102 protein-coding genes, 4 tRNA genes and 1 riboswitch (2 of these 107 cut by a window edge) are annotated in these 111,406 nt (G+C 61.5%); of the genes, 65 read left to right on the top strand and 41 right to left on the bottom strand.

Annotated elements, in window-relative coordinates:
• From ACNAZA_RS07910 to egtB, 4 genes are all read left to right on the top strand, one after another.
• Positions 1-296, top strand: the 3' end of a protein-coding gene (locus ACNAZA_RS07910) for a DUF808 domain-containing protein (protein WP_415795958.1). The gene continues 718 nt to the left of window position 1, outside the view; only the last 296 of its 1,014 coding nucleotides appear in the window; its start codon lies beyond the left edge, outside the window; it ends in the stop codon at positions 294-296.
• Positions 297-506: 210 nt separating this feature from the next.
• Positions 507-1,106: an OmpW/AlkL family protein gene (locus ACNAZA_RS07915; RefSeq protein WP_415795959.1), complete on the top strand. Its 600-nt coding sequence runs from the start codon at positions 507-509 to the stop codon at positions 1,104-1,106.
• 401 nt (positions 1,107-1,507) lie between these two features.
• Positions 1,508-2,566, top strand: a complete 1,059-nt coding sequence (gene egtD / locus ACNAZA_RS07920; protein ID WP_415795961.1) for an L-histidine N(alpha)-methyltransferase — start codon at positions 1,508-1,510, stop codon at positions 2,564-2,566.
• Positions 2,553-3,908, top strand: a complete 1,356-nt coding sequence (gene egtB, locus ACNAZA_RS07925; protein ID WP_415795963.1) for an ergothioneine biosynthesis protein EgtB — start codon at positions 2,553-2,555, stop codon at positions 3,906-3,908. Before egtD ends, egtB begins: the two co-directional genes overlap by 14 nt.
• Positions 3,909-3,953: 45 nt before the next feature.
• Here egtB and ACNAZA_RS07930 read toward each other — a convergent pair whose 3' ends face one another.
• Positions 3,954-5,237, bottom strand: a complete 1,284-nt coding sequence (locus ACNAZA_RS07930; RefSeq protein ID WP_415795965.1) for an O-acetylhomoserine aminocarboxypropyltransferase/cysteine synthase family protein — start codon at positions 5,235-5,237, stop codon at positions 3,954-3,956.
• A gap of 280 nt (positions 5,238-5,517) precedes the next feature.
• Between ACNAZA_RS07930 and ACNAZA_RS07935 the strand changes: the two genes are divergently transcribed.
• Positions 5,518-6,717, top strand: a complete 1,200-nt coding sequence (locus ACNAZA_RS07935) for a GGDEF domain-containing protein (RefSeq protein WP_415795967.1) — start codon at positions 5,518-5,520, stop codon at positions 6,715-6,717.
• A 57-nt stretch (positions 6,718-6,774) separates the two neighbouring features.
• Here the strand turns inward: ACNAZA_RS07935 and ACNAZA_RS07940 are convergent, their stop codons facing one another.
• Positions 6,775-7,452 carry a 3'-5' exonuclease gene (locus ACNAZA_RS07940; protein ID WP_415795969.1) on the bottom strand — a complete coding sequence of 226 codons (678 nt, stop codon included), beginning with the start codon at positions 7,450-7,452 and terminating at the stop codon, positions 6,775-6,777.
• A 246-nt stretch (positions 7,453-7,698) separates the two neighbouring features.
• Positions 7,699-8,508, bottom strand: a complete 810-nt coding sequence (locus ACNAZA_RS07945; RefSeq protein WP_415795970.1) for an SDR family NAD(P)-dependent oxidoreductase — start codon at positions 8,506-8,508, stop codon at positions 7,699-7,701.
• 309 nt (positions 8,509-8,817) lie between these two features.
• Here ACNAZA_RS07945 and ACNAZA_RS07950 point away from each other — a divergent pair, with 309 nt between their 5' ends.
• From ACNAZA_RS07950 to ACNAZA_RS07960, 3 genes are all read left to right on the top strand, one after another.
• A complete protein-coding gene (locus ACNAZA_RS07950) occupies positions 8,818-9,570 on the top strand; it encodes an SDR family NAD(P)-dependent oxidoreductase (protein ID WP_415795971.1) in 753 nt (250 codons plus the stop codon).
• A 9-nt stretch (positions 9,571-9,579) separates the two neighbouring features.
• Positions 9,580-11,043 carry a flavin-containing monooxygenase gene (locus ACNAZA_RS07955; RefSeq protein WP_415795972.1) on the top strand — a complete coding sequence of 488 codons (1,464 nt, stop codon included), beginning with the start codon at positions 9,580-9,582 and terminating at the stop codon, positions 11,041-11,043.
• Positions 11,044-11,110: 67 nt separating this feature from the next.
• Positions 11,111-12,043: an alpha/beta hydrolase gene (locus tag ACNAZA_RS07960; RefSeq protein ID WP_415795973.1), complete on the top strand. Its 933-nt coding sequence runs from the start codon at positions 11,111-11,113 to the stop codon at positions 12,041-12,043.
• A gap of 275 nt (positions 12,044-12,318) precedes the next feature.
• Here the strand turns inward: ACNAZA_RS07960 and ACNAZA_RS07965 are convergent, their stop codons facing one another.
• Positions 12,319-14,337, bottom strand: coding sequence for a peptidase U32 family protein (locus ACNAZA_RS07965; RefSeq protein ID WP_415795974.1), 2,019 nt, complete (start codon positions 14,335-14,337; stop codon positions 12,319-12,321).
• A 302-nt stretch (positions 14,338-14,639) separates the two neighbouring features.
• Here ACNAZA_RS07965 and ACNAZA_RS07970 point away from each other — a divergent pair, with 302 nt between their 5' ends.
• Positions 14,640-15,821 (top strand): branched-chain amino acid ABC transporter substrate-binding protein, encoded by a 1,182-nt coding sequence (locus ACNAZA_RS07970; RefSeq protein ID WP_415795975.1) that lies wholly within the window; start codon positions 14,640-14,642, stop codon positions 15,819-15,821.
• 81 nt (positions 15,822-15,902) lie between these two features.
• Entirely contained in the window at positions 15,903-17,258 is a 1,356-nt protein-coding gene (gene tadA, locus ACNAZA_RS07975) for a tRNA adenosine(34) deaminase TadA (RefSeq protein WP_415795976.1), read from the top strand.
• Here the strand turns inward: tadA and ACNAZA_RS07980 are convergent.
• Entirely contained in the window at positions 17,255-17,548 is a 294-nt protein-coding gene (locus ACNAZA_RS07980) for a hypothetical protein (RefSeq protein WP_415795977.1), read from the bottom strand. The genes tadA and ACNAZA_RS07980 overlap by 4 nt on opposite strands.
• A gap of 9 nt (positions 17,549-17,557) precedes the next feature.
• Here ACNAZA_RS07980 and ACNAZA_RS07985 point away from each other — a divergent pair, with 9 nt between their 5' ends.
• The 6 genes from ACNAZA_RS07985 to ACNAZA_RS08010 all read left to right on the top strand — a co-directional run bounded on the left by ACNAZA_RS07985 (position 17,558) and on the right by ACNAZA_RS08010 (position 22,848).
• A complete protein-coding gene (locus ACNAZA_RS07985; RefSeq protein ID WP_415795978.1) occupies positions 17,558-18,553 on the top strand; it encodes an LD-carboxypeptidase in 996 nt (331 codons plus the stop codon).
• Between the two features lie 63 nt (positions 18,554-18,616).
• On the top strand, positions 18,617-19,096 hold the full coding sequence (locus ACNAZA_RS07990; protein WP_415795979.1) for a hypothetical protein: 480 nt from the start codon (positions 18,617-18,619) through the stop codon (positions 19,094-19,096).
• A complete protein-coding gene (locus ACNAZA_RS07995; RefSeq protein WP_415795980.1) occupies positions 19,093-20,865 on the top strand; it encodes a hypothetical protein in 1,773 nt (590 codons plus the stop codon). Before ACNAZA_RS07990 ends, ACNAZA_RS07995 begins: the two co-directional genes overlap by 4 nt.
• 129 nt (positions 20,866-20,994) lie before the next feature.
• Complete coding sequence (locus ACNAZA_RS08000) at positions 20,995-21,984, top strand: NADPH:quinone reductase (protein ID WP_415795981.1); 990 nt, start codon at positions 20,995-20,997, stop codon at positions 21,982-21,984.
• A gap of 132 nt (positions 21,985-22,116) precedes the next feature.
• Entirely contained in the window at positions 22,117-22,482 is a 366-nt protein-coding gene (locus tag ACNAZA_RS08005; RefSeq protein WP_415795983.1) for a SpoIIAA family protein, read from the top strand.
• 117 nt (positions 22,483-22,599) lie between these two features.
• On the top strand, positions 22,600-22,848 hold the full coding sequence (locus ACNAZA_RS08010; protein ID WP_415795985.1) for a hypothetical protein: 249 nt from the start codon (positions 22,600-22,602) through the stop codon (positions 22,846-22,848).
• A 37-nt stretch (positions 22,849-22,885) separates the two neighbouring features.
• Here ACNAZA_RS08010 and ACNAZA_RS08015 read toward each other — a convergent pair whose 3' ends face one another.
• Positions 22,886-23,269 carry a hypothetical protein gene (locus ACNAZA_RS08015; protein ID WP_415795986.1) on the bottom strand — a complete coding sequence of 128 codons (384 nt, stop codon included), beginning with the start codon at positions 23,267-23,269 and terminating at the stop codon, positions 22,886-22,888.
• Between the two features lie 202 nt (positions 23,270-23,471).
• On the opposite strand from ACNAZA_RS08015, the gene ACNAZA_RS08020 reads away from it, so the two are divergent.
• Positions 23,472-26,039 (top strand): penicillin acylase family protein, encoded by a 2,568-nt coding sequence (locus ACNAZA_RS08020; protein WP_415795987.1) that lies wholly within the window; start codon positions 23,472-23,474, stop codon positions 26,037-26,039.
• A gap of 111 nt (positions 26,040-26,150) precedes the next feature.
• Here ACNAZA_RS08020 and ACNAZA_RS08025 read toward each other — a convergent pair whose 3' ends face one another.
• The gene (locus tag ACNAZA_RS08025) at positions 26,151-27,098 is read right to left on the bottom strand and encodes an alpha/beta fold hydrolase (protein ID WP_415795988.1); all 948 of its coding nucleotides are present in this window, start codon (positions 27,096-27,098) and stop codon (positions 26,151-26,153) included.
• A gap of 175 nt (positions 27,099-27,273) precedes the next feature.
• Here ACNAZA_RS08025 and ACNAZA_RS08030 point away from each other — a divergent pair, with 175 nt between their 5' ends.
• A complete protein-coding gene (locus ACNAZA_RS08030) occupies positions 27,274-28,335 on the top strand; it encodes an aldo/keto reductase (protein WP_415796098.1) in 1,062 nt (353 codons plus the stop codon).
• Positions 28,336-28,427: 92 nt separating this feature from the next.
• Here the strand turns inward: ACNAZA_RS08030 and ACNAZA_RS08035 are convergent, their stop codons facing one another.
• Positions 28,428-29,345, bottom strand: coding sequence for a LysR family transcriptional regulator (locus ACNAZA_RS08035; RefSeq protein WP_415795989.1), 918 nt, complete (start codon positions 29,343-29,345; stop codon positions 28,428-28,430).
• A gap of 94 nt (positions 29,346-29,439) precedes the next feature.
• Here ACNAZA_RS08035 and glaH point away from each other — a divergent pair, with 94 nt between their 5' ends.
• Together glaH and ACNAZA_RS08045 are read left to right on the top strand one after the other, a co-directional pair.
• Positions 29,440-30,372, top strand: coding sequence for a glutarate dioxygenase GlaH (gene glaH, locus ACNAZA_RS08040; protein WP_415795991.1), 933 nt, complete (start codon positions 29,440-29,442; stop codon positions 30,370-30,372).
• A gap of 87 nt (positions 30,373-30,459) precedes the next feature.
• Positions 30,460-31,704 (top strand): alpha-hydroxy acid oxidase, encoded by a 1,245-nt coding sequence (locus ACNAZA_RS08045; RefSeq protein ID WP_120969007.1) that lies wholly within the window; start codon positions 30,460-30,462, stop codon positions 31,702-31,704.
• A gap of 143 nt (positions 31,705-31,847) precedes the next feature.
• On the opposite strand, the gene ybaK is transcribed toward ACNAZA_RS08045, so the two are convergent.
• A complete protein-coding gene (gene ybaK / locus ACNAZA_RS08050; RefSeq protein WP_415796099.1) occupies positions 31,848-32,336 on the bottom strand; it encodes a Cys-tRNA(Pro) deacylase in 489 nt (162 codons plus the stop codon).
• A 365-nt stretch (positions 32,337-32,701) separates the two neighbouring features.
• Between ybaK and plsY the strand changes: the two genes are divergently transcribed.
• The 5 genes from plsY (at position 32,702) to ACNAZA_RS08075 (ending at position 38,822) form a co-directional block, all read left to right on the top strand.
• On the top strand, positions 32,702-33,385 hold the full coding sequence (plsY, locus tag ACNAZA_RS08055) for a glycerol-3-phosphate 1-O-acyltransferase PlsY (RefSeq protein WP_415795993.1): 684 nt from the start codon (positions 32,702-32,704) through the stop codon (positions 33,383-33,385).
• Between the two features lie 218 nt (positions 33,386-33,603).
• Entirely contained in the window at positions 33,604-35,136 is a 1,533-nt protein-coding gene (locus tag ACNAZA_RS08060; RefSeq protein ID WP_415795994.1) for a DUF4178 domain-containing protein, read from the top strand.
• Between the two features lie 60 nt (positions 35,137-35,196).
• Complete coding sequence (locus ACNAZA_RS08065) at positions 35,197-35,415, top strand: DUF350 domain-containing protein (protein ID WP_415795995.1); 219 nt, start codon at positions 35,197-35,199, stop codon at positions 35,413-35,415.
• Between the two features lie 106 nt (positions 35,416-35,521).
• The gene (locus ACNAZA_RS08070; protein WP_415795996.1) at positions 35,522-37,081 is read left to right on the top strand and encodes a polyamine aminopropyltransferase; all 1,560 of its coding nucleotides are present in this window, start codon (positions 35,522-35,524) and stop codon (positions 37,079-37,081) included.
• Complete coding sequence (locus ACNAZA_RS08075) at positions 37,077-38,822, top strand: NAD(P)-binding protein (protein WP_415796100.1); 1,746 nt, start codon at positions 37,077-37,079, stop codon at positions 38,820-38,822. Before ACNAZA_RS08070 ends, ACNAZA_RS08075 begins: the two co-directional genes overlap by 5 nt.
• A gap of 12 nt (positions 38,823-38,834) precedes the next feature.
• Here the strand turns inward: ACNAZA_RS08075 and ACNAZA_RS08080 are convergent, their stop codons facing one another.
• The 3 genes from ACNAZA_RS08080 to ACNAZA_RS08090 are packed head-to-tail and all read right to left on the bottom strand — an operon-like array spanning position 38,835 to position 41,012.
• On the bottom strand, positions 38,835-39,848 hold the full coding sequence (locus ACNAZA_RS08080; protein WP_415795997.1) for an HD-GYP domain-containing protein: 1,014 nt from the start codon (positions 39,846-39,848) through the stop codon (positions 38,835-38,837).
• A 3-nt stretch (positions 39,849-39,851) separates the two neighbouring features.
• Complete coding sequence (locus ACNAZA_RS08085) at positions 39,852-40,508, bottom strand: retropepsin-like aspartic protease family protein (protein ID WP_415795998.1); 657 nt, start codon at positions 40,506-40,508, stop codon at positions 39,852-39,854.
• Between the two features lie 18 nt (positions 40,509-40,526).
• On the bottom strand, positions 40,527-41,012 hold the full coding sequence (locus tag ACNAZA_RS08090; RefSeq protein ID WP_120968983.1) for a YajQ family cyclic di-GMP-binding protein: 486 nt from the start codon (positions 41,010-41,012) through the stop codon (positions 40,527-40,529).
• A gap of 104 nt (positions 41,013-41,116) precedes the next feature.
• Between ACNAZA_RS08090 and murB the strand changes: the two genes are divergently transcribed.
• Positions 41,117-42,214 carry a UDP-N-acetylmuramate dehydrogenase gene (gene murB, locus ACNAZA_RS08095; protein WP_415795999.1) on the top strand — a complete coding sequence of 366 codons (1,098 nt, stop codon included), beginning with the start codon at positions 41,117-41,119 and terminating at the stop codon, positions 42,212-42,214.
• Between the two features lie 60 nt (positions 42,215-42,274).
• On the opposite strand, the gene ACNAZA_RS08100 is transcribed toward murB, so the two are convergent.
• Positions 42,275-42,751, bottom strand: a complete 477-nt coding sequence (locus ACNAZA_RS08100) for a hypothetical protein (RefSeq protein WP_415796000.1) — start codon at positions 42,749-42,751, stop codon at positions 42,275-42,277.
• A 235-nt stretch (positions 42,752-42,986) separates the two neighbouring features.
• Here ACNAZA_RS08100 and phaR point away from each other — a divergent pair, with 235 nt between their 5' ends.
• The 3 genes from phaR to rimO all read left to right on the top strand — a co-directional run bounded on the left by phaR (position 42,987) and on the right by rimO (position 46,177).
• Entirely contained in the window at positions 42,987-43,523 is a 537-nt protein-coding gene (gene phaR / locus ACNAZA_RS08105) for a polyhydroxyalkanoate synthesis repressor PhaR (RefSeq protein WP_120968974.1), read from the top strand.
• 234 nt (positions 43,524-43,757) lie between these two features.
• On the top strand, positions 43,758-44,522 hold the full coding sequence (locus ACNAZA_RS08110; RefSeq protein ID WP_415796002.1) for an SDR family oxidoreductase: 765 nt from the start codon (positions 43,758-43,760) through the stop codon (positions 44,520-44,522).
• A 257-nt stretch (positions 44,523-44,779) separates the two neighbouring features.
• Positions 44,780-46,177 carry a 30S ribosomal protein S12 methylthiotransferase RimO gene (rimO, locus tag ACNAZA_RS08115; protein WP_415796003.1) on the top strand — a complete coding sequence of 466 codons (1,398 nt, stop codon included), beginning with the start codon at positions 44,780-44,782 and terminating at the stop codon, positions 46,175-46,177.
• Positions 46,178-46,430: 253 nt separating this feature from the next.
• Here rimO and efp read toward each other — a convergent pair whose 3' ends face one another.
• The 3 genes from efp to ACNAZA_RS08130 all read right to left on the bottom strand — a co-directional run bounded on the left by efp (position 46,431) and on the right by ACNAZA_RS08130 (position 49,198).
• Positions 46,431-46,985 (bottom strand): elongation factor P, encoded by a 555-nt coding sequence (gene efp / locus ACNAZA_RS08120; RefSeq protein ID WP_415796005.1) that lies wholly within the window; start codon positions 46,983-46,985, stop codon positions 46,431-46,433.
• A gap of 178 nt (positions 46,986-47,163) precedes the next feature.
• The gene (earP, locus tag ACNAZA_RS08125; protein WP_415796101.1) at positions 47,164-48,279 is read right to left on the bottom strand and encodes an elongation factor P maturation arginine rhamnosyltransferase EarP; all 1,116 of its coding nucleotides are present in this window, start codon (positions 48,277-48,279) and stop codon (positions 47,164-47,166) included.
• A gap of 4 nt (positions 48,280-48,283) precedes the next feature.
• Positions 48,284-49,198 (bottom strand): LysR family transcriptional regulator, encoded by a 915-nt coding sequence (locus ACNAZA_RS08130; RefSeq protein WP_415796007.1) that lies wholly within the window; start codon positions 49,196-49,198, stop codon positions 48,284-48,286.
• 150 nt (positions 49,199-49,348) lie between these two features.
• Between ACNAZA_RS08130 and ACNAZA_RS08135 the strand changes: the two genes are divergently transcribed.
• The 10 genes from ACNAZA_RS08135 to ACNAZA_RS08180 all read left to right on the top strand — a co-directional run bounded on the left by ACNAZA_RS08135 (position 49,349) and on the right by ACNAZA_RS08180 (position 58,846).
• Complete coding sequence (locus ACNAZA_RS08135) at positions 49,349-50,581, top strand: CaiB/BaiF CoA transferase family protein (protein WP_415796008.1); 1,233 nt, start codon at positions 49,349-49,351, stop codon at positions 50,579-50,581.
• Entirely contained in the window at positions 50,578-51,558 is a 981-nt protein-coding gene (locus ACNAZA_RS08140) for a hydroxymethylglutaryl-CoA lyase (RefSeq protein WP_415796009.1), read from the top strand. Before ACNAZA_RS08135 ends, ACNAZA_RS08140 begins: the two co-directional genes overlap by 4 nt.
• 81 nt (positions 51,559-51,639) lie before the next feature.
• A complete protein-coding gene (locus tag ACNAZA_RS08145; protein WP_415796010.1) occupies positions 51,640-52,626 on the top strand; it encodes a Bug family tripartite tricarboxylate transporter substrate binding protein in 987 nt (328 codons plus the stop codon).
• A gap of 195 nt (positions 52,627-52,821) precedes the next feature.
• Positions 52,822-54,774 (top strand): excinuclease ABC subunit UvrC, encoded by a 1,953-nt coding sequence (gene uvrC, locus ACNAZA_RS08150; RefSeq protein WP_415796011.1) that lies wholly within the window; start codon positions 52,822-52,824, stop codon positions 54,772-54,774.
• A gap of 76 nt (positions 54,775-54,850) precedes the next feature.
• Positions 54,851-55,420, top strand: a complete 570-nt coding sequence (pgsA, locus tag ACNAZA_RS08155) for a CDP-diacylglycerol--glycerol-3-phosphate 3-phosphatidyltransferase (protein ID WP_120971174.1) — start codon at positions 54,851-54,853, stop codon at positions 55,418-55,420.
• Between the two features lie 394 nt (positions 55,421-55,814).
• Positions 55,815-56,114, top strand: coding sequence for an HU family DNA-binding protein (locus ACNAZA_RS08160; protein ID WP_162989649.1), 300 nt, complete (start codon positions 55,815-55,817; stop codon positions 56,112-56,114).
• Positions 56,115-56,130: 16 nt separating this feature from the next.
• Positions 56,131-56,206 (top strand) — tRNA-Val (locus ACNAZA_RS08165).
• Positions 56,207-56,580: 374 nt separating this feature from the next.
• The gene (locus tag ACNAZA_RS08170; RefSeq protein WP_415796012.1) at positions 56,581-58,476 is read left to right on the top strand and encodes a SurA N-terminal domain-containing protein; all 1,896 of its coding nucleotides are present in this window, start codon (positions 56,581-56,583) and stop codon (positions 58,474-58,476) included.
• A gap of 72 nt (positions 58,477-58,548) precedes the next feature.
• Positions 58,549-58,624, top strand: a tRNA-His gene (locus ACNAZA_RS08175).
• Positions 58,625-58,770: 146 nt separating this feature from the next.
• Positions 58,771-58,846 (top strand) — tRNA-His (locus ACNAZA_RS08180).
• A 602-nt stretch (positions 58,847-59,448) separates the two neighbouring features.
• On the opposite strand, the gene ACNAZA_RS08185 is transcribed toward ACNAZA_RS08180, so the two are convergent.
• The 4 genes from ACNAZA_RS08185 to ACNAZA_RS08200 all read right to left on the bottom strand — a co-directional run bounded on the left by ACNAZA_RS08185 (position 59,449) and on the right by ACNAZA_RS08200 (position 62,869).
• Positions 59,449-60,609 carry an IS30 family transposase gene (locus tag ACNAZA_RS08185; RefSeq protein ID WP_415796014.1) on the bottom strand — a complete coding sequence of 387 codons (1,161 nt, stop codon included), beginning with the start codon at positions 60,607-60,609 and terminating at the stop codon, positions 59,449-59,451.
• Between the two features lie 372 nt (positions 60,610-60,981).
• Positions 60,982-61,058: transfer RNA gene (locus tag ACNAZA_RS08190), tRNA-Pro, on the bottom strand.
• 74 nt (positions 61,059-61,132) lie between these two features.
• Positions 61,133-61,387 (bottom strand): translation initiation factor IF-1, encoded by a 255-nt coding sequence (gene infA / locus ACNAZA_RS08195; protein WP_120968924.1) that lies wholly within the window; start codon positions 61,385-61,387, stop codon positions 61,133-61,135.
• Positions 61,388-61,585: 198 nt separating this feature from the next.
• Positions 61,586-62,869, bottom strand: a complete 1,284-nt coding sequence (locus ACNAZA_RS08200) for an HPP family protein (RefSeq protein ID WP_415796015.1) — start codon at positions 62,867-62,869, stop codon at positions 61,586-61,588.
• A 190-nt stretch (positions 62,870-63,059) separates the two neighbouring features.
• On the opposite strand from ACNAZA_RS08200, the gene asd reads away from it, so the two are divergent.
• Positions 63,060-63,935 carry an archaetidylserine decarboxylase gene (asd, locus tag ACNAZA_RS08205; RefSeq protein ID WP_415796016.1) on the top strand — a complete coding sequence of 292 codons (876 nt, stop codon included), beginning with the start codon at positions 63,060-63,062 and terminating at the stop codon, positions 63,933-63,935.
• A 376-nt stretch (positions 63,936-64,311) separates the two neighbouring features.
• On the opposite strand, the gene ACNAZA_RS08210 is transcribed toward asd, so the two are convergent.
• A complete protein-coding gene (locus ACNAZA_RS08210; protein ID WP_415796017.1) occupies positions 64,312-64,692 on the bottom strand; it encodes a cell division protein ZapA in 381 nt (126 codons plus the stop codon).
• A gap of 31 nt (positions 64,693-64,723) precedes the next feature.
• The gene (locus ACNAZA_RS08215; protein ID WP_415796102.1) at positions 64,724-64,933 is read right to left on the bottom strand and encodes a DUF904 domain-containing protein; all 210 of its coding nucleotides are present in this window, start codon (positions 64,931-64,933) and stop codon (positions 64,724-64,726) included.
• A gap of 244 nt (positions 64,934-65,177) precedes the next feature.
• Positions 65,178-65,414, top strand: a riboswitch (cobalamin riboswitch).
• Positions 65,415-65,494: 80 nt separating this feature from the next.
• Between ACNAZA_RS08215 and ACNAZA_RS08220 the strand changes: the two genes are divergently transcribed.
• From ACNAZA_RS08220 to cobT, 13 genes are all read left to right on the top strand, one after another.
• Entirely contained in the window at positions 65,495-67,414 is a 1,920-nt protein-coding gene (locus ACNAZA_RS08220) for a TonB-dependent receptor domain-containing protein (RefSeq protein ID WP_415796018.1), read from the top strand.
• A gap of 28 nt (positions 67,415-67,442) precedes the next feature.
• Positions 67,443-68,873, top strand: a complete 1,431-nt coding sequence (locus ACNAZA_RS08225) for a cobyrinate a,c-diamide synthase (RefSeq protein ID WP_415796020.1) — start codon at positions 67,443-67,445, stop codon at positions 68,871-68,873.
• Positions 68,874-68,908: 35 nt separating this feature from the next.
• Entirely contained in the window at positions 68,909-69,490 is a 582-nt protein-coding gene (locus ACNAZA_RS08230) for a bifunctional adenosylcobinamide kinase/adenosylcobinamide-phosphate guanylyltransferase (protein WP_415796103.1), read from the top strand.
• Positions 69,487-70,455, top strand: a complete 969-nt coding sequence (locus ACNAZA_RS08235; RefSeq protein WP_415796021.1) for an ABC transporter substrate-binding protein — start codon at positions 69,487-69,489, stop codon at positions 70,453-70,455. The genes ACNAZA_RS08230 and ACNAZA_RS08235 overlap by 4 nt, the downstream gene beginning before the upstream one ends.
• Positions 70,456-70,508: 53 nt before the next feature.
• Positions 70,509-71,492: a FecCD family ABC transporter permease gene (locus tag ACNAZA_RS08240; protein WP_415796104.1), complete on the top strand. Its 984-nt coding sequence runs from the start codon at positions 70,509-70,511 to the stop codon at positions 71,490-71,492.
• Between the two features lie 20 nt (positions 71,493-71,512).
• Positions 71,513-72,346: an ABC transporter ATP-binding protein gene (locus ACNAZA_RS08245; RefSeq protein WP_415796105.1), complete on the top strand. Its 834-nt coding sequence runs from the start codon at positions 71,513-71,515 to the stop codon at positions 72,344-72,346.
• A 34-nt stretch (positions 72,347-72,380) separates the two neighbouring features.
• Positions 72,381-72,950, top strand: a complete 570-nt coding sequence (cobO, locus tag ACNAZA_RS08250) for a cob(I)yrinic acid a,c-diamide adenosyltransferase (protein WP_415796022.1) — start codon at positions 72,381-72,383, stop codon at positions 72,948-72,950.
• A gap of 36 nt (positions 72,951-72,986) precedes the next feature.
• Positions 72,987-73,685 (top strand): 5,6-dimethylbenzimidazole synthase, encoded by a 699-nt coding sequence (gene bluB / locus ACNAZA_RS08255; RefSeq protein ID WP_415796023.1) that lies wholly within the window; start codon positions 72,987-72,989, stop codon positions 73,683-73,685.
• The gene (cbiB, locus tag ACNAZA_RS08260; protein ID WP_415796024.1) at positions 73,682-74,764 is read left to right on the top strand and encodes an adenosylcobinamide-phosphate synthase CbiB; all 1,083 of its coding nucleotides are present in this window, start codon (positions 73,682-73,684) and stop codon (positions 74,762-74,764) included. Before bluB ends, cbiB begins: the two co-directional genes overlap by 4 nt.
• Positions 74,757-75,800, top strand: coding sequence for an aminotransferase class I/II-fold pyridoxal phosphate-dependent enzyme (locus tag ACNAZA_RS08265; RefSeq protein ID WP_415796025.1), 1,044 nt, complete (start codon positions 74,757-74,759; stop codon positions 75,798-75,800). The genes cbiB and ACNAZA_RS08265 overlap by 8 nt, the downstream gene beginning before the upstream one ends.
• 10 nt (positions 75,801-75,810) lie before the next feature.
• Positions 75,811-77,307 (top strand): cobyric acid synthase, encoded by a 1,497-nt coding sequence (locus ACNAZA_RS08270; RefSeq protein ID WP_415796026.1) that lies wholly within the window; start codon positions 75,811-75,813, stop codon positions 77,305-77,307.
• Positions 77,308-77,476: 169 nt separating this feature from the next.
• Positions 77,477-77,896 (top strand): hypothetical protein, encoded by a 420-nt coding sequence (locus ACNAZA_RS08275; protein ID WP_415796027.1) that lies wholly within the window; start codon positions 77,477-77,479, stop codon positions 77,894-77,896.
• A 197-nt stretch (positions 77,897-78,093) separates the two neighbouring features.
• On the top strand, positions 78,094-79,206 hold the full coding sequence (gene cobT, locus ACNAZA_RS08280; RefSeq protein WP_415796106.1) for a nicotinate-nucleotide--dimethylbenzimidazole phosphoribosyltransferase: 1,113 nt from the start codon (positions 78,094-78,096) through the stop codon (positions 79,204-79,206).
• Positions 79,207-79,263: 57 nt separating this feature from the next.
• Here cobT and nth read toward each other — a convergent pair whose 3' ends face one another.
• The 3 genes from nth to ACNAZA_RS08295 form a co-directional block, all read right to left on the bottom strand.
• Complete coding sequence (gene nth / locus ACNAZA_RS08285) at positions 79,264-79,920, bottom strand: endonuclease III (RefSeq protein WP_415796028.1); 657 nt, start codon at positions 79,918-79,920, stop codon at positions 79,264-79,266.
• A gap of 82 nt (positions 79,921-80,002) precedes the next feature.
• Positions 80,003-81,694 (bottom strand): ShlB/FhaC/HecB family hemolysin secretion/activation protein, encoded by a 1,692-nt coding sequence (locus ACNAZA_RS08290; RefSeq protein ID WP_415796029.1) that lies wholly within the window; start codon positions 81,692-81,694, stop codon positions 80,003-80,005.
• Between the two features lie 141 nt (positions 81,695-81,835).
• Positions 81,836-83,110, bottom strand: coding sequence for a collagen-like triple helix repeat-containing protein (locus ACNAZA_RS08295; protein WP_415796108.1), 1,275 nt, complete (start codon positions 83,108-83,110; stop codon positions 81,836-81,838).
• Between the two features lie 654 nt (positions 83,111-83,764).
• Between ACNAZA_RS08295 and ACNAZA_RS08300 the strand changes: the two genes are divergently transcribed.
• A complete protein-coding gene (locus tag ACNAZA_RS08300; protein ID WP_415796030.1) occupies positions 83,765-84,961 on the top strand; it encodes an aminotransferase-like domain-containing protein in 1,197 nt (398 codons plus the stop codon).
• 2 nt (positions 84,962-84,963) lie between these two features.
• Complete coding sequence (locus tag ACNAZA_RS08305; protein ID WP_120968873.1) at positions 84,964-85,185, top strand: SlyX family protein; 222 nt, start codon at positions 84,964-84,966, stop codon at positions 85,183-85,185.
• A gap of 115 nt (positions 85,186-85,300) precedes the next feature.
• Here ACNAZA_RS08305 and ACNAZA_RS08310 read toward each other — a convergent pair whose 3' ends face one another.
• The 3 genes from ACNAZA_RS08310 to ACNAZA_RS08320 all read right to left on the bottom strand — a co-directional run bounded on the left by ACNAZA_RS08310 (position 85,301) and on the right by ACNAZA_RS08320 (position 88,164).
• A complete protein-coding gene (locus ACNAZA_RS08310; RefSeq protein ID WP_205589396.1) occupies positions 85,301-85,447 on the bottom strand; it encodes a DUF3149 domain-containing protein in 147 nt (48 codons plus the stop codon).
• A gap of 209 nt (positions 85,448-85,656) precedes the next feature.
• Complete coding sequence (locus ACNAZA_RS08315; protein ID WP_415796032.1) at positions 85,657-87,084, bottom strand: M20 family metallopeptidase; 1,428 nt, start codon at positions 87,082-87,084, stop codon at positions 85,657-85,659.
• 66 nt (positions 87,085-87,150) lie between these two features.
• Positions 87,151-88,164 (bottom strand): tripartite tricarboxylate transporter substrate binding protein BugE, encoded by a 1,014-nt coding sequence (locus ACNAZA_RS08320; protein WP_415796033.1) that lies wholly within the window; start codon positions 88,162-88,164, stop codon positions 87,151-87,153.
• Between the two features lie 205 nt (positions 88,165-88,369).
• Here ACNAZA_RS08320 and ACNAZA_RS08325 point away from each other — a divergent pair, with 205 nt between their 5' ends.
• Complete coding sequence (locus tag ACNAZA_RS08325; RefSeq protein WP_415796034.1) at positions 88,370-89,377, top strand: LysR family transcriptional regulator; 1,008 nt, start codon at positions 88,370-88,372, stop codon at positions 89,375-89,377.
• A 124-nt stretch (positions 89,378-89,501) separates the two neighbouring features.
• Complete coding sequence (locus ACNAZA_RS08330) at positions 89,502-89,996, top strand: DUF2721 domain-containing protein (protein WP_415796035.1); 495 nt, start codon at positions 89,502-89,504, stop codon at positions 89,994-89,996.
• A 72-nt stretch (positions 89,997-90,068) separates the two neighbouring features.
• On the opposite strand, the gene ACNAZA_RS08335 is transcribed toward ACNAZA_RS08330, so the two are convergent.
• Positions 90,069-90,989: an HTH-type transcriptional regulator ArgP gene (locus ACNAZA_RS08335; RefSeq protein WP_415796037.1), complete on the bottom strand. Its 921-nt coding sequence runs from the start codon at positions 90,987-90,989 to the stop codon at positions 90,069-90,071.
• A 105-nt stretch (positions 90,990-91,094) separates the two neighbouring features.
• Between ACNAZA_RS08335 and ACNAZA_RS08340 the strand changes: the two genes are divergently transcribed.
• Positions 91,095-91,739 (top strand): LysE/ArgO family amino acid transporter, encoded by a 645-nt coding sequence (locus ACNAZA_RS08340; protein WP_415796038.1) that lies wholly within the window; start codon positions 91,095-91,097, stop codon positions 91,737-91,739.
• 11 nt (positions 91,740-91,750) lie between these two features.
• On the opposite strand, the gene ACNAZA_RS08345 is transcribed toward ACNAZA_RS08340, so the two are convergent.
• Positions 91,751-92,068 carry a hypothetical protein gene (locus ACNAZA_RS08345; protein ID WP_415796040.1) on the bottom strand — a complete coding sequence of 106 codons (318 nt, stop codon included), beginning with the start codon at positions 92,066-92,068 and terminating at the stop codon, positions 91,751-91,753.
• Positions 92,069-92,254: 186 nt separating this feature from the next.
• Positions 92,255-92,722 (bottom strand): Lrp/AsnC family transcriptional regulator, encoded by a 468-nt coding sequence (locus tag ACNAZA_RS08350; RefSeq protein WP_415796042.1) that lies wholly within the window; start codon positions 92,720-92,722, stop codon positions 92,255-92,257.
• Between the two features lie 91 nt (positions 92,723-92,813).
• Here ACNAZA_RS08350 and ACNAZA_RS08355 point away from each other — a divergent pair, with 91 nt between their 5' ends.
• Positions 92,814-93,716: an EamA family transporter gene (locus tag ACNAZA_RS08355; protein WP_415796043.1), complete on the top strand. Its 903-nt coding sequence runs from the start codon at positions 92,814-92,816 to the stop codon at positions 93,714-93,716.
• A gap of 116 nt (positions 93,717-93,832) precedes the next feature.
• Here the strand turns inward: ACNAZA_RS08355 and ACNAZA_RS08360 are convergent, their stop codons facing one another.
• Complete coding sequence (locus ACNAZA_RS08360; RefSeq protein ID WP_415796044.1) at positions 93,833-94,618, bottom strand: MetQ/NlpA family ABC transporter substrate-binding protein; 786 nt, start codon at positions 94,616-94,618, stop codon at positions 93,833-93,835.
• A 155-nt stretch (positions 94,619-94,773) separates the two neighbouring features.
• Here ACNAZA_RS08360 and ACNAZA_RS08365 point away from each other — a divergent pair, with 155 nt between their 5' ends.
• Positions 94,774-95,013 (top strand): DUF3820 family protein, encoded by a 240-nt coding sequence (locus tag ACNAZA_RS08365; RefSeq protein WP_120968770.1) that lies wholly within the window; start codon positions 94,774-94,776, stop codon positions 95,011-95,013.
• A 59-nt stretch (positions 95,014-95,072) separates the two neighbouring features.
• Here ACNAZA_RS08365 and ACNAZA_RS08370 read toward each other — a convergent pair whose 3' ends face one another.
• The 6 genes from ACNAZA_RS08370 to mfd form a co-directional block, all read right to left on the bottom strand.
• The gene (locus tag ACNAZA_RS08370) at positions 95,073-95,576 is read right to left on the bottom strand and encodes an ABC transporter substrate-binding protein (RefSeq protein ID WP_415796045.1); all 504 of its coding nucleotides are present in this window, start codon (positions 95,574-95,576) and stop codon (positions 95,073-95,075) included.
• Between the two features lie 325 nt (positions 95,577-95,901).
• On the bottom strand, positions 95,902-96,459 hold the full coding sequence (locus ACNAZA_RS08375) for an NADPH-dependent FMN reductase (protein WP_415796046.1): 558 nt from the start codon (positions 96,457-96,459) through the stop codon (positions 95,902-95,904).
• A gap of 154 nt (positions 96,460-96,613) precedes the next feature.
• Complete coding sequence (serB, locus tag ACNAZA_RS08380; protein ID WP_415796047.1) at positions 96,614-97,327, bottom strand: phosphoserine phosphatase SerB; 714 nt, start codon at positions 97,325-97,327, stop codon at positions 96,614-96,616.
• A gap of 121 nt (positions 97,328-97,448) precedes the next feature.
• The gene (locus ACNAZA_RS08385; protein ID WP_415796049.1) at positions 97,449-98,435 is read right to left on the bottom strand and encodes a Bug family tripartite tricarboxylate transporter substrate binding protein; all 987 of its coding nucleotides are present in this window, start codon (positions 98,433-98,435) and stop codon (positions 97,449-97,451) included.
• A 174-nt stretch (positions 98,436-98,609) separates the two neighbouring features.
• Positions 98,610-99,281, bottom strand: coding sequence for a hypothetical protein (locus ACNAZA_RS08390; protein WP_415796050.1), 672 nt, complete (start codon positions 99,279-99,281; stop codon positions 98,610-98,612).
• Positions 99,282-99,350: 69 nt separating this feature from the next.
• Positions 99,351-102,842: a transcription-repair coupling factor gene (gene mfd, locus ACNAZA_RS08395; RefSeq protein WP_415796051.1), complete on the bottom strand. Its 3,492-nt coding sequence runs from the start codon at positions 102,840-102,842 to the stop codon at positions 99,351-99,353.
• A gap of 107 nt (positions 102,843-102,949) precedes the next feature.
• Between mfd and ispD the strand changes: the two genes are divergently transcribed.
• Positions 102,950-103,741 carry a 2-C-methyl-D-erythritol 4-phosphate cytidylyltransferase gene (ispD, locus tag ACNAZA_RS08400; protein WP_415796052.1) on the top strand — a complete coding sequence of 264 codons (792 nt, stop codon included), beginning with the start codon at positions 102,950-102,952 and terminating at the stop codon, positions 103,739-103,741.
• Positions 103,742-103,803: 62 nt separating this feature from the next.
• Positions 103,804-104,283 (top strand): 2-C-methyl-D-erythritol 2,4-cyclodiphosphate synthase, encoded by a 480-nt coding sequence (ispF, locus tag ACNAZA_RS08405; RefSeq protein WP_415796053.1) that lies wholly within the window; start codon positions 103,804-103,806, stop codon positions 104,281-104,283.
• 50 nt (positions 104,284-104,333) lie between these two features.
• Here ispF and ACNAZA_RS08410 read toward each other — a convergent pair whose 3' ends face one another.
• Both ACNAZA_RS08410 and ompR read right to left on the bottom strand, forming a co-directional pair.
• Positions 104,334-105,830, bottom strand: coding sequence for an ATP-binding protein (locus ACNAZA_RS08410; protein ID WP_415796054.1), 1,497 nt, complete (start codon positions 105,828-105,830; stop codon positions 104,334-104,336).
• Positions 105,831-106,075: 245 nt separating this feature from the next.
• On the bottom strand, positions 106,076-106,807 hold the full coding sequence (gene ompR / locus ACNAZA_RS08415; RefSeq protein ID WP_120968743.1) for an osmolarity response regulator transcription factor OmpR: 732 nt from the start codon (positions 106,805-106,807) through the stop codon (positions 106,076-106,078).
• A gap of 313 nt (positions 106,808-107,120) precedes the next feature.
• On the opposite strand from ompR, the gene ACNAZA_RS08420 reads away from it, so the two are divergent.
• Positions 107,121-107,873, top strand: coding sequence for an SIMPL domain-containing protein (locus ACNAZA_RS08420; protein ID WP_415796056.1), 753 nt, complete (start codon positions 107,121-107,123; stop codon positions 107,871-107,873).
• 152 nt (positions 107,874-108,025) lie between these two features.
• Here ACNAZA_RS08420 and ACNAZA_RS08425 read toward each other — a convergent pair whose 3' ends face one another.
• On the bottom strand, positions 108,026-108,808 hold the full coding sequence (locus tag ACNAZA_RS08425; RefSeq protein ID WP_415796109.1) for a 3-hydroxybutyrate dehydrogenase: 783 nt from the start codon (positions 108,806-108,808) through the stop codon (positions 108,026-108,028).
• Positions 108,809-108,883: 75 nt separating this feature from the next.
• Between ACNAZA_RS08425 and ACNAZA_RS08430 the strand changes: the two genes are divergently transcribed.
• Positions 108,884-109,909 (top strand): alpha/beta fold hydrolase, encoded by a 1,026-nt coding sequence (locus ACNAZA_RS08430; RefSeq protein WP_415796057.1) that lies wholly within the window; start codon positions 108,884-108,886, stop codon positions 109,907-109,909.
• Positions 109,906-111,406 carry the 5' portion of a RelA/SpoT family protein gene (locus ACNAZA_RS08435; RefSeq protein WP_415796058.1) on the top strand. It continues 746 nt past the right edge of the window, so only the first 1,501 of its 2,247 coding nucleotides appear in the window; it begins with the start codon at positions 109,906-109,908; its stop codon lies beyond the right edge, outside the window. The genes ACNAZA_RS08430 and ACNAZA_RS08435 overlap by 4 nt, the downstream gene beginning before the upstream one ends.

The raw sequence follows: 111,406 nt of genomic DNA on the forward strand, positions 1-111,406 counted from the left end.
AAAGTGCGGCCCTGCAAGCGATTGGCCGCGGCACGATTGCGTTCACTCCCTGGTTGATGCGCGGGCTGTCCATTGTGGGCACGGCGGCCATGTTCATGGTGGGCGGCAGCTTGCTGGTGCATGGCATGGCACCGATAGAGCAATGGGTGCAGGCCGTGATCGCTCCCGTGGGCGGAATTGCCGCCGCACTGGGCGCGGTGCTGGTACATGTGCTGGTGGGTGCCGTCATAGGCGCGGCCGTGGTGGTGTGCGTGGAGCTGTGGCACAAGCTGCGCCCGGCCAAGACCGAGCATTAACAATGCATCGCTAACATCGAAGTATCGGCAGCGCTTTGCGCTGTATCAGCAGCTAAAGCGGGCGTAGCCAAAGGGCAACGCCCGCTTTTTTCTTTGCTGCGAGCCCGGCTGGATTGACCTGGGACAAACCCGAGGGTGTAGGGCTTTGTTTCAATCAATGCCATGGAGGGAGCACAGCGCTCCCCGGATTTTCTTCAAGGAAAAAAGCCAATGAAAAAGACTCTGATCGCGATTGCTGCCGCTGCCAGCGCCCTGACTGCCGGTACTGCTTTTGCCCAATCCTTTGACGGCAGCAGCCACTGGATGGTGCGCATGCGTGCCGTGAATCTGGACAGCGACAACGGCGGCGCAGCCGGCGCTGCGGGCGTGAGCATCAACAACAAGTGGATGCCCGAACTGGATGTGTCCTACTTCTTCACGCCCAATATCGCTGCCGAGCTGGTTCTGACCTATCCGCAAAAGCATGATGTGCGCCTCAACGGCGGCAAGATCGGTTCGCTCAAGCATCTGCCGCCCACTTTGCTGGCCCAATACCACTTCACCAACTTCGGCGCTTTCAAGCCTTATGTCGGCGCCGGTATTAACTACACGCGCTTCTCGAATGTGGACATTCTGGACGGTGCCCTGAGCGTGAAGAAAAACAGCTTTGGCGGCGCGTTGCAACTGGGCTTTGACTATGCTCTGGACAAGAACTGGTCGCTGAACTTCGACGTCAAGAAGGTGTATATCGACACCCAGGTTAGCGGCGGAATCGGCAAGTTCAAGGTCGATCCATGGCTGGTGGGCGTGGGCGTGGGTTATCGCTTCTGATAGCGGCAAATCGTGTTTTTCAGGGCAGATGATGTGAAGCGTTTTCTGCCTTGAAACACGCACCGCAAGTGGTTGCGGTGCAAAGAGGGTGGCTGCTGTTTGCGCGGCAGCCATTTCTCTGGCTTGGGTGTATGTATTTGATCGGTATCCGCTTTGCGGCTGCCGATTTTTTTTGCTCTTGAAATGGCTAGCCGCAAATGCCGGCTTCATTCAATTGTTCGATATCTCATGATATGAAAAATATCGCTGGGCTCAGTCCTACTTCTGTCCAGCGCTGGCGGCGATAGGCTGGTGCTTTGCTGGCTCGGGCTTGGCACCGGGGTCGCAATCATGGCTTGGCAGTGATGGCCCTGGTTTGGCAGACAGCGGCCTTGTGCGATCAACTCATCAGGAGGGGAAGCATGCGTTTGGCATCACGTTTGGTATCGGATAGGCAGGCAACATCCATAGAGTTTTTTTCCCGTGCCGGGCGTATTCCCCTGCCTCTGGCGTCTTCCTCGCCGCCAGTTGTCGCCGACAACGGCGCCGGATATCAGGACGATGCATCATGCCTGCTGCGCCGTGAGCTGGCGCAAGGCCTGATGCAGCAGCAGGCGCAGATCTCGCCCAAATTTCTGTACGACGCACGTGGCTGCGCCTTGTTTGAACAGATCACGCAACTGCCCGAGTATTACCCCACGCGTACCGAGGCTGCGATCATGGCCCGATATGAGAGTGCCATGGCGCAGGTCATGGGCGGTTGTCAGGTGCTGATCGAGATGGGTGCGGGCAACTGCGAGAAAGTTCGGCGTCTGTGCCGCAGTGTGGCGCCGCAGCAGTTTGTGGGTGTGGACATTGCCGGGGATTTTCTGCAGGCGGCGGTGGCGCGCCTGGGCCAGGATTTTCCGCTGTTGAAGGCAAGCGCCGTGGCCGCCGATTTCACCGCCGACTGGCAACTGCCGCCCGAGGTGCCGTTGGCCCGACGCGAGCTGTTCTATCCCGGCTCATCCATAGGCAACTTCGATAGAGAGCATGCGCTGCATATGCTGCAGCACATGCACGCGCTTTTAAATGGCGATGGCGGACTGCTGATAGGCATAGACCTGCCCAAATCACTCCCTGTTTTGATAGCTGCCTACGACGATGCGCAGGGCGTAACGGCCGAGTTCAATCTCAATGTACTCAGCCATGTGAACAGCTTGCTGGGCAGCGATTTCAGGGCAGCGGACTGGGCGCATGAGGCGCGCTTCGATGTGCAGCATTCCCGCATTGAAATGCATTTGCGTGCCCGCCATCCTGTCATGGTGCGCTGGCCGCAGGGCCTGCGCTGTTTTGCGCAAAGCGAGAGCATTCATACGGAAAACAGCTACAAGTATCCCTTGCCTGAATTTCTCTCCATGCTGGCCAGTGCGGGCTTTGGCCGCTGTCAGGCCTGGACAGATGAGCAGCAGTGGTTTGCCGTCATTCATGCCCAGGCTTGAAGCCGTGTATCAAGAGCTGCCTTCTGGGGTTGCCGTGCATGCCGCTCCCATCGACTGGGCTGAGTTGGTGGCGCAGTTTGCAGCGGTACGTGCAGGCACGCAAAGCCTGGCCGCACCTTTGTCGGCCGAAGATGCCTGCGTGCAATCCATGCCCGATGCCAGCCCGGCCAAATGGCATTTGGCGCATACCAGCTGGTTTTTCGAAACCTTTGTGCTGGCGGTGCATGAACCGGATCATCGGCCTTTTGATGCCAGTTTTCGCATGCTGTTCAACTCCTACTACCAGCAAGTGGGGGCGCGCCATCCAAGGGCTCAGCGTGGCTTGCTGACGCGGCCGTCTTTGGCGCAGGTCATGGCTTACCGCACGCAGGTGGATGGGCGGATGCTGGCGCTGATCCACACCATGGAAGCCAAGCCTGTGGCGCTGCAGCAGGCGGTGGCGCAACTGATTACTTTGGGCTTGCAGCATGAGCAGCAGCACCAGGAACTGCTGCTCACCGATATCAAACATTTGCTGTCCTGCCATCCCTTGTGGCCTGCCTATATGGCAGAGACGCGAAATGCCGACCTGGCTTCGGCGGGTGTTTCCGGCCTCGGCTGGCAGACGGTGGCAGAAGGCCTCTACAGCATTGGTCACTTGGGCAAGGGTTTTGCTTTTGACAATGAAAGCCCCCGCCATGGTGTTTATGTGCATGCAGCGCAGATTGCCTTGCGGCCGGTCAGCAATGGCGAGTTCTTGCGCTTTGTGCTGGACGGCGGCTATAGCCAGCCCCAGTGGTGGCTGGCCGAGGGCTGGGACTGGTGCCAAGCCCAGCAGTTGAGTCACCCCTGGTACTGGCGTGCGCCACAGGGCCGCAACCGCCTGGAGGACTGGCAGGAGTTCAGCCTTTACGGTGCGCTTGCGCTGCATGGGCAGCGACCGGTCTGCCATCTTTCCTACTACGAGGCCGATGCCTATGCCCGCTGGGCTGGCGCGCGTTTGCCCACCGAGATGGAATGGGAGGTGGCCATGGCCGTGCATGCCGAGCATGGCTGGCAAGCCGGGGCAAGCGATGCGCATCGCGGTGCCTGCATGCACCCGCAGCCCATGGCCGGCGATGCCGCACCGGCAACCGGCCAGGTCTGGGAGTGGACGCAATCGTCCTATGCCGCCTATCCGGGCTTTCGCGTGGCGGAGGGGGCGGTAGGTGAGTACAACGGCAAATTCATGGTCAACCAGTATGTGTTGCGCGGCAGCTCTTGCCTGACGCCGTCTGGCCATTCACGTCTGAGCTACCGCAACTTCTTTTCGGCAACTGCCCGCTGGCAGATGACAGGGCTGCGTCTGGCGCGCGACGCTTGAACGTCTTGCGCCAGCGCAGCCGTCATGGCCCGAAGCAGACCGTGTTCAGACCTGTTCCAGTGCCTGGTGCAGATCGGCCAGCAAATCGTCGATGTGCTCTATACCTACCGATAGGCGCACCATGCCCTCGGTCACGCCGGCCTTGGCCAGTTCGGCGGCGTCGAGCTGGCGGTGGGTGGTGGAGGCGGGGTGGGTGGCCAGCGACTTTGCATCGCCAATATTCACCAGACGGGTGAACAGCTGCAGCGCATCCAGGAAGCGCGCGCCGGCGGCGCGGTCGTCGTCGCCCGCATTTTTCAGGCTGAAAGACAAAATGCCCGAGGCACGACCGCCGGACTGCTTTTGAACGATGGCGTGATCGGGGTGGTCTTTCAGACCGGCATAACGCACCCATTGAACCTTGGGATGGTTTTGCAGGGTTTCGGCAATTTTTTGCGTGTTCTCGCAGATGCGGTCCATGCGCAAGGCCAGAGTTTCTATGCCTTGCAGGATCTGGAACGCGTTTTGCGGCGAGATGGCGGCGCCCATATTGCGCAGCGGCACGACGCGGGCGCGGCCTATGAAGGCGGCCGGGCCCAGAGCCTCGGTGTAGACCACACCGTGATAGCTGACATCGGGCTCGTTCAGACGCTTGAAGCGGGCTTTGTGCTCGGCCCACGGGAACTTGCCGCTGTCCACAATCGCCCCGCCCACGCTGGTGCCGTGACCGCCCAGATATTTGGTCAGCGAATGCACGACGATATCTGCACCATGCTCGATGGGGCGCAGCAAATAGGGCGAGGGCACGGTGTTGTCCACGATCAGCGGCACGCCATGCTGATGGGCCACGTCGGCCAGGGCGCGGATATCGGTCACATTGCCCAGCGGGTTGCCGATGGACTCGATGAACACGGCCTTGGTCTTGGCATCGATGAGCTTGGCAAAGCTGGCCGGATCGCGCGGATCGGCAAAGCGCACCTCTATGCCTTGCTGCGGAAAGGTATGGGCAAACAGGTTGTAGGTGCCGCCGTAGAGCGTGCTGGCGGACACGATGTTGTCGCCCGCTTCGGCCAGGGTCTGGATGGCCGCTGTGATCGCCGCCATGCCCGAGGCCACGGCCAGCCCGGCGATACCGCCTTCCAGTGCCGCCACGCGCTTTTCCAGCACGTCGGTCGTGGGGTTCATGATGCGGGTGTAGATGTTGCCGGGCACCTTCAGATCGAACAGGTCGGCGCCATGCTGGGCGCTGTCAAAGGCATAGGCCACGGTCTGGTAGATGGGCACAGCCACGGCCTTGGTGGTGGGGTCGGGGGAGTAGCCGGCGTGAACCGCCAATGTCTCGATACGCATGCAGATGCTCTTTCCTGTGATGACTGACAGAACTGGGCAGGCCCAGGCCGCAGTCATTATGGAAGGCGGTTCTGCAATGCTCAACCACGTATTGGCTATGTGCTTATGCGCAGACCCAACTTGCTCGCGTGCTGGGCCGATGGAGGGTGACTTCCATGGAGCCCGTCCCTGGCGGAGTCCTGACATTTCGTTGCCATCTCTTGGAAAGATACACTCAGCAACGCTCTTGCCGCTGCTTGCTCCCTGTCCTATACCGGCCCATCTTCAGACCTCATCCTTTGTGAATCTGCCTGCCGATCCTTATTTTGCGTTGCTCGCACCGGCCTGCGTCTTCTTGCTGGGCATGGTGTTGTTCGCTTGCTGGTGGCTGCAGCGGCGCCAGGGCAAGGCGCAATATCTGCTGTGGATGGCGGCAGGCTATGTACTGCCCGCAATGGCCGTGGCCTTGCAGAGTCTGATGAACAATGCGCAACTGGCCCAGTGGGCCTTGCTTACCGGCGTGCTGTATCTGGGCGGGGCCTGGGGCATAGCTCAGGGCATGACGCTGCGCACCACGGGAATGCCTCAACCCTGGTGGGTAGGAGCCTCGGTGGGCCTGTTCTGTCTGGTCAGCCTCTACTATTACTCGCGCATCGATGAGCAACTGTGGATGCGTGTGCAGCTGCTTTGCATCAGCCTGGGTTTGATGCAGTTGCTGACGCTACGCAGCGTGTTGTGCGCCGTGTCCGCGCGCGACCGGCTCGAGTCCATGTTGCGCTGGACCTATGTGGCCTTTGCCGTCTACGCCCTGCTCAGGGCGCTGGTGGTGCTGCTGATTGCCTCGCACCAGGACATAGAGACACTGACGCGTTCGGGCTACTGGTTGATCACGCTGGCTGGCGCGTTGCTGTTCAGCATGTGGTTCTCGTTGGTGCTGCTGGCCTGCTCGGTGCGCGACATGCTTTTCACGCTGCGCGAGGAGCGCAACCGGGATTCGCTGACGGCGCTGCTCAATCGCCGCGCCTTCATGGAATCGGCCCAGACGCTGATGGCGGACCGCCTGTCTGCGCCCTGGGCGGTGGTGGTGGGCGACATAGACCACTTCAAGCGCGTCAATGACAGCTGGGGCCATGCCTGCGGTGATCGGGTTTTGCAGAACATAGCGCATGTGTTGGTCAAGCAGGTGCGTGAAGGCGATCTGGTTGCACGTTTTGGCGGCGAGGAGTTCGTTTTGCTGCTGGCCTGCGTCAACCTGCAGGAAGCGCAGACCATCGTGCAGCGCATCCGCTCCGATCTGCACGCCAATCCGATTGTCGTGCCCGATGCCCGGATGCGGGTGACGGTGAGCTTTGGTATCACCGAAGTGCTGGACCTGCCGGATTTGGCGAATGCACTGCACCGTGCGGATCTCCTGCTTTATGGCGCCAAGCAGGCCGGGCGCGACTGCATTCATGTGCAGGACATGCGTTTGCAGTCGCAGGACGAGGAAATCAGAATCTGATGAATGCTATTAAATATATAGCTTCTGACGTTTGTAAATAAAAGGATGTGGGCTCGTTTAAGTGGAAATTCTGCCGCTGAAGGCCGTTCTCTCACCTTGCGGCCTGGGCTTTTTGCGCGGGGCAGGTAGGGGTTGAGCCGCTTCCCAGGCGGGCAAGGCGGCATACAGCATGGCCGGCGCATGGGCATCGTTGGCGGCATAGCGGCGCTGCGCATCACTGAGCTCGCGCGCCGCCCAGTTGGAGGTGGTGGTTTTCTTGGACTTGCGAAAATACTGTCCCAGCACCAGGGCCACCGCTGCCCGCACGCCAATCGAGGAACCATAGCCATGTTGCTTGAAGCGGCGATCCAGGTCCACGATATGCGCCAGCTCCACGCCCAGCTTGCGCGGCAGAGTATGTTTGTCGTTATCCAGGCCAAAGCCCACCTTGCAGATCGTCGTGCTGGCCAGCACCTCGCGTGCCAAGGCCATAGCCTGCGGATGGTCCAGCTGTAAAAGCCAGGCCGCCTGAGGCGTGGCCAGTTGCACCAGGTGCGGGCCGGTATCTGTTTGATTCACGCTGAAGAGCGGCTTGCTCTCGGTATCAAAACCCAGCACGCTGGCTGCCAGCAGGGCTTGGCGCGCCTGCTCGAACTGCTGCTGCGTCTGCGGCGTGAAGATGGCCTGATCGGGCAGGGAGGAGTAAGGCGGCAGCTGGGCGCTGGCTTCTTTGCTGGGGGCGAGGAGTCTGGGCATGGCAAGGCGTAATGGATGCAGAGCGCAAGCGTACACGCTACAGAGGCCCCTGGAGCACTGAGCTTATCCCCGTGCAATGTGGATGGGCCTGTGGGCAAGTCATGGGGTAAGTCCGGAAAGCGGCGCCAGCGCTGGCTTTGCGGCCTGTGCCTCAAATTGAGTCAATCATGGGTCACACAGCAAAAAGCCGGCAGCGCCGGCAGTTGAAAATCCAGAGGAGCTTGAGGTCCTCATGTGCTCGGGGGCTCAATGCGCAGCTTCGGGCGCCCAGGCAAACACGGGGTCGGAGCGGGATTCGATCATCTTGCTGCGTGTCTGCAGCAGCGGGTCCAGCATTTCCGGCTGGGGCACGATCCAGTAATCGCCGCGCGCTATGGCGGCAAACACGCGCTGGGCGAATTCGTCGCTGCTCAGTCCGTTTTGCTCCAGCAAGCTGGTCATCATGCCGTGAAACTGTGTGGACGCCTGCGTCGGTGTTTCGCGGAAGATGGCTGTCTTGACCGGGCCGGGCGCCAGCAAGGACACCTTGATCTGCGGATTGACGGCCGCCAGTTCGCTGGCCAGGCTTTCGGTCAGTGCCACGACGGCGAACTTGGTGGCCGTATAGGGCGCCATATAGGGGCTGGGCATAAAGCCGCCCACCGACGCCGTGTTGATGATGCGCGCGGGGCGATCGGCCTTCAGCAGCCGGGGTACGAAAGCGCGCAGCCCATTGACGATGCCGTTCACATTGACCTGCCAGGACTGCTGCCATTGGGCCTCGCTGATCTCCCAGCAATTGCCGGTGGACAGCACGCCTGCGTTGTTGAACAGCAAATCCACCTGACCGAAAGCGGTATAGGCCTGCTCGGCCAAGGCGTTGAGCGATGCCTGCTCGGTCACGTCGGTAGGGACGGCCAAAGCCGTTCCACCGCTGGCCTTGATGGCTTGTGCCACTTGTTCAAGACCGGCGAGGTCGCGATCGGCCAGCACCACCTTCATGCCTTTGGCCACTGCCAGCCTGGCCAGACCTGCGCCTATGCCGCTGGCTGCGCCTGTGATGACTGCCACTGTCATATTGCTTTCCTTTGTGTGATTCATGGAAGTGATTTAAACCGCCTTGAACCCGCAATATCAAGCATAAAAATACGCTTGACAGTTTTATTCGGTATTTACAGTGTGTCTGAATGGATTAAATGCAAACCCCGTATTGACATATTTTGAGTAGGCCCACAGTAAGGTCGATTTTTATAAGGGTTTATGCCGGAGACTGTAAACAGCTTGCGGTTTTGTAAAGAGGAAAATTCACAGTGGTTTGAATCGCCAGATTGAGAAGAATGGGCACCCGGTCAATAGGCGGCGATTTGAATATCTGTTGAGGTGAGAATGAATCAGTTGATAGGTGGGTTGAAAGACAAGGTCGTGCTGGTCACTGGCGGTACGTCGGGGATCGGATTGGCCAGCGCGGCGGTCGCTGCGGCCAACGGTGCCATTGTGGTTTGCGCCGACCTGCAAGCAGCGCAGAAGCTGCCCGAGGGCTGCGAGTTCAGGGCGTTGGATGTCACGGACTGGAAAGCCACCGAGGCGCTGGTGGACGATCTGGTGGCTCGTCATGGCCGGATTGATGGTCTGCTCACCTCGGCCGGTGTTTCACGGGTGGGCGATGTGCAGGAGATGACGCTGCAGGACTGGGATCAGGTGCTGCAGGTCAATCTCACCGGCAGCATGTATTCGGCAAAAGCCGTGGCGCCCCATATGCGCCGGCGCAGGCAGGGCTCCATCGTGGCGCTTGCCAGCATCAACGGCATGCTGGGCAATTCCGGCAATCTGGCCTATTGCACCTCCAAGGGGGCGGTGATCCAGATGGTGCGCAGCCTGGCAGCGGATCTGAGCCGCAGCGGCGTGCGCGTCAATGCCATCAGCCCCGGTCTGATTCACACGCCCATGACGGCCATGCTGGATCAAAGCCCTGCGTTGGGGGCCTTCGTCAAACAGCATTTGCTGGGTCGCGTGGGTCTAGCACAAGAGGTGGCCCATGTGGCGGCCTTTTTGCTATCGGATCTGTCTTCTTTTGTGACCGGTATCAATCTGCCCGTGGATGGCGGATTTTCTGCAGCCAAAGTTATTGAAATGGCCTAAAGGTTTTATATGAAATACGATGCCATCGTTATTGGTTGCGGCATGTCGGGAATATTGGCCGGTATTCATCTGAAAAATGCTGGCAAGAAATTCATTATTCTGGAAAAAGCCGAAACGCTGGGTGGAACCTGGAGAGATAACACGTATCCGGGTTTGACTTGCGATGTGCCATCGCATGCCTATACCTATTCCTTTGAGCCTAATCCTGAATGGTCGCGGGTATTACCGCCGGGCGCCGAGATTCAGCAGTATTTTGAGTCGGTATTTGAAAAATACGGCCTGGCCGAATCTGTGCGCTTCAACAGCGAGATCCGCAGCGCCCAATGGCTGGGCGACGCCTGGCAGCTCACGGATCAGCAGGGCCAATGCTATGAGGGAGTCAGCGTGGTGGCCGCCACCGGCGTGCTGCACCACCCCAATTACCCCCAGATCAAGGGGTTGGAGCAGTTTGAAGGGCAGACCATTCACAGTGCGCGCTTTGATCACTCCGTGCCGCTGGACGGCAAGCGGGTGGCCGTTGTGGGCAATGGCTCCACGGGCGTGCAAATCGTGTCGGCCCTGGCCGCGCGCAGCAAGGTCCGGCATTTCCAGCGCACGCCACAATGGATTTTCCCGGTCGAGAATCCGCTGTTCAGCGAAGAGCAGCGGGCCGAATTTCGCAGCAACCGTGATTTGCTTGTCTATCTGCAGCGTGAACCGACCTATCTGGCCAATGTGGAGCGCTTTACCGAGGGCGTGCTGGACCCGGACTCCGAGCAGATTCAGGAAATCCAGACCCTGTGCCAGGCCAATCTGGACAACACCGTTAGCGACCCGGCACTGCGTCAGAAGCTGCAGCCCAATTACCGCGCGGGCTGCAAACGCCTCATCTACTCGCCCGATTACTACCGGGCCATTCAGCATCCCGACGCTCAGCTGATCAGCGAGGGCATTGCCCAGGTCGAGAAAAGCGGCATTCGCACCAGCGATGGAGCGCTGCACGAGCTGGATGTGATCGTGCTGGCCACGGGATTCAAAACCGACCGCTACGTGCGCCCCATGCAGGTGACAGGCTTGTATGGCAAGACGCTGGAGCAGGCCTGGAGCGATGTGCCCACAGCATACAAGTCGATTTCGGTGCCGGATTTTCCCAACTTCTATTTCATGAACGGGCCGACGTCGCCCGTGGGCAATTTCTCGCTGATCGATACCTCGGAGATGCAATGGGGCTATATCTGGCAGCTCATCGAGCGAGTGCAGCAGCAGGGCATTGCAGGGCTTTCGGCCAAGGCCCAGGCTCTGGCCCGCTATGACGCAGAACGGCTGTCGGCCGCCAAAACCTCGGTCTTCGGTTCGGGCTGCAACAGCTGGTATCTGGACAAGAACGGCGTGCCCAATACCTGGCCCTGGTCGCAGTCGCGCTTCAGGCAGGAAATGCAGACGCCGCAATGGCAGGACTACACCGTGCATGCGCTGGAAAACGTCGCCGCATAACTTCAATGTTTCCAAGACCCGCGGGCCGCAGGCCTGCGGTTTCACTTTCAACGGACAAGGACGAATCATGCAAATTCACCCGGATCTGGCGGCGGCACTTGAGGCCTTCAAGGACGCGCCGCCGCTGAACTTCACCACCATGGCGGTGACCGAGATTCGCCAGGTGCTGGATCACATGGGCTTTGCTCCCGCCGATATTCCTTTGCATGAGGTGCGCGAGCTGCGGATTGCTGCAGGGCAGCGCAGCATGGCCGCCCGGCTGTACCGCGCCAGCGACCATGCAGCAGCGCCGGTGATGGTGTTTTTTCATGGTGGCGGCTGGTGTGTGGGCACGCTGGACACCCACGACAATCTGTGCCGCCATCTGGCGCAGATCACCGGCATGAATGTGGTTTCGGTGGACTACCGCCTGGCGCCCGAGCATGTGTTTCCTGCCGCTCTGGATGACGCCTATGCCGCCACGCGCTGGGTGGCGGCGCATGCCGCCGAGCTGAGTTGCGATGCCGGGCAACTGACGGTGGCGGGCGACAGCGCAGGCGGCAATCTGGCCATTGCCACCTGCTTGCATGCCAAGGAAGACAAATGGGGCGGCATAGCGCAGCAACTGCTGCTGTATCCGGTCTGCGATGCGCGCATGCAAACCGCGTCCTATGCCCAGTTCGGCCAGATGCCCATGCTCAGCCGCGATGACATGGCCATGATGTGGCGCCACTACCACCCCCGAACGCCCATGCACCCGCTGGCCTCCGTGATGCAATACGCCGACCTCAGCGGATTGCCGCCGGCGGTGATGGTGACGGCGGAGCTGGATGTGTTGCGCGATGATGGCGAGGCTTTTGCCCGGCGTCTGCAGGATGCGGGCGTGGCGGTTTCGCTGATGCGCGCCCAAGGCATGCTGCACGGCTTTGCCAACTTCAGCACCATGCTGCCGCATATCGCCCAGCTGTTGGAGCAAGCCTGCGCTGCCCTGTCATCGGCTCAGGCAGCCAGCACGGCGTGAGATGGAAATTTTTAACTGTTTTTTCATACAGTAAAAAGCGTGAAGGCCTAAATTCTTATCCCCGCTTCATGTGGACGCTCTTGTGGAAAAGTTTGCTTGAAAGTCTCGGAACCCGCGCCAGATGGTGATTTCCACGGAATGCTTAAAAAATAATCGATTCCATTGCTACGCAAAATCCAAGGGTTAGCCCCAGGATAAATTCCGTTCTCCCTGTCAGCAAAAAGCCCGCGCATCGATTTCGATGCGCGGGCTTTTTTTCTACTGGCTGGCCTGGATTACGGCTTGGCGTGGGGAGCCGGTCGCGTGCGGTAGAACTGCAGGGGATGCTCCTGCATTTCCTTGGCATGCTGGTTCATCACCGACTTCTTCATCTTGCCCACCACATGCATTTCGCAGGGCTTGCAGTCAAAGCGCAGGGTGAGCTTTTCCTTGCCGTTGATCAGCTGCAGCGGCTCGGCCTTGATCGTGCCCTTGACGCCGATCACGCCCTTGGCCTGCTTGGGGCACAGGCTCATGGAAAAGCGCACGCAGTGCTTGGTGATCATCAGCGAGACTTCACCTTCTTCTTCCTTGCTCTCGTAGGCCGCGTCGATCACCTTCACGCCGTGCTTGACGTAGAAGTCGTGGGCCTTCTGGTTGAAGACATTGGACAGGTAAGTCAGCGTGTCTTCGGGGAAGGGTGCAGGCGGCTCCACAGGCTTGGCGCGTGGCAGGCGGATAAAGCCATTGGCGCGGGCGGCTTCCAGCGCGGCCAGTGCATCGCGGCGTAGCTGGTTCAGGGCCGAGGCCGGCACAAACCAAGGCTGGGACAGCTGCAGGCTGATGTCGTTGACCGAGAAGATGCTGGCACCGAAGCGGCCCAGCTGCTCGCGCAGCGTGGCTTCGGCCTTGGCGGCGTCGGTGGCGCTCTGATGCTCGTGCTCGACGGATGCGGTGGCGGTAAAACCGTCTTCATCGGTCAGCGTCAGCGCAAAGCCCTGCGTCGTGCCATTCACGGCCTCCTTGAACTCGGCCCACAGGCCGATGCGGCGTTCGCTGGATTTTTTCTCCAGCATGCGCACCCAGTCCATGTCGCGGTTGCGGTTGATTTCCAGGCCTTTGCGCAAGTCCTTGAACTCGGCAATTTCGTTCTTGGGGAACAGGCGCCAGATGCCTTTCTTGGCATGCATGCATTCGACGCGGTTGATGTGCACGCCCACCAGTTCTTTTTGCAGATCGTAGTAGCACAGGCCGTCGCCGTTGTGCAGCTCGGTGGCCTTGTCGCTGGCTTCGATCTCGAACCATTTGTCGCCCACTTGCGTGACCCAGCCAATGGAGCGACCGGGGGTCTTGGGCGTGTCGAAGGCGCCGATATCGTCTTTGCGGCCGTTGACGAAATAGTCGGTGAACTCGCGGTTGAAGTTCTGGTCGGGATCGGGCTCGAAGCTGAAGCTGGTGGTGCCCGAGGAGGAACGCGCCAGCGGCTGCTCGGAGAATTCGCGCTCTTCGATGATTTCATCGAGCAGCTTGCGGTAATGGGCGGTGATGTTCTTCACATAGCCCATGTCCTTGTAGCGGCCCTCGATCTTGAAGCTGCGCACGCCGGCATCGATCAGAGCGCGCAGATTGTCGCTCTGGTTGTTGTCCTTCATGGACAGCACATGCTTTTCATGGGCAATGATGCGGCCGCTGGCATCCGTCACCTCGTAAGGCAGGCGGCAGGCCTGGTTGCAGTCGCCGCGGTTGGCGCTGCGGCCGGTGTGGGCGTGGGTGATATAGCACTGGCCCGAGTAGGCCACGCACAGCGCGCCGTGCACGAAAAATTCAATCGTGGTGCGGGCCGGGTCGGTGGCGGCACGTACGGCGGCAATCTGCTGCAGATCCAGCTCGCGGGCCACCACGATTTGCGACAGACCTGCATCCTGCAGAAAACGCGCTTTTTCGGGCGTGCGGATGTCGGTTTGCGTGGAAGCATGCAGCTGAATCGGCGGCAGGTCCAGCTCCAGCAGACCCATGTCCTGGATGATCAGCGCATCTGCTCCGGCGTTGTAGATCTGCCAAGCCATCTGGCGCGCGCCTTCGAGTTCATCGTCGCGCAAGATGGTGTTGAGCGTGATGAAGATGCGGCTGCCAAAGCGATGGGCATGCTTGATCAGCCGCTCCAGATCGCGGATGTCGTTGCCCGCCGTGGCGCGCGCACCAAAGGCCGGGCCGCCGATATAGACGGCGTCCGCGCCATGGTTGATGGCTTCAATGCCGATATCGGCGTCGCGGGCCGGGGACAGGAGTTCGAGCTGGTGGGGCAGGAGAGACATAGGGGCAGGATTATCGCCGCCCCTTGCAATTGCTGCCTGTGGCGGGATTTCTGGCGTTTGGGGTAAGCCATCGCTTACGGGCTTGCCGCAGCTTACATATTGACATAGACAATTGGTCCACAATGACCTGCTCAGAGGCCAGCATTCGCGCCTCTGTCTTCATCTTCTGATTGCCTGCCCTGTTCCTGGGCGAGATACTCGGGCAATTTTCTTTATCGCGCTGCGGCGCGGCATCTTTTTCAGCCCCGGTGCGCGGCATATGGCCTGCGCCGGCGGCGCATCGATTTATTAAAGTAATCTTCATGCGTTGTGCAGTTCCCCGCTCCATTGCCTTTCGTTACGCATTTCTGGGCTCTGCCGCCGCCCTGGCCTGCGCTTGCGCCACGGCCGGGAGCAGCGAGCAAGGCAAGCCGCTGGTGGTGCGCATCGCCCATGGCGGCCCGGTTTCCGGTCCGATTGCGCCCCTGGGCAAGGACGAGGAGAACGGCGTGCGCATGGCCATAGAAGAGCTGAATGCCAAAAATTTGCAGATCGGCGGCCGGGCCGTGCAGTGGAAGCTGGAGGCTGGCGACGATGGCGGCGACCCCGGTCAGGCCGCCTCGCTGGCGCGCCTGTTCTGCGACAAGAAAGTGGCGGCCGTGGTCGGCCATCTGCAGTCGGGCACCACCTTGCCTGCGGCCAGGATCTACAACGAGTGCGGCATTCCCAACATTACGCCGGCAGCAACGAATCCGGCCATCACCGATGCCGGCTATGACGATACTTTTCGCGTGATCGCCAGCGATGAGGCCATGGTCAACGCCTTGCTGGACGATGCCGTCAAGCGCCAGGGCATCAAGCGCGTGGCCATCATTGACGACCGCACGGCCTACGGCCAGGGCATAGTCAAGCTCTTCGAAGCAGCGGCGCGCGAGCGCGATGTGCAGATCGTGGATAAGCAGTACACCAGCGACAAGGCCACGGAGTTCGCCCCGATTCTCACGGCCATCAAGGGTAAAAAGCCCGATGCCATCTTCTTTGGCGGCGTGGATGCCCAGGCCGGACCCCTCTTGCGCCAGATGTCGCAGCTGGCCATGAACGATATGAAGTTTCTGGGCGGCGATGCCCAGTGCAGCGAGCGCTTGCCCACTATGGCAGGCAAGGTGGCGGCACTGAAAAACGTGACCTGCGTGGTGGGTGGCAGCTCCTTGGCCAGCATGCCGGGCGGCACGGCCTGGAAGCAAAGCTATGACAAGCGCTTCCCCGGCCAGTTCCAGGTTTTCAGCCCTTATGCATACGACGCCACCATGGTGCTGGCCCAGGCCATGCTGCGTGCCGACTCCAGCCAGCCCGAAGCCTATTTGCCCCAGCTGCGCCAGACCCATCACCAGGGCGTGACCTCCACCATCAGCTTCACCTCGCAAGGCGAGCTGGAGGAACCGCAGGTCACCATCTACAGCTATGCCAGCGGCGAGCGCCAGCAATTGCACCCCGTTGGCAAGTGATTTGAATGAAACAATGCTTTTGCCGAATATAGATAAGCGCTGGTAGCTATGGTTTTTGATAGTTCAACGCACGAGCACTTTATGCGCGAGGCCTTGCAGCAGGCGCGCGAGGCCGCCTTGGCAGGCGAGGTTCCAGTGGGGGCCGTGGTTGTGCATCAGGGGCGTGTCATAGGCCGTGGCCGCAACAGCCCTCTGGCAAGCCAGGACCCCACGGCGCATGCCGAAGTCATGGCCTTGCGCGAGGCGGCGCAGGCGCTGGGCAATTACCGCCTAGAAGGTTGCACCCTGTATGTCACGCTGGAGCCTTGCACCATGTGCAGCGGCGCTATGCTGCATGCGCGGGTGGATCGCGTGGTCTATGGCGCGGCCGAGCCCAAGACGGGCGCCGCAGGCTCGGTGCTCAATGTGTTCGGCTATGCCCAGATCAACCACCAGACCCAGGTGCTGCGCGGTGTTCTGGCCGAGGAGTGCGCGGCGCTGATGGCTGATTTCTTTCAGCAGCGGCGCGCGCAGAACAAGGCCCAAAACAAGGCGCTGCAACCACATCCGCTCAAGGACGTGGCCTTGCGCAACCCCGATAGCGCTTTTGAAGCTGCTGCCGGTCTGGCCGACTGGCCCTGGCAGCCGCAATGGCGCAGCGATTTGCCGGCGCTGGACGGCCTGCGCCTGGCCGTGGTGGATGAAGGCTCGGCCGATGCGCCGCTGACCTGGCTTTGCCTGCATGGCGGCCCGGCCTGGGGTTATGTGTTTCGCCACGTGCTGCCTGCGCTGACCGCCCAGGGTCACCGCGTGGTCGTGCCCGATCTGCCGGGTTTTGGCCGCAGCGATCAGCCCAAGAAAGACAAAGCCATCACGGCCGAAGGCTATGTCCGGCAACTGGAGCAGCTGCTGGCGGCCATGGATTTGCGCCAGCTGGTGCTGCTGGGCCAGGGCGATGGCGGCCGCCTGGGTCTGGCGCTGGCCGAGCGCAGGCCGCAAAACTTTGCGGGTGCCTGGCTGGCCGATGTCTGGCCTGGGGGCGCACAGCCTGCCAAGCGCCAGCAATGGTTTGAACAGGCCGCGCGCAAACCTTCCTGGGATGTGGCGCAGGCCATGCAGGAGGTGGAAGGCCTGGCGGCACGAGATATGGCATGGAATACACCTTTTCCGGATGCAGGCCATAGGGCTGCGCTCAAGGCCTGGCCCCGCGTCCAGGCCGAAATGCCGCCGGTGCCGGCCGCATTGCTGCAGCAGTGGGCGCAGCGCAATAAGCTGTGGCTGCAAGCTCCTGCAACGGAGCAGCAGGTGTCGGCTCAGGACTGGCAAGCGGCCTGGATGCAGGCATTGCCGGCTTTGGACGGCCATGCAAGCGCCTGGAAACTAACCCGGCAGAGGCCGCTGGTTCCTTGGCTGTCAGCGGACATGGCACGGGCGGCTGTGGAATACTTTGCGCTTTAGATCGTCAATACGTTCTTCGCTCGGCCGGCGTTGCGCGCCGAGCAGCACAGTTCACCCCCTTTTTTTCGGAGCATGCAGGCCATAGCCTGCATGAACAGGTTTTGGCCACCACGCGTAAATTGTCGAGCAAAGCTTCTAGCAAGACCCCAGGCAAGGCAGCTCTTGCAGCGCAGCACGATCACGAGCATCTTGCCGGGCATGGCTGCAGCACGGAAGGCTGCAACCATGGTCACGGCAAGCCTGCCGACCATGGACATAGCCATGATCACCACCATCACGATCATGCTCATGCAGACCATGTGCATACCGCTGATGGCAGCTGCTGCGGCCATGATCACAGCCACGGCCCCAAGCACATCTATGTTTACTCGCCTTCGGGAGCGGTGCGCGACAAGGCCGCTTTCAAGCGCGGCATCAAGCGTCTTGAGGCCCTGGGCCATGAAGTGGAAGTGGATGCCGATGCGCTGAGCAGCCATCTGCGCTTTGCCGGCGATGACACCACCCGCCTGGCCGCCATTCACCGCGCGGCCGCCAGCGGTGCCGATGTGGCGCTGGTCTCGCGCGGCGGCTACGGTCTCACGCGCATCCTGCCGGGCATCAAGTACAAGACCGTGGCCAAAGCGATTGCCAAGGGCACGCAGTTTGTGGGTCTGAGCGATTTCACCGCTTTTCAGCTGGCCATGCTGGCCCAGACGGGAGCGACCACCTGGGCCGGGCCAGCGCTGAATGCCGACTTCGGCGTGGACACCAAGCACGGCGAAGAAGTCGACGACATCATGCTCGACTGCTTTGCCGATCTGCTCAGCGGCCAGGGCGAAGGCGCAGGCTGGCAAATGCCCAAGCTGGGCGAGCTGCCCAATGGCAAGCCCCAGCTCAAGGATTTCTATGTGCCCGGCGCTGCCACGCTGTGGGGTGGCAATCTGGCGGTGCTGGTGTCCCTGCTGGGCACGCCGTATATGCCGCAGATTGAAGGCGGCATCCTGTTCATCGAAGACGTGGGCGAGCATCCCTACAAAATCGAGCGCATGCTCACCCAGCTGCTGCTGGCCGGCGTGCTGGCCAAGCAAAAAGCCATAGTCTTCGGCCAGTTCACCGAGTTCAAGCTGGGCGCGCATGACAAGGGCTTCAAGCTGCAGACCGTGATCGACTGGCTGCGCATGCAAGTCAAACGCCCGGTGCTGCAAGGCCTGCCGTTTGGCCATGTGCCCACCAAGGTGCTGCTGCCCGTGGGCGCGCAGGTGTCGCTGTCGGTCGAAGGCCGCGAGGCACTGATTTACTGGGGTCACACCCACTGATTCATAGCGCCTGGCGCATTCTTCATATGGGCTGGGCGCATGTTTTATTTATAGAGGTTGGAAATGGGCAAAGCGGCGTTGCAATGGACCGATGAGATGCTGGCTCAGCTGGGCCAGGAGAAAGATGCCGTGCTGGCCCAGCGCTGGGGCACCTCGGCCAAGACCGTCAACCTCAAGCGCAATGCGCTGGGTGTGCCTGCCTTCGGGCATTTCCAATGGACGGATGCGGCGCTGGCCCTGTTGGGCCAGCACTCCGATGCGCAGGTGGCCGGCCAGCTGGGCATCAGCAAGGCCAGTGTGGTGGCCAAGCGCGGCGAGCTAGGCATTGCGCCCGCCAGCGGCAGCAGCCATGGCACATTCGAGTGGGACGCGGCGGCCGTGGCCTTGCTGGGTACGGCCTCGGACGCCAAAGTGGCCGAGCAACTGGGTTTGAGCCGACTGAGCGTCTACAACGCCCGCGTGGCCAGAGGCATTGCCGCTGCTGCGCGTGGCAGCGCAGACAAGGGCGACTCGGCGGGAGCGGCTTTAACCGAGGGCTCATGAGGAATCTGCCCGCCACGGCCAGACAGGGCATGGCGGCGGCCATGCTGGGTTGGTTGTGGCTGGCCTTGCTCTGGGGCGCCAGCCACTGGCTGGTGTTTTTGCCGCCCTGGGCCTGGTTGCTGGCTGTGGCGACGCTGGCGGCCCTGCCAGCATGGGGGCTGTGGCTGGCCTTGATGCTGCGCAAGCGCGTGCTGCACCACCAGTTTGCGCCGCAAGGCCGCATTCGCCGTTGCTTGTCAGGCGGCTGGTGGCCTGCCATCAAGGCCTTGGTGCTGGCGCTGCTGCTCAGTGGCAGCAGCTTGCTGCAAGCCTGGTTTCTCGCGCCCTGGGAATGGGCGTTGTTGGCCGCCGCACCCCTGCTGCATGGCCTGCTGCTCGGCTGGCTGCAAACCCGTCTGGATTCCGAATTCTCTCAGCCTGCTTTTACCTGGGCCTGGTGCCAGCGTCTGGCCCGCTGGCTGCTGGTAGCCGTGCTGGGAGGCTTATGGCTGTGGAGCATGGCGCGCAGCGTGGACTACGGCCGCGCTCTGGCCCCGGGCATGAGCGCCCAGGCGCTGGATGCGGCCATTGCCAGCATTCGTCAGGCGCCGTCGGGCTGGGTGCGATGGGGGCTGGATAGCTTGCTGGCACTGCAGGTAGCCGGCGGCGCAGTGACAGAGCTGCCCCAGCTGCCGGCCCTGCGTTTGCTGCTGCTGGCGCTGTTCGGCCCCGTGGGCGTGCTGCTGTGTCTGGGCTGCGCGCTGCAAGGGGCGGCAGGCGGGCGTGCCATCTGGCTTCAGGCCAGACCGCCGGCACAAGACAGGCGCGGCACGGCGGTGTTGCTGGGCCTGGTGGGCGTGTTGCTGGCCGGCATTCTGGTGCAGACCGGCGCCAGCGTGGATGGACTACTGCGCACCCATGAAAGCCCGCTGGCCCTGCAACGCCTGCCCGAGTGCGAACGCATAGGCCAGCAGCTCTACCGCCTGGGCACGCTGGAGGCCACACGCCAGCAGGCGCTGCAGGCCTTGGGGCAAATCAAGCAGGCACAGCTGGGCCAGGCTTTATGCACCGGTGCGGGCGAGGTGCGCAAGGAGATGGACGCGGCCATTGAGCGCTATCTGGACTGGTACTTCAGCCTGGGAGCCGAGTGGGGGCGTGTTTTCAGCCTGTTGACGGGCGATGTGGGCGTGTTCCTGCAGGACAAGCTGACTTCCACCCTGGGTCAGGCCAAGGGGCTGGATGCCTGGATGCAAGCCGTGCAGCAGCAGGGCGCACGCAGCGGTGCCGCGCTGCAAGAGGGGCAGCAGCGCATCAACGAGACCCTGGCTCGCCACCATCTGGCGCTGGATGCCAGCCAGTGCATTGTGCGGGTGCAAGTGCCTCAGCTGCCGGCCCTGGATCTGCTGGGCGAGGCACGCCAGCGGCTGGCTGCCAGTGCCGTGGCCGGCACGGGGGCCGGAGCCCTGGCGGCGGTGGTGGCGGCCAAGGCCATGGCCAAAACCTCCATGAAGGCGGCCAGCAAGGTTCTGGCCAAAGCGGCGGCCAAGCAGGGTATAGGCAAGGCCGGTGCCGCCGCGGCCGGTGCGGCGCTGGGCTCGGTCGTGCCCGGCGTGGGTACGGTGGCCGGGGCTGTGGTGGGAGCGCTGGCCGGTGCCGTGATCGGCGTGGGCGTGGACTGGGCGGCGCTGTATGCCGAGGAGCTGCTCACGCGCGACGCCATGCGTGCGGACCTGCAGGCCGCTCTGGGCGCGCAGCTGGGCAGCATGAGCCAGGCGCTGGGCTGCGAATAAGACATGGCCGGCAGGCGCACCAGCGCTGCCAAAACCAGCGCGGCCAAATCTTCTGGTTGCACCATAATCCGGGCCGCGACTGCCGCAGGCAGCGTGCTTGGGGACCACCAATTCGGAAGGAATGAGGCAATGCGGGCTGTTTGGTATGAACGACAAGGTCTGGCGCAAGAAGTCTTGCAGTATGGCGAGATGCCGACCCCGGTGCCCGCGCGCGGAGAAGTTCGCGTGCGACTGCTGGCCTCTGCCGTGAACCCGGCCGATGTCAACCGGCGAGCCGGGCGTCTGCATGCCATGGACTTTCCCCGCATCATTCCCAATAGCGATGGCGCAGGCGTCATCGATGCGGTGGGAGACGGTGTCAGCGTCGCCCGGATCGGCACCCGCGTGTGGGTGTATTTCGCCCAGAGAGGCCGCGCTTTTGGCACGGCGGCCGAATATGTGTGCCTGCCAGAGGAACTGGCGTCCGAGCTTCCTGCGCAGATGAGCGCGGAGCAGGGCGCCTGCCTGGGCATTCCCTGTGTGACAGCCTATTGCGCGCTTTTTGATTCCGAGCCCATCAAGGGCCGAACGGTGCTGGTCACGGGCGGTGCCGGTGCCGTGGGGCATTACGCGATTCAGCTGGCGAAATGGGGCGGTGCGCGTGTGATTGCCACGGTGAGCTCCAGCGCCAAGGCCGAGCATGCGCTTGATGCTGGCGCCGATGTGGTGATTGATTACACCCAAGCCTCGGCCGGCGACCAGTTGCAACAGGCGGCCGTGGATGGCGTGCAGCGCATTGTCGATGTGGATGTGGCTGCCAACAGCCAGCTGGTGCTGGGTGCCGCCCATGACAATGCCGTCTGGGTCAGCTATGCCATCGGCTCGCAGGCAACGGCGGCCTTGCCCATGGCCAGCATCATTCGCAAGAATCTCAGGCTGCAAGGCCTGTATCTCTCGGGCTTGCAAGCGTCCAGGCGTCGCGAGGCCCAGCAAGGTATTGCGCGCTGGCTGCAGCAAGTGCAGCACGCGCGGCACGCGGTGGACAGCGTGTTTTCTCTGCCGCAAACCGGCCTGGCTCATCAGGCGGTGGAAGCCAAGGCCAAAGTCGGTACGGTGGTGATTCGCTGCGATCAGGAGTAGCCAGTCTTCCCGCCTTGAGCATCCACAAGGCGGGCTTTTTTCAGTTCCAAGGCCGGTCTTGCGGGCATTTTTAAAAGGCTGCTATTGCGCCCCTAACGCCGTACAGTGGGGGTCTGACTGCAGGAGTTGCACATGTTGAACTACTCTTTGATGAAGCCCGAAGGCCTTTTGCTGCTGCAACCCCAGGGGCCTTTGACGCAGCAGGACTTTGAACGCATGAACCTGGATGTGAATGCCTATCTGGCAGAACACGCCAAGCTGCATGGCGTGATGATCCAGGCCAAGGACTTCCCTGGCTGGGAAAACTGGGCCGGGCTGAGCGCCCACCTGGGCTTTGTCCGCGACCATCACAAGCAGGTGGAACGCATTGCCCTGGTGACCGACAGCCAGTTGGCGGGTGTGGCCGAATTTTTCGGCAAACATTTCACGGGGGCCCAGGTTCGGCACTTTCCGTTTACCGACGACGAGCTGGCGCTGCAGTGGTTGCAGACAGTCTGAACATATCAAACACGCGATTTCTCCTGGCCCTTGATATCAGCGATCAGGTGAACCTAAGTGGTATTGAGCAGCTGCTATGAGGCTTGGTAGCAGGCACCAATCCAAGGAGTTTCGAGCATGACAGATCCCACCCAGCAGACTGCGGCCCATAAGCTGCTCTACATCCTGGTAGTGGAGCAGGGCTTGCGCGCAGGCGAGGGCATGGCGCCGCAGTTTCTGACCCAAGACCTGGATAGACGTGGCATGGGCCGCAGCGACCAGCAGGCGGCGCTGGCGCAGGCGATCAGCCAAGGCTGGCTGCAAACCGGGACCGAGGGCGAGATTCAGCTGACGGAAGAAGGCTTTGCTCTGGACTTCGCGCAGTGAAGCTACCGTTTTTGCTCGCTTTCTCTGCTGCTGGGCGTCACTCCAGGTAGACGCCTTTTTCTTTTTTGCGAGCTCGCATGCCGGTGCGCAAAAACAGCACGGCGCCGCCTTGCAGCGCCAAAGGCTTGCCGCTGGCGGCGGCCAGATGGGCGTCGGCGCGTTCCTTCCAGTGCTCAATCAGGCTCTCGATCGTGCTGCGCTCCTGGGCATTGAGCTGCGGGTGGCTTTGCAAAAAACCGCGCAGGTATTGCAAAGCGTCCTGCTCCAGAGCTTCGCGGGTGGTGGCCAGGGAGATATAGCTCACATCGTCATCGCGGCCGGCGGTGTGCGTGCCCAGCAGATAGCAGCCTATATAGTCGCCGCGGGTCTGGCCCACGGGCGGGTCCTGGCTGAGTTTCTTGAGCAAACTGAACGGCCACATGGGCAAAATCCTTCACGGGTGACGGCGCCTGGATGGTTTCCCGGCGCGAGGTGGTGATTGTCGCGCAAGCCGGGGTCTTGCCGCGCAGGCAATCCGGTTCGTCCAGCAGTGTCGAATGTCAACCGCTGTGCTACAAAAGCCGGCAGCTTCCGCAATGCGGCAGTGCTTGACCACAATGACATAGACATAGCGAGGCCGCAGCATGGGAGACAAGACAGCATCACAGCGCTGGGTTCGGCTGGGCTTGAACGCCGGTGCCGTGGCCGTGGGGGTGGCCTTGCTGGCCGGCAGTGTGGCGGCCGTCTACGGCGTCAAAGCCCAGCCCCGGCTGGATGGCACGCTAGCTGTTGCGGGGCTTGCCGGCAGTGTTCAGCTGCGGCGCGATGCCGCGGATATCACCCATATTCAGGCCCAGTCGCCACAGGATGCCTGGCGTGCCCTGGGCTTTGTCCATGCGCAGGAGCGCGGCTGGCAGCTGGAGTTCAACCGCCGGTTGATGCAGGGGCGCCTGTCTGAAATCCTGGGCCCTGCCACGCTGGAGCTGGACAAGCTGATGCGCGCGCTGGATATCCACGGTGCGGCCCGGCGCCAGTACGCGGCCATGCCGGCCTCGGTACGCGAGGCGCTGACGGTGTACAGCGAAGGCATTGCCGCGTTTTACGCCAGCCAAAGCCAGGCCAAGGCCCCCGAATTTCTGCTGCTGGGCACCCAGGCCGGCGGTGGAGATAGCGCGCCCTGGTCGGCGCAGGACAGCGTGGGCTGGGCCCTGATGATGGCGCTGGATCTGGGCGGCAACTGGGGCAATGAGGCAGCGCGCCTCAATCTGCTGCAAACCCTGAGTACCGAGCAGCTATGGCAGCTCATGCCTGCCTACCCGGGCGAGGCCCCGGCCACGTCCGTGGATCTGGCCGGGCTGTACCGCGAGCTGGGCGTGTACAAGCCGCAGGCAACGCAGGCCCATGCCCCCCAGGTTCCACAGGCAGGTACGCGGGTCGCCGATCTGGCTGTCAGCGCGTTGCAGCAATGGGCGGCGCAAACCGTGCAGGACATGGGCAGCAATGACGGCAAGGGCAGCAACAACTGGGTGCTGGCGGGTAGCCGCACGCAAAGCGGCAAGCCGCTGCTGGCCAACGATCCGCATCTGGCCCTGTCGGCGCCGGCCATCTGGTACTTCACGCATTTGCAGGCACCGGCAGGCAAGGCGGCCGATGGTGCCGAGCTGGCGGCCCTGGATGTGGTGGGCGCCGGCTTGCCTGGCCTGCCGTTTGTGGTGCTGGGTCGCACCCGCGAGGTGGCCTGGGGTTTTACCAACACCAATCCCGATGTGCAGGATCTGTATCTGGAGCTGATCGACCCTGACGATCCCGACCGCTATAGAACGCCCACGGGCTGGGAGTCGTTCGAGGTGCGCAACGAGGTGTTCAAGGTCAAGGGCCAGCCCGATCTGCAACTGCCGCTGCGCAGCACGCGCCACGGTCCGGTGCTCAGCGATGTGCAGGCTGTCTACAGCCAGTTTCTGGAGCGCCGCCGATATGCCGTGGCCTTGCGTTGGGCCGCGCTCGACACCGACAACGGCAGTATAGAGGCCGGGCTCAAGGCCAATGGCGCACGCACGGTGGAGCAGCTGTTCGCGGCTTTTGCCGGCTACCACTCGCCCATGCAAAGCATTGTGGCCGCCGATGTGCAGGGCCATATTGGCTTCAAGGCCGCAGGCAAGGTGCCGGTGCGTGCAGCGGATAACGATTTGCGCGGCGTGGCACCGGCTCCGGGCTGGCTGGCCCGTTATGACTGGCAAGGCTGGCTCAGCCATGCGCAGACGCCGCAGGACGATGGCGCCGCGCGCGGCTATGTGGCCACGGCCAATCAGCGCATCACGGCCGAAGGCTATCCGCATTTTCTGACCCAGGACTGGATCTTGCCTTACCGCTACCAGCGCATTGCCCAGCTGATTGAGGCCACGCCCAGGCACACGGTGGACAGCATGGCCGCGATTCAAAACGATGTGCTCTCGCCCGCTACCGTCAAATTGCTGCCCGCGCTGCGGGCAGCGCCATCGGCTCATCCTTTGGCGGCCCGAGTGCAGCAGATGCTGCGCGATTTCGACGGCCGCATGGACAGGGATGGCGCCGAGCCGCTGATCTTCTCGCTCTGGTCGGACGAGTTGGTGCGCGGCATTGTGATGCCCCGCATTGGCGAGGCCAGCTTCAAGGCCATCTACGGCAAACGCGATCTGCGCGCGGGGCTGGAAGGCATTCTGGAGCGCAATGACGCCTGGTGGTGCGCCCCGCAAAGCTGCGCCGAGCAAGCAGGGGCGGCGCTGACCCGGACCTTGGACACGTTGCAATCGGCTTACGGAGCCGATCCCGGCCGCTGGCGCTGGGGCGATGCCCATGCGGCCCTGAGCACGCACCGGCCGTTTGGCGGTGTGGCCGGTCTATCGGCCTTGTTCAATGTCAGCCAGCCCTCCAGCGGCGACGGCTATACCGTCAACGTGGGTCAGTTCAACGCCAATCCGGTGCCCGCCGATGCCAAAGGCCCGCTGGGCAACCGTTTTGCCAACCGCCATGCGGCCTCGCTGCGGGCGATCTACGACTTGTCGGATCTGGAAGCGTCGCGCTTTATCTACCAGACGGGACAGAGCGGCCTGCCTTTGTCCGGCCGCTATGCCGATATGCGCCAGCAATGGGCCGATGGGCGTTACCGCGCCCTGCAGATGCAGCCGCAGCACTGGGCGCACAGCCTGCAGCTGCGGCCAAAAGTTGCGCCTTGATGCCTATGAATTTGGTAGCTTCTTGCGTTTGATATGTATTGATTTCAAATATGAAGGTATCTGATCTCAATTGAAATCAAGCGCATGAAGCTATTGATTTGAGAGCTAATTTCAGCGCAAGAAGTTCTCTATCAACCGGGCCACGGCCTGGGGCTGGTCGTGGTGCAGCATATGGCCGGCATCTTGGACCACGGCGATTTCGCAGTTTTTCACCTGCTGCAGGCGCGCGTGGTACTGCTCCAGGGAATAGCGGCCCTTGTGCCACTGGCCCAGACTGTCATCCGAGGCTTCGATGGACAGCATGGGGGCGCTGATCTGGGCCAGGCAGGCCAGGGCTTCTTCCACGCGGTACAGATAGGGGTTGGTGATCTTGTGCGAGGCATCGCCCAGAATGCGCCACTGGCCGTTCGCATCGGGTGCGGCCCAGTGGTGTGCCAGCCACAAGGCCTTGTCGCGCGGCAGGCGGCGGTTGGTTTTTTGCAGGCGGTTGGCCACGGCCTCTACGCTGTCGTAGGGTGCCAGATCCATGCCGCCCGCGCGTTGCGCACGCAGCTCGTCCATCCATTGCGCCAGGCGTTTGGGTGCCTGACTGGCCGAAGTCTCGGGCATGCCAAAGCCTTCCAGGCTGACAAAGCGGCGTATGCGCTCGGCGCGCGCACCGGCATAAAAGCAGGAGATGTTGCCGCCCATGCTGTGGCCGACCAGATCGACGGGCCTGTCGGGCGAGAGCTGCTCGAGCAGCATGTCGAGATCGGCCAGATAGTCGGTGAAGTAATAACTGTCGCAGGCTGCGGGCGGGCGGCTCAGGCCAAAACCGCGCCAGTCGGCGGCCACGATGCGGCGACCCTTAACAAAAGCATCGCTGAAGGCATCGACCACGAATTGGTAGGAGGCCGCCACATCCATCCAGCCATGGGCCAGCACCAGCAGGGGCAGCTCGGGATTGTGGTTCTCTGGCGTCCAGCTGCGCAGGTGGTAGTGCATATTGCGCACGGGCAGCATCTGTGACTGCCAGAGGCGCTGGGGCTGGTAGGGGGCGGTGTCTTGGTCTTTGCTCATGGTCTGCTGGCTGTGGGGTGGTGCTTGGTTTCAATTATTGCGGTTGCGCCGCCACAAGCCGTCCGCCACGGGACAGTGGGCCATTGGTGAACACCCTCGGTTTCGCCATGGTCTTGCCCTGTGGCGGCATACACTGGAGCGCATGAATTCCTCTGCCAGCTCCTCCCGTCTTTCCATGCCTCCCGTCACCCTGGGTCACAGCGATCTGCGCGTCAGCCCGATCTGCCTGGGCACCATGACCTTTGGCGAGCAGGTGGATGAAGCCCTGGCTTTTCGCATCATGGATCGCGCCGTGGAGCGCGGTGTGGACTTCTTCGATACCGCCGAGATGTATGCCGTGCCCGCGCGTGCCGCCACCTGCGGGGCGACCGAAACCATCATCGGCCGCTGGTTGCAGGCCCGCCCCGGCATGCGCCAAAAGCTCACGCTGGCCAGCAAGGTGGCCGGCCCCGCGCGCGGCATGCCCTGGATTCGCGCGGGCAAGGGTTTGACGGGGCAGGATATTCAAAACTCCTGCGAAGCCAGCTTGAAGCGCTTGCAGACCGAGGTGATCGATCTCTACCAGATTCACTGGCCAGAGCGCCATGTGCCAGCCTTCGGCACGCTCTACTACCACCCGCAAAACGAAAAATCCGAAACCTCGATTCACGAGCAGCTGCAGGTGCTGGGACGGCTGGTGAAAGAGGGCAAGATTCGCCACATCGGCCTGTCCAACGAGACCCCGTATGGCGTGCATGAGTTTGTGCGCCTGGCCGAGCAGCACGGCCTGCCGCGCGTGGTGAGCACGCAAAATCCGTATTGCCTGGTCAACCGAACCTATGAAAACGGACTCGATGAAAGCTGCCATCGTCTGGGCGTGTCGCTGCTGGCCTATTCGCCGCTGGGCTTTGGTCTGCTGACGGGCAAGTTCGACCAGTTCGCGCCCCATGAGGCCGGTGCTCCGCAGGATGCTCGGATTGCGAAATATGAATCGGTGCAAAAGCAGCGCTGGGGCCGAGCCGATGCGCTGGCCGCCGCGCGCCGCTACAACGCCCTGGCTCGCGAGCATGGCCTGACGGCAGTGCAGATGGCTCTGGCGTTTTGCTATACCAAGTGGCAAGTGGCCAGCACCATCATCGGCGTGACCTCGGTGGCGCAGCTCGATGAAGACCTGAATGCCTGGGGCACGCAACTCTCGCCCGAAGTGCTGGCCGCCATCGATCAGATTCGCTGGGAAATCCGCGATCCGGCCTTGTGATTGATGGCTAAGCAGGCTTTAGCCCATACAAATAAAGCGCTGTTTGCTATCGAAATTGATGCAATATCGGTTTGGGACGCGCCTTGGCCTGTTCATGCGCCGTAAGCGCTGGACTGCTTGGGCTGCTGGGCCTGGGCGGCGGCCACAAAAAAGCGGATGGCCGGTGAATGCTCCCGCTTTCTATAGGCCAGCACCAGATGCACCAGTTCGTGAAAATCGCTGATGGGCCTGAAGGCGACGCCGGGCTGGCCGAACAAGCGTATCGATTCCGGCACGATCACCACCCCATAGCCGGCAGCGGCCAGGCTGGTTGCGGTAATGAAGTCGTTGACGTGATATTCCGAGCCGGCGCTGAAGCCCGCGACCGCCGCCAGGCGTGACAGCACTTCGGAAAAGCCTTCGGACTCGTTGAACTGCGGTGCAATAAAGGTCTGGCCTCTGAGCTCTGCGGCTTTGACCGAGGGCTGCCTGGCCAGCGCATGGCTTTCAGACATGGCCACCAGCAGCGGCTCGCTGTGAAGCAGCATGGCCTCCACTCCATCGGGGTAGTGGCGTCGGGGGCGCACCAGGCCCACATCAATCTCTCCGGTCTCGATGGCATGCAACTGCTTGGGCGTTTCCATGGCCACGACCTGCATGCGTACCCGTTCATGGGTGAGGCGAAAACTTCCCAGCAGGCGCGATAGCAGGCCCGAGGTTACTGCTGACGCCACATAGCCCATGCGCACGCTGCCGCTGAGGCCGCTGGCCGCCAACAGGCCGACCTGCTCGGCGCGCTCCATATGGCGCAGCGCACCCACGGCTTCGGCATACAGCAGGGCTCCCGCATCTGTGAGCGTGATGGGCTGGCGCTTGTTGCGCAGCAACAGGCGCACATTGAGGTCGCGCTCCAGTTGCTGCACCTGCACGCTGATGGCCGATTGAGCCACGCCAAGGCGATCTGCGGCGCGCGAGAAATGCAGTTCTTCGGCAACGGCGACAAAGTACTGCAACTGTCGGTGGGTCAGCATTTAATAAGAAAATAAGATTAAAAATTAATGTTCAGGCTATGGATCATATCAATGAGATGCGATGCAATAGAGGCCTTGCTACCGAATGACTGCCATGAACGCGCCAATCCCATCCCAAGCCCTCGCCTCCAAGAGTCTCAATGCCTACGAGATGTCCGAGCATCCCGACCATCCTCGTTTGCTGCATCTGAAGCTGAATCCAGAAGCGGTGCAGGGCTTTCTGGATGATGTGAGCGATATCGATGTCCAGAATCTGGAATACGTGCCCTTCATGCGCTTTCATATGGCACGCACTTTGGTCAAGCACATGGGCGTCGATTTTGCCGAGAAGCTCAACGCCATCGTCAAAGACCGCAACCATGGCGGCTTCACGCTGGGCTTGCAAGGTCTGACCACCGACAGCGCTGAATACGTGAAGTTCGGCACCGCCATCGGCCACATCCTTGGCCCGGGCAACCACGACTCCATGTCGGGCACTTTCTATGCGCGCTTTCTGGTCAAGCACACGGACGCCAGCGATTCCTATCTGCGCCAGGCCTACCGACTGTTCACCATGCATACCGACGGTACTTTCGTGACCGAAGCCACGGACTGGTTGCTGATGATGAAGTTCGACGAGAAGAATGCCGTGGGCGGCGAATCGCGCTTTCTGCACCTGGATGACTGGTCCGAATGCCAGCGCTTCGCCATGGACCCTCTGGGCTCCAAGCCGCTGCTCTACAAAGCCCCAGGCTCCAAGAACGTCAACGAGCGCGTGGAGCGTCCCGTGTTCTTCCACGGCGAGTTCGGCCTGTCCATGTCCTTCATCGACCAGTTCGTCCAGCCTGCCAACGATGCCGAAGCCGGCTATCTGCAGGCGCTGTCGGAGTCCATGGAAGCGTCCAGCGGTACCAAGACCGTGCGTCTGCCCATTGGCGATCTGGTGGTGCTGAACAATTATTTTTACGTTCACGGTCGCGCACCCTTTGAAAAAAATGAAAATCTGCATCGTGAACTGATGCGCCAGCGCGGTACTTTCGCCCGCTAAGCTTCAGTACGCGTTTGTGTGATACCCGGTGTGGTGTGATTGCCAGACCGGGTCTTTTCGTCTGTCCTTTTTGCTTGGCTACTTCCGATGAGCTCTGACTCCACCCTCTCGCCCCTGTCTCAACCTGCGCGGGTGGCTGCACAGGCCGCTTACGGCAAGCGGCCAGACCTGCCGCGCAGACTGCAGAACATCTTGTCGCTGGACGATTTCGAGACGGCTGCCCGCAAGCATCTGCCGCGTCCTCTCTTTGGCTACATCGCAGGTGCGGCCGAAGACAATATCTCGCTCAAGGCCAACCGCCAGTCCTTTCAGGACTACAGCTTCAGCACCCGGGTGATGGTGGATGTGGCCAAGAGAAACCAGCAGACCACCATCTTCGGCGAAACCTATGCCTCGCCGTTTGGCGTAGCTCCAGTCGGCATCAGCGCCATTTCGGCCTATCGCGGCGACATCGTGCTGGCGCAGGCAGCCGCATCGGCCGGCATTCCGGCCATCATGAGCGGCACTTCGCTGATCAAGATGGAAGACGTGCACCAGGCGGCACCGGGTACCTGGTTTCAGGCCTATCTGCCCGGCGATACCTCCCGTATTGCCGGTCTGATCGACCGGGTCGAGGCGGCCGGCTTCAAGACCCTGGTTCTCACCGTGGACATCCCTGTCTGGGCCAACCGCGAAAACAATGTGCGTACCGGCTTTTCCATGCCGCTGCGGCCCTCGCTGCGCCTGGCCTGGGACGGCATGATTCGTCCGCGCTGGCTGGTTGGCACTTTCATGCGCACGCTGCTGTCGCACGGCATGCCGCATTTCGAGAATTCCTTTGCCACGCGCGGTGCGCCCATGCTGTCGAATTCCGCCATCCGCGATACTACAGGACGCGATCACCTGACCTGGCAGCATGTGCAGGAAATTCGCCGTCGCTGGTCGGGCAATCTGGTCATCAAGGGCGTGCTCAGCGAACACGACGCGCTGCGAGCCGTGGAGGCCGGTGCCGACGGCATCATCGTGTCCAACCACGGCGGTCGCCAGCTCGATGGCGCTGCGGCTCCGTTAGAGGTGTTGCCGGGTATCGTCGACAAGGTAGGCCATCAAACCGTGGTGATGATGGACAGCGGCGTGCGCCGCGGCGCAGATGTGATCAAGGCCATGGCACTGGGCGCCCGCATGGTGTTTCTGGGTCGCCCCTTCATGTATGCCGCTGCTGTGGGAGGCCAGGTCGGTGTCGATCACGCCATCACCTTGCTGCGCGACGAAGTGGATCGCAACATGGCCATGCTCGGTGCCCGTTCGTCGCAGGAAATCACGGCAGACTGCATTCTGTCCAAAGTGCGCTAACTCCTTGCGCGGCTCAAATCCCCGGGCCCCAGAGCCCGGGTGCTGGGCTGGGTTTCGAGACGCTATTGGGTGCTTGCATATTCAAGCACTTGCAACGGGGCTTTGTGCCCCGTTGTCGTTTCAGGCGGCAGCAGGCTAGGGCATCAGCCCTTGAGCGCCACTTCAACGATTTGCGGCTCGAGCAAGCGCAGCAGCTCTGGTGGCGCGATTCCCACCAGATAGCCGCGGCGGCCGCCGTTGATGTAGATCCTGGGCAATTCGAGAATACTTTTTTCAACAAACACCGGCATCTTCTTTTTGGTGCCGAACGGGCTGGTGCCTCCGACCAGAAATCCGGTATGCCGATTGGCGACTTCGGGTTTGCAGGGCTCGATCTTCTTGTATCCGGCCTGGCGTGCCAGTTCCTTGGTCGATACCTTGCAATCACCGTGCATCAACACGATCAAGGGCTTGGCTGATTCATTTTCCATAACCAGGGTTTTGACCACCGAGTGCTCGTCAACATTGAGTTCTCTGGAAGACACCTTGGTGCCGCCATGCTCTTCATAGGCATAAAGGTGGCTGGAATATTCGGCGCCATGCTGTTGCAGGAATTTGGTCGCAGGGGTTTCGGGAGCGTTCATCAACTTCATCGCATTACCTAGAATCCATGGGCTCAAAAAGCGTCAGGCCGAAGGCCTGAACTGATTGATGGGTTTGATCATGCCATTTTCAGGATTTTTCCCGTCTTCCATCTCAAACGATGGTGAACCGCCAAGCGCAGGTGGCACCGGATGCAGACAGTTTTGGGGCCTTGAAAACAGCAACAGGACTGCCGTGGCGCGGGTAAATTTGCATTCTTGCGCATGGCATGAGCGATTAGGCTGTATTGATCCACCGCAAGCGCAAGCCATGGGCTGTGCGCTGGCAAAATAGGCGCAAAGCTTTAACAGCTTGGCTGCCAAAGCCAAAAATCACATCAAAGAACAAGCGCCAGTTTCTGGCACAAGGATTTCAATTGACCGCCCTGTATTCCCTGATCGCCGTGATTGCGGCCTATTTGATCGGCTCCCTGTCGTTTGCGGTCATCGTCAGCCGCACCATGGGGCTCAATGATCCGCGCACTTATGGCAGCGGCAATCCGGGTGCGACCAATGTGCTGCGCTCGGGCAGCAAGGCGGCAGCCGCCGTCACGCTGCTGCTGGATGCCGTCAAGGGCTGGTTGCCGGTGATGTTGATCAAATGGTTTGGTGCCGATTTCGGTCTGGCCGAAGGCACGATGGCCATGGCGGGCCTGGCCGCGTTTCTGGGCCATCTGTACCCGGTGTTCTTTGGCTTTCAGGGCGGCAAGGGCGTGGCCACGGCGCTGGGCGTGCTGCTGGGCATCAGCGGCTGGCTGGGTCTGGCGACTGCGCTGACCTGGCTGATTATGGCGGTGTTCTTTCGCTATTCCTCGCTGGCTTCGCTGGTGGCCGCGATTTTTGCGCCGGTCTACTACGTGCTGTGCAGTGGCGTGGTCTGGTATGCGGAGACTCCCGTCACGGTGGCGATTGTGGCCATGGCTGCGCTGCTGGTCTGGCGCCATCGCGAGAACATCCAGCGTCTGATGGCCGGCAAGGAGTCCAAGCTGGGCAAGAAAAAGCAGGATGCGGCAGCCGGTGCTGCGGCGGCCAAGCACGGCAGCAAGAGCAGGCGCCGCTGATCCTGCGCTGCTTGGCGAGGGCGCTGAAGCGCAGGCTTCAAGCGTCCAGCCAAGGGCCTGGATGAAAGCGGATAGACTCCTCAATCAACAGCAGGCTGCGCACGGTGTACTTGGTTTTGCAGTACAAACAGTGTTGAGAGTATTTCAGGGTAAGCGCAAGAAGCTCCTGATAACGTAGCAAAACCTCCTCGCAAGACATCAACGAGAACTCCCTATTTATGGCATCCGGCCCATCGCAGCGTGATTACAGCGCTCCTTGTCCTGGTTGTGGCGCTCCGGTTCACTTTGCCAGCGCGCAATCGAGCTTTGCCGTCTGCGAGTTTTGCCGAAGCACGGTGGTGCGAGAAGGCGAGGTGCTCAAGCGCGTGGGCTCCATGGCCGAGGTGTTCGAGGACTACAGCCCGCTCCAATTGGGCGCTTCGGGCATGGTGGGGCGCAATGGCAAGCCCCAGCCTTTCACCCTGGTAGGGTGGGCGCAATACAAAAGCGATGCCGGCAACTGGTCCGAATGGATGGCTGCCCTCAGCGATGGGGAGATTGCCTACCTGAGCGAGGACAACGGCAGCTTTACCTTCTCGTTTGCTTGGGCTCCGCCGGGCTGGAATGTGAGCGAGTTCAATCCGCGCGAATGGCGCATGGGGCGGGAACTCAAGGCGGGCGATCTGTCCTTTACCGTCACCAGTGTGCAAAATTCGCAGCTGTTGGCGGCCCAGGGCGAGCTGACGCAACTGCCTGCGCTGGGCAAGAGCTTCAAGCTGGTGGAGTTGCGCAATGACAAGGACCAGATCCTGTCGGCGGACTTCAGCGGCAAGGCACCGGTCTACACCCTGGGCGCACCCGTCAAGTTAGAAGCCCTGCAGATGCAAGGCCTGCGCGACAAGGCTGCGACCAAGAAGGAGCAGGGCCGCCACTTTAATTGCCCCAAATGCGCCGCCGTGGTGCCGGTGCGCTTTGACACCACCAAGGCCATGAGCTGCCCCAGCTGCGGCAGCCTGATCGACATGAGCGCTGGCATGGGCGGAGAGCTCAGCTATGCCGAGCAGCGCAAGAAGATCAAGCCACAGATTCCGCTGGGCAAGAATGGCAGACTCGATGGCCTGGAATGGCAGGTGGTGGGTTTTCAAAGGCGGTCGGGACGGGAGCTGGGCGAGGAAGACGACGATGAGACCTTTGAGTGGGATGAATACCTGCTCTACAACCAAAAGGCCGGCTTCTCCTTCATCGTCGATTCGCTCGATGGCTGGAGCACGGCGCGCGTCATCAGCGGCGCGGCCAAGCTCTCCAAGAATGGCAACACTGCCACTTATATGAAGCGCAAATACAGCAAGGAGTCGGCCTATCTGGCGACCACGCTGTATGCCGAAGGCGAGTTTTACTGGCCGGTTGCCAAGGGCCAGGTCACCAGCAATGTGGACTATGTCTATGGCGGCAAGCAGGCGTCTCTGGCCCTGGAGACTGCCAACAACGAGAGCACCTGGACCCACGGCCAACACGTGAGCGCGCAGACCCTGGCCCAGTCCTTTGGCGTTGACAAGCTCAAGGACCGATCCCAGGTCAGCCCGCTGTCGGGCAGCCGTTTCAGCATTGGCAGCATCTTGTTCTGGCTGTTCGTGCTGTTGTTCACCCTGCCTTTTTTGAGAGCCTGTGTCTCCAGCCCCAGCTGTGATCCGCGCACCGATCCCAATTGCAATTACAGCCGCTCCAGCAGCGGATCCTACGGCGGCTACACCTCGGGTGGCAGCCATAAATAAGCGTGGTTTTGCAGACCTGTGTCTGCAAGCTCACATTTTTTGAGACAAGGAGAATCGACCATGAACATCGACTGGTTCAGCGCCCAAAATTTCTTCGGCTCCATCCTCTATGCCCTGGTGGGTGTGGTGGTGTTCTGGGTCTGTTTTTTCATCATCGACAAGATCACGCCCGTGGACATGTGGGCCGAGATTGTGGAAAAGCACAACAAGGCCCTCGCCATGGTGGTGGCCGCCATGTGTCTGGGCATCAGCATCATCGTGGCAGCGGCGATTCACTGACCGGACTTCCTGGTTGGCGGCGCCGCGGGACGACATCCTTGCTGCGTGGCGGTTGGCTTAGGTCCCGGCGCTATGTCTCTGGCCTGGCGTGCGCCGGCCTCGGGCCATGGCTTTTCTGAAAGTTGAGGGTGGTTTGACGAATGTGAAGGTGGCGGGGCCACGGCCCATTGATGTGGCACTGTTGACCAGCGTGTTCGTGATTGCGGCCTGCGGCCTGTTGTACGAACTGGCTGCGGGCGCGCTGGCGTCCTATCTGCTGGGCGATTCGGTGCTGCAGTTCTCCACCATCATCGGCACCTATCTGTTTGCCATGGGGATTGGCTCATGGCTGTCGCGCTATTTCGAAACCCATCTGCCGGCGCATTTTCTGCGCATAGAGCTGCTGGTGGCCTTGATTGGTGGCGCCTTGCCGGCGGTGCTGTTTCTGGCCAATGCCTATGTGCCCGGAGCCTTCCGTTTTCTGCTTTACGGCATGGTGCTGCTGGTGGGCACGCTGGTGGGGCTGGAGATTCCACTGGTCATGCGGATCTTGAAGCGCAATGCCACGCTCAAGGATCTGGTCTCGCAGGTGCTGACCTTTGACTATCTGGGCGCGCTGGCCGTGTCGCTGGCCTTTCCCATCTTGCTGGTGCCCAAGCTGGGGCTGGTGCGTACAGGCCTGCTGTTCGGCTTCATGAATGCCGCGATTGCCGTGTGGGCGCTGCTGCTGTTCAAGAACGAATTGCGCAATCTGCGCGCCCATGCCTGGGCCTGCGCGGCCGTCATGGGCGTGCTGGGGGCTGGTATTTTTGGTGCGGATCATTTGACCAAGTTGGCCGATGACCATTTCTACCAGGATCGCATCGTGCTCAGCAGTGCCACGCCCTACCAGCGCATCGTGGTCACCCAGGGCCGCCAGGGCGCGCGTCTGTATCTGAACGGCAATCTGCAGTTTGCCCAGAGTGATGAGTACCGCTATCACGAGGCCTTGGTGCACCCCGTCATGGCGGCGCAAGGCGCTCCGAAAAAGGTAGCGGTTCTGGGCGGCGGCGACGGCATGGCCGTGCGCGAGATGCTCAAGTACCCCAGCGTGGAGGCGGTCACGCTGGTGGAGCTGGATCCGGCCATGACAGAGCTGTTCAAAAGCAATGCCATGATGAGTGCGCTCAATGGTCAGGCGCTCAATGATGTGCGGGTCAGGATTGTCAACACCGATGCTTTTCAGTGGCTGCAGCAAACCGATGAGGTGTTTGATGTGATCGTGGTGGACTTTCCCGATCCCACCAATTTCGCCATCGGCAAGCTGTTCACCGCCAGTTTCTATGCGCTGCTGGACAAGCGCCTGTCCGCCAGCGGCTATGCCGTGGTGCAGACCACATCGCCGCTGATTGCGCGCCAGAGCTTCTGGACCGTGGTGCAGACCATGGAATCCGTGGGCCTGACGGTCAAGCCTTATCACGCTCATGTGCCCAGTTTTGGCGAATGGGGCTTTGTGATCGCCAGCCATCGCCCCTGGCGCGAGCCTACCAGCCTGCCCGAAGGCATGCGTTTTCTCACACTGCCCACGCTGCGGCTGATGTTTGACTTTCCGCTGGACATGGCGCGTGTGCCCGCCGAGGTGAATCGCTTGTCCAACCAGGTGCTGGTCAACACCTATGAGCGCGAATGGGGCAAGCTTGAACATTGATCGCCGCCAATGGCTGCAGACCGCAGCGCTGGGTGCCTGGGGCTCGTTGGGTTCATTGGGCACGCTGGCCCTGACCGGCTGTTCCCCGCGCGTTCCCGTGGTGGATGATCTGCCCGGCGGCTTTACCGGCGTGACGCTGGAGCGCGGCCACGCCATGCGTGCGCAGTGGCAGCGCCTGGCGCAGGGCCTGAATTTGCCGGCTCCTGCCGTGGTGCACCGCGCACCGGTGGTGATTGCCGGCGGCGGCATGGCCGGGCTGGCGGCGGCCCGGGCGCTGGAGGCTGGCGGTGTGGAAGGTGCAGCCTTGCTCGATACCCAGAGCGCCATGGGCGGCAACAGCCAGGGCGGGATGCTGGGCGGTATGGCCTGCCCGCTGGGTGCGCATTATTTGCCCGTGCCCGGCGACGATGCGCCCGAGGTGCAGGACTGGCTGGAAGAACTGGGTCTGCGCCAGCGCGCGGCCGGCCGCTGGAGCTACGACGAGCGCTATCTATGCCATAGCCCGCAAGAACGCCTTTACTGGCAGGGCGCCTGGCACGAGGGCTTGCTGCCCGTACAGGGCGTTGCCCAGCGCACGCTGGATCAGTACGCAGAGTTTGAACGGCAGGTCAAAAAAGCGATGACCGAGTCGCGCTTTGCCATGCCCTCTGTGCGCGTTTGGCAGCGTGAAGGTGGCTTGCCTGCAGCCCATGCGGCGCTGGATGCGCAGCGGTTTGATGCCTGGCTGGCAGCGCAGGGCATCGCTGATCCGCAGCTGCTGTGGTATTTGAATTACTGTTGCCGCGATGATTTCGGGGCCGGAATCTCCCGCGTCTCGGCCTGGGCCGGCATTCACTACTTTGCCAGCCGCCATGGCTTTCATGCGCCGCGACCCGCATCGGGCCATGGCTCCGAGGAGGTGCAAGATGATGGCGGCGATCAGGTGCTGACCTGGCCTCAGGGCAATGGCTGGCTGTCGCAGCAGCTGGCGGCGCGGCTGGTGAGCACACAGCAGGTGACGGATTGCAGCGTACTGTCCATCACCGAAGACCGGCATGGCGTGCAGATCGATACCTATCACCATGGTCGCCAGCAGCACGAACGCTGGCTTGCCCGGCGCTGCGTGGTGGCCTTGCCGACGTTTGTGGCTGCGCGTGTGGTGCGCAATGCGCCCGATTTTTTACGTATCGTAGCCCAGCGGCTGGACTGGGCGCCGTGGCTGGTGGCCAATATCCATATCGGCAGCGCCCTGACCGACAGGCCGGGCGCCGAGCCGGCCTGGGACAACGTGATGTTCGAAGACCCCAATGCGGGAGGGTTGGGCTATGTGGATGCCGGCAATCAGCGGCTGGATCGCATCAGCAAGCGGCCCACGGTACTCAGCTACTACCAGGCGCTGGGCGACTGGGCCGACGGCCGCCAGCAGTTGCTGAGCCAGCCGTTTGAGTTCTGGCGCAACCGTATTGTGCAAAGCCTCAGCGAACCTCACCCCGATTTGCTGCTACGCGCTACGCGCATGGAGATCACACGCTATGGCCATGCCATGGCGATTCCACGGCCGGGAGATCAACAGATTTTGAGTCAAATCGCCTTGCAGTCCAACCAAGATAATCGCAAGAAGCTATCAAATGGTGAGCGTGTTCAGCCGCTGCCCACGCCAGCCACGGCGCGGCTGGCCTTTGCCCATGCGGACTGGGCCGGTTACTCTGTGCTGGAAGAGGCTTTCACCCGGGGTCACCATGCCGGCCTGTGGGCGGCCTAGGTCTTTGACATCTCAGGCAAGGCGCTGCGTGCCCGGCACCTGCACCATGCGGTAAAGCGCCTGGTTGTGCATGGCGCAGTGCATGCCCAACTGGGCCATGGCGCGCGGGTCCAGCTCCAGGCTCAGGGCCGAGCGTGCCAGGGCCGATACCAGCAGCGGGCTGCGGCCCGGCTGGTGCAGCACGGGAGGAAAGAGGCTGTGGCCGCTCTGGTCGATGACGCTGGCGACTTCGGGCTGTTCCGGTGCCGTGCCCCGGCGCAGCACCACGGCAATTTCGCCATTGGCCAGCTGCACATAGGTGCCAGGCGGATAAAGGCCGACCACGCGCACCAGTGCGGCCTTGACTTCGTCGGCGTACTGCTGGTTTTGCTGCAGCATCTGCAGCGATTCGGTGGCCGAGCGCCCGGCACGGGTCTTGCGCGGGCTGATCATTGCGGCATAGCGGTCCACGGCGCCCAGGATGCGCACCAAGCGCTGTGCCGGCGAGAGCATGGCCAGCGGCATGGGCGACTTTGCCGCGTGGTGCTGCTCCACCACCTCCAGCCATAGCGCATCGTCGATCATCAGGCGCTGCAGCAGCTCGCGGCTGTCCTGCGCATGGCGTTTGACGGCCTCGGCCTGATGGTTGCTCAGCGGTTCACGCTGCTCGGCCAACTGGTCTTGCAGCGCATTCATGCCGATATTCATGGTCAGTGCGGCACGCACCAGCACTCTGCGCTCGGTTTCTTCCAGCCGCAGCTCGCGCGCCAGCACATCGCACAGGCTGGCACACACCAGGGCATGCGAGGCGCTATAGCCCACGGTGGATGAGGCGGCGCGCTGGAACATCAGATACAGGGCAGCGTCCGAATTTTGCGTGATCAGATCCTGCAGCCACAGATCGAGCTGGTGCAGCTTGCCCGGAAAATCGCTGATCTGCAGCGGCCCGGACAACAGCACCGACAGGGCGGCCTCCAGGTCGGACCACAGACCCAGCAGGTCCTCGTAAGGATCGTTGTCTTGAAGGGGAGTGCTGGAGTGGTTCACGGCTTAGCGCTTGACCAGAATCATTTCCGTGCCTTGCCGAGTCATCTGGAAGTGCGCCAGCAGGTTGTTGCCCAGCAGCACATAGGGCATGGACTGCGAGGCGACGATGGCTTCCAGCCCACGCACCTCCACATCACCCACGCGCACGCTGTCCAGTATCAGCTTCCAGCCCTGGGCCGTGCCGTTGGCGGTGCGCATCATCACCGGCGTGCCTTGCAGATAGGGCAGGCCCATGCGTTCGGCATCGGCCCGGCCTATGGCCACGGTGCTGGCACCGGTGTCCACCATGTATTGCATGCTCTTGCCGTTGATCTGGCCGCGATCGATGAAGTGGCCTCTGGCATCGGCCATGAGCACGATGCGAGAGCCAGAGACGCCGCTGCCTCGGCTGCCCACGCTGACCGGGGCCTCACCTAGGCGTATGGTTTGGCGCTGGCCTTTGATTTCGACCACGACCGAGTCGGCTCCCACCTGTAGCACGCGCACGCCCTGGTGGCTGTCATTGCTGGCCACGGCCTTGGGCGCGCCGCCATCAATGACCAGCAAGGCCTTGCTGCCCAGCACGCCCGTCAGGGCCACGGACTGGGCCCAGCCCCCGCCGGCGGTCAGGGAGAGGGCCGAGACAGCCCAAATACCAAGCTTGCGGGCGAAGGCGTGCATGGGGTGAGGGCCAGAGGCTTAGTCGCGGAAGTTGTTGAACGACAGGGGATGGTCGGCCAGGTCCTTGCGGATCAGTGCCATGGCCGCCTGCAGGTCGTCGCGCTTGGCGCCGGTAATGCGTACCTTGTCTTCCTGAATGGCGGCTTGCACCTTGAGCTTGCTTTCTTTCATCAGCTTTTGCAGCTGCTTGGCCAGATCGGATTCAATGCCGTTCTTGACCTTGATGACTTGTTTGACCTTGTCGCCGCCAATCTTCTGGGCCTTCTGGATGTCCAGGAAGCGCACGTCCACATTGCGCTTGGTCAGCTTGTTGCGCAGCAGTTCTTCCACTTGCTGCAGCTGGAACTCGGCATCGCCATACATGGTGATTTCCTTGTCCTTGAGTTCCACGGCGGCCGAAGTGCCCTTGAAGTCGAAACGGGTGCCAATTTCCTTGGTGGCGTTATCGACGGCGTTCTTGACTTCGACGAAATCGGCTTCGCACACGGTGTCAAAAGAAGGCATGAGACTTTTCCTATCTATCAGTTCAGAGACAAGCCGCAGTGCGCCCGGCGGGGATGGGGGAGTGTTCCCTGCAGCAGCACAGGCGCAGTGCGACAATTGCATGGATGTTAGTCGAGAAAAATGTTCCCCTGCAGCATTGCAACACCTTTGGCATTGCTGCGCGTGCTGAAACGCTGGTGCGCATCCGAAGCGAAGAGGATGTGCGCCAGTTCCTGGCCGATCCGCTCTGGGGTCGCCAGCCCGTGTTCGTGCTGGGCGGCGGCAGCAACGTGGTGTTGACGGGTGACGTGGCTCCCGTGGTGCTCAAGATGGAAATCATGGGTATGCGCTTGCTGCGTGAGACCGACAGACACTGGGTGGTGGAGATCGGTGCCGGCGAGAGCTGGCACAACATGGTGGCCTGGACGCTGGCCCAGGGCTATACGGGGCTGGAGAACATGGCGCTGATTCCCGGCACCGTGGGTGCGGCGCCGGTGCAGAACATCGGTGCCTATGGCATGGAGCTGCAGGATCGTTTCGATTCTCTGGATGCGGTGGATCTGGCCACGGGTGAGAGCTTCAGCCTCAACGCCGCCCAGTGTGCATTTGGCTATCGCGATTCGGTGTTCAAGCATGCGCCCGCCCAGCCCAAGTACTGGCCGGTGGCCAGTGCAAGCGCCATTCCACGCGGCTTGGGCCTCAAGGGGCGTGCCGTCATCACCCGTGTGCGCCTGGTCTTGCCCAAGGACTGGCAAGCCGATCTGGGCTATCTTGATCTGCAGCGCAAGCAGGCTGAAAAAGGCATAGAGAACCCCACGGCGCAGCAGATTTTTGACTGGGTCTGCGAAATCCGTCGCGCCAAGCTGCCCGATCCCGAGGTGATAGGCAATGCCGGCAGTTTCTTCAAGAACCCCACGGTGACGCCCGAGCAGTGCGCGGACATCATTGCGCGCGAGCCCAAGATTGTGCACTACCCCATGGATGATGGCTCCATCAAGCTGGCCGCTGGCTGGTTGATCGATGCCTGCGGCTGGAAGGGCAAGACCCTGGGGCGCGCCGGCGTTTATGACCGGCAGGCCCTGGTGCTGGTCAATCGGGGTGATCGTCACAGCGTCGATGCCAGCGTGACCGGTGGCGAGGTGATGACGCTGGCCGGAGCCATTCAAACCAGTGTGTATGAACGCTTTGGTATCCGCCTGGAGCCGGAACCGGTAGTTATCTGATGTAGAGAAAAAAGGGCCGGAAGCGAATGCTCCCGGCCCTTTTTGGGTGAAGGATGGCGCTTATTTCCAGAAAGGCGGGCGCAGCATCATGGCGGTGACGCGGTAGGGTGCTTTGGCTTCCACGGCCAACTCCAGCGGCGCGTAGCCCTTGGCGCAGTCCAGCAGCACGCCTGTGGCCAGCGGGTTGCCGCTTTGCATGCGGGCCACGGTCTTGCAGCTGCCCATGCCGGTGTGCAGAGATGCCAGTGCTTTTTGTACGGCGTCCATGGGCGACTGCTTGAGGAACTCTTCGGTGAAATTGTTGGCTGCCAGCTTGCTCTTGCCGTCGGCGGCCGCAACAATCGCTTGCAAGCGCTTGAGCAGTGCGGCACTGGCTGCGGCTGCATCCACGTTGGATGGGGCGGGCGCTGCTGGCTCCTGTGCCGCAGCGGCGGCAGGGGCTGGGGTGGCTGCGCCTTCTTGTGCATGAGCCGTCGCCGTAAAGCCTGCGGCCGCCATCAAAGCGGTGGTCAGAAGTGCCGAGCCTGTCTTTTGCATGTTCATCTGTTGAACCTTTCGTCAAACAACGGAGCCACTTTAAACGCTGAAGCTGACATTTTTGCAAGACTCGCTCTTGTTTGTGTTGCCATATGCAAGATGCCTGGCTTCATGGAATGCACCTGCGCCGCACTCAAGTCAGGGTTAGCGCTTGGCGCAGTGGGGCAGGGTCTGCCTAAAATCTGTTGCAGTGCAAAAGAGATGGACCATGCCCACAACAGAGGAGGAGCTTGCGATGCAAGAGCAACACCAGGGCGCAGCCCCACAAAGCGCACAACGCGTTATCAAGAAATATCCCAACCGCCGTCTGTATGACACAGACACCTCGTCTTACATTACCCTGGCCGAAGTCAAGCAACTGGTCATGGATCGCGAGCAGGTGGTGATCAAAGATGCCAAAACGGGCGAGGATCTGACCCGCTCCATCCTGCTGCAGATCATTCTGGAGGAAGAGGCCGGCGGAACGCCCATGTTCTCCGAAGCCATGCTGGCCAACATCATTCGCTTCTACGGCCATACCATGCAGGGCTATATGGGCACGTATATCGAAAAGAACGTGCAGCTTTTTACGGATTTTCAGAACAAGCTGTCCGAGCAGTCTCACAGTGCCTCGCCCGAGGCCTGGAAGCAGTTCATGGGCATGCAGCCGCCCATGATGCAGAACATGATGAGCAGCTATATGGAGCAGTCGCAAAGCATGCTCTCCCAGATGCAGGAGCAAATGCAAAAGCAGACCGAGCAAATGCTGGGTGTGCTGGGTCTCAAACGTTGAGAGCAGTTTTTGTTTCAATCAGGCGGACTTTCGGGTCCGCTTTTTTTATGGCTGCGCCTCGTCTGCCCTTAGTCCTGTTTGACGATGCAAACAGTTTTACCGAATCCAACAATGGTTTCGCACTTCTGCCGTCCGGCACGCATCACCCGATGGTGGGTAATGACGGGCGGGACGGGTCTGGGACAAACCTGGACCGGATGGTTTTGAAATGGCGACATAACAAGGAGGAGACAGATGACGGGACGGGTTCAGAGCAAGGTGGCGTTGGTGACGGGTGGTGCCAGCGGTGTGGGTCTGGAAGTGGTCAAGCTGCTGCTGGCCGAAGGTGCCAAAGTGGCATTCAGCGATATCAACGAGGCAGCAGGTCGGCAACTGGCTGCCGAACTGGGCGAGCGCGCCATGTTTGTGCGCCATGACGTGAGCAGCGAAGAGGATTGGACTGGCGTGATTGCCGCCGTGCAGCAGCGCTTTGGTGTGCTCAATGTGCTGGTGAATAACGCCGGCATCTTGCTGGCTGGCGATATGGAAAGCGGACGCCTGGCCGATTTCCGCCGGCTGCTGCAGATCAACACCGAATCCGTGTTCATCGGCTGCCAGCAAGGCATGGCGGCCATGAAGGAAAAGGGCGGCTCCATCGTCAACATGGCATCGGTGTCATCCTGGCTGCCGGTGGAGCAATACGCCGGCTATAGCGCCAGCAAGGCTGCGGTGGCGGCGCTCACGCGCGCCGCAGCGCTCAACTGCCGCAAGCAAGGCTATGCCGTTCGTGTGAACTCCATTCACCCCGATGGCATCTACACCCCCATGATGCAAGCCTCTTTGCCCAGGGGCGTGAGCAAGGAGATGGTGTTGCACGATGCGGCGAACAACCGCGGCGGCCGGGCCTATATGCCAGAGCGCATTGCCCAGCTGGTGCTGTTTCTGGCATCGGATGAGTCCAGCGTGATCAGCGGCAGCGAGCTTCGCGCGGACAATTCCATTTTGGGCATGGGTCTGTAAGACCTGTCGTTACGCCGGCCGTAAGCCCCGCGGGTCATGCCTGCGGGGCTTTCTTTGGCCATGTCCACGGCTTGGGCTCAGCGGTTCAAGGCGGTCTGTGCCCAGGGTACAAAGCCGCGCTGGCACATGGTTTGCATGGGCGGCAGTAAAATATAGGGTTAATGTCGGCTCGCTGGCCATGGATGGGCCGGTACGCGAATTCATATGGGTCTCATGTGGATGGTGCGGACTGAGCCTCACTCTGAATGAATACCCCGATGACCAGCGAACAAAACATTTCTGCACAAGCGGCCCCCAAGGTCGGCTTTGTGTCCCTGGGTTGCCCCAAGGCCTTGACCGATTCCGAGTTGATCCTGACCCAGCTCAGCGCCGAGGGTTATCAGACCTCCAAGACCTTTGAAGGTGCGGATCTGGTCATCGTCAACACCTGCGGCTTCATCGACGATGCCGTTAGGGAAAGCCTGGACACCATTGGCGAAGCGCTGGCTGCCAATGGTAAAGTGATCGTGACCGGTTGCCTGGGTGCCAAGGCCGGCAAAGATGGCGGCAACATGGTGGCCGAAGTGCACCCCAGCGTGCTGGCTGTGACCGGCCCGCATGCCACGCAAGAGGTGATGGATGCCGTGCATGCCCACCTGCCCAAGCCGCATGACCCGTTTGTGGACCTGATTCCCGGCGCTTTTGGCGAGGCCGGCATCAAGCTCACGCCCAAGCACTATGCGTATCTGAAGATTTCGGAAGGCTGCAACCACCGCTGCACGTTCTGCATCATCCCCTCCATGCGCGGTGATCTGGTCTCGCGCCCGATTGGCGATGTGCTCAAGGAAGCCAAGGCGTTGTTTGAAGGCGGCGTCAAGGAGCTGTTGGTCATCAGCCAGGACACTTCCGCCTATGGCGTGGACGTGAAGTACCGCACCGGTTTCTGGGATGGCAAGCCCGTCAAGACCCGCATGCTGGAGCTGACCGAAGAGCTGGGCAAGCTGGCTGCGCAGCACGGCGCCTGGGTGCGCCTGCACTATGTCTACCCCTATCCCACGGTGGACAACATTCTGCCGCTGATGGCCGAAGGCAAGATTCTTCCGTATCTGGACGTGCCGCTGCAGCACAGCCACCCCGATGTCCTCAAGCGCATGAAGCGCCCGGCCAGCGGCGAGAAGAACCTGGATCGCATCCGCGAATGGCGCAAGGTCTGCCCCGAGCTGGTGATTCGCTCCACCTTTATCGCCGGTTTCCCCGGTGAGACCGAAGAAGAATTCGAGCACCTGCTGAACTTCATCCGTGAAGCCGAAATCGACCGCGCCGGCTGCTTTGCCTATAGCCCCGTCGAAGGTGCCACCGCCAATGAGTTGCCCGGCATGCTGCCCGAAGAAGTGCGCGAGGCCCGCCGCGCCCGCTTCATGGAAGTGGCCGAGGAAGTTTCCACCCAGCGCCTGCAGCGCCGCGTGGGCCAGGTCATGAAGGTGCTGGTCGACAAGTCCATCAGCATGGGCAAGAAAGGCGGTATCGCCCGCACCTATGCCGATGCGCCCGAGATCGACGGCGTGGTGCACCTGCTGCCGCCCGAAAAGGCCAGCAAGACCTACAAGGTCGGCGATCTGATCACCGTGCGCATCGTGCGCACACAAGGCCACGATCTGGTGGGCCAACCCATCTGATCTTGCAGGCGGCTTGCCGCCTGTGGCTTTTGATGCCAAGACGGTCTGCATAAAGTGAGCTGCTTGCGCTGAATGTGATTGAACTTCAGAGGTATTTGCCTTTGAACTTCATATGCACCAAGCGCTGGCAGCTCATTTTTTATTTGCAGATGCAGCCGCCGGCATGCCTCGGTAAATGAGCGCCCATAAAAAAAGCTTCCTGATGACAGGAAGCTTTTTTGCATGCGAAGCAGTCGTGAGGACTGCAGCCGCATTACACGCGCTTACGGTATTCGCCGGTGCGGGTGTCGATTTCGATCTTGTCTTCCTGGGCCACGAACAGGGGCACAGCCACTTCAAAACCGGTAGCGATCTTGGCAGGCTTCATCACCTTGCCGGAGGTGTCACCCTTCACAGCTGGCTCGGTCCAGGTGATTTCGCGCACGATGGTGGTGGGCAGTTCGCAGGAGATGGCCTTGCCGTCATAGAACACGACTTCAGCAGTCATGCCGTCTTCCAGGTAGTTCAGAGCGTCGGCCATGTTTTCGGCTTCGACTTCGTACTGGTTGAACTCTTCGTCCATCCAGACATACATGGGATCGGCGAAGTAGGAGTAGGTGCACTCCTTCTTGTCCAGGATCACGTTGTCGATCTTGTCGTCGGCCTTGAACACGTTTTCCGTGCCGAAGTTGCCGATCAGGCTCTTGAGCTTCATGCGCACGGTGGCAGCGCCACGGCCGCCACGGGCGTATTCGGTCTTCAGAACGATCATGGGGTTCTTGTCGAACATGATCACGTTGCCGGCGCGGATTTCTTGAGCGATTTTCATGGCTTGCTTATGACAGGTTGGAGCCGCTCTACACGGCAGGCAAGCTGTTCGCAATGGTTGCAAGGAGCAACGGTCAAAGATGCGGCGGCGGGGCCTGCCGCGTGGTCCGCGGCGGGGGTGCGCTCCCAAGAGCTGAAACGCCTGCTGGCGAAACTCTCAAAGAGGCAAAACGTAGATTTTATCTTTTTTCGGCACTAAAGGCTTGAATCTGTGCAATCAAGTCGCTTTGTGTGGCCAAACTTTCTCTAGCTGCCTGCACGCAGGCTTGCCATTCACGCAGCATTTCGGGCGTGAGCAAAGGCAATGTTTGCGGCGAGGTCATACCGTTCCAGGCGTGATGGAACGCCCGCAGGCTGTGCGGAGCGTTCAGCCAGTCGAGGAAGGCATCGAGCTTGTCGTGATGGGCATTGTCGTGCTGGGGGTAGATATGCCAGACCATGGGCTGGCCCGCCCACAGTGCGCGTACCAGCGAATCTTCGCCGCGCACCAGGTTCAGGTCGCAGGCCCAGAGCATTTCGTCAAACTGCGGCTGCGGGCAGGGCTGCAGATAGCGGGGCTTGAGCGGCTCGGCCTGCGGCAAAGCCTGCACGGCAGCCGCCGCACGGCCGGGAGTGACCAGCAATTGAGGGCTGAGCGCCGAGACGGAGCCAAGCTGATCCAGCAACTGGGGCAGAGCCGCCGGTTCGTAGCAGAACAGCGAAACCGCGCAGTCATGGTCTTGAATGCCATGGGCCGCGCGCCATTGGCCGCGCCGGGCGGCAAAGTCTTGCTGGCGCGCGCCCAGGTTTTGCTCGCGCACCACGGAGCCGGTGGCGGGCGTGAAGCCCGGGTAGAAGAACCAGCGCGTCAGGCCCGCAGCGGGGCCGGACATGATGCGCGAGGGCAGGCGATGACAGCGTTCCACATAGTCTTCGGCCGACAGGTATTCCAGATTGATCCAGACCGGCAGCTTGGAAGGACTTTGCGCGATGGCTTGCTTCATCACCGGCGGTATTTCGCAGCCAAAGGCTTCGATCACCACATTGCCCAATACATCGGGCAGTTGTGCGCGCGCCGTGGGCCAGCCATGCACGCTCAAGCCCTGAGGGTGGGGCGGGGGGGCCATCCATTGCAAGGCCGAGGCATCGTCCATCCACAGGCGCACGCTCTGGCCGCGCTCCACCAGTTCGGCGGCCGTGCGCCAGCACACGCCCACGTCGCCAAAGTTGTCTATCACTTGGCAAAAAATATCCCAGGTCAGGCGCGGATGTTGAGGCGTTGCCGTGGTGGCGGTGAGAGGTAAAAAGTCCAGCATAGATTCAAAGAGTTGGTGCATGTTGCGGCAGGCACAGATGCTCTACCAGCAATTGAGCCACGGGCGAGAGCGCATCCTGCGAGCGCAGGCACAGCATGAGCTGGCGATCGGCCCAGGGCTCGTCCAGCGCGATGCAGCGCAGCGGCAGCGTGCCGGTATAGAGGCGGGCGCTGCCTTCGGGCAGGATGCCTATGCCCAGGCCGGAGGCGACCATCAGGCACAGGGCGTCATAGCCGGTCACCTTCATGCGAAGCCGTGGCTGCAGGCCCTGGTCTGCGGCCGCGCGGGTGATCAGATGGTTGAGGGCGCTGTCTGCGTGCATGCCTATCAGGTCATGCGCTATCACCTGGGTCAGGCGCAGACTGCGCTTGCGCGCCAGCGCATGACCTAGGGGTACCACCACGGCCAGCCGGTCGCGTCGATAGGGCCTGAGGCGGATCTTGCTGCCGTAGCTGCCGTTGTTGAGCAGGCCGATATCGGCCTCGTTGTCTTCCACGGCGCGGGCAATGTCGGTGCTGACGCGCTCCTGCAGGCGTACATCGACCAGCGGGTACTGGCTCAAAAAGCTTTGCAGCTGAGCGGGCAGAAACTGGGTGATGCTGGAGATATTGGCCATCACCCGCACATGGCCGCGCAGGCCTTTGCCGCCGTCTTGCGCATAGTCCTTCATCTGCAGCGCAATCCCGTCCATCTCGTTGAGCACGCCGCGCGCCATGTTCAAGAGTGCAAAAGCGGCGGCCGTGGGGCTGCTGCCCCGGTTGCTGCGGGTGAACAGCTCCACCTGCAGCTGGGCTTCCAGCTCGGCCAGGCGGCGGCTGGCCGCCGAGGGGGCAATGTGTTCGCGTGCGGCGGCGCGGGCGATGGCGTTTTCTTCCATCACGGCGACAAACAGGCGCAGGCTGATCGGGTCCAGTTTCATGTGCCCGCCATTATCCCAGCTATGCCCAAACGCGATGGCAGCTTCGCGTATCAGCGCTTTGCTGATGCATCAGCTCCGTGCACCATGCAGCGAAAGGGTTTCCGGACTTCGACCAGAAACCCAGTACAGACCAAGCACAGAGAGACAAGGATGAACGCAAGCTACATCAAGGATCCCGCCACGCAGACGGCAACGGCGCGCGCCCTGGAAGGCGTGAAAGTGGTGGAAATGGGGCAGCTGATTGCCGGCCCGTTTTGCGGCAAGACGCTGGGCGAATTCGGGGCCGATGTGGTCAAGATCGAAGCCCCCGGCGCGGGCGATCCGCTGCGCAACTGGCGTTTGATCAAGGAAGGCACCTCGGTCTGGTGGCAGGTGCAGTCGCGCAACAAGCGCTCCGTGGCCTTGGATCTGCGGCAAAAGGAGGCGCAGGACGTGGCCAGACGCCTGATTGCCGAAGCCGATGTGCTGGTAGAGAACTTCAGGCCCGGCACACTGGAAGCCTGGGGCATGTCGCCCGAGGAGCTGCATGCCATCAACCCCGGTCTGGTGATTTTGCGTATCTCCGGTTACGGCCAGACCGGCCCTTACCGCGATCTGCCCGGCTTTGGCGTGATTGGCGAAGCCATGGGCGGCCTGCGCCATCTGACAGCCGAGCCCGGTCGCGTGCCCGTGCGGGTCGGTGTCTCGATTGGCGATACGTTGGCGGCGCTGCACGGCGTGATCGGCGTGATGATGGCGCTATATCACCGCAAGGTGCAGGGCGGAGCCGGACAGGTGATTGATGTGGCCTTGCATGAGGCCGTCTTCAACGTGATGGAAAGCCTGCTGCCCGAGTACAGCGCGTTTGGTGCGGTGCGCGAGGCCGCTGGTAGCGCGCTGCCGGGTATTGCACCGTCTAATGCCTATCCTTGCCTTGATGGCTGGGTGCTGGTGGCGGGCAATGGCGACTCCATCTTCAAGCGGCTGATGACGGCCATTGGCCGCCAGGATATGGCCGATGCCCCCGATCTGGCCGATAACGCAGGCCGCGTGGCCCGCGTGGCCGAGATCGATGCCGCCATTGGCGACTGGACCCAGACGCGCAATGTGCAAGCCGTGATGGACGAGTTGGCCCAGGCCCGCGTGCCCGCTGGCAAGGTGTACACGGCCAAGGACATTGCCGAGGACCCGCACTACCGTGCCCGCGAGATGATTTTGAATCAGCGCACCCGCGATGGTTTTGAGGTGGAAGTGCCGGGCATCGTGCCCAAACTGTCGCTCACGCCCGGTACCGTGCGCAGCAGCGCACCCCATGTGGGCGACGACACCGATGCCGTGCTGGCCGAAGTCGGCTTGACGGCCGAGCAGATCGCCCAGCTGCGTGCCAAGGGAATCATCCAATGAACGGCCTGAATGTATGGAACGGCGCGGGCCGCCGCATCTTCATGAACGAAGTCGGCATGCGCGATGGCTTGCAGATGGAGCAGGCGTTTGTGCCCACCGAGGACAAGATTGCCCTGGTCAATGCGCTGTCTCAAGCGGGCTTGTCCAAGATCGAAGTCACGGCTTTTGTCTCGCCCAAGGCCATTCCTGCGCTGCGCGATGGCGAGATCGTGATGCGCGAGATTGAACGCCGCCCCGGCACCGTCTACACGGCCCTGGTGCCCAATGTGCGCGGCGCTGAGCGGGCGATTGAGGCCCACACCGATGAGCTGAACCTGGTGATGTCGGTCAGCGAAACCCACAACCTTTGCAATCTGCGCATGCAGCGCAGCCAGTCCTTCGAAGCTCTCAAGCAAGTCATTGCCACGGCGCAGCAGGCGGTCACGCCGGTCAATGTGTCGCTGTCCTGCTGCTTTGGTTGCCCCATGGAAGGCGATGTACCTCAGGCCGAGGTACTGGCCTGGGTGCAGCGCTTTGCCGATCTCGGCGTGCAGGGCATCACCCTGTGCGACACCACGGGCATGGCCTATCCAAGCCAGGTGCATGAGATGGTCAAGGCCTTCAAGTCGCGTTGGCCGGCGCTGGGCCTCACGCTGCACTTTCACAATACCCGCGGCATGGCGCTGGCCAATGTGCTGGCGTCCATTGATGCAGGAGCGGATCGCTTTGATGCCTCGATGGGCGGGCTGGGCGGCTGCCCTTATGCGCCCGGTGCGTCTGGCAATGCCTGCACCGAGGAAATCGTGCATGCCCTGCAGCTCATGGGCTATGACAGCGGCGTGGACCTGGCCCGGGTGCTGAGCGCCGCGCGAGCCTTGCCGGCCTTGATCGGGCATGAGACGCCCAGCCAGATCGTCAAGGCCGGTACGTGCTGGGATCTGCACCAGCCGCCCGCCGACTTTGCCGAGATTAAGCAAAGAGCCCTGGCCAAAGCCTGAGGCACGCTTTTAAGAAAACACATGACTGCGTTCCTCGGGGGAGGAATGCAGTCGTTTGCCCCACCACAACCAGGAGACAAAATGAACATTCAACGTCAACGCATGCATCTGCTGCTGGCCGCAAGCGCAGCCGCTTTCGGCCTGACCGGCGGCCAGGTCATGGCCCAAGGCAGCTACCCCAACAAGACCATCACCATGATTGTTCCCGCTGCGGCGGGTGGCACGACGGATCTGGCCGGCCGCATGGCGGCCCAGGCTCTGGCGCCGGTGCTGGGTCAATCCGTGGTGGTGGACAACAAAGGCGGCGGCAACGGCGCGATTGCCGCCAATCTGGCCAAACGGGCCGATGCCGATGGCTACACCTTGCTGATGCAGTACTCGGGCTTTCATGTGATTTCTCCCCACCTGGCCAAGACCAAGAGCTGGGAGCAATCGGACTTTGCGCCGGTGGGCAATGTGCTCAGTGCTCCGCAAATCATCGTGGTGCGCTCCGAGCTGCCGGTCAAGAATTTGGCCGAGCTGATCGCCTATGCCAAGGCCCATCCGGGCAAGCTCAATTACGCTTCATCCGGCAATGGCTCGCTGCAGCATGTGACGGGCGCCATGCTGGAGCAGCAGGCCGGTGTGAAGATGGTGCACGTTCCCTACAAGGGCACGGGGCCTGCGCTGCAGGATTTGCTGGGCGGTCAGGTGGATCTGACCTTTGGTACGGCTCCGCCCTTCATGCCCCATGTGCAAAACGGTAGATTGCGCGTGCTGGCGGTGACCGGCAAGCAGCGCCTGCCCAGTCTGCCCACCGTGCCCACCACGGCCGAAGCCGGCTATGCCGGTGTGAATGCCACTTCCTGGTTTGCCGTGTTTGCCCCAAAGGCCACGCCCCAGCCGGTGCTTGACAAGCTGACAGCCGATTTGAAGAAGGTGGTGGAAGATCCTGCCTTCAAGAAAAAAGCCGAAGAGCAGGGTGCGACGGCCGATTACATGAATCCGCAGCAACTGGGCAGCATGGTCAAGACCGAGTACGCAAGCTGGGCGCAAGTGGTGAAGTCTTCCAAGATCGAAGCCGAGTAAGACCATCTCTGCGCCAAACAAGCGCTGCAAGCCAAGGTCTGGACCCGTTCCAGGCCTTTTTTTATATCAAAACGGCTTTTATCCTTTGGATATAAGCGCGTGCAGCTACTAAATACATAGTGATTGACGGCCTGTGTGCTTCGCTTAGAAGGCCTGTGCTCGGCTCTCGCGTCAAAGCGCATGAAAATAGCTGCCATGTCTTCAACGCATTCCGATGAACTGCTGGCCCTGGTGGCAGCGCTGCCACCGCTACCGGGCGTGTACCGCTATTTCGATGCGGCCGATGTGCTGCTCTATGTGGGCAAGGCCATCAATCTCAAGCGCCGTGTCTCCAGCTATTTCCAGAAGGACCATGGCGGCACGCGCATAGGCCATATGGTCAGCAAGATCGTTCGGCTGGAAACCACGGTGGTGCGCTCCGAGGCCGAGGCCTTGCTGCTGGAAAACAATCTCATCAAGACGCTGCACCCCAAGTACAACATCTTGTTCAGGGACGATAAAAGCTATCCCTACCTCAAGATCACCGGCGTGGCCCAGCGCGACGGCAAGCAGGGCGAGGCGGTGTTCCAGGAATTTCCGCGCATGGCCTATTACCGCGGTGCCGTGGATAAAAAGCACCGCTACTTTGGTCCTTACCCCAGCGCCTGGGCTGTCAAGGAAAGCATGCAGCTGCTGCAAAAGGTGTTTCGCCTGCGCACCTGCGAAGACACGGTGTTTGCCAACCGCTCACGCCCCTGTCTGCTTTATCAGATCAAGCGCTGTACCGGGCCTTGCGTCGATCTGATTTCGCCCGAAGCCTATGCGCTGGATGTGCGCAATGCCGAAGCCATGCTGCGCGGCGAAACCAAGGAGCTGATGCAGCAGCTCGAAGCACGCATGATGGAACATGCCGAAAAAATGGAATACGAACTGGCGGCCGAAGTGCGCAACCAGATCACCGCGCTTTCGCGCGTCTTGCACCAGCAGGCGATAGAGACGGCCGATGACAAGGACGTGGACATTCTGGCCGTCAAGGTGCAGGGCGGTCGCGCCTGCGTGAACCTGGCCATGGTGCGCGGCGGTCGCCACCTGGGCGACAGACCGTATTTCCCGGCCAATCTGGGCGAGGCGGCTGCCGTCTATTTCAGCGAGCAGGAGATTGATGCCGCAGCCCAGGCCCGGCCGGTGGAAGAGCTGGTGCTTGATGCCTTTATCGCCCAGCACTATGTGGATGTGGCCGTGCCGCCCACGCTGGTCGTCAGCCATCCGGTGGATAAAAAGCTCATCGAGCTGCTGATTGAACAAACTGGCGTGCGCATCACCGTGGTGCAACAGCCGCGCGAGCAGCGCCGCATTTGGCTGGAAATGGCGCAAACCAATGCAGATATTCAGATGGCCCGTCTGCTGGCCGAGGAAGGCTCGCAGCAGGCGCGCACGCGTGCACTGGCTCAGGCGCTGGATCTGCCGGTGGACAATCTCGATGAGCTGACCATTGAGTGTTTCGATATCTCCCACACCAGCGGCGAGAACACCAAGGCCTCCTGCGTGGTGTTTCATCACCACAAAATGCAAAGCAGCGAGTACCGCCGTTTCAATATCGAGGGCATTACCGGCGGCGACGACTATGCGGCCATGCGCCAGGTGCTGACGCGGCGCTACAAGCCCGTGGCCGATGCTCAGCGTGAAGCCGGCGGTGTGGAGCTGACTGGCAAACAGCCACATCTGCCCGATCTGGTGCTGGTCGATGGCGGCAAGGGCCAGGTCAGCATGGCGCGCGAGGTGTTTACCGAGCTGGGGCTTGATCTGTCGCGCATCGTGGGTGTGGAAAAAGGCGAGGGCCGCAAGGTGGGCCTGGAAGAGCTGGTGTTTGCCGATGGGCGCGAGAAGGTCTACCTGGGTCACGACTCCGCAGCGCTGATGCTGGTGGCCCAGATTCGCGATGAGGCCCACCGCTTTGCCATTACCGGCATGCGCGCAGCGCGTGCCAAGGTGCGGGTGGGCGGTGGGCAACTGGAAGAGATTCCTGGCGTCGGTCCCAAAAAGCGAGCTCGCTTGCTGCAGCGCTTTGGCGGCGTGCGCGGCGTGGCGGAGGCCAGCGTGGATGAGCTGATGACGGTGGAAGGTATATCGGCAGCGCTGGCCGACGATATCTATCGTGCTTTGCACTGAGTGTTTTATGAATGCGCAGGTGCGACGTCATTTTTAAATCAGCCAGGCTGCAGTGCGTCATGCCACAATGACGCCCATGTTGATGACCATCCCTACCTTGATGACTTGCACGCGGATTGTGGCCATTCCGCTCATCGTCGGGGTGTTTTATTTGCCGCTGGAACAGGGCACTCGCAACCTCATCGCCACCGTGATGTTCATGGTGTTTGCCGCCACCGATTGGCTGGACGGCTATTTGGCCCGCAAGCTCAATCAGACCTCGGCTTTCGGTGCCTTCCTGGACCCGGTTGCCGACAAGTTTCTGGTCTGCGCTGCGCTGCTGGTGCTGGTGCATCTGCAGCGCACCGATGTTTTTGTGGCCCTCATCATCATCGGCCGCGAGATCGCTATCTCGGCTTTGCGTGAATGGATGGCCCATATCGGTGCCGGAAAGAGCGTGGCCGTGCACATGCTTGGCAAGCTCAAGACCATGTCGCAGATGGTGGCCATCCCGTTTTTGCTTTATGACGGCGTGCTGTTCGGTCGCGTGGATACCGGTGTCTGGGGTCAGGTGCTGATCTGGGTCTCAGCCGTGCTCACGGTCTGGTCCATGATCTACTACCTGCAAAAAGCACTGCCAGAAATTCGGGCGCGTATCTCGCAGTGATGCGGTCTGGGGTCGAAATGCTCAAAGCGCTTGTACATCAAGCGCTTTTTTTTGCTATATCGATGCCTGATTGCGTCTCGCGCATGCCTGCACGATGCGGGTGCTTTGCCCAGCTGAAAGATTCGTTGTCTGCCTGCCAGGCCTTGTCAATCCAGGATGTCGCCGAAGTGAAATTAGAAAAAACCTGCGCGCAAGGCAAAATCGCCCGGAAAACCGCATAGAATCTAGCTCAGTCACTGTGAAGCGCAGCGCGGATAGGCATGAAGATGTCAATTTCGGGTCACCCAAAGCAGAGCAATTTCTAGGTGCGAAGTCGCAGCAAATACGCTAGATTTCTCATCCGCCGTTTGAACTGAATTGTTCGACGAAGAACTTGCCGCCACAGAGGCATTTCATTCACGTATTTCTCGAGAGGCATCTTGTGAATAAAACCGAATTGATTGAACACATCGCTAACAACGCCGATATTTCCAAGGCAGCCGCAGCGCGTGCATTGGATTCCACAATCGACGCAGTGAAGAAAACACTGAAAAAAGGTGGTACAGTATCACTCGTTGGTTTTGGCACATTTGCTGTTGGCAAGCGTGCAGCTCGTACCGGTCGCAATCCCCGCACTGGCGAGAGCATCAAGATCAAGGCTGCGAAAGTACCAAAATTCCGTCCGGGCAAGGCATTGAAAGACGCTTTGAACTGACACAAAGTTTCAGGTTGGGTCCTTAGCTCAGTTGGTAGAGCGGCTCCTTTACACGGAGTAGGTCGGCGGTTCGAGACCGTCAGGACCCACCAAAGAAAACGAAAAAAGCACTTGAATGATTTCAAGTGCTTTTTTTATTTTTGCTTCAACGAGCAAGTCCTTGCTTTCACGCAAGGCGTCGGCAATGAGGCTCCGCAAAAAAATCAGCTGACCTTGCCCGCCATATTTTCTGCGGGCATGTGCTATCTCCTGGCTGCATTTGAAGAGTGCGCAGGTAGAATGCCCAGCTTAGCCTAACCCTGTGGTGGAGGTTGGATGGTGTTTTCTGTAGTGCCCTGATGTGAGTCTAGTGCCATCTGTAGAGACCCGGTCTGTGGCGTTTTCCGGGTTGTTCCACTGGCTTCACCACTGAATTCAAGGCGAACGAAAGTTCGCCTTTGTTTTTGCTGCCGCAGAAAGATAGACCATGTTCGAATCCATCCGCAAGCATTCCAAGTTCGTAATGATCTTGTTGTTCTTGCTGATCATTCCCTCTTTCATTTTTGTCGGGGTCGACCAGAGCTATTTCACCGAATCGAGCCAGGCTGTGGCAAGGGTGGATGGCCATGAGATTACCCAGCAAGATTGGGATAACGCACACCGAATCGAAAGCGATCGACTGCGCGCGCAAAATCCTTCCATGGATGTCAAGCTGCTTGATTCGCCCGAAGCGCGCTACGCCACCTTGGAAAAGTTGGTGCGTGATCGCGTGTTGCAAGCGGCGGTGACCAAGCAGCATCTGGCGACGACAGATGCCGAGCTTGTGCGCACCTTGCAGGAAATTCCTGCCATCGCTGGACTCAAGAAACCGGATGGCACTCTGGATGCAGAAGCCTACAAGGCTTTGCTTGGCGCGCAAGGCATGACGCCCGAAGGCTTTGAAGCCAATCTGCGCAAGGAGCTGGCACTCAATCGAGTGCTTGGCGGTGTCTCGGGTACTGCGTTTGCCACCGATTCCCAACTCAAGCAAGCCATGGATGCGCTGTATCAGCGCCGTGATGTTCAGGTGGCGCGTTTTGACGCCGCTGCATTTGCGGGCAAGGTTCAGGTCAGCGAGGCTGATCTCAAAGCTTACTACGATGCCCATACCAGCCAGTTTCAGCAAGCTGAAGAGGCTTCGGTTGAATACGTGCAGCTGGATTTGGCCTCCGTGCAAGCTGGCATCACTTTGAGTGAAGACGATCTGCGCACCTATTACAAGGAAAATGCGCAGCGCATGGCCGGGCCTGAAGAGCGCCGTGCTAGCCATATCTTGATCAATGCTGCCAAGGATGCACCTGCTGCAGAGCGCGAAAAATCCAAGGCCAAGGCCGAAGAGTTACTGGCCAAGCTGCGTGCCAATCCAAAGAGCTTTGCCGACTTGGCCAAGGCCAACTCGCAAGATCCAGGCTCTGCTGCCAACGGCGGTGACCTCGGTTACTTTGGCCGAGGTGCCATGGTCAAGCCTTTTGAAGAGGCCGTCTACGGCATGAAGCAAGGTGAGATCAGCGATGTGATCGAGTCGGATTTCGGCTACCACATCATCGAGCTGACCGGCATCAAGGCGCCCAAGGTCGCTTCGTTCGAGGAAATGCGTCCCAAGCTGGAAGCTGAACTCAAGCAGCAGCAGGCGCAGCGCAAGTTTGCTGAAATTGCTGACGCTTTCTCCAATGCGGTGTATGAGCAATCCGATAGCCTGCAGCCTGTGGCTGACAAGTTCAAGCTGACGATTCAAAAGGCTGACCATGTGACGCGCAAGCCTGCTGTCGGTGCTCAAGGCCCGCTGAGCAATGCGCGTTTCCTGGAGGCTTTGTTCTCTACCGATTCGCTGGAAAACAAGCGCAACACTGATGCAGTGGAGCTGGGTTCCAACTCCTTGGTGGCTGGCCGCGTGGTCAAGTACTCGGCTGCACGCACTTTGCCCATGGCTGAAGTGACCGACAAGCTCAAGCAATTGTTTGTGGCGCAAAAGGCTGCCGAGCTGGCCAAGGAAGAGGGCAAGGCCAAGCTGGCTGAATGGAAGGCAAAGCCCGAGTCTGCCCAGCTGGCAGCCGCTGTGGTTGTGGGTCGCGATCAGCCTCAGAATCTGCCGCGTGAAGTGCTGGATGCCGCACTGCGTGCACCCACCAATGCCTTGCCTGCATGGGAAGGTGTGGACCTGGGTAGTGATGGTTATGCGGTAGTCAAGGTCAATCGTATTGTCGAACGCCCGACGGCCGAGCCTCAGCTGCTGGAGCAGCAGAAAGTGCAGTTCTCGCAGTGGTCTTCCATGGCGGAGGTAATGGCCTACTACGAATTCCTGAAGAAGGAATTCAAGGTGCAGATCAAGGCGCCTCGCCCTTGATTGCGTGAAGGGAAAATAAGGCCGGTTTTTGATTTTCGGCCTTTTTTCTGAAGTACAATAGATGCTTCTACGGTGGCTGTAGCTCAGTTGGTAGAGTCCAGGATTGTGATTCCTGTTGTCGTGGGTTCGAGCCCCATCAGCCACCCCAAATTTAAAGTGCCTTATGCAAATGAGGCGCTTTTATTTTTCAAGCTAGTGCTTCAAGCGTTGATTTGAAAAATGTAGAGAATGACAAAAATTGTTCCTTGTTTCTCAATAAGGTAAATTTTCTGAAGTAGAATAGATGCTTCTACGGTGGCTGTAGCTCAGTTGGTAGAGTCCAGGATTGTGATTCCTGTTGTCGTGGGTTCGAGCCCCATCAGCCACCCCAGTTTTATAAAAAGCCTGACTTTTAGTGAAGTCAGGCTTTTTTTGCTTCAGATTTATCTATCGAATTTTTGATTCGTGCAATGTAGCCATTGTTGCAATCCGACGTCGATCTTCAGTGCCGCTCAGGTGCTGTGAAAAACAATGCGGACAGAATCCGGCACTCGATCTGTCTTGCCTTGGTGGCTGCATCTGCAAGTCATATTTGTAGACGTATATGCTTGAGGTTGCATTGTCTTTTTTGTGATGTCGATACATCATGCGGTGACCACGTATCGAAGCTTGTTTTCCTATTGTGGGCGGGTTGTTTTCGTACAGCGCGGTTACCGGCACTTGTTCAATAACGTGCTTGCTTACCTCATTCGGCTCGTGCGCTGCGAACATGGTGTTCAAAGGAGGCTCTTTATGCGTCTTGATTTCCCTGCATCTCCTGATGCACCGAATATTCCGCCGGTTCCGAGTCCTGATCAACCTGACACGCCAGCCAAACCAACTAGGCCTGTTCCCATTGATCCGCCATTGAGCACGCCGCCAATCAAGCTGCCGCCTGAACCTGCACAGCCAGTAAGCTAAAGAGGTGTCGAATGTCAGCAGCTGGCTGTGGATTCAACCGGTCGATGCAACACATGCGCTGAACATATCAGCGGGTGTATGGAAGCCGAGCGTCTTGCGTGGCCTCTCATTCAATTGTCTCGCTATCGCGTTGAGTTGATGCTGTGACAGCCCTGACAGGTTCATGCCCTTGGGTATGTACTGCCTGAGCAACCCATTCGTGTTCTCGTTATTTCCACGCTGCCATGGGCTTTGCGGGTCGCATAAGTAGACCTGGATGTCCGTGGCCAAGGTGAATTGCTTGTGGGCATGCATCTCGGTGCCCCGGTCCCAGGTCAGAGATTGGTAGAGCTCCTGTGGCAGCTTGCGGGCATGCTTGATGAGCGCGTTGACGACCGTCTGCGTGTCTTTTCCATCGAGCTTCACCAACATCACGTAGCGCGTTTGACGCCCGACCAACGTCGCAATCTGGCTGTTGCCACTGCCAAAGATCAGATCGCCTTCCCAATGCCCGGGCACTGCTCGGTCTTCAACGCACGCCGGACGTTCACGGATCGTGACTGCATCAGCGATCTGGCCATGGATTGCCGTCTTCTGCGTGTAGTGCCGTGAGCGGCGCATTCCGCGAGTACGTCTGAGGTGTTCCAACAGTTCCTTCTTCAAGGCGCCACGCGCTTGAATGAACAGACTGCGGTAGATAGTCTCGTGTGACACGTGGTGCCCCTCGTCACAAGGATAAGTCTGCTTGAGCCAACCAGCAATCTGCTCCGGTGACCACAGCATCCGTAACTTGTGGGCCACGGTTTGGGCCAATGCACGGTTCGCAACAAGTTTGCAGCACTTGGGGCGCCTCGCTCGGCCCCACGCAGCTGTATCTGCCTGGTTCGCCCGGTAGCTGTGGTGCCCACCATTGCGCTTGATCTCCCGGCTGATTGTCGATGGTGCTCGTCCCAGTCGTGCAGCGATGGCCCGAATCGAGGCCCCCGCCACGATGGCTCGCGAGATCTCTTCTCGTTTGGCCAGTGTCAATGTGGTTGTGGCCCGTGATCGTTGGACTGGACAGATTCCACCTGTCTCGGTCAGGATTCGATGGATCGAAGAGTGGGCGCGGTCAAAGAGCTTGCCGATCTCCTGCAACGTCCAGCCTTGCTTCCAGCGCACCCACATCAGAGCTTTCTGACTATCGGAATAGTAGATTCTGGGTCGCTGCTTCATTTGCAACACTCCTGTCGCCTAAGCGGTCGTTAGTGTGTTGCATAGACCGGTTGAATCCGCCGCGCAAGGGTAGATGAAAACGGCAGGCAGAGCATCGCGAAAAGCGTTATGAAAAGTGAGGTGCTGGTGAGAGGCTGGTGCTCGCAACTGTCTGGATCGTGATCAACAGGCAAGATGCTTGGGGTCGGCAAGCAAGATGTTTGTGCTGTGCGTATCTACGGCTATGCCTTGGCGCTTGCCGCCCGAGCGCTTATATATTTACTGATGTGATGTTGAACTGCATCGGCGCGCGTGAGTTGGGACGATGTGCAAACAGGCGTGTAGACAGACGGACAAAAGGCCTTGGATTTTCCAATCCAAGGCCTTGTCGTTTGGTCGGAGCGGCGGGATTCGAACTCGCGACCCTCTGCTCCCAAAGCAGATGCGCTACCAGGCTGCGCTACGCTCCGTAGCCTCTATTGTAATCGTAAAAAACGACTCGATTTTGAAATCACCGACTTTTTCATGAAGAGGCTGAAAGGGCTTAGCGTGAGCCGCCCGAAGGACCTGGGCCGCGGTTGGCCAAGTGACGGAAGGTGATACGGCCCTTGGTCAGATCGTAGGGCGACATCTCCAGCGACACTTTATCGCCCGCCAGAATGCGGATGTGGTGCTTGCGCATCTTGCCACCGGTGTAGGCGATCAGCTGATGACCATTTTCCAGGGTCACGCGAAAGCGGGAGTCGGGCAAGACTTCCGTCACGGAACCTTGCATTTCAATCAATTCTTCTTTGGCCATGATTTCAATCTCTTGGATAAATCGGTTGAGGCACTTGTTCGTTAGGGCCACGGTCAAAGGTCTGGCTTGCAAGATGCCAAGCCCACAAGGCGCGTGGTGGATGTGCTGCGCGCCACGCGCAGACTGAACAAAAAGCCGTTATTTCTCAATACAGGGACGCAGACTTAGCGTACACCTAAACCTGCTGATTGTAGCTTCTCAGGATTGGTCCTGCGATTCGCCAGGGCTGACCGTAGCGGCCAGGACACGGATCAAATCGGTCTGGGTGATGATGCCCACAAGCCTGTCCTTTGCATCGACCACCGGCAGATGGTGATGCCCAGCGGATGAGAACAGAGGCACCAGTTCCATGACCCGCTGCGTGGCGTAGGCCGTCTGTACTGTGTGCGCCATGAGGTCTTGCACGCTCTTTGCATCCTGGTGTCTGGACTTGCCCATGACCAGTGATTTGAGGCGCTGGCCCAGGCTTTGGGTATCCGGCACCTCCTGGCTGGCATTGCGCACAAAATCGGCGTTGGAGATGATGCCTATGACTTGCTGTTGCTCATTGACCACCGGCAGTGCCTTGATACGGTGCTCATGCATCAACGCCCAGGCCTCTTTGAGCGTAGCACTGGCTTGCACCGCAAACACGGGCTGGCTCATGATGTCTGCGCAGCGCAAATCTCCCAAGGTGCGCTGGAATGCAGCGCGGCCGGCCAGGTGCAGCAGTCCTTCCAGGTCGGCACGGCTGATGTCCAGCACCTGGTTGTAGTGCGCCAGTGCTGCGTTAAGGTCGGCATCAGTGAAGTGGCTGCCACCGGGCTGTTTGCGGTGACTATGCTGGGGATGAGGGTAGCGCTTGCCGGTGACCAGGGCATAGGCCACGGCGCAAGCCAGCAGCACCACGATGTTGAACAGAGTGGGAAACAACAGCATTCCCATGCCCGGTGCATGCTCCAGGACCACAAAAGAGGCCAGCCCCACGGCCGGTGGATGCAGACAGCGCAGCGGCACCATCAAGGTGACGGAAAGGCCTACGGCCAGGGCCAGAGCCAGGGCTTCGTCGGGAACAAAGTGCTCGCTCAGTGTGCCTACCAGCATGCAAAGCAGCGATCCCGCCAACACGGGCCAGGGCTGGGCAAGCGGGCTGGCAGGCATGCCGAAGACGAGTACGGCAGTAGCACCCATGGAAGAGACAATCCACACCGCATTGTCATGGCCGTCCCACCAACGGCTGATCAATGCCGTGATTAGCAGGCCCAGGGCCACGCCCACGGCCATGCGCAGACCTTCTGCCGCATTGGTGCCCACAGGAGAGGGCAGGAAATTGCGCAGCCACAGCAGCGCCGGTGCCATGTGCTCGGTCAGCAGGGGCTCGGCGGGTGCAGGATTTCGGGCCGCCGGAGAGGCCGGTTTTAGCGAGGGTGTGTCGGTTATGGAGGGCGGTACCTCCGGGGTTGCAGGTGCGGAGCGGGTGGGCTGCTGCGATGAATCAGGCATGGGCAGGCGTGCATGTTGATGGCATCAGCGGCTCATTGTGCGCCTGGTGCTGGCATTCGGCTGGTTTGGGGATTTGGCAGTAGCTCACGATCTGCTGTTTGAGGCGATGGGGAGTACACCGAATACAGCAGGCCGTGGCTTGGCTAGAATCCAGCTTCGATCTCTATAACTTTGATAGCAAAAATCCACTGTGTCTGAACGACTCGCCGTACTTTCCCAATATCTGTTGCCCAAGCAGGCGCTGACCGCTCTCATGGGTCGTTTGGCCCAGGCGCAGGCCGGTGGCTTGACCACATCCGTCATTCGCCGCTTTATTGCCCGTTACGGTGTGGACATGGGCGAAGCCGCCAATCCCGACCCTGCGGCCTATGCCACCTTCAACGAATTTTTCACGCGCGAACTCAAAGTTGGCGCACGGCCTCTGGCCCAGGCTGACTGGATTTGCCCTGTAGATGGTGCCATCAGCCAGTTCGGCCCCATCGAGGGCGAGCAGATTTTTCAGGCCAAAGGTCATCAATACAGTGCCACGGCGCTGGTGGGTGGCGATACAGCGCTGGCGCGCCAGTTCGACAACGGCAGCTTTGCCACGATCTACCTCAGCCCCAAGGATTACCACCGCATCCACATGCCTTGCGCCGGCCAGCTCAAGCGCATGATTTACGTGCCTGGCGAGCTGTTCTCGGTCAACCCCGCCACGGCGCGCGGAGTGCCCGGACTGTTTGCGCGCAATGAGCGTGTGGTCTGTGTGTTCGATACCGCGCACGGCCCCATGGTGCTGGTGCTGGTAGGTGCGACCATTGTGGGCAGCATGGCCACGGTCTGGCATGGCGTGGTCAACCCACCGCGCACGGGACATCTAAAGAGCTGGGATTACACCGGCGAGCAAGCCATTCATTTGGCCCAAGGCGAGGAGATGGGGCGCTTTCTGCTGGGCTCCACCGTGGTCTTGCTGTGGCCGCAAAGTGCGGGTTTGCAGTTCAACCCCGCATGGCAGCCGGCGGGCCCGGTGCGTTTGGGCCAGGTCATGGCAGATGCACAGGCAAAGATTCAATCTGCCATCGCCTGATCACTTGCATTGCCCATAAACGAAAAAGCCGTTGATGCTTCAAGCTTCAACGGCTTTTTGGGTTCAAGAGATGGCTGCGTGTTGCTAGCCCAGAAAGTGCAGCCTGAAATAGCAGGTTGCACAGGAATAAGGTGTCTGCAAACTCCACCGGACCGTCATCCTGAACCGGGGGTTCAGGGGGGCGAGGGCAGCCTGACGTTGGGTTCATCTGACGCGAGACGATCACGCTCATCAGGAAATTTACCAAGCCCGAGCTCATTGAGCATTGGTTCAAGGAAATATAAAGTCCGACAGGTCTGCAGACAGGAGTTATTTTACTTCGATTGATACTGCGTTTGCCACGAAGCGATGCATTTGTCGCAAGGATTGCGGGCTTTCACAAAAGCCTTGCATCGTCTTCTAAAGCTTTATCGAGCTTGAGCACCAGCTGCTCGGCCAGTTCCAGTTGGCGCTGTTGTTCAGCCTGCTGTTCCTGATTGAGCTGTTCGGTCTGGGTCGCGGCCTGCGTTTCAGCTGCGGCACCGCTCATATGTGTTTGTTGGGATGTCTGTTGGGCGTCGCGGTCCAGCACATCGAAAGCCATATTGAGTGCAGCCAGTACAGCTACACGCTCGCGAGAACGTACCTTGCCGCTGTCGCGGATGCCGGTCATGGCCTCATCCACGCGACGCACGGCTTCCAGCACGCGCTCTTGCTGACCTTCGGGGCAGGTCAGCATGTAGCTTTGCTGCAAAATTTGCACTTCGATCTGCTTCATGGGCGGGCGTCTGGTGGCAATGTCTGGGGAATCACTCGCCCTGGTTGGCGGGCAGGCGTTCGATCAGCGCGTCCACACGTGCGCGTGCAGCTTGCAGGCGCAGGCGCAGAGAGTCGCGCTCTTGGGTCAGGGCGGCAACTTGCTCGGTCAGCAGGGTGTTGGTGCGCTGAAGTTCTTCGTGGCGCACCATTAAACGTTCTACCCGCTCGGCAATGAGGTCAAGAGAAGTCTGGGGGATCATAGACTCGGCCATTGTAGGTCTTGCGGTCCGTAAATAAGTGCAGAAATCCGAGAGACTTTGTGCATGAAAGGCGGATGCAAGCTAAGTACACCTGAAACACGCGCGCATGGCTTTTCGGTTGGAGATTTTCCTCTACCAAAATCGTAGCGTGCAACACAGGTGCATAAAGCGCCAAATTCATTTATATAGTAAATAATCGTCAACGGGGTACTCTGATTGAAGGAGGCCGTGCAGTCAAAACTAATTAGAATGCGCCGCTGTTGGTGCTCGGAGTTGCTTTTCTGCGACCCCAGTTCAACGGGAAGCAGGGAGGTGAAGCCGCAAAGCGGTGCGATCCGTGCCTGCGCTGCCCCCGCAACGGTCAGCGAATAGATGCATGGCATCTCCTTTTCATCTTTGCCACTGGCGCTGCGCGTGCTGGGAAGGCTCGCAAAAGGACGTTTCGCTTAGCCCGGATACCGGCCAACGATGTGGATTGTCTGCCTTCAGCTGTGGGCACGTCTTTTTCCCAATTGCCAACGGGGAGGTTGGCGCCGGGTATCTATTGTTTTGTCGCTTCCCATGAGTTCGCAACACCAACCCCGATGCAAGACTGCATCCGTGGCCTCGCACGTGCACGCCAGCACGGCTTCCATTTTTCACCGTCCTTCCCTGGTGGCTGCTGCCATCAGCTGCATGTTGTCTGCGCCTGTGCTGGCTCAGCAAATCGCCTTGGCCGATACCGCAGCCATGGCCGAGACGGTGGTGACTGCCAACCGTATCGAACAGCCGCTGTCCGATCTGGTGGCGGATATGTCCATCGTGGACCGCGAGACCATCGAAACCAGTGGTGCGGCTGGCGTGGCCGATGTACTCTCGCGCCTGCCCGGTATCGAGATGGTGCGCAACGGCGGCCCTGGTGCCTCCACCAGCGTTTATTTGCGCGGAGCCGAGACCCGTTTTACGGCGGTCTATATCGACGGCGTGCGCGTCGATTCCCAATCGACCGGCGGCGCTTCCTGGCAGAACATTCCACTCGAGTCCATTGAGCGCATTGAAGTGTTGCGTGGCCCGGCGGCTGCCGTCTATGGTTCGGATGCGATTGGCGGCGTGGTGCAGATTTTCACCAAGCGGGGCGAGGGCAAGCCCAAGCCTTATATCGGCCTGGGCTGGGGCAGCCGCGGCACGGTGACGGCACAGACCGGCATCAGCGGCGGCCTCAATGGTTGGGATTACAGCCTGGGTGCATCGCATGCCAGCAGCAACGGCTTTAACGCCAAAACCTCGGCGGGCTTCAATCCAGATGCGGACGGCTATCGCAACAATGCCTTCAATGCCCGCATTGGCTACCAGATCTCGCCCAACCAGCGCGTGGAGGCCACAGCGCTGGAGAGTTACGTCAATTCCGGTTATGACGCGACCATATCAAAGAGTGCTCCTATTGCCGATGATCGCAGCATCAACAAGATGCAAACCCTGGGCCTGAACTGGCAAGCCAAGTGGAGCGATGTTTACAGCACCCGTTTGCAATACACACAGTCGCGCGATTACTACGCTACCAAGCCCTCGGTCTATGAAACCGACACGCGCTTGCACAACTATCTGTTCCAGAACGAATGGAAGCTGGGCGCCTCCACCCTGACTGCGGCGTTGGAGCGTCGTGAGGACAGCTTGGTCAACGGCAATATCGACCGCACGCGTTCGCAAAACGCCCTGGCTCTGGGCTACGGTCTGCGTGCCGGCAAGCACACGCTGCAACTCAATGCACGCCATGATCGCGATAGCGAGTTTGGCGGCAACACCACGGGCAGTGCCGCCTATGGCTATGAGTTCATGCCGAACTGGCGAGCCACGGCATCGGCGGGCACGGCTTTCCGCGCACCCACGCTGTATCAGCGCTTCAGCATGTATGGCGATTCCTCGCTGCAGCCCGAGAAGGGACGCAATGTGGAGCTGGGCCTGAAATGGGGGAAGGGCAGCAATAGTTTCTCGGCCACGGCCTATCGCAACAATCTCTCCAATCTCATCAACTATGTGAGCAACACCGGTGCATGCCCGGGCAATAACGGTCAGTTCGGCGGCTGCTATGCCAACGTGGCCAATGCCCGCTATAAAGGCATTACCCTGGCTGCCACCACCCGCGTGGGCGTGGTGAATCTGCAGGGCTCGGTGGACTTCCAGAATCCGCGCGATACGGACAAGGACTTGCAGCTGGCACGTCGCTCCAAGCGCCATGCCAGCCTTTCGGCCGACACCTTGGTGGCGGGCTGGAGGCTGGGTGCCCAGATGCAGACATCGGGAAAGCGCTTTGACGATGCGGCCAACAAGTTTGAGCTGGGCGGCTACACCTTGTGGCATCTGACGGCGCAAAAGGAGCTGACACGCAACTGGAGTCTGGTGGCACGCATCAACAACCTCACCGACAAGCGCTATGAGCTGGCCCGCACCTACGCCACAGAGGGCCGCAGCGGCTATGTGGGCGTGAAGTGGACGGCCAACTGAGCGGGCTTGCAGTCCTTATTGCTTTCATATGCTGAGCACCACCTCCTCGTCTGATGCAGCAGGGCAGCCTGTGCGCTGTCCTGCCTTGCTGATCACTGCCCCGGCCTCAGGCCAGGGCAAGACCACGCTGACTGCGGCCCTGGCGCGTTTGCATGCGCGCCAGGGCCGCAAGGTCAGGGTGTTCAAATGCGGGCCGGATTTTCTGGACCCTTACTGGCATGAACTGGCCACGGGTGCGCCTGTGCACTCGCTGGATCTGTGGATGACGGGTGAGGCCGATGTGCGTGAACGGCTGCACGCTGCGGCGCAGGAGGCCGATCTCATCCTCATCGAAGGCGTGATGGGCCTGTTTGACGGCAGCCCCAGCGCGGCAGATCTGGCGCGACTGCTGGGTCTGCCCATGCTGGCAGTGGTCGATGCGTCAGCCATGGCCGGCACCTTCGGCGCACTGGCCTATGGCTTGCAGCATTATCAAAGCGGCTTGCGCTGGGCGGGCTTTATGGCCAATCGCGTGGCGACCAGCCACCATGCCGATTTGCTGCGCCAGGGCCTGCGCGAGCCCGAGCTGTGGCAGGGCGCGTTGGCTGCCATCAGCCTGGGAGCGACAGGCCATGTCAAAGGCGCGGCGCTGTTGCCCGAGCGGCATCTGGGCCTGGTGGCTGCGCACGAGCTGCAGGATGCGCTGCAGCGCCTGGATGCAGCGGCCGATGCCCTGGCGCAAATTCCTCTGGGCCAACGACCATGGCACGCGGACGAAGTCGGCGACTCTGTGACCGGCAGCTGGCAAGACTGGGCCGTGGAGTTTTCGGCTCCCGAACCTGCTGACGCAGCTGCGCCGGCTTTGCAGCCCTGGTTGCAAGGCCGCACGATTGCCGTGGCGCGCGATGCCGCCTTTGCCTTTATCTACCCGGCCAACTTGGACTGTCTGCGCGCCATGGGGGCGCAGCTGGTATTTTTCTCTCCGCTGGCCGGTGATGATTTGCCCGCCTGCGATGCGCTGTGGCTGCCCGGCGGCTACCCCGAGCTGCATGCCAAAACCCTGGCCAGCAACACCGGCCTGCGCCAAAGTCTTGCGCAGCACCTGGCGGCGGCCAAGCCCGTCTGGGCAGAATGCGGCGGTATGCTTGCCCTGTGCCAGTCGGTGGTCGGCCATGATGGCGCCGAGCAGGAGCTGTGGGATTTGCTGCCTGGCAAGGTCATCATGCAAAAGCGCCTGGCCGGCCTGGGCATGCAGCAGTTGCAAATCGATGAAACCGTCATGCGCGGCCACACGTTTCACTACAGCCGGCTGGAGACCGCCATGCATGAGGTGGCGCGTACCAGCCGCCCGCGCACGGCCGTACAGGCCGATCGCGGTGAGGCCGTGTACCGCCATGGCAGCGTGCATGCCAGCTATTTCCACGCTTGGTTTGCTTCGGCTCCCCAGCTGATTGCCGAGTGGCTGGGCGCCAACGTTTGAGTATTGAAATCATGAGTCAGTCCTGCACCATTGCCATGCCCCGCAGCCAGTTGCTGATGGGCGGCCAGAAAAGTGGCAAATCCCGCCGCGCCGAGCTGCTGGCGCGCCAGTGGCTGGCGGGTGCCAGCGGGCGCGAGGCCGTGCTGGTGGCCACCGGCCAGCCCTGGGATGCGGAAATGCGCGAACGCATTGCCCGCCACCAGCGCGACCGCGCCGAACGGGTGCCGGGCATGACCACGCTGGAAGAACCTCGCGAACTGGCCCGCGTGCTGGCCGAGCACAGCGCACCGCAGCGCATGCTGGTCATCGACTGCCTGACGCTGTGGCTGACCAACTGGCTGATGCCTGCCGAAACTGAAGAATCTCAGTCAAAAACGGCTCAAGACCAGGACTGGAATGCGCAGATTGCTCATTTTTTGATAGAGCTTGAAGCGGCCAAAGGTCCGGTGATTCTGGTCGGCAACGAGATCGGCCTGGGCGTGATTCCCATGGGCGCCGAGGTGCGGGCCTTTGTGGATGCGCTGGGCGTGCTCAACCAGCAAGTGGCAGCGCATTGTGAAACCGTGACCTTTATGTGCGCCGGCCTGCCCATGGCCGTGAAAGGCCCCCAGCCATGAGCTTGCCGAGAAAGCCAAACAGCGGCTGGCTTGCCGCACGGCTGATGCCGGCTCTGGCAGCCTGCGTGCTTGGTGCGGGGGCAGCCCCATCGGCAAGCGTGGCCGCTACCGACACTGCCGTGCAGGTGACCGATGCGCGCGGCGTGACCGTGCAGTTGCCCCGGTCGCCGCAGCGCATTGTGAGTCTGTTGCCCTCGCTGACCGAAACCCTGTGCGCCCTCGATGCCTGCCAGCGTCTGGTGGGTGTGGATCGCTATTCCAACTGGCCTGCACATGTGAAGACCGTGCCCGTGGTCGGCGGCGGGCTGGACCCGAATATCGAAAGCATTTTTGCGCTCAAGCCCGATCTGGTGCTGATCTCCATGGCTTCGCGCTCCGCGACGCGGCTGGAGGCTCTAGGCCTCAAAGTCGTGGCGCTGGAGCCCCGCACCTATGCCGAGGCGCATCTGGTGCTGCAGAAAATCGGGGCGTTGCTGCAAATAGCTCCGGCCCAGGGCGCAGAGCGACTCTGGGCCAAGACCGAAGCTGATGTGGCCCGCGCCGCTGCCAGCGTGCCTGAATCCATGCGCGGCAAGCGTGTGTATTTCGAAGCCAGTCGCGGCCCCTATGCGGCCGGTGAGACATCGTTTATCGGCGAGACGCTGACCCGGCTGCATATGCGCAATATCGTCGATGCCAAACTGGGCCCGTTTCCGCGCATCAACCCCGAGTTTGTGGTGCGCGCCGACCCTGACGTGCTGATGGCCAGCGAGCGCAGCTGGAAGAGCAATGTGCCCGAGTATCCGGGCTGGGCCCAGATGCGTGCCGTCCAACAGGGCAGCGTCTGCCGCTTTACGGCCGCGCAGGCCGATGTGCTGGTGCGCCCCGGGCCGCGCATTGCCGAAGCCGCGCAGTTGCTGGCCCAATGCCTGCAGACGGTGGCCAGGACGGTGCCACCGGCTGCATCTGCGGGCCCGCAGAAATGAGGCTAGGCTGTTCACTGGGGCGTTCGCCTCAGCGCGGCATGGCAGCACCCGGGCTGGCCTTGTGCCTGCTGCTGCTTTGCGCCGTGCTGGGCGCGCTGGGCGCAGGCATTGGCAGCACAGGTTGGGAGAGTCTGTGGAAGGCTTATGAAGACCCGTTGGCCTGGAAGATCGTCACCGATATCCGCTTGCCGCGCACCGCGGGTGCCTTGCTGGCCGGCGCTTTGCTGGGCCTGGCGGGCTCGATTGCGCAAGGCGTGTTTCGCAATCCGCTGGCCGATCCCTATCTGCTGGGTAGCGCGTCCGGAGCTTCGCTGGGTGTGGCGCTGGCCATGGCGGCCCTGGGTGTCTCGCCTTTTGCTCTGGCCGGGCTGGCACGCTGGGGCGTGACGGGTGCGGCCTTCATGGGCGCGACGGCGGCCGTCATGCTGACCCTGGTTTTGGCCAAGGGCGTGCACAACACCATGCGTCTGCTGCTGGCCGGTGTGGTGGTGGGTGTGGTGCTGGGCGCCGTGGCTTCGCTGGTGCTGCTGATGAACCCCGACATCATGCAGGCCATGCAATCTTTCATGCTGGGCAGCACCGCTTTTGTGGGCTGGAATGCCTGCGTGCTCATGCTTTGCGTGCTGGCGCTGGCGTTGTTGCTGGCCTGGTGTCTGAGCCGGGTGCTCGATGGCCTGGCGCTGGGCGAGGCCACGGCGCACAGCCTGGGCCTGCCGCTGGCGCCGCTGCGCGCCTTGCTGATCGTGCTGCTGGCGCTGGCCACCGGCACGGCCGTGGCCCAGACCGGGCTGATCGCCTTTGTGGGGCTGGCCTCACCGCATCTGGTGCGCTCCATGGTGCGCGCGCTGCACCGCTGGCTGCTGGTGCTCAGCAGCCTGATGGGCGCCGTGCTGCTGCTGGCGGCCGATTTGCTGGCGCGCTGGCTGATTGCACCTCAGGAGCTGCCCGTGGGCGTGCTCACGGCCGTGCTGGGCGGCAGCTATCTGCTGTGGTTGATGCATCGCCGTTCGGCCTTGCAAGGCGGAGAGGGTGTATGAGCGCCGAGTACCGTGCCGACATGACTGGAGCCGCTGCTGCGTTGACTACCCGCCAGCTGTGCGTCACCCTGGGTGACAGGGCTGTGCTGCGTGGCGTGGACCTGCAGATTCCGGCCGGGCGCTGGACGGCGATTGTGGGCCCCAACGGTGCCGGAAAATCCACGCTGCTGCGGGCTCTGGCCGATATGGGCGGCGGCAATCACCGGCAATCCGGCGAAATCGGTCTGCTCAGCCGGCAGCTGCAGCAATGGCCGGCGCGCCAGAGGGCGCAGCTGCTTTCATGGCTGGGCCAGAACCAGCCCGTGGCGGCAGACATGGCGGTGTATGACGTGGTCATGTTGGGGCGCTTGCCGCATCAGGGCTGGCTTGCCGCGCCGGACGCCGCCGACAAGGCGGCGGTGGAGCAGGCCTTGCGCCAGACCCACGCCTGGGATTGGCGCACGCGCAGCGTGGGCAATCTCTCGGGCGGCGAGCGCCAGCGCGTGCTGCTGGCGCGGGCGCTGGCGGTCGAGGCCCAGGTGCTGCTGATGGACGAGCCGCTGGCCAATCTCGATCCGCCGCACCAGACGGACTGGATGCTGACCGTGCGCGATCTGGTCGGCCAGGGCAAGACCGTGATCAGCGTGCTGCACGAACTTTCATTCGCGCTGCAGGCCGATGATCTGGTGATCATGAGCGAGGGCCTCGTCAGCCACCACGGCGCTTGCACCGACCCGGCCACGCATACGGCGCTGGAACAAGTGTTTGACCAGCGCATTCGCGTGCGCCAGCTGGACGGCATGTGGCTGGCTCTGCCCCATATCCCGCCGGCGAAACCTGCTTTTTCCGCCCCTTCGATTAACCCCATTCACTAAACCTGCAGCGCAAGCTCAACAGGTACAAGACACCATGCAAATTGAAGCACCACCGACCGAGAAGCCCTATGAAAAGCCCGAGGGCGAGCGCCGCGGTCTGATCATCGTCAACACCGGCGACGGCAAGGGCAAGAGCACGGCCGCGTTCGGCCTGGCTTTCCGCGCCACGGGCCGGGGCAAGGCGGTCAAAGTCTTTCAGTTCATGAAAGTGCCCACGGCCCGCTTTGGCGAACATCGTCTGGCCGCGCAGGTGGGCATGCCCATCGAAGGTCTGGGTGACGGTTTCAGCTGGAAGAGCCGGGATCTGGACCACTCGGCCGAGTTGGCGCGCGAAGGCTGGGAAAAAGCCAAGGCCGTGATTTTGGGCGGCGAGCATTTTCTGGTGGTGCTCGATGAGATCACCTATCCGTTGATCTACGGCTGGCTGCCGCTGGCCGAGGTGCTGGAGACTTTGCAGGCCCGCCCCAAGCATGTGCATGTCTGTCTGACCGGTCGTCGCTGCCCTCAGGAAGTTATCGATATCGCCGATACGGTGACCGAGATGAAGCTGATCAAGCATGCGTTTCAAGCGGGTATTCCCGCGCAGCGCGGCATCGAAGATTGAGTGGTTCGCCACCTGCATCGGCGCGACAATAAGCTTATGACTGATCCCCAAACCACCATTCCCGCCACGCCCTTCACCGAGGCCGAGCGTGCTGCCGTCTATCGCGCCATTTACGAGCGCCGCGATATGCGCCACTTTGCGGGGGGCGTGGTGGAGGAAGAGGTCTTGCTGCGGCTGCTGCGCGCCGCCCACCACGCACCCAGCGTGGGGTTTATGCAGCCATGGCGCTTTATTCGCGTGAAAAGCCTGGAGTTGCGCCGCTCCATTCATGCCCTGGTGGAGCAGGAACGAGTGCTCACCGCCCGCGCCCTGGGCGAGCGTGAAGAAGATTTCATGAAGCTCAAGGTGCAGGGCGTGCTGGATGCCGCCGAGGTGCTGGTGGTGGCCATGCCGCCGGGGCGCGAGGCCCATATTTTCGGCCGTCGCACCCTGCCCGAGATGGACATTGCCAGTACGGCTTGCGCCATTCAAAACCTGTGGCTGGCCGCGCGGGCCGAAGGGCTGGGCATGGGCTGGGTGTCGATTTTCGATCCCCAGGCGCTGGCCGCTTTGCTGCAAATGCCCAAGGGCGCACATCCGCTGGGCGTGCTGTGTCTGGGCCCGGTGGATGCGTATTACGCCCAGCCCATGCTGCAGCAGGAAAAATGGGCCAGCCGTGCGCCATTGACCGACATGCTGATGGACGATGTCTGGGATAGCACGCGAACCCCGCCACCGACCACGCCTCGCACATGACGCTTGTTTCCTGGGTGGATTTGCTCATCGGGTTCTTCAGCCCCCTAGGCTGGGTGTTCAAAGCTCTGACCGCCGAGCCTGCGTCGGCGCTGTTCTGGTCGCAGAAGCTGATGTGCGCCCTGATGGCCGTGCTGGTGGCCTTGTTGCTGGACAAGCTCTGGGGTGAGCCGCCTGTGTGGCTGCACCCGGTGGTCTATATGGGCAAGGCGCTGGGCTTGCTGGGCCAGTGGATTGCGCCGCGCACCGAAGTGGGTCGGGACTACGCGCGTTTTATGCTCGCAGCGCTTGCCTGGTGTGCACTGGCAGCTATTGTTTTCATTATCTATGGCCTGCTGCAGTTTTTGCTGCCGGATTCGCTTTGGTGGCTGTCTGGCCTGCTGATCGGCGTGCTGCTAAAGCCCTTGCTGTCCTGGCGCATGCTCAAGGACGAGGTGCTGGCGGTGGAAGCCGCGCTGCAGCAGTCGCTGCCTGCGGGCCGCGAGCGCCTGACCTGGCTGGTAAGCCGCGATACCACGCAGCTGAGCGCCGCCACGGTGCGCGAAAGCGCCATCGAAACCCTGGCGGAAAACCTCAATGACTCGGTGATCGCGCCGCTGTTCTGGTTTGCCGTGGCCGGCTTGCCCGGTGCCGCCGTTTATCGCCTGGCCAATACCGCCGATGCCATGTGGGGCTATCCGGGCTGGCGCGGTCAGGGCGAGCAGCGCCGTCACTGGCAGTGGGCCGGCAAATGGGCGGCGCGGGCCGACGATGTGCTCAACTGGATTCCGGCTCGCATCACGGCCGCCTGGCTGGCGCTGCTGGCCGGTGGCGTGGCGTGGTCGGCCTTGAAGCGCGATGCGGCCGTCACCCCTTCGCCCAACGGCGGCTGGCCCATGGGCACCATGGCGCTGGCCCTGGGCGTGCAACTGTCCAAACCCGATGTCTATCAGCTCAACCCCGGCGGCCGGGAACCGCAGGCGGTGGATCTGCAGCGGGCCGTGAATCTGGCCTCCAAAGCGGTGGTGACGCAGGTGGTGCTTGCGCTGATAGCTATGATTTTTGTTGCTTTTTGGATGTGGAAAGTGGGTCTCCATGGCTGAGTTCACCCATGGCGGTACCGATGCCTTGGGCGTGCCGGCCCATGATTTTTCCACCAACCGCAATGCCTGCGGGCCCTGTCCTTTGGTCGTTGAAGCTTTGCAGGCCGCCCATGTGGCGCAGTACCCCGATCCTCTGTACAGCGATTTGCGTGCGCAGCTGGCGGCGTTTCATGGCGTGGAGCTAGGGCGCGTCCTGATTGGCGGCAGCAGCAGCGAGCTGATTCACCGCCTGACCCAGCATGCGCAGCGCAGCGGAGCACAAAGCATCCGCTTGCCTCGGCACCACTATGGCGACTATGCCCAGGCCGCCCAGGTCTGGGGGCTGGCGCAGAACGCCCGCAGGGCGCCAGCTAGCGATCAGCCTGTTTTGCTCTGGGCCTGCGAGCCATCGAGCCCGCTGGGATGGTGCGAAGAGATCTGGCCGGTCTGGAGTCAGCCGCCCGTGCGGAGTGCCGGCCAGGCGTTGTTGCGTGAATGGCGTGTGCTTGACTGTGCTTACCGACCCTTGTGGCTGGAAGGCGAGGCGCCCGAGCGGGAATTTGACCATGTCTGGCAGCTGTGGACGCCGAACAAGGCCCTGGGCATGACGGGCGTGCGCGCCGCCTATGCGATTGCGCCTCTGCAGGTGGCAGCGGCCGAGATGAGCGCGCTGCGCGAGTTGGCTCCGTCCTGGGTGGTGGGTTCGCATGGCGTGGCCATGCTGCAAGCCTGGGTCAGAGCCGACGTGCAGCAGTGGCTGAGCGCCAGCCTGCATCGGCTGCGCGACTGGAAGCGGCAGCAGCTGGCTCTGTGCGAGCAACTGGGCTGGCAGGTGATTGCCGACCATCAGGCCAATTATTTTGTGGCCCGCCTGCCTGTGGCGGATCAAGCCATGGCGGCAAGACTGCAGGTCTTGCGCAACCAGGGCATCAAGCTGCGCGACTGTGCCAGCTTCGACTTGCCCGGCTATGTGCGGCTAGGCGTGCTGCCACCCATATCCCAGGCTGCGTTGCGCGCCGCCTGGAGCGCGCTTGGAACAAGCCTGGAATTCATTTGAGAACTGGAACATGAGCCAACTGATTCATTTGCCGCAACCCATTCCCGGCCAGCGGCCCGCCTTGTGCGTGATGGTGCTGGGCACCAGCAGCGGCGCCGGCAAAAGCTGGGTGACCACGGCGCTGTGCGCCTGGTACCGGGCCCAGGGCTACAAGGTGGCGCCCTTCAAGGCGCAGAACATGAGCAACAACGCCCGCGTGGTGGCAACACCCGACGGAAAGTGGGGCGAGATCGGCACGGCCCAGTATCTGCAGGCCCTGGCCGCCGGCTGCGTGCCCGATGTGCGCATGAACCCGCTGCTGCTCAAGCCCGAGGCCGATACGCGCAGCCAGGTAGTGCTGTTCGGCCAGGTCCATGACGAACTCAGCGCCATGCCCTGGCGCGGCCGCAGCCTCAAGGTCTGGCCGCAGATTGCGCAGGCGCTCGATGACTTGCGTGCCGAAAACGATGTGATCGTGATCGAAGGCGCAGGCTCGCCGGCCGAGATCAACCTGCATGCCAGCGACGTGGTCAATATGCGTGTGGCCCGTCACTGCAATGCCCATTGCCTGCTGATTTCCGATATCGACCGGGGTGGGGCGTTTGCCCACCTGTACGGCACCTGGGCGCTGTTGCCGCAAGACGAGCAAAAACTGATCAAAGGTTTTGTGCTCAACAAATTCCGAGGTGATGCCAGCCTGCTGGCACCCGCGCCGCAGATGCTGGAAGAAAAAACCGGCGTGCCCACCGTGGCCTGCATTCCCATGCAGTTTGCCCATGGCCTGCCCGAGGAAGACGGCGTGTTTGACGACCGCGGCAGCAACGGAGCCGGCCAGGCGGTGCACACCACCATTGCCATCGTGGCCTATCCGCGCATCAGCAATCTCGATGAATTCCAGCCCCTGCTGCAGGTGCCCGGCGTGCGCGTGGTCTGGGCCCGCTCGCCGGCGCAGATTGCTGCGGCCGACTGGGTCATCCTGCCCGGCAGCAAGGCCACGGCGGCCGATCTGGCCTGGATGCGCGCACAGGGGCTGGATGCTGCCGTGGTAGCCCATGCCAACACCGGCAAGCGGGTGCTGGGCATTTGCGGCGGCCTGCAGATGCTGGGCGAGGCGCTGATCGACCTGCATGGCGTGGATGGCAACGCCGCCGGCCTGGGCTTGCTGCCGGCAGCGACCTTGTTTGCGCAGGAGAAAACCGTCAAGCCCACGCGTTTTGCCCTGCCAGCGCTGCAGGCACCCTGGCAGGCGCTGAGCGGCGTGGAAGTGACTGGCTACGAAATTCACCATGGGCAGACGCAGCTGCGCCAGGACATGCAGGCGGGGGCCGAGGCCAAGGCTGCCGAGCTGCTGACCGGCTTGCTGTGGCAAGGCGGCAACCCCGTGGTGCTGGGCACCTATCTGCATGGTCTGTTTGAAAATGCTGCCGTCATCCATGCCTTGTTTGGTGAAGGCGCTCCCAACTTGGAAGACGTTTTTACGCGCATGGTCCAGGGGGTTGGGCAGTGGTTTGCCGAGATGCCAGCCTGATGCGGCGCGGGCCGGGGCTGCAGCGTTGCGGTAGCTAGCGTGTAGGCCTAGGCTTGCAGGCGCATATGGGCTGCTCCGATAAGGTGAGGTAAGGAATGCGCGCAAGCTCGCTTGATTACTCACTCACCCATCAGGGAGTCTGCTCATGGCAAATTTTGGAATTCGCACCATGCAATTGACACTGGGCGCGGTGGCCCTGGCGGTCGCTGGCTTTGCCGGTGCCCAGACCATGGATGCGGCACCGGCCCCGGCTGCCAAATCGGCGGAGATGAAGTCTCACAAGGAAATGCATAAAAAAATGCATAAGCAGCAAGGCTCGCATCACCACAAGCGCCAGGGGTCGCGCGATGCCAGCCCTGCCACCCGCGAAGCGGCTGCTGCCCGTGCCGAAGCCCAGCGTGGCAAGCTCGATGACGGCCAGGGCATGAGCCAGTACGAACGCAATGCCTATGCACGCTGCCAGGTGTTCAAGACCGATATCGACCGCCAGGCCTGTGCCGACCGTGTCAAGCAGGGGGCGGTCAGCGGTACGGTGCAGGAAGGCGGTATCTTGCGCGAGTCGACCATTGAAGTGCCGGTAGGCCAGTAAGCGGCTCATCTTCAGCATGCCCCAAGGCTCTGCGGAGCCTTTTTTCGTGGCCGGGCTTTCCTGCCGGTGCTGTATGCACTCCAGAACGCGCGATACTCGGCATCCGGCTGGCAGGGCGTTGCCAGCAAAGTAGGGGTGCAGGCCGTTTCCGGTCAATGGTCGCGCCTGTATTCGATGTGCCGGGGATTGCCGCCTTGATGAATTCCGTTATCCGTTCCGATTTAGCTCTGTCCAGCATCTGGTCCTGCCCCGAAGTGGCCGATATCAGCGACGAGCAACTGTTGGCTTGCGTGCAGCACAAGCTGGACTTCAAGACCAAGCCTCTGGGCTCGCTGGGTGTGCTGGAGGCGCTGGCGCTGAAGCTGGCCTCGGTGCTGGGCAGTGAGCAGCCGCAGCTGCAAGCTCCGCAGATGCTGGTGTTTGCCGCAGACCATGGCCTGGCCGCCAAAGGCGTGTCGGCCTATCCGGTGGATGTGACCTGGCAGATGGTGGAGAATTTTCTGGCCGGCGGTGCCGCGGTCAGCGTGCTTTCGCGCCAGAACGGGATTGCCCTGAATGTGGTCGATTGCGGTGTGGCCAAGGACTTCGCCGTGCGCGAGCAAGACCCTGAACACAAGCAGCCCAAGGCCGACGAGCCGCGCCTGTGGCGCCGCAAGGTGGCTTATGGCACGGCCGATAGCAGCGAAGGGCCGGCCATGACGGCCGAGCAGTGCGCCGTGGCCTTGCGCAACGGCGCGGAGCTGGTCAAGAAGCTGCCCGGCAATGCCTTGCTGCTGGGCGAGATGGGCATTGGCAACACCTCGGCCGCATCGCTGCTGCTGGCGCGGCTGTGTGGAGAACCGATTGAAGCCGTCACCGGCATGGGTACCGGTCTCGATGCCCAGGGCCTGCAGCGCAAGCTGGCGGTGCTCAAGCAGGTGCTGCAGCGGCATACGGCAGTAACGGAACCTTTGGCCGTGCTGGCTGCCATGGGCGGGCTGGAGATTGCCACCATGACCGGCGCCGTGCTGCAGGCTGCGGCCGAACGCCGCCTGATTGTGGTGGATGGTTTCATCACCACGGCCGCTGTGCTGGTGGCCAGCCGTCTGCAGCCCCATGTGCTGCAGCGCTGTGTCTATGCCCATCGCTCGGGCGAACCGGGCCATACCCGCATGCTGGCCCAGCTGCAGGCCCAGCCGCTGCTGGATTGGCAGCTGCGCCTGGGAGAAGGCTCGGGTGCGGCACTGGCCTGGCCGCTGCTGCTGTCGGCCTGCACCATGCTCAACGAGATGGCCAGCTTCGAGTCGGCAGGCGTCAGCACCAAGGGCTGAAGACCGCTTCTGTATTGATAGCTATTGGCGCTTTTGTGATGTACGCTAGCGGCTGTTTCAGCTCTTTTTTTCTGCCGTGGGCGCGGCCGTCTTGGGCGTGAAATCGCAGTATTGGGACACCACGCACTCCCAGCAGCGGGGTTTGCGGGCCTGGCAGACATAGCGGCCCAGCAGGATCAGCCAGTGGTGAGAATCCACGGCGTACTCCTCGGGCACGCGTTTGAGCAGCTGTTTCTCCACTTCCAACGGATTCTTGCCGGGGGCCAGCCCGGTGCGGTTGCTTACGCGAAAGATATGCGTGTCCACCGCCATGGTAGGTTGGCCAAAGGCCACGTTGAGCACCACATTGGCGGTCTTGCGGCCCACGCCGGGCAAGGCTTCCAGTTCTTCGCGGGTGCTGGGCACCTGGCCGCCATGCAGATTCACCAGCATGGCGCAGGTCTGCATCAGATGCTTGGCTTTGCTGCGGTACAGACCTATGGTCTTGATATAGCTCTCAAGCCCCTCCAGACCCAGATCCAGAATTGCCTGCGGCGTATTGGCTACCGGAAACAGCTTGCGCGTGGCCTTGTTTACGCCCACGTCGGTGGCCTGGGCCGACAGCAGCACGGCGGTCAGCAGCTCAAAGACGGTGGTGTATTCCAGCTCGGTTTGCGGCGTGGGGTTGGCGGCCTTGAGCGCGGCAAAAAAAGGCTCGATCTCGCTTTTTTTCATTGCGCTATTGTCGCTTGCTTGCTGCCGTTAAAAAAGCCGCAGGCTTTGCGGGCCGCGGCTTGGACGCAAGACGGGTGCGGCCTCAGAGATCGAGGTTGTAGCTGAGCAGCAGGCTGTAGCGCAGTTCGCGCTCGGGGTTGTTGGCCGTGCGGTCGCCCATGGGCTTGCTGGCCGCAAGGTCCAGGGAGTAGTGGCGATTGTCGGACAAGCGCAGTCCGAGGCTGGCCGAGCGCAAGGTGTTGCCCGCCAGCCCGCTGGTTCTCTGATGGGTGCGCGCCCATTCATAAAGCACATAGGGTTCGACGGATTTGAGCCACTGATGGGCCATGACAAACTGGTAGTTGCCTTCCACGCTGGCGCCCAGGCCCGAGTCGCCGGAAAATTCTCCCGCCTGATAGCCGCGCCCAAAGCGGTTGGAGCCGAAGGAGATTTTTTCAGGCGTGGGCAGAATGTCGCGGCTGTATTGCCCGCCAACGGCAAAGCCGGCGCCGAATTTGCTGGCAAAGCGGTGGCGCTGGCTGTATTCCATCAGCAGGCGCGTGAAATCGAGCTTTACCGACGAAGGCAGCACCAAGGTCTGATTGAGGTTCTGATAGAGCAGACCCGCCTGTGCGCCCATGGAGTTCAGGCCGTGCGCCAGCAGCAGATTGGCCGAGCGTGTGGCCTGCGGGCTGAACGATGACCATGCCAGCTGGGCGTACAGCGTGCGCACCCGCTCTTCATTGGAAAGATATTCGCGGTTGGTCTGCAACTCCTTGTTGTAGTTGATGGCGTACAGGCCGGCCGTGCCTATCAGCTGCGTGCGGTTGCTCAGTATCAAGGGGTGGCTGATGTTGAAGTCAAGCTTGCGCTGGCGCGTCAGGTCGTCAATGCCGGGTATGTGCGTGGCGGGGTTGTTGAAGCTGCGATAGTCAGAAAAGCTGGCCCGGGCCAGCGTGCCTTCGGCATTGAGCGACTGGGTAAAGCCCAGTGAGCTGAAACGCTCCTTGCTGGGTTTTTGCAGCATGGTGGACAGCTGCAACTGGCTGCCTGCCCACAAGGGGTCGTTGAGCGTGAGCGACGCAATTATGCGCGGTGTGGGTTTGCGCAGCTCGCCGCCCAAAGCCACCACCACAGGCTTGTGCTTGGACTTGATGACAAGTGCCGTGGCGCCGTCCGTGGTGGTGGGCAGGCTGGCAGAGGCGGCAATCTGCACGCCCGGCAGACGGGCCATCAGCTGGGTCTGTCTTTGAAAGGTTTGGGTGGTCAACGGTTTTTCATGAAGCAGGGGCTGGGCCAGTTCGCGAATCCCGGATTCGGAGCGCCCAAAATCGCCTTCCAGCTGAAGATTGGCCACATAGCCTTCCACCACGGTGACCAGGACCACGCCATCGGCAAAGTTCTGCGGCGGCAAAAAAGCAAAAGAGAGCGCAAATCCGCGCTGCTGGTACAGCTCTCCCACTTTCTGTGCCGCCTGGGCCAGAGCGCCCACGGTATGGGTGCCATTGATGAAGGGCGTGAACAGGGCGCTGACCTCATCGAAGGCAATGGCCGAGCTGCCTTGGACATTCACGCCCCTGACGGCGACTTGCACGCTGGCAATATCCTGGTTGCCGACCTGGGGCGTTTGTATCTGTATTGGCACCTGAGGGCGGCTGGCTGGCGGCACGCGGGGCAGGGTTTGCAGCGGATTGCCCGACTGGGCCCATGTCAGAGCCGTGCCGAAAAGCAGCGGCAGGCTCAGCGGTAAAGCGCTCGTCCAGCGCGAGCGGCGAAAAGTCCTTGTTTGCTTCATCTCCAAAACGCCCTCCTGTCTTTTCTTTCTCTGCTGCATTTTTAGTGGCTTACCTTGTTTTGGGTATAGGGGTCTGTCGCAAAAAAGCCCGCACGCAGCGGGCTTGCAAAGCAGGCGATGCCGGATGACATCGCCCATGCTTTACTTGGCAGTGGCGCCCAGACCGCCCGTCAGCGCTCCCATGCCACCGAGAACCCCGCCCAGCAGACCGCCCAGTGGGCCGGCCTGGGCTTCCGTACCCACGCCTGCTGTCACGTTGGTGGTGGCATTGGCGGCCACGGTCAGCCCGCCGGTCACGCCCGAGACCAGATGGGCGACAGGTGCCAGGATGCCGCCACCGGGGGCCGTAGAGCCGCCGGTCACACCACCTGTCAGTCCGCCGACTAGGTGAGTGACGGGGGCCAGAATGCCGCCTATGCCAGCTGCACCACCAGAGCCGCCAGTCACGCCGCCGGTGAGCCCGCCGACAAGCTGGGTGACGGGAGCCAGAACGCCGCCGCCTACTACGCCGCCCCCACCGGAACCGCCTGTCAAGCCACCGGTCAGACCACCTACCAGGCTGGTGACTGGAGACAACGGCCCCCCGTTGCTACCGCCATTGATTCCACCCAGCAAACCGGTGACTGGCGAGAGCACCCCGCCACCGCTGCCGCCGCTCACGCCGCCAAGCAGGCCGGTGACGGGGCTGAGCAAGCCGGCATGGGGAGTGGAACCTGGTGTTTTGGCCAGGCCGCCCAGGCCGGCAACGGTCTCGCCCACTCCGTCAACCACCTGGCCCAGCGGCGCGACGATGGGGGCATCGGTAGCGGCAATACCGGTGCCTACATGGCTGACCAAGCCTCCCACGGTGGTCAGCAGATTGTTGACCGGCTGGCCTATGCCGGTGGTCTGACCCAGGTTTTGTACCGTGCCGACCACGCTGCCCAGAATGGGGGTGGCAGTGCTGCTCAGATTACTGGTCAGTCCGCTGACCAGAGGACTTTGCGTCACTTGCTTGACCGTTCCTTCCAGGCGGGTGACGCCGCCTCCCACTGTCTGGACGAGACCGCCTGCCAGACCAGCCACATCGCCCACGGCGCCCAGCTCCGGCTTGTCCAGCGCGCTGACGGTCTGACCCACGCTGCCGACAGCTTTACCCAGATAGCCCACGGCAGGGGCCACGCTTTGTACCGTGGTGCCTATGGGGTCGGCGGTCTTGCCGATTTGCCCCAGTCCCGAGCTGACTCCATTGGTCAGTGACGCCACCGCAGAGTTGGTGTTGCCCAGAATGCCGCTGGCCGGCTGTGCGATGCCGCTGAGCGGGGTGTTATCTGTAGCCTTGCCCAGCACGCCGGTGACCAGCGTATTGGCATCGGTGATCACGCCATTGACGCCACCCAGCGCGTCGCTGGTGTTGTTGACGGTGTCGCGAACCACGGTCAGAGAATCCGCAGCAGGGTTGCCGCCGTTGTTGCCGCCACCGGTCCCGCCGCCCGTGCCGCCGCCCGTGCCGCCGCCCGTGCCNCCNCCCGTGCCACCACCCGTGCCACCACCCGTGCCACCACCCGTGCCACCACCCGTGCCACCGCCGCCGGCGACCACATCGCCACCACCGCTGCCGCCGCTTCCCGCACCGGTCTCGCTGCGAAGCGAGCCGCTGGAGCCGCAGGCCGCCAGGCTGGCCACCAGGGCCACGGCGCAGAGGCTGCGCAGGCCCAGACCTGTTTTGCTGTTCATGTCCGCGGACAGCAAGCTCTGTGTCAAATCAGAAGTACGCATAAAACCCTCGTCTTAAAGATATGCACCAAAAGAAATCGGAGTCCATGCCGCCTGCTGCGGCGGTGTGTGCATATTCCTGTTTCACCCTCAAGACTGTCCAATTCATATCTCCAGAAACGGAGTTACACTTAATTAATAAATCCTATCGAAAGTGACACATTGCTAGGTATCGTCTTACGACCGTCTGGCATTTGTACCTACAAATACAAGAGTGTTTCCCGACAGGCTGCCGGGCGCGCCACAATAGAGCGCTTTCGGGCAGGTGCTACTGCCTGCAATTCCCATCTCCGTCGCGCTTTAACGAAAAAACGTATGCAATTTGCCAAACGACTCGATAACGTAGAGACCTCTGCGATCCGTGAACTGTTCAAGCTGCTGGGCAAGCCCGGCATCATCAGCTTTGCAGGCGGCTTTCCGGACAGCGCCATGTTTGATGTGGCAGGCATCAGTGCCGCATCGGCAGCTGCCCTGCAGCAAGAGGCCGGTGCGGCATTGCAATATGGCGCCACCGAGGGCTACCAGCCGCTGCGCGAGCAGCTCTCGACCTTCATGGCCAGCAAGGGCGCACCCGATGTGGCACCCGAGCAGCTCATCGTGACCACGGGCAGCCAGCAGGCGCTGGACTTGCTGGGCAAGACCATGCTGGGCGAGGGTGACAAGGTCATCGTGGAAGGCCCGACTTTCCTGGCCACCATCCAGTGTTTCCGCCTTTACGGCGCCGAAGTGATCTCCGCGCCCGTGGACGAGCACGGCGTCAACACCGATGCGCTGGAGGCTCTGATTGCCGAGCACCAGCCCAAGCTGGTCTATCTGATTCCCACTTTTGGCAACCCCAGCGGCGCCACTCTGAGTCTGGAACGCCGCAAGAAAGTGCTGGAGCTGGCCGTCAAGTACCAGACGCTGGTGGTGGAGGACGATCCCTACGGCGATCTGTACTTCGATGCCGCGCCACCCGCCAGCCTGCTGGCGCTGTCGCGCGAAGTGCCTGGCAGCCGTGCCTGGCTGGCGCACTGTGGCTCGCTGTCCAAGGTGCTCAGCCCCGGTCTGCGCATAGGCTGGTTGATTGCTCCGCCCGAGCTGCTGTCTCGCGCCGTGATGTGCAAGCAGTTCAGCGATGCCCATACCAGCACTTTTGCCCAGGCCACGGCAGCGCAATACCTGAAGTCCGGCGCCATGCCCAAGACCTTGGCCCATGTGCGCGAGGTCTATGCCAAGCGTGCCAAGGCCATGGGCGATGCGCTGCGCGAGCAGTTGGGCGATGCCGTGGAATTCGTGCAGCCCCAGGGCGGCCTGTTCCTGTGGGTGCGGCTGACGGGTGCCCGCGGTCAGCTGGCCGATGCCGGCGTCCTGGCCAAGAAGGCTATTGAGGAAAGCGTGGCCTTTGTGCCGGGCACGCCTTTTTATGCGCAGAACGCCGACAGCGCCACCTTCCGCCTCTCGTTCGCGACGGCCGATGAAGACAAGATTCGCGACGGCATTGCGCGTCTGGCCAAGGCGCTGAAAGGGTGAGCATGAGCGAGGACATGGAGTCTCTGCAGACCAGGGTGATGGAGCTGGAGATCAAGGCCAGCTATACCGACGATCTGCTGGAGCAACTCAATATGACGATTTACCGCCAGCAGCAGCAAATCGACATGCTCATCAACGAGTTGCGTGAACTCAAGCGCCAGGTGCCCGAGGGCGGTGGTGCCGGACAGCGCAACTTGCGTGACGAACTGCCGCCGCACTACTGATTGCGGTGATCGCAGAGACACAAAAGGCCGGAGCAATCTCTGGCCTTTTGTGTTTTTGCTTTTGGGTATTTTATGCTTGAAGCCTATATCTGTATTGCACTAGCTGCTATGAAAATCATTCTTTAGGGGCCTCGGCCGCAATGTGTTTCATCTTGCCCATGAACAAGCAGGTGAAGAACACCGCCATCACCAGAATTAAGACGATGACGATCAGGCTCATCAGCCCGTAGTCGGTGGAAAAAAGATCGATCATCAGTTTCATGGGGCCTCCCTGTGGTGAGCCGCGGGCATGCGGTCATAGGCCGACTATTGCCCGGAGCCGGCGCTCAGGGCTTGTGTTGCATCAAGCTTTGACGGGCGGCGTTTTGCGTGCGCGCAAGAAGCGGGTGAAGCAGCCGCAGCCGCGCATGAAGCAGCCCGCAAAAAAGCCCTGCAATCGCTTGCAGGGCCTGAGGCTGAAATACGGACGGTTTACTTGCGCAAAAACGGCAGCGGCACCTCCGGCGGTATGGGGCAGATATAAGGCTTGCCGCCGCGGCGCTGCAGCAGCTCCTGCTTGGCCAGGCTTAGCTGTTCGGGATGGGCCAGCAGTTCGATGGCGGTGGCCGTGAGAATCTTGGCCGCGCGCACCATGCCGGCATGGGCCAGGGTGGATTGGCCTTGCGAGACCATCTGCCATGAATGCAGCGGCGTGCCGAAAGCGTAGCAGGCCACCCAGGCCTGGACCGTGGGCGTGATCCAGCTCACATCGGCCACGTCGGTGGAGCCGAACATGATGTCGTTGACCTTGGGGTCGTAGGGCGACAGGCCTTCGAAGATGGCCGGAACCTTGCCGCGCAACACGCTGGCCAGCGGGCGGCTGACGGCGTCCACGTCGTTCTGATCCAGCGTGGCCTGAAACTGTCCGGCCACGGACTGCGTCTGCGCATCCACCTGCAACTGGCCCAGAGCCTGCATCTGTGCATACATCACCTCGTTCAAGGTGCTGTTTTGCAGCAGGTTGGAGCAGGCTTTGTCGAACACGATCTCCAGCTTGCAGTCGGTCATCAGCGCCGCACCACGGGCCACGTTTTGCACGCGCTCGTAGAGTTCGGCCGCTTCGTGGTTGCGCGCCGCGCGTATCAGATACAGCGCTTCGGCGCGGGCCTGCACCACATTGGGCGACAGGCCGCCGCTATCGGTCACGGCATAGTGCACGCGCGCATCCGAAGGCATGTGTTCGCGCAGATAGTTCACGCCCACGTTCATCAGCTCCACCGCGTCCAGCGCGCTGCGGCCCAGGTGCGGCGAATGCGCGGCGTGCGAAGCCTTGCCGTGGAAGATGAACTTGGCCTGGATATTGGCCAGCGTGCTCTGGCTGAACAGGCCGGTGTAGCTGGCCGGGTGCCAGGTCAGCGCGGCATCGACATCGTCGAACACACCGGCGCGCGCCATGAAGGTCTTGCCGGAGCCGCCTTCCTCGGCCGGGCAGCCGTAGTAGCGCACGCGGCCGCTCTGGCCCGTGCGGCTCAGATGCTGCTGCAGCGCAATGGCCGCAAAGTGGGCCGATGTGCCCAGCAGGTGATGGCCGCAGCCATGGCCGGCCAGGCCCGGGCTGTCGGTGGATGGCGTGCAGACCAGGGCGCCGCTTTGCTGGTTCAGACCCGACAGCGCATCGTATTCGCCGAGCAGGGCAATCACCGGGCCTTCGCTGCCCCATTCGGCCATGAAGGCCGTGGGAATGCCGGCCACGTTCTGGGTGATGCGAAAGCCGGCCTGTTCCAGCGCTGCCGTGTGCAGTTGGGCCGAGGCATTCTCGGCATAGCGCAGCTCGGCCAGCGACCAGATCTGATCGGCCAAAGCCGTCATGCGCGGTGTTTCACGCTGAAAGAAATCCTGCAGGGCGTTCATCGCTTGCATGGGGGAAAAATCCTTTGCCGGGTGCTTTAAGAAAGATGGGCGGGCGGGGGAGTCAGGCACAGCGGCTTATTCGGGCTTGACGCCGGCCTTGTCCAGCAGGGCCTTGTTGCGCTTGAGTTCGGCGGCGATCTGGGCCGGGAACTGGACCGGAGGCGTTTCGGTCGAGGTGGCGCCCAGATTTTTCAGATGCTTTTGCACCTCGGGCAGATGGGCAGCCTTGACGGCGGCTTCCTGCAGCTGCTTGACGATGGCTGCTGGTGTGCCGGATGGCACGACCAGACCGAACCAGCTGATGCCCAGCTCGTTGAGCTCTTCATAGCCCAGCTCCTTGAAGGTGGGCACGTTGGGCAGGTCGGGCGAGCGGCCGTGGGAAGCGACCACCACCGGCACCAGCTTGCCGCCCTTGATCTGGGGCATGGCCGAGGGCAGCTGGTCGGTCATGATCTGTACCATGCCGGCCAGAGCGTCATTGAGCGCCGGGCCGTTGCCGCGATAGGGCACGATCTGGATCTGGGTCTTCATGGTTTCGTTGAACGAGGCCACCATCAGATGGCCCAGCGTTCCCAGACCCGGCACGCCGGCGCTGTAGCTGCCGGGCTGGGCCTTGATCTTGGCCAGAAAGTCGTTGAAGTTGTTCACGCCCATCTTGGGGTGAGCCATATAGACCGAGGGCATGGTCACCAGATTGGCCACGGGCAGCAGCTTGCCTTCCAGCTTGGTTGCGCGCTTGTAGAGCAGGGGGTTGATGGTGGCCGTGCTCACGGTGGCCATGCCAATGGTGTAGCCGTCGGGTGCGGCCTGGGCAATGGCTTCGCTGCCTATCAGGCCGCCTGCGCCGCCTTTGTTGTCCACGATCACCGGTTGGCCCAGGGTGGAGCGCATGCCTTCGGCAATCACCCGCGCCACGATATCGGTGGAGCCGCCTGCCGCAAAGGGAACGATGAGCTTGACGGGCTTGCTGGGGTAGACATCGGCGGCCAGCGCCTGCGCTGCCGGCAATGCCCAGAGGGTGCTGGCGGCGGCCAGGGAGATCAGGCCGAGGCGGCGAAAGCGGCGGTTTTGGCGTGAGGGTGCGGACATGAGCGACTCCAGAAAGATATCGGCGACAGCGCGTCCATAGGCATGGTGCAGGTCATGCTGTTTGCGCCGTCATTGAAGTGAAATATAGAAATTTCAACGGCTTTGCAGTGCACGATATTTGTCGCAAGCTATAAGCTATGCCGATAGCTATGAGGCTTCTCCCTGTGAAGCTTGTAGCGTGATAAGTGCAAACCCTAGGTTCTCCATGCCCAGTCCATATCCTTTTTCCGAATTGCAGCGCAGCGACGATGTCGCAACACCCGAAGGCAAGCAGCTGTTCTCCCGTTTGACCAAACAGGGGCGCTTGCGCCAGCTGCAGCTGCTGGTGGCGCTGCAGCAGTGCGGCTCGGTCCTGCAGGCTGCCGTGCACCTGAACATGAGCCAGTCGGCCGCCACCCAGGCCCTGGCAGAACTGGAGCGGGTGCTGGACATGAAGCTGTTCGAACGCCATGCGCGGGGCATGCGGCCCACGGTGGCGGGCCAGACCTTGATTGATGCCGCGCACGGCATGCTGGCCGGGCTGCAGGAGGTTTCAGAGTCGCTGGCCTCCATACGCCGTGGGGCGGCTGCTGCGCTGCGCATGGGCTCTATTCCTGCGGCGGCCATGTCCATTCTGTCGCAGCTGCTGCCGCGCTTTTATGAGGCGCATCCGCAGGTGCATGTGGATGTGCACGAGGACGCCAGCACGCCTTTGCTGTCGCAGCTCATGGCTTCCCGCCTGGACGTGGTGTTCTGCCGCCAGCCCCAGATGTTGCCGGCCGCTTTCGCCTTCGAGCCTTTGCTGCTGGATGCGGCGGTGGTGATTGCCGATGTGGAGCATGCTCTGGTGGGGCGTCGCGATGTGGCGCTGCAGTCCCTGAGAGGCGCACGCTGGGTGTTGCCCAGCTTTGGTATCGCGGTGCGCAGCATCGTGGAAAACGAGATCCTGCCGGTGCTCGAGGATGCATCGTGGTTTCCCGCCTCTACCGTGTCCCTGCCGGTGCTTGAGGGGCTGCTGACTCAGCCCGGCGCGGTGTCCCTGGTGCCGCGCAGCATTTTGCCGGGCCTGCGAACCCAGGGCCGTGTGCGGGTGCTGGATGTGCGCATAGCCGGCGGCTTGCCGCCGCTGGGGGCGGTGTACCGCATAGACCGTGCGCCTTCGCTGTTGCTGGAGATGCTCAGGCTGTGGCACCGGCTCAAGCTTGATCACGCCGCGCCCGTGCCTGCGACTTAGTCAAGGCCGGTGATGGCCGCTGAAAAAACAGGGCTGCTGGTCATTTCTACGTGTCCTGGTGAAAACAGCGCTGACTTTTGTGCATAAGAATAGAGGCTGAGAACGACCCGATTTTGAGGACCCAATGAGTATCTGGACCATTGACGCCGCAACCGTCACCCATAGCATCCAGCTGGCCGTAGCTCCGGTTTTCTTTCTGACTGCGGTGGCCGGCATGATCGGCTCGGTGGCCGGACGGCTGGCCCGCATCATCGACAGGGCGCGCAAGCTGGAAGAGAACCTGCGCACTGCCACCGATCACGAGCTGATTGCACGCAGCCTGACCGAGCTGCATTATTTGCGCGCGCGCGGCCGCCTGGCCAATGTGTCTATCGGACTGCTCACGCTGTGCGGCGTGTGCATAGGGCTGACGATTGTGCTGCTGTTCGTGGGCGAGGCCTATGGCGTCAGCGGCCAGCGCTATGCCGTGTTCAGCTTTCTGATTGGCGTGCTGACCTTTGTCTCGGCGCTGTGCTGCTTTCTCTGGGAAACCATCATGGCCACGCGCATTCTGGACTTTCACGTGCTCAGCCAGGCCAAGGCTGCCGTGCGCCATGTGAAGCCCGGCGCGCCGCAGTGAAATCCGGTTTTGATAGCAGCTTGCGCAATACCTATAAGGGGTATTGCCCAAAAATAGACTGAAAAATGCGGTTCAGCTCTCCACGGGCTCCAGCCAGGCAGCGGCGGCGTGAATGACGCAATCGGTCAGCCGCTGCAGGCTGGCTTGCGCATTGCGGGTATGGGCCCAGTACATGGGAATGTAGAGATTTTTGCCCGGCAGCAGCGCTATCAATTCGCCACTGGCCAGCTGCGGCGCTATCAGTGCTGCAGGGTGCATGCCCCAGCCCATGCCCAGCTCCACGGCACGGGAGTAGCCCTGGTTGGAGGGCAGAAAATGGCGCGCGTTATTGCGCCGTCCATCCTGCCCCAGGCTGTGCAGCCATTGATCCTGCAGGCTGTCCTTGCGGCCGTAGTACATCATGGGCGCCTTGGCCAGGGCCTCGGCCAGACTCTGGTCCGTATCCGCCTGGGCTAGATAGCGGGCCACAAACTCGGGGCTGGCCACGGCGATATAGCGCATGCGGCCCAGCGGCCAGGTGTTGCAGCCGGCAATTACCGATCCCGTGGCCGTGACGGCGGCCATCACCTCGCCTTCCTTGATGCGTTTGGCCGTGTGGTCCTGGTCGTCGATGCTGATGTCCAGCAGCTCGTTGCCGTCCTGCGTGAACGCGGCCATGGCGTCCATGAACCAGGTGGACAGGGAGTCGGCATTCACCGCCAGCTTGAGCGTGGGCAAGGCGGTCTGCCCCTCGGGCACCAGCTCGGGGTTTTTGCGGCGCAAGTCGTTTTCCAGCAGTGCCACCTGCTCCACATGCAGGCACAGACGTCGCCCGGCCTCGGTGCCCGTGCAGGGCTGGCCGCGCAGCACCAGCACCTGGCCCAAGCGTTCTTCGAGCAGCTTGATGCGCTGGGAGACGGCCGAGGGCGTCACATGCAGCTTGCGCGCCGCACGTTCAAAACTGCCTTCGCGCACCACGGCGGCCAGGGCTTCCAATCCTGCATAGTCAAGCATTAGAAATACTTCATTTGATTGAGTAAATGTAATTTTACTTAACTATTTTCAGAGGAGAGAATCCGGGCCAGTCAAGAGTGAGTATTTGAGAGCGAGTATTTGATAGTGGACCTGACAACGAATTTTTCTTCCGCCTGGATAGCCGGCTTCACGGTGTGCGCTTCGCTCATCGTCTCCATTGGTGCCCAGAACATGTATGTGCTGCGCCAGGCCGTGCAGGGTGAGCATGTACGTGCCTGTGTGACCTGGTGCGTGCTCAGCGATGTGCTGCTGGTGGCTCTGGGTGTGGCGGGCATGGCGCAAATGCTGGCCAGCTACCCCGAGCTGGCCCAGTACCTGACGCTGGGCGGTGCCGCGTTTTTGCTGGCCTATGGTCTGTTTGCTCTCAGGCGCATGTGGCTTGCGCCCGACGCCGCGCCGCAGGCCGAGCAGCGCAAGAGCGGGCCGCGCAGCCTGATGAGTGTGCTGGCCGCACTGGCGGCAATCACCTTGCTCAACCCCCATGTGTACCTGGATACGGTGCTGCTCATGGGCTCGATAGGCGCGCAGCAGCAAGGCGCGGGACGCTGGTCGTATGTGATCGGTGCGGCCTCGGCCAGCTGTCTGTGGTTTGTACTGCTGGCGCTGGCGGGCCGACGGCTCAAGCATTTGTTCGCCAATCCCAGGGCCTGGCGCATCATGGATGGCATCACCGGCGTGATGATGCTGTGTCTGGCCTGGTGGGTGGCTGGCAGCGTTTGGGCGGATTGAGTCGCGCGGCCTCAGTCCTCAGATGGTGCCGCTGGTTCTGTCCATAGGCCCACGATCTCGATCAGATTCCAGCCATTGCATTCAATGCGGTAGTGGCCGGTGTTGCCGGTTTTCTTGCTCAACCCCTCGATCACCACCTCGCGACCGCCGTGGCATTGGGCCTGGGACAGCGGGGTGATTTTGTCGTACTGGTGCTTCTCGGCAATGTCACCACGGAAGTTGAGGGTGAGCTGCGAGCGCCGGGGATAGTAGTCGGCCGCATACTTTTCCAGGGTGCGGGTGGCAACCAGGGTGGCCATATCGAGCGCGTTGATAGGCAGGGACGACATAGATGGCTCCTCAAAAGAGTGTAGGCAGCCTGTTACGTAATGTTTCCATTCTGTAGGGCTGTAGTCGCATGCATGTTGCAATTTGTTTCACTAAATTGCAATGCTGTTAAACCTGATGTGTCGGTAATTGCACGCATATCCAAGCTTGCTTGCGTCGTTTGGCTGCGCAATCAGCCTGGTTCTGCTTCAAATCGGCAGCTGTAAGCCTGTTTTCACTCGTTCCAGTGCGATCGATGTGCTAAAGCGTCGAATGTTCTCGTCGCCCTCGAACAAGCGGGCGCAGATCGCCTGGTAGTCCTCCATATCGGTGGCACTGACCACCAGCACATAGTCGGTCTCGCCCGTCACATACCAGCTTTGCTGCACGGCAGCCTCCTGCTGCAGGCGCTGGCGAAACGGCCGGGAGAGATCGGGCCTGTCATTGACCAGCTGCACGGTGATGATGGCCGTGATGCTCAGTCCCAGCTTGCCGGGCTCCAGCACGGCCACATTGGCGCTGATCACTCCAGTTTCCTGCAGCCGCTTGATGCGCCGTTGAACGGCGGGAGCCGAGAGATTGATGCGCTCGGCGACCAGGCGTTGGGGTGTGAGGTTGTCACGCTGCAGTTCGGCAAGAATGGCGCGGTCAAAAGAGTCCAGATCGGCGGCGGGCATAGGGTGTTGCGGTGCAGTAAGAGCGAAACTTGCAAGAGCAGTGCTGAAAACGAGTGAATTTCACAGGGGCTATGCAATATCGTACGCGCCTATGTCAAAAAACAGCTGGAATCATTGGTGGCCCGTGTTGGCCGTGTTGGGCTCGGTCACCTCGCTGGGCGTGGGGACCTCGCTGGCCAAGCAGCTGTTTCCTCTGGTCGGTGCCCAGGGCACCTCGGCCTTGCGCGTGGGGTTTGCGGCTCTGATCCTGGTGTGCATCTGGCGGCCCTGGCGCTGGACGCTCAACCGTCAGCAAGCTTTTGCGCTGCTGCGCTTTGGCCTGGCGCTGGGCTGCATGAACCTGCTGTTCTACATGGCGCTGCGTGATATTCCCTTTGGCCTGGCCGTGGCCATTGAGTTTTCCGGCCCGCTGGCGGTAGCGATCTACTACTCGCGCCGGGCCGTGGATTTTGTCTGGCTGGCGTTGGCGGTGGCCGGTCTGGCGCTTATCTTGCCCATTGGCCATGACAGCGGCCTGCATCTGTCGCCCACGGGGGTGGCCTGTGCGGTGGGCGCGGCCGTTTGCTGGGCGTTGTATATCGTGCTGGGGCGCAGGCTGGGTCAGATTCCCAGCGGGCAGGCCGTGTCGCTGGGCCTGCTGTGCGCGGCACTGGTCGTCGTGCCTTTTGGCGTAGCCGAAGCCGGCGTCAAGCTGCTGTCGCCTTCCATCTTGTTGTTCGGACTGATGGTGGCTGCCATTTCCAGCGCCTTGCCCTACACGCTGGAAATGATGGCTTTGCGTCGCCTGCCGCCCGCCACTTTCGGCATTGCCCTGGCCACCGAGCCCGCGATTGCCGCCTTCATGGGCATGCTGCTGCTGAGCGAGCATCTGACCCTGGTGCAATGGGCCGCCATTGCCTGCATCATGGGCGCGGCCATGGGCAGTGCGATGACGCGGCCGCCTTCCAAGCCGCAGGCCGAGACGGCAGCCAAGAGCGCAGCCACGGCGACTTAAAGGTTTCTACCGAATATCCCAATCAATACATGCGCTTGCAGCTATGAATTGAAGAGCAATAAAAAAGCGCTGCCCAGGCAGCGCTTTTTCATGGGAGCTGGCTAGATGCCGGGTCTTCAGAAGGCGGGAACGACGGCGCCCTTGTACTTCTCCTGGATGAACTTCTTGGTGTCTGCAGAGTGCAGAGCGCTCATCAGCTTGGCAATATCGGCACCGCCGGCGCGATCCTTGCGGGCCGCCACGATATTGGTATAGGGCGAGTCCGCACCTTCGATGAACAGCGCATCCTTGGTGGGATTGAGCTTGGCTTCGATGGCGTAGTTGGTATTGATCAGGGCCAGATCGACGTCAGCCAGCGCACGGGGCAGCAAAGGCGCTTCCAGTTCCTTGAATTTGAGCTTCTTGGGGTTTTTGACGATGTCCAGAGGCGTGGGCGTCAGGCTCTTGGGGTCCTTGAGCTCGATCAGGCCCTGCTTGGCCAGCAGGATCAGGGCGCGGCCGCCGTTGGACGGGTCGTTGGGAATGGCCACGGTGGCGCCATTCTTCAGATCCTTGATGTTCTTGATCTTGCTGGAGTAGGCACCGAAGGGCTCCACATGCACCTTGCCGTTGGGCACGGCCACCAGGGAGCTCTTGCGATCCTTGTTGTAGCTGTCCAGATAGGGCTGGTGCTGGAAGAAGTTGGCATCGAGTTGCTTGTCTTCCACGGCGGCATTGGGCTGCACGTAGTCGCTGAATTCCTTGATTTCCAGATCGATGCCCTGGGCCTTCAGCGCAGGCTTGATGTGGTTGAGAATTTCAGCGTGAGGTACGGCGGTCGCAGCGACCTTGAGCACTTCGCCGGCTTGGGCTGTCAGGGCCAGAGTGGCAATCGCGATGGCAGAGAGAGCTTGCTTCAACATGTTGTTCCGAACTTTCTTCAGCAGGTTGCAATAAATCCCAAAGGCTCAGCACTGAGCCGTGGTCAATCAAGTAAGGTGTGTAGTCTAGTGCGGCTCAAGCACGGTCGTCGAACATTTTTCTTATTTGGTTATAAGAGCGTCGTTTTTTATTCCTTATGAACCCTGAAATGCTGGAGCGCCTGGTGCGCGTGCCCATGCCTTATGGCAAATACAAAGGCCGGCTGATCGCCGATCTGCCCGGCAACTACCTCAACTGGTTTGCGCGCGAAGGTTTTCCCAAAGGCGAGCTGGGCCAGTTGCTGGCCTTGATGCAGGAGCTGGATCACAACGGACTCAGTGGGCTGCTTGAACCGCTGCGCAAGGCTGCAGGTCTGGCACCGCGCGCCCAGGAATAGAGCGCTTGGCGCATGAAAAAGGGCCGCATAAAGCGGCCCTTGCTACGTGTGCAGCCTGTTTACTTGGCGGCAGCGCGTGCGGCTTCGGCCTTGGCTTTGGCTTCGTCCAGCTTCTTTTGCAGGTCGGCGGCTTCGGCTTCAGCCTTCTTGGCTTCCGCTTCCTTGGCCTTCTTGGCTTCGGCTTCCTTGTCGCCGCCGCCCATGGCGCCGGCAATGGCGCTACCGGCCATGGTGCCGGCTACGGCGCCAACGGCGGCACCGGCCATGGTGCCCATCATGCCGGAGCCACGAGTTGGCGCGGCGGCGGGTGCGGCGGCTGGAGCTGCAGCAGCGGCCGGAGCTGCGGGTGCTGCAGCCTTGGGAGCAGCAGCTGCAGGCGCCACAGGAGCGGGCTGAGCCGGTGCCTTGGCACCAATGCTGGCAGGGCGCACAGACTTGCTGCTACCCATACGCTTGGCCTGGGCCAGCGAGGGCACGGACAGCGAGGCAATTGCGATGGCAATCACGGAAGCGGTAGCACGGTACGAAGTCTTCACTGAAGGTTTTCCAATCATGGTTGTCATAGAGGGCCGCTTGCTGCCGGATGGCAAAAGACAGGCCGGCAAATCCCGGTGGCCCTAAGGCCATCAAGCTTGCTTGCTATGTATTTAGATACAGGGAGGAGAATTTCAAGACCCGGGACTGAAACCGCTGGTTAAAAAGCGGGAGCCCTGGGTCTGGCAGCCAATTGTTGTGTTGTGTATGGGGCTGCACGGCCATTGTAGGGACTGGCAGCTCAGGGCTGGCTGCTCAATACCCCTTTGTCGTAAAAAACTTAAATCCATGAAAAATCCCCGTAGTGCTTGTCGCATCTGCGGGGATTGCTATGAAATCAGAAGAAAAGCGGTTTCACTTTTTCTGATGCAACTCGACCCAGGCCAGAAATTTGTCCATGTACTTGTTCAGAAAGTCGTGGCTGGCGGCTCCGATATTGCCCTGGGCATCGATCAGCTCATCGCTCCAGCGCACAAAGCCCTCGGGTTGCTGCAGGGCAGGCATGTCCAGAAAGACAAAGATATTGCGCAAATGCTGTTGGGCCATGGCGGTCGCCGCGGCGCCGGGCGAGGTGCCGATCACGGCGGCGGGAATGCCGGCCCAGGCCGACTGGCCGTAGGGGCGGCTGCAGGCATCCAGCGCGTTCTTGAGCAGGGCGGGCACGGAGCGGTTGTGCTCGGGCGTAACGAACAGTATGCCGTTGCAGCTGCGAATTTTCTGCTTCACGTCCTCATAGGGCTGGGCGGCCGGCGTGCCGTCCATATCGCGGTTGTACAGGGGCAGATGGCTGATCTCAAGGAACTCGACATCCGCCTTGTCCTGCACCAGTTTGGCCAGGCCCTGAGCCAGCTTGCGGTTGATCGATTGCTGGCTGCTGCTGCCCACGACGATGCCAATTTTCAACTTGCTCATTGCTGGGACCTTTCTGCTGTCTTTGGGAAAGAGCGTCCACTCTAACAAGCGCAGCCGGCCTTGTCGCGTCAGAAATCCGGCCTGTTGCAACGCGGCAAGCAAAAAGCCGCCGGGCGAGGCCGGGCGGCTGATACTGGCGCGGGGAACGACCTGTTTACTGCAGCACTTCCAGCAGGCGATCGAGCCCGCCTTCGTTGATGGACACCTTGGCTTCGTTGCGCACGCGTGGCTTGGCGTGATAGGCCACCGACAGGCCAGCGGCCTGCATCATGGGGATGTCGTTGCTGCCGTCGCCCACGGCAATGCACTGCTTGGACGAGATGCCGATCAGGGAAGCGACTTCCAGCAGCGTGCGGCGCTTTTCGGCGCCGTCACAGATATCGCCCCAGGCCTGCTCGACCAGGCCGCCGGTCAGCGCACCGTTGCGGATCTCCAGCACATTGGCACGCACGAAATCGATGTTCAGCAAGCCGCGCACATGCTCGGCAAAGTAGGTGAAACCGCCCGAGACCAGCAGCACCTTGAGCCCGGCGGCCTGTGCGGCCTTGACCAGGGTTTCAGCACCGGGCGAGAGTTGGAGGCGCTCGGCCAGCACGCGTGCCATGTCGGCCTCGGTCACGCCCACCAGCTTGCCCACGCGCTGGCGCAGACTGTCCTTGAAGTCGGTGATCTCGCCGCGCATGGTGGCTTCGGTAATCGCTGCCACCTCGGCCTTTTTGCCCGTGGCGTCGGCGATCTCGTCAATGCACTCGATGGTGATCAGCGTCGAGTCCATATCGAAAGCGATGAGCTTGAAATCGGCCAGTTTCAGCGGCGCGGAAATGCCGCGAATCATCAGGCCGGGAGCGAATTCGGTTGCGTCAGTCATTGCGAATACTTGGTGGAGCAGGTGATGAAAGACTGCAGGCCGCAGCGTGCCTGGAGTATGGCCGCCATTATCCGCTGATGTGGGTGCCCGCTGGCGGCACCCACGGCGGACAACAGCCGATTTACTGCGCTTGAATGCCGGCGGCCTTGACCAGCTCTGCGTGCAGCTTGATCTCCTGGGCGATGGCCTGCTTGAGCTGCTCGGGAGTGGAGGGCGCCACTTCCATGCCGTTTTCACCGAGCTTGGTCTTGATGTCGCCGGCCAGGGCCACGCGCACGGCCTGGTTGAGCTGGTTGACGATGGCCGGCGGCGTTTTGGCCGGCGCGAACAGGCCCACCCAGGCCGAGAGATTCAGATTGGCAAAGCCGCTCTCGAGCATGGTCGGCGTGGCGGGCAGGGTGCTGGCGCGGGTGGGGCTGAGCAAGCCCAGCGCATGCAGCTTGCCGGACTGTATATGGGGAAGGGCCTCGGGCAGCACGGCAAACAGCATGTCTACATTGCCTGCCAGCGTGTCGTTGACGGCAGGGGCGCCGCCTTTGTAGGGCACATGCAGCATCTGTGTCCGGGTGCGGGTCTCGAACATGAGCCCCGCCAGATGCTGAGGGCTGCCGTCGCCAGAGGACGCAAAGGTCAGCTTGCCGGGCGCAGACTTGGCCGCGCTGACCACGGCGGCCACGCTGGGAAATTTTTGCTTGTCCTTGACCACCAGCACCATGGGCTGGTTGACCAGACGGCTGATGGGCTGGAAATCGGCCTCGGGGTCGTAGGGCAGGGATTTGAAGATACTTTTGTTGGTGGTCAGGAACGAGGCCGGCGACACCATCAGCGTATAGCCATCGGGTGCAGAGCGGGCCACGGCTGGCGTGCCGATCTGGCCGGAGGCACCGGCCTTGTTCTCCACCACAAACGGTTGCTTGAGATCGACGGCCAGCTTTTGCGCCACCTGGCGGGCAATCATATCGGCGCTGCCGCCGGCGGGCAGGGCGACGATGACTTTGACGGCGCGTTCGGGGTAGGCGTTCTGCGCCTGGGCGCTCAGAGCAAAGCCGGCGGCCAGTGCGCAGGCAAGTGTGGTGTGTATGGCGGCGCGAATGGGCTTGGAGAACATGCGATCCCTTATGTCATCAAGATATGCACCGGCTTGGTGAATGCTGCGGTGCGACACCAGATGATGAGCAAGCCCTGTGCCAGCTGCCTTGGCGTTTAGCCTGATGGGAAAGATGCTGTTTGCGTAAACCTCCGAAAACTGGCTGAAGCGCGCATTGCATGAATGTGCAGTCGCTCAGCCCTCAGGATGGTGAGGCGGAACGAGGTAAATCGCATCCGACCAGGTAGCCATCCACTGGGGACGGAACACCACAAACACGGCGGTCAGCATGCCGGTGGTGATTCCATCGCTCCAGGCCATAAGCCAGCGGGCCATGCGCGATAGATCGTCATTGACGTTGGGGAGCACATGGCCGGCCCACTGGCCAAGCAAAGAGGCCAAAAACACGCTGAGCACTGTGCCCAAAAAGCCGCGTAAAAGAATAAATACAAAAATGTTGTGCCAGCACCAGCGGCGCACTGCCGCGCCCCAGAGCATGGCCAGCGTGGCCGGCATCAGCCCTTGCCAGACCAGCATGCCAAGGGTCTCCTCCAAGCCAAGAGCGGGAGCGAGTCCAAAGGCAATAGCGCTTACCGCAAGCAGCACGGGGACTGCAAGCGGCCAGCCGAGCAAAAGCACGACCAGCGGAGCCGCAGACCAACGCAGCTGCAGCGGCATCTGGTGCAATGCGGGCAAGGCCCAGATCCAGGGCAGCAGCACCAGCACGGCCAGCAGCGGCGTCAGCAGCGCAGAGGTGACCGGCTGCTGCATGCCGCCGGGGCCGTGCCGGCTGCCCAGCATGCGCCAGGGGCGACAGAGCAGGGACAGTGACAGGGCCAGCAAAGCGATCACGGTTTCGAGAAACATGGCGGTTCAGACAGTCAAGGCTGAGGTCCATATTGCACGCCATGCATTGGCAGCACTGCAAGAGCTGTTTTATGCGTGGGCCTCGGCTTGTGCCTTAAGCGGTTGGCCCAGGCTGCGCAGCACATCGCGCACCATCTGGGCGCGGTCCTTGGGGTTCTCCAGTGCTTTTTCTATGCGCAGCTTTTCGTTGCCCGCCAGCTTGATGTGCTTGTTCTTCTGGATCAGATGAATGATGTTCATCGGGTCGATCGGCGGCTGGGGCTTGAAGGTGATGTTGATCACGCCCGGCGCTGCATCGACCTTGACCACGCCATAGGGCTGGGACAGCACGCGCAGGCGGTGGACGTCGATCAATGTCTGCGCCTGGGGCGGCAGCTTGCCGAAGCGGTCCACGATTTCTTCGAGCAAGGTGTCGATCTGATCGGCCGTCTTGGCCGTGGCCAGCTTTTTGTAGAAGGACAGGCGCAGATGCACGTCGCCGCAATAGTCGTTGGGCAAGAGCGCGGGCGCGTGCAGATTGATGTCGGTGGAGGCCGACAGCGGCGACAGCAGATCGGGTTCCTTGCCTGCCTTCAAGCTGCGCACGGCTTCAGACAGCATTTCGTTGTAGAGCTGAAAGCCCACCTCCAGCATATTGCCGCTCTGGTTCTCGCCCAGCACCTCGCCGGCGCCGCGAATTTCCAGATCGTGCATGGCCAGATAGAAACCGCTGCCCAGCTCTTCCATCTGCTGAATCGCTTCCAGGCGCTGCTGGGCCTGCTTGGTCAGGCTGTCCAGATCCGGCACCATCAGATAGGCATAGGCTTGGTGGTGGCTGCGGCCCACGCGGCCACGCAGCTGGTGCAATTGGGCCAGGCCGAACTTGTCGGCGCGGCTGATCAGAATGGTGTTGGCCGAGGGCACGTCGATGCCGGTCTCGATGATGGTCGAGCACAACAGAATGTTGTAGCGCTGGGCCACAAAGTCGCGCATCACGCGCTCCAGCTCGCGCTCGGGCATCTGGCCGTGGGCCACGGCAATGCGGGCCTCGGGCAGGATTTCCTCGAGCTTTTGCCTGCGGTTCTCTATGGTCTCGACTTCGTTGTGCAAAAAGTAGATCTGACCGCCGCGCTTGAGTTCGCGCAGCACGGCTTCGCGAATCACGCCCGTGCCTTCGTTACGTACAAAGGTTTTGATGGCCAGGCGCCGCTGCGGGGCGGTGGCAATCACCGAAAGATCGCGCAGGCCTTCGAGTGCCATGCCCATGGTACGGGGAATGGGGGTGGCGGTCAGTGTGAGAATGTCCACCTCGGCGCGCATGGCCTTCATGGCCTCCTTGTGGCGCACGCCAAAACGGTGCTCCTCGTCGATGATGAGCAGGCCCAGGTTCTTGAACTGGGTGGATTCGGACAGCAGCTTGTGCGTGCCGACCACGATGTCCACCGTGCCGTCGGCAATGCCTTTGATGGCGGCCGTGATTTCCTTGCCCGAGCGGAAGCGCGAGACCTCGGCCACCTTGATCGGCCATCTGGAAAAGCGATCGACCAAGGTCTGGTAATGCTGCTCGGCCAGCAGCGTGGTGGGCGCCAGAAATGCTACCTGCTTGCCGCCCATGGCCGCGATGAAGGCCGCGCGCAGGGCGACTTCGGTCTTGCCAAAGCCCACATCGCCACAAACCAGGCGGTCCATGGGCTGAGGCGAAATCATGTCCTGCACCACGGCGTGGATGGCGGCGCGCTGATCGGCGGTTTCCTCAAAGCCGAAGTCGGCCACAAACTGCTCGTAATCGGCCGTGGGAAAGCGGAAGGCATGGCCCTGGCGTGCCGCGCGGCGGGCGTAGATATTGAGCAGTTCGGCGGCGGAGTCGCGCACCTGCTCGGCGGCCTTGCGCTTGGCTTTTTCCCATTGCGTGCCGCCCAGCTTGTGCAGCGGCGCATCGTCGGGCGAGACACCGGTGTAGCGGCTGATCAGCTGCAACTGGCTGACCGGCACATAAAGCACGGCATCGCCCGCATATTCCAGATGCAAAAACTCCTGCAGCGCGGGCGTGCCGTCGGGGTTCTTCTGGCCCATGTCCATATTGATCAGCCCGCGATAGCGGCCTATGCCGTGATCGGAGTGAACAATCGGGTCGCCGACCTTGAGCTCGGACAGATCCTTGATCAGCGCTTCCACATCGCTGACCTGCTCCTGCCTGCGGCGCTTGCGGCCCGTGGGGCTGGTGGCAAACAGCTCGGTTTCGGTGACGAAGTCCAGGCCTTCTTCCACCCAGGCAAAGCCCGTCATCAGGCCCGAGGTGGCGATGCCGACTTTCTCGCTGCTGTCGCTTTGGAACTCGGCCAGCGAGTCGAATACCGGCGGGTTGACGCCCGAGGCACGGAAAAAGTCCAGCAGGCTTTCGCGTCTGCCGTCGGATTCGGCCAGAAGCAAGACACGGTGAGCGCTGTCTGCTATATGTTTTTGCAGCTTGGCCAGCGGGTCTTCGGCACCGCGAACCACGGAGAGATCCTGCAGCTTTTGGAAGATGGCGCTATCGGTCACATCTTCCGTGCCCGGGCGCAGGGCCAGCTGGGCGTACTCCTTGCTGCGGGTATAGAACTGGTCTGCAGACAGAAACAAGGTCTCGGGCGGCAGGGCCGGGTGGTCGGGGTCGCCCTGCACCAGGCGGTATCTGTCCTTGGTGTCTTGCCAAAAGCGCTGCAGGGCCGGCTCCAGATCGCCGTGCAGCACCACGGTGGCATCGTCGCCCAGGTAATCAAAGACGGTGGCGGTCTCGTCAAAGAACAGCGGCAGGTAGTACTCGATACCGGCGGTGGCGATGCCGGCGCCCATGTCCTTGTAGATGCGGCTGCGCGTGGGATCGCCTTCCAGCAGCTCGCGCCAGCGGCTGCGGAATTTGGCACGCGCCTCCTCGTCCATGGGGAATTCGCGGCCGGGCAGCAAACGCACCTCGGGCACGGGGTAGAGGCTGCGCTGCGTATCGGGATCGAAGGTGCGTATGGAGTCGATCTCGTCGTCGAACAAGTCCACGCGGAAGGGCACGGTAGAGCCCATGGGGAAGAGGTCGATCAAGCCGCCGCGCACGGCATATTCGCCGTGGCTGACCACTTGCGAGACATGCTGATAGCCGGCCAGCGTGAGCTGGGCCTTGAGCTTGGCCTCGTCCAGCTTTTGCCCGCTCTTGAATTCAAAGGTGTAGCCCGCCAGAAAAGCGGGCGGAGCCAGCCGATACAGCGCCGTGGTGGCCGGCACGATGACCACATCCGCGCCTTGTTCCTTGTCGCGTTGGTTGATGCGCCACAGTGTGGCCAGTCGCTCGCTGATCAAATCCTGGTGCGGCGAGAAGCTGTCGTAGGGCAGGGTTTCCCAGTCGGGGAAGAGGGCGCAGCGCAGATCGGGCGCAAAAAATGCCATCTCCTCCATCAGCCTATGGGCGTCCGCCGCATCGGCCGTGACAATCGCCGTCACCCGGCCGGCCTGCTTTTCGCGCTCGCCCAGCTTGGCAAGCAGCAGCGCGTCGGCGCTGCCGGTGGGGCGGGGCAAGTTAAAGCGTTTACCGGGGATGAGCTTGGGCAGTTGCATGGATTCGGGTGGGAAATCAGAAATACAGCGGGACAAAAGGGCAAAAAACTCAGCGCAGCCGGGTCATCAGTCATCCGGGCGCCGCCCGCGATTTTAGAATGCAGGCCATGACAGATCGGTCTTCCATGAAAGCGCCACAGCAACAGCAGGGTCAAGCCCCGGCCAGGTTCTGGGCATTGATCCCTTGCGCCGGCGTGGGTGCCAGAGCGATTACCGCTGGCAGTGCGGCGCCCGAGCTGCCCAAGCAATACCAGCCGGTGGCGGGCAGCCCCATGGTCATGCACACACTGACGGCGTTTGCGGGCGTGCCGCGGGTTCACCACAGCCTGGTCGTGATTGCGGCGGGCGACAGCTTCTGGCAACAGCTGCCGGCGGCAGACCACTATGGCACAGAGGCTTGCGGCGGCTCAACACGGGCCGAGACCGTGGGTAATGGCCTGAAAGCCTTGCTGGACCGTGGTGCCCAGCCGCAGGACTGGGTGCTGGTGCATGACGCGGCTCGCTGTCTGGTCACCTCCGGGCAGATCAATGCCCTCATCGATGCCTGCGAGCATGATGCTGTGGGCGGCTTGCTGGCCCATCAGTTGCCGGACACGCTCAAGATGGCCACCATGGGCGTTGACGGGGTGCGCGTGGCGGCCACGGTGGACCGCAGCGACAAATGGCTGGCGCAGACACCGCAGATGTTTCGTATCGCAGTGCTGATGGACGCGCTGGCCAAAGCTGGCGCAGCGGGCGTTGCCGTGACCGATGAGGCCAGTGCCATGGAGGCCGCAGGCCTGCAGCCCAAACTGGTGGCCGGTGGAGCGCAGAACTTCAAGGTGACCTATCCGGACGACTTTGCGCTGGCGGCGGCCGTGTTGCTGCAGCGCCAGGCTGTGGTGCAAGCTAGGCACTGATTTTTACTCCTTGTTCAATAGCGTGTTGTGCTTTTTGAATAAGGGATTGACAAGGTTTTAGTATGAATTTCCGTATAGGTGAAGGCTGGGATGTGCATGCACTGGTGCCCGGGCGCAAACTGATTCTGGGTGGCATCGAAGTGCCGCATACCCTGGGCTTGCTCGGTCATTCGGACGCCGATGTATTGCTGCACGCGATTACCGATGCCTTGCTGGGCGCGGCGGCGCTGGGCGATATCGGCCGTCATTTTTCGGACAGTGATCCTCAATTCAAGGGCGCCGATTCAGCGCTGCTGCTGGCCGAAGCCGCTCGGCGTGTGCGTGCCAAGGGGTTCGAGATCGGCAATATCGACAGCACCATCGTGGCCCAGGCGCCCAAGCTGGCGCCACATATAGACAAGATGCGCGAGCGCATTGCCCAGGTGCTGGCGCTGGAGCTGGAGCAAATCAATGTCAAGGCCAAGACGGCCGAGAAGATGGGCCCTGTGGGCCAGTTGCAGGCCATGGAAGCGCGTGCCGTGGCCTTGCTCTACAAGGCTTGAGCTCTTCACAAGCCAAAAGGCTTGCAGCCGTTGAAGCTGCAAGCCTTTTTTCAATCTTCGCGGCTTTTGTCCGAATTGCGCTGCGGCAGATGCCGTTTGATGGCCGGGCGCTGTAAACGCTGCTCGGGTGCAGCGCCTGCAGTGACGCCCGTGGCGCGCTGCAGCTGGATGTGAGCCACCAGACCACCGGTGGACGAGTTGGACAGGGCGAATACGCCGCCCATGCGCTGCACCGTCTTGTCCACAATCGAAAGGCCCAGGCCGGCACCTGCGGCGGCCGTGCGCGCGGAATCGCCGCGGAAGAAGGGCTGGGTGAGGTTACCCAGCTGCTCGGGCGGCACGCCTTTGCCATGGTCGCGGATGCGCACCACCACCCAGCCTTCGGTTTCCTTGGCGCTGATGTCGACCAGCGTGGTTTCGGTGTCCGGCGATTTGCCGTAGCGGCGGGCGTTTTCAAACAGATTGGAGATCACGCGGGCCAGTTCCACCTCGTCGGCCAGCACATAGACATCCTCGGGAATCGTCATGCTGATCTGCAACTCGCGGTGGTCTTGCACGGCATAGACGCAGGAGGAGATCACCGCATGCAGATCGACGGGGCTGAGCGTCACGTGGTCGGGGCGGGCGTAATCCAGGAATTTGTCGATGGTGGCATCGAGCTGCACGATGTCGGCCACCATGTGCTCGCGAGCCACCTCGTCGTCCACGCTCATCTCCGTCTCCAGCCGCAGGCGCGCCAAAGGCGTGCGCAGGTCGTGGGAGATGCCGGCCAGCATCACGGCGCGGTCTTGCTCCAGCTTGGCCAGCTTTTTCGCCATGCGGTTAAAGCCGATGTTCACCTCGCGAATCTCGCTGGTCACGGCTTCCTCGTCGAGCTGGCTGGCGGCAAAGTCGCCATCGCGCACGCGGTTGGCAGCATAGGACAGCTGTTTGAGCGGACGATTGATCAGACGCGCAATGGCGGCCGCACCGATGAGAGAGAGCATGGCCGCCGTGATCAGCCAGATCACCCAGGTCTGGCCGCTGGCGGGGGTGAAGCGCGAGCGATCCATCAGCAGCCAGTTGCGGTCGCCGTTGATGTTGAAGCCCACCCACAGGCCGGGCTCGCCGTTGACGCTGCGTGCCACGATGGTGCCGTAGCCCAGGCGGCGGGTCAGCTCTTCCGTCAGGCGGTTGCCCAGAGTGGAGTTGTCCAGCAGCTCGAAATGGTCGCCAGGCTCGCGCGGCAGAATGCGCACGCCTTCCTGGTCGGCCATGGTCTTGATCAGGGAGACGCGGTTGATGGCGTCCGAGTGCACCAGGGCCGCACGGCTGAGGTTGACCAGAGAGGCAATCTGCTGGGCGGTATGCAGGGTGCGGGGTTCAAAGTCCAGGGCGCGCAGCGTCTGCAGCCAGGCCAGAATGCTGCCCACCAGGAGCAGGGCCAGCAGACAGAAGGTGCGCCAGAAAAGATTGAATCCCAGGGGTGAGCGTGCAGTCATGCGCCGCTCGTATTCCAGAGGCGCGGGGCTGGTTGCATCAGGAGGCATGGCGGGTAAGGCACTCATGAGCAGCAGTGGTCAAAAACAAAACAAATTCTTCATCGGGTCAAACCATAGGCGCAATGAGACAAGTCGAGGTTACCGGTTGTCTATATGCCGTCGATCTGTTGTAAAACGGGCAGACCGTGCCACAGAGGACCGGCCTGTCGCCAGTCTGCAGGCGTCTTCTTATACCCGAAAGCAGAGGCGCAGGGCCTCCGCTTGGTGCTTACCCATGGCACGGTGTTCTGGGCAAACCATGTGGCTGTCGGTCAATTGACGCCATCGGGTACGAACACATAGCCCACGCCCCAGACGGTCTGGATATAGCGGGGCGCTGCAGCATCTTCTTCAATGAGCTTGCGCAGACGTGAGACCTGCACGTCCAGGCTGCGGTCAAAAGGCTCGAACTCGCGGCCGCGGGCCAGCAGGGCCAGCTTTTCACGCGACAACGGCTGGCGCGGGTGACGTACCAAGGCCTTGAGCATGGCGAATTCGCCGGTGGTCAAAGGTAGTTCCTCGCCGCTTTTTTGCAGCACGCGGGTGCCCAGATCGAAGGTGAAGGGGCCGAAACTGACCACTTCGTTGTCGCCGGACGGCGCGCCCGGTGCTTCCTGCGGGGGACGGCGGCGCAGCACGGCATGGATGCGGGCCAGCAGTTCACGCGGGTTGAAAGGCTTGCCCAGGTAATCGTCGGCGCCGACTTCCAGGCCCACGATGCGATCCACGTCCTCGCCCTTGGCGGTGAGCATGATGATGGGGGTGCGGTCGTTGGCGGAGCGCAGGCGGCGGCAGATGGACAGGCCGTCTTCGCCGGGCATCATCAGATCGAGCACGATCAGGTCTACGGTTTCGCGCAGCAGGATGCGGTTCAGTGCCTTGCCGTCTTCGGCAATCATGATCTCGAAGCCTTCTTGCGTCAGATAACGGCGCAGCAGATCTCGAATGCGGGCATCGTCGTCCACCACGAGGATCTTGTCGGTACGGTTGCTTTGCGTGGCCATGATCGTCCTTGTTTGGTTCACTTGTAACAGCACCCATTGTTACCAGCTTACGAAAAAAAAACAGCGAAAACCGCTTGAATCTTGCGCTATGTTACATATGTTGCGTTTAAATATGGGACGATAAATGTGTCATATCGATTGGTTTGCTAATATTTTCCTTGTTGATACATAAATTGTTCTGTTTTTGAGTTTAATTTGGCTTGCTGGTACATGGTATCCACTATGGGCTGACAACGTCATGCTGGATTCAATGACGGCAGAAACAGAACGGTATGTGTCTGTGCTCCGCTATTTATTGCAAAGGGTGAACCCAATGAACAAGTATTCCTGGACTGATTCCCGACGCCGCGCTGCGGCTGGCGTGCTACTGCTGAGCGCACTGTGCAGCGGCGGCACTGTTTTGGCGCAAGGCACCACAGCGGTGCAGACAGCTGCGCGTCCCATGAATGTGCTCAATCTGCAGGCCCAAGGTGTGGTCGAGGTCAAGCAGGACTGGCTGACAGCCACGTTGTCTGCCACCAAGGAGGGTCGCGATGCGGCAGCGGTTCAGTCGCAGCTGCAAAAAGCGGTGGAAGCGGCCATGACCGTGCTGCGCCGCGATGCGCAGGCCGGACAGCTGGAGCTGAGCAGCGGTAACTTCTCCGTCTCGCCGCGCTATGGCAACAACGGCAAGATGGATGGCTGGCAGGGTCGGGCCGAGATCGTGCTGCAGGGACGCGACTTTGTACGCATCACCCAGGCGGCGGCCAAGGTGTCGGAGATGACGTTGGCCTCCATGGGCTTTGGTCTGTCGCGCGAGGCGCGGGAAAAAGTCGAGGGCGAGGCCCAGGCCAAGGCGATTGAGGCGTTTCGCCAGCGCGCCGCCAGCATTTCCAAGAGCTTTGGCTTTACCGGCTACAGCTTGGGCGAGATCACGATCAACAGCGGCGAAGGCACGATGCGGCCACCCTATCCCCGGATGATGGCCATGGCCAAAGCCGGCTATGCCGACGCTGCGCCGGTACCGGTGGAAGCCGACAAGGCCGAGGTGACGGTCAGCGTGTCCGGTTCGGTGCAGATGCACTAAGGGGCGCAGTGCTGCGGCCCAGGGCTAATTAAAAAAGGAGCGGCTGGCGCTGCTCCTTTCTTGGTTTGGGTGGTAAATAGCGCCAAAACCCAATAGGGGAGGGCGCTATATGCTATGGATTGATGAGTCAAGGCGACGGCGGCCCGGTGCGCTTATTGTGCGGCCCAGCCTCCATCCATATTCCAGGCCACGCCGCGCACATTGTTGCTGGCGGGCGAGCACAAGAAGACGGCCAGATCGCCCAGCTCCTCGGGCGTGGTGAACTGCTGCGACGGCTCTTTTTCGCCCAGAAGCTGCTTGGTGGCTTCCTCGTTGCTGATGCCCAGGGCCTGCGCCTTGGCATCGACCTGCTTTTGCACCAGCGGAGTCAGCACCCAGCCGGGGCAGATGGCATTGCAGGTCACCCCTGAGGTGGCGTTTTCCAGTGCGGTCACCTTGGTCAGCCCGACGATGCCGTGCTTGGCCGCGACATAGGCCGATTTTTGCGCCGATCCGACCAGACCATGGACCGAGGCCACATTGATGATGCGGCCCCAGTTGGCCTTTTGCATGGCGGGCAGGGCCAGCCGGGTGGTGTGAAAGGCGCTCGTGAGATTGATGGCAATGATGGCGTCCCACTTCTCTACGGGGAACTCCTGCACGGGCGCCACATGCTGGATGCCGGCGTTGTTGACCAGGATGTCCACGCGACCAAACTCGGCGGCCGCGTATTGCATCATTTCCTCGATTTGCCCGGCCTGGCTCATGTCGGCACCGTGGTAGCCGACCTTGATCTCAAACGCTTTGCCGGCTTGCTCGACCTGGGCACGTGGGCCTTGCACGTCGCCAAAACCATTGAGCACGATGTTGGCGCCTTGTCGCGCCAGTGCCGTAGCAATACCCAGGCCTATCCCGCTGGTCGATCCCGTCACGAGAGCGGTTTTGCCTTTCAACATGGACATACAGAGTCTCCGAATGAATTACGATGCGACAAAGCCATTATCGGCCCCGGCCTTGCGAATGCGTTCTCCATGAATCAACCTACGCTGAACTACGTATCCTGCCCCGGAGCCTCCGCGCTCGCGCCCACATGGTCCGATTCCAGCCGCAAGCAGCAGGTGCAAGCCCTGCCAAGCGGCGTGCACCGCATGGCCTACTGGGAGTGGAACAACACCGGCAATCCCGCGCATCCGCATGTCATTGTTTGCGCGCACGGCCTCTCGCGCCAGGGACATGACTTTGATGTGCTGGCCGCAGAGCTGAGCCGGTTTGGCCGGGTGATCTGCCCCGATGTGGTGGGGCGCGGCGAGAGCGACTGGTTGCAAGACCCCATGGCGTACCAGGTGCCGCTGTATGCGGCCGACATGCTGGCGCTGCTGGCCCAGCTGCATGGCCGGTCCCCCATCCAGATACTGGATTGGGTGGGCACCAGCATGGGCGGCCTGATCGGCATGGGGCTTGCCGGTCAACCCCACCTGCCGCTGCCTGTGCCCGTGCGCCGACTGGTACTCAACGATGTGGGGCCGGTGATCGAGTGGGGCTCGCTAGTGCGCATAGGCTCCTATCTGGGTAAAAGCTTGCACTTTCCCAACTTCGAGATGGCGGCTGCCGCCATGCGCTTGATTTCCACGGAGTTTGGCCCACATAGCGACCAGCAATGGGCAGATTTCTCCAGGGCCATGGTCAAGCCAGATCCCGCAGGGGGTGTGGTTCTGCACTATGACCCGCGCATTGCAGCTCCGATGGCGCATATGACGCAGGAATTGGCACAGGCTGGCGAGGCCCTGCTGTGGCAGCTGTATGACCAGATACAGGCACGTGTCTTGCTTGTTCGTGGTGCGCAATCGGATCTGCTTTCGCGGGCCACGGCCCAGGCCATGGCCCAGCGAGGGCCCAAAGCCCATTGCACGGAACTGGAAGGCGTGGGCCATGCTCCAACGTTGATAGCGCCAGGGCAGGTTGCACTGCTGCGCAAATTCTTACAAGGCGAACAGGCAGACATTGAGCTGCCGCTCACCATGAGTCTTGCCGAACAGGCATACAAGGATGCTGAATGAAGACCAGCGATACGGCGGCGCCTGCGGGAGCTGCCGATGCATCGGATACAGATGCGCCCCGCATTGTTGAACCTACGCCGCATCTGTTGATGGCCACGGCCCAGACCTTGCCCGAGCAGGTCAATGCCCTGGCTCGCGCGCGTGCTTTTGCCGAACCCCTGATTGCCAGCGAGTTCATGGAGACCGGCGAGAACACGCTGGCTCATGCTGACGCAGTGGCCGCGATTCTCAAGAAGATCGGTGGCTCGGAAACCATGCAGGCCGCAACCTATCTGGTACATGCCAGCGTGCACCTGAACAAGCCGCAGGAGGTGATTGCCAAGGCATTTGGCGAGAACTTTGCCACGCTGGCCATTGAAACCGTCAAGCTCATGCGGGTGCAGCAGCAGGCGCGAGGCGGTCGTACCAGCCAGCAGGTGGACGATATTGCGACCCAGAACGAGAACGTGCGCAAGATGCTGCTGGGCTTCTCGCGCGATCTGCGGGTGGTGCTGCTGCGCCTGGCCTCGCGTCTGCAAACCCTGCGCTACTACGCTGCAGAGAAAAAGCCGATAGCGCCCAGCATCGCCAGGGAAGGGCTCAACGTCTTCGCGCCGCTGGCCAATCGCCTGGGTATCTGGCAGATCAAGTGGGAGTTGGAGGATTTGTCCTTCCGCTTTCTGGAGCCCGAGACCTATCGCGAGGTGGCGCGTCTGCTTGATGAAAAGCGGGTGGAGCGCGAAGCCTACATGGAGCAGATGCGGGCTCGCCTGGAAGGTGATTTGCGTGCCCACAGCATCAGCGCCACGGTGCAAGGGCGGCCCAAGCATATCTACAGCATCGTCAAGAAGATGCGCGGCAAGTCGCTCAATTTCGATCAGTTGTTCGACATTCGAGCCATGCGGGTGGTGGTGCCCACCATCAAGGATTGCTACGCGGCCCTGTCCTGGGTGCATCAGCAGTTCACGCCGTTGGAAAAAGAGTTTGACGACTATATAGCCAGGCCCAAACCCAATGGCTACCAGTCTTTGCACACCGTGGTGCGCGACGAGACCGGCCGGACCATAGAGATTCAGATTCGTACCCAGGCCATGCATGACCATGCCGAGCATGGCGTGGCTGCGCACTGGGCCTACAAGGAAGCCGGTACCAAGGGCTATGCCGGTGTATCGGCCGCCAGCGAGTACGACGCCAAGATTGCCGTGCTGCGCCAGTTGCTGGCCTGGGGTAGTGATCTGGCAGCGACCAATCACCGTGGCCTGTTCGAAGACCGCATCTATGTGCTCACGCCCGATGCCGCCGTGATCGAGTTGCCCCAGGGGGCGACGGCTGTGGATTTTGCTTACTCGGTGCACACCAGTCTGGGCCATCGTTGTCGTGGTGCGCGCGTGGATGGCGTCATGGTGCCGCTGAATACGGCGCTGCAAAACGGTCAGACCGTGGAAATCAACACGGCCAAGGAAGATCGTCCATCGCGCGACTGGCTCAATGCGGATCTGGGCTATCTGGTCAGCAACC

The organism is Comamonas aquatilis, from assembly GCF_965139575.1.
Lineage (GTDB): Bacteria > Pseudomonadota > Gammaproteobacteria > Burkholderiales > Burkholderiaceae_C > Comamonas > Comamonas aquatilis.

Bases quoted from the DNA above. Each gene is read 5' to 3' on its own strand.
- ACNAZA_RS08305 (WP_120968873.1), top strand. From the start codon at position 84,964: ATGAGCGAGGACATGGAGTCTCTGCAGACCAGGGTGATGGAGCTGGAG.
- cbiB (WP_415796024.1), top strand. From the start codon at position 73,682: ATGACGCTTGTTTCCTGGGTGGATTTGCTCATCGGGTTCTTCAGCCCC.
- ACNAZA_RS08130 (WP_415796007.1), bottom strand. From the start codon at position 49,198: ATGAAACTGGACCCGATCAGCCTGCGCCTGTTTGTCGCCGTGATGGAA.
- ybaK (WP_415796099.1), bottom strand. From the start codon at position 32,336: ATGAAGTTGATGAACGCTCCCGAAACCCCTGCGACCAAATTCCTGCAA.
- phaR (WP_120968974.1), top strand. From the start codon at position 42,987: ATGCAAGAGCAACACCAGGGCGCAGCCCCACAAAGCGCACAACGCGTT.
- ACNAZA_RS08330 (WP_415796035.1), top strand. From the start codon at position 89,502: ATGAGTATCTGGACCATTGACGCCGCAACCGTCACCCATAGCATCCAG.
- ACNAZA_RS08145 (WP_415796010.1), top strand. From the start codon at position 51,640: ATGAACATTCAACGTCAACGCATGCATCTGCTGCTGGCCGCAAGCGCA.
- ACNAZA_RS07940 (WP_415795969.1), bottom strand. From the start codon at position 7,452: ATGCCCAGACTCCTCGCCCCCAGCAAAGAAGCCAGCGCCCAGCTGCCG.
- ACNAZA_RS08170 (WP_415796012.1), top strand. From the start codon at position 56,581: ATGTTCGAATCCATCCGCAAGCATTCCAAGTTCGTAATGATCTTGTTG.
- ACNAZA_RS08005 (WP_415795983.1), top strand. From the start codon at position 22,117: ATGTTGAACTACTCTTTGATGAAGCCCGAAGGCCTTTTGCTGCTGCAA.
- ACNAZA_RS08370 (WP_415796045.1), bottom strand. From the start codon at position 95,576: ATGACAACCATGATTGGAAAACCTTCAGTGAAGACTTCGTACCGTGCT.
- ACNAZA_RS08070 (WP_415795996.1), top strand. From the start codon at position 35,522: ATGGCTTTTCTGAAAGTTGAGGGTGGTTTGACGAATGTGAAGGTGGCG.
- earP (WP_415796101.1), bottom strand. From the start codon at position 48,279: ATGCTGGACTTTTTACCTCTCACCGCCACCACGGCAACGCCTCAACAT.
- ACNAZA_RS07930 (WP_415795965.1), bottom strand. From the start codon at position 5,237: ATGCGTATCGAGACATTGGCGGTTCACGCCGGCTACTCCCCCGACCCC.
- ACNAZA_RS08245 (WP_415796105.1), top strand. From the start codon at position 71,513: ATGACTGGAGCCGCTGCTGCGTTGACTACCCGCCAGCTGTGCGTCACC.
- ACNAZA_RS08010 (WP_415795985.1), top strand. From the start codon at position 22,600: ATGACAGATCCCACCCAGCAGACTGCGGCCCATAAGCTGCTCTACATC.
- rimO (WP_415796003.1), top strand. From the start codon at position 44,780: ATGACCAGCGAACAAAACATTTCTGCACAAGCGGCCCCCAAGGTCGGC.
- ACNAZA_RS08385 (WP_415796049.1), bottom strand. From the start codon at position 98,435: ATGTTCTCCAAGCCCATTCGCGCCGCCATACACACCACACTTGCCTGC.
- ACNAZA_RS08275 (WP_415796027.1), top strand. From the start codon at position 77,477: ATGCAATTGACACTGGGCGCGGTGGCCCTGGCGGTCGCTGGCTTTGCC.
- ACNAZA_RS07965 (WP_415795974.1), bottom strand. From the start codon at position 14,337: ATGTCTCTCCTGCCCCACCAGCTCGAACTCCTGTCCCCGGCCCGCGAC.
- glaH (WP_415795991.1), top strand. From the start codon at position 29,440: ATGAACGCGCCAATCCCATCCCAAGCCCTCGCCTCCAAGAGTCTCAAT.
- nth (WP_415796028.1), bottom strand. From the start codon at position 79,920: ATGAAAAAAAGCGAGATCGAGCCTTTTTTTGCCGCGCTCAAGGCCGCC.
- ispD (WP_415796052.1), top strand. From the start codon at position 102,950: ATGACAGATCGGTCTTCCATGAAAGCGCCACAGCAACAGCAGGGTCAA.
- ACNAZA_RS08310 (WP_205589396.1), bottom strand. From the start codon at position 85,447: ATGAAACTGATGATCGATCTTTTTTCCACCGACTACGGGCTGATGAGC.
- infA (WP_120968924.1), bottom strand. From the start codon at position 61,387: ATGGCCAAAGAAGAATTGATTGAAATGCAAGGTTCCGTGACGGAAGTC.
- ACNAZA_RS08290 (WP_415796029.1), bottom strand. From the start codon at position 81,694: ATGAAGCAAACAAGGACTTTTCGCCGCTCGCGCTGGACGAGCGCTTTA.
- ACNAZA_RS08025 (WP_415795988.1), bottom strand. From the start codon at position 27,098: ATGAGCAAAGACCAAGACACCGCCCCCTACCAGCCCCAGCGCCTCTGG.
- ACNAZA_RS08335 (WP_415796037.1), bottom strand. From the start codon at position 90,989: ATGCTTGACTATGCAGGATTGGAAGCCCTGGCCGCCGTGGTGCGCGAA.
- ACNAZA_RS07945 (WP_415795970.1), bottom strand. From the start codon at position 8,508: ATGACAGTGGCAGTCATCACAGGCGCAGCCAGCGGCATAGGCGCAGGT.
- ACNAZA_RS08200 (WP_415796015.1), bottom strand. From the start codon at position 62,869: ATGCCTGATTCATCGCAGCAGCCCACCCGCTCCGCACCTGCAACCCCG.
- ACNAZA_RS07990 (WP_415795979.1), top strand. From the start codon at position 18,617: ATGGGCAAAGCGGCGTTGCAATGGACCGATGAGATGCTGGCTCAGCTG.
- ACNAZA_RS08270 (WP_415796026.1), top strand. From the start codon at position 75,811: ATGAGCCAACTGATTCATTTGCCGCAACCCATTCCCGGCCAGCGGCCC.
- ACNAZA_RS08365 (WP_120968770.1), top strand. From the start codon at position 94,774: ATGAACCCTGAAATGCTGGAGCGCCTGGTGCGCGTGCCCATGCCTTAT.
- mfd (WP_415796051.1), bottom strand. From the start codon at position 102,842: ATGCAACTGCCCAAGCTCATCCCCGGTAAACGCTTTAACTTGCCCCGC.
- ACNAZA_RS08390 (WP_415796050.1), bottom strand. From the start codon at position 99,281: ATGTTTCTCGAAACCGTGATCGCTTTGCTGGCCCTGTCACTGTCCCTG.
- ACNAZA_RS08410 (WP_415796054.1), bottom strand. From the start codon at position 105,830: ATGAGTGCCTTACCCGCCATGCCTCCTGATGCAACCAGCCCCGCGCCT.
- cobT (WP_415796106.1), top strand. From the start codon at position 78,094: ATGAATTCCGTTATCCGTTCCGATTTAGCTCTGTCCAGCATCTGGTCC.
- ACNAZA_RS08320 (WP_415796033.1), bottom strand. From the start codon at position 88,164: ATGTCCGCACCCTCACGCCAAAACCGCCGCTTTCGCCGCCTCGGCCTG.
- efp (WP_415796005.1), bottom strand. From the start codon at position 46,985: ATGAAAATCGCTCAAGAAATCCGCGCCGGCAACGTGATCATGTTCGAC.
- ACNAZA_RS08030 (WP_415796098.1), top strand. From the start codon at position 27,274: ATGCCTCCCGTCACCCTGGGTCACAGCGATCTGCGCGTCAGCCCGATC.
- ACNAZA_RS08085 (WP_415795998.1), bottom strand. From the start codon at position 40,508: ATGCACGCCTTCGCCCGCAAGCTTGGTATTTGGGCTGTCTCGGCCCTC.
- ACNAZA_RS07980 (WP_415795977.1), bottom strand. From the start codon at position 17,548: ATGAGCATGATCGTGATGGTGGTGATCATGGCTATGTCCATGGTCGGC.
- ACNAZA_RS08140 (WP_415796009.1), top strand. From the start codon at position 50,578: ATGAACGGCCTGAATGTATGGAACGGCGCGGGCCGCCGCATCTTCATG.
- ACNAZA_RS08430 (WP_415796057.1), top strand. From the start codon at position 108,884: ATGAATCAACCTACGCTGAACTACGTATCCTGCCCCGGAGCCTCCGCG.
- ACNAZA_RS08020 (WP_415795987.1), top strand. From the start codon at position 23,472: ATGGGAGACAAGACAGCATCACAGCGCTGGGTTCGGCTGGGCTTGAAC.
- ACNAZA_RS08315 (WP_415796032.1), bottom strand. From the start codon at position 87,084: ATGCAAGCGATGAACGCCCTGCAGGATTTCTTTCAGCGTGAAACACCG.
- ACNAZA_RS08425 (WP_415796109.1), bottom strand. From the start codon at position 108,808: ATGTTGAAAGGCAAAACCGCTCTCGTGACGGGATCGACCAGCGGGATA.
- ACNAZA_RS07915 (WP_415795959.1), top strand. From the start codon at position 507: ATGAAAAAGACTCTGATCGCGATTGCTGCCGCTGCCAGCGCCCTGACT.
- murB (WP_415795999.1), top strand. From the start codon at position 41,117: ATGTTAGTCGAGAAAAATGTTCCCCTGCAGCATTGCAACACCTTTGGC.
- ACNAZA_RS08090 (WP_120968983.1), bottom strand. From the start codon at position 41,012: ATGCCTTCTTTTGACACCGTGTGCGAAGCCGATTTCGTCGAAGTCAAG.
- ACNAZA_RS08375 (WP_415796046.1), bottom strand. From the start codon at position 96,459: ATGAGCAAGTTGAAAATTGGCATCGTCGTGGGCAGCAGCAGCCAGCAA.
- ACNAZA_RS08110 (WP_415796002.1), top strand. From the start codon at position 43,758: ATGACGGGACGGGTTCAGAGCAAGGTGGCGTTGGTGACGGGTGGTGCC.
- ACNAZA_RS07970 (WP_415795975.1), top strand. From the start codon at position 14,640: ATGCGTTGTGCAGTTCCCCGCTCCATTGCCTTTCGTTACGCATTTCTG.
- ACNAZA_RS08225 (WP_415796020.1), top strand. From the start codon at position 67,443: ATGCTGAGCACCACCTCCTCGTCTGATGCAGCAGGGCAGCCTGTGCGC.
- ispF (WP_415796053.1), top strand. From the start codon at position 103,804: ATGAATTTCCGTATAGGTGAAGGCTGGGATGTGCATGCACTGGTGCCC.
- ACNAZA_RS08045 (WP_120969007.1), top strand. From the start codon at position 30,460: ATGAGCTCTGACTCCACCCTCTCGCCCCTGTCTCAACCTGCGCGGGTG.
- ACNAZA_RS08350 (WP_415796042.1), bottom strand. From the start codon at position 92,722: ATGCCCGCCGCCGATCTGGACTCTTTTGACCGCGCCATTCTTGCCGAA.
- ACNAZA_RS08265 (WP_415796025.1), top strand. From the start codon at position 74,757: ATGGCTGAGTTCACCCATGGCGGTACCGATGCCTTGGGCGTGCCGGCC.
- ACNAZA_RS07960 (WP_415795973.1), top strand. From the start codon at position 11,111: ATGCAAATTCACCCGGATCTGGCGGCGGCACTTGAGGCCTTCAAGGAC.
- ACNAZA_RS08210 (WP_415796017.1), bottom strand. From the start codon at position 64,692: ATGAAGCAGATCGAAGTGCAAATTTTGCAGCAAAGCTACATGCTGACC.
- bluB (WP_415796023.1), top strand. From the start codon at position 72,987: ATGACTGATCCCCAAACCACCATTCCCGCCACGCCCTTCACCGAGGCC.
- ACNAZA_RS08060 (WP_415795994.1), top strand. From the start codon at position 33,604: ATGGCATCCGGCCCATCGCAGCGTGATTACAGCGCTCCTTGTCCTGGT.
- ACNAZA_RS08015 (WP_415795986.1), bottom strand. From the start codon at position 23,269: ATGTGGCCGTTCAGTTTGCTCAAGAAACTCAGCCAGGACCCGCCCGTG.
- ACNAZA_RS08355 (WP_415796043.1), top strand. From the start codon at position 92,814: ATGTCAAAAAACAGCTGGAATCATTGGTGGCCCGTGTTGGCCGTGTTG.
- tadA (WP_415795976.1), top strand. From the start codon at position 15,903: ATGCGCGAGGCCTTGCAGCAGGCGCGCGAGGCCGCCTTGGCAGGCGAG.
- ACNAZA_RS08220 (WP_415796018.1), top strand. From the start codon at position 65,495: ATGAGTTCGCAACACCAACCCCGATGCAAGACTGCATCCGTGGCCTCG.
- ACNAZA_RS08000 (WP_415795981.1), top strand. From the start codon at position 20,995: ATGCGGGCTGTTTGGTATGAACGACAAGGTCTGGCGCAAGAAGTCTTG.
- pgsA (WP_120971174.1), top strand. From the start codon at position 54,851: ATGTTGATGACCATCCCTACCTTGATGACTTGCACGCGGATTGTGGCC.
- ACNAZA_RS08215 (WP_415796102.1), bottom strand. From the start codon at position 64,933: ATGATCCCCCAGACTTCTCTTGACCTCATTGCCGAGCGGGTAGAACGT.
- ACNAZA_RS07955 (WP_415795972.1), top strand. From the start codon at position 9,580: ATGAAATACGATGCCATCGTTATTGGTTGCGGCATGTCGGGAATATTG.
- ACNAZA_RS08300 (WP_415796030.1), top strand. From the start codon at position 83,765: ATGCAATTTGCCAAACGACTCGATAACGTAGAGACCTCTGCGATCCGT.
- ACNAZA_RS07950 (WP_415795971.1), top strand. From the start codon at position 8,818: ATGAATCAGTTGATAGGTGGGTTGAAAGACAAGGTCGTGCTGGTCACT.
- ACNAZA_RS08185 (WP_415796014.1), bottom strand. From the start codon at position 60,609: ATGAAGCAGCGACCCAGAATCTACTATTCCGATAGTCAGAAAGCTCTG.
- ACNAZA_RS08345 (WP_415796040.1), bottom strand. From the start codon at position 92,068: ATGTCGTCCCTGCCTATCAACGCGCTCGATATGGCCACCCTGGTTGCC.
- egtD (WP_415795961.1), top strand. From the start codon at position 1,508: ATGCGTTTGGCATCACGTTTGGTATCGGATAGGCAGGCAACATCCATA.
- cobO (WP_415796022.1), top strand. From the start codon at position 72,381: ATGCAAATTGAAGCACCACCGACCGAGAAGCCCTATGAAAAGCCCGAG.
- ACNAZA_RS08360 (WP_415796044.1), bottom strand. From the start codon at position 94,618: ATGTTGAAGCAAGCTCTCTCTGCCATCGCGATTGCCACTCTGGCCCTG.
- ACNAZA_RS08035 (WP_415795989.1), bottom strand. From the start codon at position 29,345: ATGCTGACCCACCGACAGTTGCAGTACTTTGTCGCCGTTGCCGAAGAA.
- ompR (WP_120968743.1), bottom strand. From the start codon at position 106,807: ATGGCCACGCAAAGCAACCGTACCGACAAGATCCTCGTGGTGGACGAC.
- egtB (WP_415795963.1), top strand. From the start codon at position 2,553: ATGCCCAGGCTTGAAGCCGTGTATCAAGAGCTGCCTTCTGGGGTTGCC.
- ACNAZA_RS08135 (WP_415796008.1), top strand. From the start codon at position 49,349: ATGAACGCAAGCTACATCAAGGATCCCGCCACGCAGACGGCAACGGCG.
- ACNAZA_RS07995 (WP_415795980.1), top strand. From the start codon at position 19,093: ATGAGGAATCTGCCCGCCACGGCCAGACAGGGCATGGCGGCGGCCATG.
- ACNAZA_RS08230 (WP_415796103.1), top strand. From the start codon at position 68,909: ATGCCCCGCAGCCAGTTGCTGATGGGCGGCCAGAAAAGTGGCAAATCC.
- uvrC (WP_415796011.1), top strand. From the start codon at position 52,822: ATGTCTTCAACGCATTCCGATGAACTGCTGGCCCTGGTGGCAGCGCTG.
- ACNAZA_RS08420 (WP_415796056.1), top strand. From the start codon at position 107,121: ATGAACAAGTATTCCTGGACTGATTCCCGACGCCGCGCTGCGGCTGGC.
- ACNAZA_RS08065 (WP_415795995.1), top strand. From the start codon at position 35,197: ATGAACATCGACTGGTTCAGCGCCCAAAATTTCTTCGGCTCCATCCTC.
- ACNAZA_RS08100 (WP_415796000.1), bottom strand. From the start codon at position 42,751: ATGCAAAAGACAGGCTCGGCACTTCTGACCACCGCTTTGATGGCGGCC.
- ACNAZA_RS08235 (WP_415796021.1), top strand. From the start codon at position 69,487: ATGAGCTTGCCGAGAAAGCCAAACAGCGGCTGGCTTGCCGCACGGCTG.
- serB (WP_415796047.1), bottom strand. From the start codon at position 97,327: ATGACTGACGCAACCGAATTCGCTCCCGGCCTGATGATTCGCGGCATT.
- ACNAZA_RS08325 (WP_415796034.1), top strand. From the start codon at position 88,370: ATGCCCAGTCCATATCCTTTTTCCGAATTGCAGCGCAGCGACGATGTC.